Source organism: Bradyrhizobium sp. cir1 (genome assembly GCF_014198245.1).
Taxonomy (GTDB): domain Bacteria; phylum Pseudomonadota; class Alphaproteobacteria; order Rhizobiales; family Xanthobacteraceae; genus Bradyrhizobium.
This window is the reverse complement of the sequence record NZ_JACIHE010000015.1, coordinates 1-114,694: the sequence shown is the minus strand read 5'-3', so window position 1 is coordinate 114,694 and position 114,694 is coordinate 1. Positions and strand designations below refer to the sequence as shown.

Sequence of the window (114,694 nt, the reverse complement as noted above, 5' to 3'; positions counted from 1 at the left end):
GTGCACCATTTCATCGCGCTCGAGAACGAGCAGGACCGCGCCTATGGTCTGAAGCGCTTCATGGCCGAGACGCGCCGGCTCTATGGTGTGCTCGACCGCCGGCTTGAGGGGCGCGACTTCGTCGCCGGCGACCTCTCGGTTGCCGATTTTGCCATTCTGGGCTGGGCCTGGCGCCACCCTCGCCACAAGGTTGATCTGGCCGACTTCCCCAACGTCAAGCGCTGGTACGAGGCCCTGATGGCCCGGCCGGGAGTAAAGCGGGGGATGGAGGCGAAGCTGGATTGATTGGACGGTGTCATCGCCCGCAAAGGCGGGCGATCCAGTACGCCGCGGCGGCTCGACTCTAGCGGCGCTGCCTCGGAGTACTGGATGCCCCGGTCAAGCCGGGGCATGACAGTGTGCCTCACACCTTCTTCGCTTCCACCGCCATCCGCACCGCAAGCCCGGCCAGCACCGTGCCCATCAGCCAGCGCTGCACCAGCATCCAGCTCGGCCGGCTCGCCAGGAACAGCGCGATCGATCCGGCGGCGAGCGCGATCAGCGCATTGACGCTGACGCTGATCGCGATCTGGATCGCGCCCAGCACCACCGACTGCGTCAGCACACTGCCGGCGGTGGGATCGATGAACTGCGGCAGCAGCGCCAGATACAGCATCGCAATCTTCGGGTTGAGCAGATTTGTGACGAAGCCCATCGCGAACAATTTGCGCGGGCTGTCGATGGCGAGCTTCTTCACCTGGAACGGCGAGCGACCGCCCGGCTTCACCGCCTGCCAGGCGAGCCACAGCAGATAACCGGCACCGGCGAAGCGCAGCGCGTCATAGGCGAAGGGAATGGCGAGCAGCAGCGCCGTGATGCCGAACGCCGCGCACAGCATGTAGAACACGAAGCCCAGCGCCACGCCGCCGAGCGAGACGATGCCGGCAGCCGGTCCCTGCGTGATCGAGCGCGAGATCAGATAGATCATGTTCGGTCCGGGCGTGAGCACGAGGCCGAGGCAGACGAGGGCGAAGCCGAGCAGGGCGGAAGTGTGGGGCATGGATGGACCGGTGCGGGAGATGCAGAGGTTCTAATATGCGTGGGGCGGCGGGGCCATCGCGCAATTGCTCGGAGGACAATTCGGTGTGGTGCGTCGAGCTCGGTGCGCTCCCTCGCCCCGTTCTTACGGGGCCGCGACGAGCTTCGCTCGCGCTGAGAGGGTTGGGGTGAGGGGCTTTCTCCACACGTGAGATGACTGTGAGACCTGTACCCCCTCGCCCGGATCGCAAGGGCGATCCGACCTCTCCCCGCAGGCGGGGAGAGGTGAAGAGCGAAATCAATGCGCCTCGTCCCAATTGTTTGCCGCGCGCGCGTCGACATGCAGCGGTACCGAGAGCAGCACGGCCGGGAACGGCGCGTCCTGCATGACCTTCTGCACGACGGGGAGCGTCGCTTCGACCTCGGCGTCCGGCACCTCGAAGATCAGCTCGTCATGCACCTGGAGCAGCATCTGCGCCGAGAGCTTCTTCTCGGCCAGCGCGTCCTCCACCCGCGTCATCGCGCGGCGGATGATATCGGCGGCGGTGCCCTGGAGCCGCGCGTTGATCGCGGCGCGCTCGTTGAAGGCGCGCACCGAGGCGTTCGAGGCCTTGATGTCGGGATAGTGGCACTTGCGGCCGAACAGCGTGGTGACGTAGCCATGGCTCCGGCAGAAATCGCGCGTCTCGTCCATGTAGGCACGGATGCCGGGGAAGCGCTCGAAATACTTCTTGATGTAGGCGGAGGACTCTTCGCGCGCGATGCCGAGCTGGTTGGCGAGGCCGAACGCCGAGATGCCGTAGATGATGCCGAAATTGATCGCCTTGGCGCGGCGGCGGATCTCGCTCGGCATGCCCTTGATCGGCACGCCGAACATTTCGGAGGCGGTCATCGCGTGAATGTCGAGCCCGTCGCGAAATGCCTGCTTCAGCACCGGAATGTCGGCGATCTCGGCGAGCAGCCGCAGCTCGATCTGCGAATAGTCGGCGGAGACCAGCTTGTGCCCGGGCGTGGCGATGAAGGCGCGGCGGATTTTTCGGCCGTCCTCGGTGCGCACCGGAATGTTCTGCAGGTTAGGCTCGTTCGACGACAACCGTCCCGTCGTGGTTGCGGCCAGCGCGTAGGTCGTGTGCACGCGGTGGGTCTGCGGATTGACATAGGTCGGCAGCGCGTCGGTGTAAGTCGATTTCAGCTTGGAGACCTGCCGCCACTCCAAAATCTTCTTCGGGAAGTCGTGGCCTTGCTCGGCGAGATCATCCAGCACCTGTGCGGTGGTCGACCACGCGCCGGTCTTGGTCTTGGTGCCGCCTGATAGTCCCATCTTGCCGAACAGGATGTCGCCGATCTGCTTGGGGCTGCCGACATTGACAGGCTCGCCCGCGATCTCCTGGATCTCGGCTTCGACACGGGCGGCAGTCTGCGCGAAGTCGCCGGAGAGGCGTGACAGCACCTGGCGATCGATCGAGATGCCGCGCCGTTCCATCCGCGCGAGCACCGACACCAACGGCCGCTCCAGCGTCTCGTACACCGTGGCCATGTGCTCGGCGACGAGGCGCGGCTTCAGCACGCGCCAGACCCGCAGGGCGATGTCGGCGCCTTCCGCCGACAGCGGCGCGGCCTTGTCGATCGGCACCTGGTCGAAGGTGATCTTGCCCTTGCCGCTGCCGAGCAGTTCGCTCTCCTTCAGCATGGCGTGGCCGAACCAGCGCTCGGACAACGATTCAAGCGCGTGCGAGCCGCGGCCGGCGTCGAGCACGTAGGAGATCAGCAGCGCATCGTCGACGTTGCGCAGGGTGATGCCATGCTGCGCCAGCATCACGGCGGTGAACTTGACGTCGAAGCCGATCTTGAGGATGCCCAATGATTCCAGCACCGGCCGCAGCGCCTCGATCGCATCAGTATGCTTGACCTGGTCGGGTGCAAGACCGGCGTCGAACAGGCCGGCGCCGCCGCCGGACTGCTTGTGCGCCAGCGGCACGTAGCAGGCCTCGTTCGGCGCCAGCGCCAGCGCGATACCGCAAAGATCGGCCTGCATCGGATCGATCGAGTTTCCTCGAAGTTCGATCGCGACATGACCGGTGTCATGGATGCGCGCAATGAAGGCGTTGAGCTCCTTCAGCGACTTGATCGCCTGGTACTTGGCTCGCTCGACCGGCAGCTTGCGCAGCGCCTCTTCGCGCGCCGCGGCGAGCGAGATCGGCGCGCCCTTGGGGCTCGCGGCCTTGTCCTCCTTGCTCGCCGATTTGTTGGGCTCGCTCGGCCGGACCTGCGGCGACGTGCCGGAGCCTGGTGCGGGCACGACGCCCGAGGGCGGCAGCGGCGAGAAGACGCTGGCGCCGGTGGCATAGCCGGGATCGGCATCCACGTTGGCAGGATCGATCTGCGAATACTCGGCGACGCGGCGCGTCAGCGTGGTGAACTCCATCGCCTTCAGGAAGGCGATCAGCTTGCGCGCATCCGGCTCATGGACCGCGAGGTCGTCAAGCGGCACCTCCAGATCGACCTTGTCGTCGAGCAGCACGAGCTGCCGCGAGATGCGCGCCTTCTCGGCATTCTCGAGCAGTGCCTCGCGCCGCTTCGGCTGCTTGATCTCGGTGGCGCGGAACAGAAGCTGTTCGAGGTCGCCATATTCGGTGATCAGCTGCGCCGCAGTCTTGATACCGATGCCTGGCACGCCGGGCACGTTATCGGTGGAGTCGCCGGCGAGCGCCTGCACTTCCACCACTTTCTCCGGCGGTACGCCGAATTTCTCGATCACCTCGGGGATGCCGATGCGGCGATCCTTCATGGTGTCGTACATCATGATCCTGTCGTTCACGAGCTGCATCAAATCCTTGTCGGAGGACACGATGGTCGTGGTGGCGCCGCGTGCGGAAGCCTGTCGCGCGTAGGTCGCAATGAGATCGTCGGCCTCGAAGCCCACCTGTTCCAGGCAGGGCAGGTCGAAGGCGCGCACCGCCTCGCGGATCAGCGCGAATTGCGGGATCAGATCATCCGGGGCCGGCGGCCGGTGCGCCTTGTAGTCGGGATAGATCTTGTTGCGGAAGGTGATCTCCGACTTGTCGAAGACGATCGCCAGATGCGTCGGCCGGTCGTCCTCGGGCATGTCGCGCAGCAGCTTCCACAACATGTTGCAGAAGCCGAGCACGGCGTTGACCTGCAAGCCGTCGGATTTGCGGTTCAGCGGCGGCAGCGCGTGATAGGCGCGGAAGATGTAGGAGGAACCGTCGACCAGGAACACGTGATCGCCCTTGCCGGCCGCCTTCGCCGCGACCGGTTTGGCAGCAGCTGTCGCAGCAGCGGGCTTGGTGTCGGCTGCAGCCTTTGGCGCGGCCCTGGTGTCAGCTTTGGCGGAGGTCTTCGGGGAGGATTTGGGCGATGTCTTGGGCATGGCCGCAATGTATGAATTTTTGCGGGGTTTGACAGCCTTGGGAGGGGGATTTTTGGCTTGCTGGTGCCGCTATCCCCACTGTCATTCCCCACATCCCCGCTGTCATTCCCCGCGAAGGCGGGGAATCCAGTACGCCGCGGCTTATCGGTATAAGACTGCTGCCTCTGGAATACTGGATGCCCCCGCCTTCGCGGGGCATGACAGTCATTCCGCCGCCTGCAGCACCGGCCGCGACTTCTTTGGTGCGATCCAGAATGCATCGGGCCGCTCGAACAGGAAATGCGCATTCAGCCGCAGCGCAACCTGCCAGATCGCGAGCGCGCCGATCACGCCAGCGATGGTGACGATCAGCGACACCGTGCCGATGTCAGGGATGATGCCGGTGCGGAGCAGCAGGGTTCGTGTCGCCGCCATCGGCAGGAAGAAGGCGAGATAGATCACGATCGAATGCTCGCCGCAGAAGCGGAAGAAGTTCAGCCAATGCGCGCGCGCGAGCAGCGTGCCGGTGGTGATGATGGCGCAGGCGCCGGCGAAGCCGAGCAGGAGCGAGACGATCTTCCATTCGCTGGCGCCAGTTGCGACGAGGCCGGCATTGACCAACGCCCACGCCGCGAGCGCTGCGAGCGCCAGCGCGGGATGACTGCGCGCGCGATCCGACAAGGTGAACACGAAAGGTGCGAACAGATAGCCCGAGTAGAAATAGACGAAGCGCGCGCAGAATTCGTCGATCGCGGTCCAGCCGGTCGAGATGCGCGCCGTTTCCAGCGCTGCGGCGATCAGCCAGATCGCGAGCGGCGGGATCTTGCGTGTCAGTTTTGTGACGACGAAGAAGACCGGCAGCAGATAGATGAACCAAAGCGTGCCGAACGGCTCGATGAAGGATTCGAGATACAGCAGGCCCACGTCGCGCCAGCTCGTCTCGGCTGCAAAGGCGGGCGCCTTGAAGCCGAACTGGATTGTCACCCAGACGACATAAAAATAGGCGAAATGCATCACCTTGCGGTCGAGATAGGTGCGCCAGTCGCGGTCGATCACGAGCGGCAGAAACAGGCCCGAAATCAGGAAGAAATCCGGCATCCGGAACGGCTTTGCGAAGGCCACGGCGACATGCATGAAACCGGTCTCGCCAGCGGCGTGCTCGACCCCCAGCACCGAATGCATCATCACGACCATGATGATGCAGATGCCCTTGGCATAGTCGACCCAGTCGACACGCGCGGCGGCCGGGGCCTTGATGCCTCCGCCAGCAGCGATTGTGCCTGATGAAGCCATGGTGTTCCTTTTCGAGGCGTGTTCCGCCCGGCTTGTGCGGCCGCGGGGCAGTTTGGGGCCTTGCGGTTTCCGACTTCTTTACCGGTTCAATTCGCGTGCCGGTTTTTGCGCCCGGACTGTTCCCTCACGACCGGAAAATGCTAAACCGCCCCGCATTGGGGTTTCGTTAACCAAGCCAAAACAGGGTTTTTCATGCGAATCGCGATGATCGGAACGGGCTATGTGGGACTGGTGTCCGGAGCCTGCTTTGCGGATTTCGGTCACGACGTCACCTGCGTCGACAAGGACGACAAGAAGATCGCGGCCCTGCACCGCGGCGAGATCCCGATCTACGAGCCCGGGCTCGATGAGCTGGTCGCAGCCAACGTCAAGGCCAAGCGGCTCGACTTCACCACTGACCTGTCGAAGCCGGTCGCGGATGCCGACGCCGTGTTCATCGCGGTCGGCACGCCCTCGCGCCGCGGCGACGGTCACGCCGATCTGTCCTATGTCTACGCCGCCGCGAAGGAGATCGCGCAGTCGCTGACCGGCTTCACCGTCGTGGTGACCAAGTCGACCGTGCCGGTCGGCACTGGCGACGAGGTCGAGCGCATCATCCGCGAGACCAACCCGAAGGCCGACGTCGTCGTTGCCTCCAATCCCGAATTCCTGCGTGAGGGCGCGGCGATCCGCGACTTCAAGTTCCCCGACCGCGTCGTCGTCGGCACCTCGGACGAGCGCGGCCGCAAGGTGATGGGCGACATCTATCGCCCGCTGTCGCTGAACCAGGCGCCGCTGATGTTCACGGCGCGCCGCACCGCGGAGATGATCAAATACGCCGCGAACGCGTTCCTGGCGACCAAGATCACCTTCATTAACGAGATCGCCGATCTCTCCGAAAAGGTCGGCGCCAATGTCCAGGAGGTCGCGCGCGGCATTGGCCTCGACAACCGCATCGGCACCAAATTCCTGCATGCCGGTCCCGGCTTCGGCGGCTCGTGCTTCCCGAAGGACACCAAGGCGCTGATCAAGATCGCGCAGGATTACGACGTCTCCTTGCGCATCGTCGAATCCGTGCTGGCGGTCAACGAGAACCGCAAGCGCGCGATGGCGCGGAAAGTGAGCCATGCGCTTGGCGGCTCCTTGCGCGGCAAGACCATCGCCGTGCTCGGCCTCACCTTCAAGCCCGACACCGACGACATGCGTGATGCGCCGTCGATCCCGCTGGTCACGGGCCTGATCGATATGGGTGCGAAGGTGAAGGCCTTCGATCCCGTCGGCATGGAGCAGGCCAAGAGCGAGCTGCCCAGCATCACCTATTGCGAGGACGCCTATTCCTGCGCGCAGGGCGCCGACGCGCTGGTGGTCGTCACCGAGTGGGTGCAGTTCCGCGGTCTCGATCTCGACCGGCTGAAGAGCGTGATGGCGCAGCCCGTCGTCGTCGATCTCCGCAACATCTACAGCCCCGAAGACATGCGCGCGACCGGCTTCACCTATGAGAGCGTCGGCCGCCCATCGGCGCAGGGCTGATAGCGGCATGCTGTTGTCATACCCCGCGAAGGCGGGGTATCCAGTACCCTCAATCTTCGTGATGATTGAGATCTGAGTTTACTGGAGCACCCGCCCCAGTGCGCAATCGCGCACAAGGCGGGTGATGACTGGATCGAGACTTTGCCCCGTAGCTTCGACACGTCCCTCCCCATCGATGCCGTGCTCGACGACCTCTCGCGCACGCTGGAGGCGCATAACGCGGCCGTGCTGGTGGCGCCTCCGGGCGCCGGCAAGACCACGCGTGTGCCGCTGGCGCTGCTGGATGCGCCCTGGGCGAAGGACAAGAAGATCATCGTGCTGGAGCCGCGCCGTATCGCCGCGCGTGCCAGCGCCGATCGCATGGCCAAATCGCTTGGCGAGCGCGCCGGGGAGACCGTCGGCTATCGCGTCCGCTTCGGCTCAAAAATCTCGCGCGCGACGCGCATCGAGGTGGTGACCGAAGGCATTTTTACGCGCCAGATCCTCGACGATCCCGAACTCTCCGGCGTTGCCGCCGTCCTGTTCGATGAATTCCACGAGCGTTCGCTCGATGCCGACATGGGCCTTGCGCTGGCACGCGACGCGCAAACCGGACTGCGGGAGGACCTGCGCATCCTCGTGATGTCGGCAACACTCGATGGCGCCCGCGTCGCAAAGCTGCTCGGCGATGCCCCCGTCGTCGAGAGCGAGGGCCGCGCTTTTCCCGTCGACACGCGCTATCTCGGCCGCAAGGCTGACGCGCCGATTGAGCGGCAAATGGCCGATGCCATTGCGTCCGCGCTCCGCGCCGACAGCGGCTCGGTGCTGGCATTCCTGCCGGGCGCCGCCGAAATCCGCCGCACCCAGAATTTCCTTTCCGAGCGCGTGCAGGACGCCAGCATCGAGATCGTGCCGCTGTTCGGCGCGCTCGACGCCGCCGTGCAGGACCGCGCCATTGCGCCGGCGCCGAAGGGCACGCGCAAAGTGGTGCTGGCCACCTCGATCGCGGAGACCTCGCTCACCATCGAGGGCGTGCGCATCGTGGTCGATTCCGGTCTCGCCCGCGTGCCGCGGTACGAGCCGGACATCGGCCTGACGCGGCTCGAGACCGTGCGCGCCGCGCGCGCGGCGGTGGACCAGCGCCGCGGCCGCGCCGGGCGTACCGAGCCCGGCGTCTGCTACCGGCTGTGGGACGAGCCGCAGACGGCCTCGCTGGCGCCCTACACCCAGCCGGAAATTCTGAGCGCCGACCTGTCCTCGCTGGTGCTCGATCTCGCGCAATGGGGCGTCACTGATCCCGCCGCGCTGTCGTTCCTCGATCCGCCGCCGCAGCCGGCCTGGAAGGAAGCCAAGAGCCTGCTCTCCGAGCTCAACGCGCTCGATGGCGATGGCCGCATCACCGCGGAGGGCAAGAGCCTGCGCGCGCTGGCGCTGCCGCCGCGGTTGGCGCGTATGATCGTGGATTCGCATCGCGCCGGCAGCGGCGAAGCCGCCGCCGAGATCGCGGCCATCATCACCGAGCGCGGGCTCGGCGGCGACAGCGTCGATCTCGAGCACCGGCGCGACCAGTTCCGCCGCGACCGCTCGCCGCGCGCCGCGAGTGCGCGCGATCTGGCGCGGCGCTGGGCATCGCAGGTGGCAGCGTCGGAGGAGGCGGGGCCGCAGGAGGATCTCTCCACCGGCCTGATGCTCGCCTATGCCTTCCCGGACCGCGTCGCGCGCAATCGCGGCAATGGCAGCTTCGTGCTCGCCAACGGCCGCGGCGCGGCCGTGGAGCAGACATCCTCGCTCGCTCGTGCGCCCTATGTCGCGATCGGCGAGATGACGGGCACGGCGGCGAGCGGCCGCATCCTGCTCGCCGCGCAAATCACCCAGGACGAGATCGAGAATCATTTCGCCGAGCATATCGAGACCATCGACGAGATCTCCTTCGATCGCGGCGCGATGGCGCTGCGTGCACGGCGCAAGCGCGCGCTGCATGCAATCACGCTCTCCGAGGCCACGCTTGCCGTATCGCCTTCGGAAGACACCGCGCGCATCTTCGCAGACGGGTTGATCGCCGCGGGCCTCGAACGGCTGCCCTGGTCGAAAGCCGCAAAACAGTGGCGCGACCGCGTCATGTTCCTGCGCAAGGCCGAGGGCGACAGCTGGCCCGATCTGTCGGACGACGGCCTGATCGCGCGGCGCGACGACTGGCTGGTGCCGGCGCTCTACGACAAGATCGCGCTGAAGGACATTTCCGCCGGCGATCTCTCTGATGCGCTGATGGCGCTGTTGCCATGGGAGATGCGCGCGCGGCTCGACCGCGAGGCGCCGACCCATTTCGAGGCCCCGACGGGAAGCGTGCTCGCGATCGACTACGAGGCCGAGCAGGGGCCGACCATCGCGGTGCGGCTGCAGGAATTGTTCGGCCTCAACACCCATCCGTCGATCGCGGCTGGCAAAGTGCCGCTGGTGCTGGAATTGCTGTCGCCGGCACAGCGCCCTGTGCAGGTGACGCGCGACCTCCCAGGTTTCTGGCGCGGCAGCTACGCCGCCGTGCGTTCCGACCTGCGTGGCCGCTATCCGCGCCATCCCTGGCCGGACGATCCCGCGAGCGCACTGCCGACCCGGCGGGCGAAGCCGCGCGGGACGTGATGTGTCTTCTCCCTCGCCCCCCGCAAGCGGGGAGAGGTTTAAACTAGCGCATTAACCGTCCGCTCATCCTTTTCGCCAAAATGGCCGGATTCTGGCCGCCGCGGTGCTCGCGGATTGAGAGGTCGCGTGGTGAAATCGGGCTTTCCGGCTCGGAAGTGGTGTGATGCGTAACATTATGATCCTCGCGGCCATCATGATCGGCCTCGGCACCTTCATGGCGCAGATGGCGGACAGGATGAGCTCGGCGTCCGCCACCTCAGCGCCGCGCACGACGGTCGCGGTCGCAAACACGGTGCCGGCCGGGAGCCGCAGCCTCGCCATTTCCCGCGACGGCCGCGGGCACTTCCAGACCGAGGGCCGCATCGACGGCCAGCGCATCGGCTTCATGGTCGACACCGGCGCCTCCGTCGTCGCGCTGAACCAGACCTCGGCCGCCCGCTTCGGCCTGCGCCCCTCGCGCAGCGAATATAACGCCACCGTCTCCACCGCCAACGGCACCATCAAGGCCGCCCGCACCCGCATCGCCATGCTCGATGTCGGCGGCCTCATCGTGCGCGACGTCGATGCAATGGTGCTGCCCGACGAGGCGCTGTCGGAAAACCTGCTCGGCCTGTCCTTCCTGTCCCGCCTCAAGCGCTTCGAATACGCCAACGGGCAGATGGTGCTGGAGCAGTAAGCGCGTGACGCGCTCCGTAGCGAGCTGACGAACGGCCATTCGCACGAATTTTTTGGACGGAACGGGCGGAAGTCCCGCGCAAGATCGCGTGTCGCCGTTACCAAACTGCCGCAATTATCGGCCATAAGCCTTCATTCCCGCCTTCCGCTGCGGCCCGGCATTCGCTAAGGCTGCGTCAAATCCTGCCCTTTCCATGAGACCTGCTCAATGTTTCCCAAGCCGAAACCCGTCCTGCTGCCCAACACCTACGCCTTCGAATCCGAGCCGATGGTGAAGCCCACCGGTTTTCGCGAATACGACGCGCGCTGGTTGTTCCAGAAGGAAATCAATCTGATGGGCGTGCAGGCGCTCGGCATGGGCCTGGGCGCGCTGATCGCCGAACTCGGCGTCAAGCAGGAGATCGTCACCGGTCATGACTTCCGCGGCTATTCGGCCTCGATCAAATACGCGCTGATCTCCGGCCTGATGGCGGCGGGCTGCAAGGTGCATGACATCGGCCTTGCGGTGACGCCGATGGCCTATTTCGCGCAGTTCGATCTCGACGTGCCCTGCGTTGCCATGGTCACGGCCTCGCACAACGACAATGGCTGGACCGGCGTCAAGATGGGTGCCAACCGCCCGCTGACCTTCGGCCCCGACGAGATGACGCGGCTGAAGGAGATCGTGCTCAATGCCGAGTTCAAGAACAAGGCGGGCGGGGCCTACCAGTTCCACGAGAATTATCCCGCGCGCTACATTGCCGATCTCACCAATCGTCCGAAGCTGACGCGCAAGCTGAAGGTCGTCGCGGCCTGCGGCAACGGCACCGCCGGCGCGTTCGCGCCGCAGGTGCTGGAGGCGATCGGCTGCGAGGTGATCCCGCTCGACACCGAGCTCGATCACACCTTCCCGAAATACAATCCGAATCCGGAAGACATGGAGATGCTGCACGCGATCCGCGATGCTGTGCTGCATCACAAGGCCGATGTCGGCCTCGGCTTCGACGGCGACGGCGACCGCTGCGGCGTCGTCGACAACACCGGCGAGGAGATCTTTGCCGACAAGGTCGGCGTGATGCTGGCGCGCGACATGTCGGCGATCCACAAGGACGCGCAGTTCATCGTCGACGTGAAATCGACCGGCCTCTTCATCACCGATCCGGTGCTGCAGAAGCAGGGCGCCAGGACCGCCTATTGGAAGACCGGCCATTCCTACATGAAGCGCCGCACCAACGAGACCGGCGCGCTCGCCGGCTTCGAGAAGTCCGGGCACTTCTTCTTCAACAAGCCCTATGGCCGCGGCTATGACGACGGCCTCGTCTCGGCGATTGCGATCTGCGACATGCTCGACCGCGCCCCCGGCAAGTCGATGGCCGATTTGAAGACCGCGCTGCCAAAGACCTGGTCGTCGCCGACCATGTCGCCGCATTGCGCCGACGAAGTCAAATACGGCGTCATCGACAAGGTGGTGAAGCATTTCGAGGGCTTGCAGACCAAGGGCGCCAAGATCGGCGATCAGTCGATCCGCGATCTCGTCACCGTCAACGGCGTGCGCGTCACGGTCGAGGACGGCAGCTGGGGCCTGGTGCGCGCCTCTTCGAACAAGCCCGAGCTCGTCGTCGTGGTCGAGAGCCCGGTCTCCGAGCAGCGCATGCACGACATGTTCGAGATGGTGAACAGCGTGCTGCGCACGCATCCCGAGGTCGGCGAATACAACCAGAAGATTTGAGATGAGGCCGTCGCGCTCGCGCCTGCCGCATTCACTGCTGTCATCACCCGCGAAAGCGGGTGATCCAGTACGCCGCGGCCTCTCGATTCTATCACTGGCGTCACGGCGTACTGGATCGCCCGGTCAAGCCGGGCGATGACAGTTTTCGTGTGGTGAGACTTAAGCCGCCACCACCGCCGGGATCGGCAGCGCGGTCACCGACTTGATCTTCTCCATCGCGAAGCGCGAGGTGACGTTCTTCAGCGGCACTGCGCTGATCAGCTTCTTGTAGAAGATGTCATAGGCCTGCATGTCCGCGACCACGACGCGCAGCATGTAGTCGACATCGCCGGCCATGCGGTAGAATTCCATCACCTCCGGCATGGCGCTCACGGCCTCGGCGAATCGCTTCAGCCAGGCGTCGGAGTGATCGGCGCTCTCGACCGACACGAACACGGAGATGCCGAGCCCGATCTTGTTCTGGTCGACGAGGGCGACCCGCTTCAGGATCACGCCATCGGCCTCCAGGCGCTGGATACGCTTCCAGCACGGGGTCGAGGACAGCCCGACACGGTCACCGATCTCGGCAACGGACAGGGAGGCATCTTCCTGGAGTACCATCAGGATCTTGCGGTCGATGGCGTCGAGGCGGCGGCTGGTCTCGGGGATCTGGACGGCGACATCAGTCATTTGAAGAACTTTGTTCCATTTCATGGGTCGATTTCCCTGATATAGAGAAAATCTTTCCACAGCAAGCCCATAATCTCGGCGCACCGGTGGAATCGCTCTAGGGTTGGCTGCGTAAAAACTCTTCAACTTCAATGCGTTGCGGGGCGGCCAGGCCCCCGCCATGGCGGGTGCATTTCAGCGCTGCGGTGGCCGCGGCGAATCGCAGCGCCTCCCGCACCCCCTTACCCTCGGCGAGGCAAAGCGCGAATGCACCATGGAAGACGTCGCCGGCGCCAAGCGTATCGACTGCCTCGACCGGGAAGGCTGGCGTCTCCTCAAGCGCGCCCGCCTCGTCCAGCCAGATCGTGCCTTGCGGGCCGCGGGTGGCGGCGAGGAAGGCCGGCGTCAGGGCGGAGAGACGCTTCAACGCCTCGCCATCGTCGGCGATGCCGGCGGTCTCCTGCACCTGCTCGCTGGCGAACAGCAGGTGCGAGGCGGCGGTGAGGAATTCGTCCTGCAACGACATCGCGCGGTCGACGCCGACGATGACGGGAATGCCGCGCCGGCGTGCCTCGACGCAGAGATCGATACAAAAGGCGCCGCAGCGACTCTCGATCAGGACCGCCTGGCAATCGGCGAGCAGGTCGTCAGCGTCGGGCAGTTTCACGTGCCACAGGCCGGGATCGCGATAGATCGTGAGCGTCCGCTCGCCGGAGGGCTCGATCATGATCGCCGAGACCGGCGTGGTCAGGCCCGGCATGCGCACAATGTGCGTGGTGTCGATGCCCTCCTGCGCCATTTGCGCGAGAATGAAATCGCTCGACGTCTCCCGCGCATCGCCCATGGGACCCGCGAACGCGACGCGGCCGCCAAGTCGCGCCATCGCGATCGCGGCGTTGAGCGCATTGCCGCCACAGATCTCCGCGAGATGGCTGGCATTAGCCTTGCTGCCGCGCGCGGGCACGGCCTCGACCCGAAAGGTGAGATCGCGCACGGGAATGCCGATGCAGAGGACGCGCGGCGCGATCCCAGATGGCGCCATCGGCGGTCAGCTCTTGTCGTGTACCCAGCGCCCGAGCAGATGATGGGCGATCGCGAACGGGTGCGGTCCGGCGAGTCCGTCGGGATGCGTCCGCGTCAGCATCTTTGCCGCCTCCTCGCGCGTGAACCAGCGCGCGTCTTCCAGCTCGGCGTGATCGACAACGATATCCTCGCTCACGGCCCGCGCGCTGCAGCCGATCATCAGCGACGACGGATAAGGCCAGGGCTGCGTCATGTAATATTGCACGTCGGTGCAGCTTATGCCCGATTCCTCGAGGATCTCGCGGCGTACCGCGTCCTCGATCGTCTCAGCCGCCTCGACGAAGCCGGCGAGGCAGGAATACATGCCGGGCGGGAAGTGCTTCTGACGGCCGAGCAGGCACTTCTCTCCGGAGGCGACGTGCATGATCACCACAGGGTCCGTGCGCGGAAAATGCTCGGCCTTGCAGCTCGGGCAATCCCGTTTCCAGCCGCCTTCCTTCATCGCGCTGCGGGTGCCGCAATTGGCGCAATAGCCATGGCGCTGATGCCAGCCGACCATCGACTTCGCCATCGCGATCGCCGCGAGCTCGTCGGGCGGAATCGCGCCCTGCATCGCCATGCCGCGCAGCTCGGTGATGGTGTAGTCCTCGCGGCCGATCAGCTTTTCGGCCGCGGCCTGCGACAAGCCCATGCCGAACACGGCCGCGCCGTCACGCAGGCCCAGGAAGATCGTTCCGGGATTGGCGCCGCATTTCAGCGCCTCGTCGATTCCCAGCAGCGCGCGCACCTTGTCGCCCTCGCGCTTCACCAGCAGCGAATCGCGGTAGACGACGTAAGCGCGTGAGGACGGCTTCTGTTCCAGCGCGAACAGCTTTTCGTCGTCGCGGCGCAAATGCGCGGCGCGATCGAGGACGTTGGTGACGAAGGCCGGCTGTCCCAGCGGAAATGCGTCGAATGCTGACATTGTTGTTCTTTCAACCCAACCAGATTTTTCGGCGAAGCGCGCTGATGAAATTCTGCACCTCCGCGGCGTCATGCGCGAGGGGTGGCATCACGCCCCAGACCGGTCGCGGCCACGCCGCGTCACTGGTCCGCCGCGCTATGATGTGGACGTGAAGCTGCGGCACGAGATTGCCGAGCGCGGCGATGTTGAGCTTGTCGCATTTGGTGATCTCCTTCAGCGCGCGCGAGACGCGGGAGATCTCTGTCATCAGCTGCGCCTGCTGCACCTCGTCGAGATCGATGATCTCGATCGCATCGACCCGCCGCGGCACCAGCAGCAGCCAGGGATAATGCGCGTCCTTGATGACCAGCACTTTCGACAGCGGCAGATCGCCGATGTCGATGGTGTCCTCTTTCAGGCGGGAGTGCAGCGACCAGGCGGGTTCGGGCATATGCGTTTCCGGATGGCCCGATGGGGGTCGGGCTTGTTTGGTGCGACCATACGATAGGGATTTAGCCAGGGGAAGGATTGGGCCCCGCGGCCTCTGCATACTCGATCGTCACTTTCTTCTCCCTCTCCCCGTTCTTACGGGGAGAGGGTTGGGGTGAGGGGCCTCTCTCCGCACGCGAGATATCGGAGAGATCTGTACCCCCTCACCCGGAATTCAAACTTCGTTTGAATTCCGACCTCTCCCCGCAGGCGGGGCGAGGTGAAGGCGAGCGCGCGTCTCCCTACCCCTCCGCCAGCACCCGCGCATTGGCGCGGATCGAGGCTTCGCTGACACGGATGCCGAGGCCGGGGCCGTCGGGCACCACGACATGGCCGGCGCGGTTGGCGACGCGCTCTTCCAGCACGTCCTCGGTCAGCACGTGGTGCGGCATGTAGAATTCGCAGCCGAGCGAAATGCCCGGTGTTGCCGCGATCAGCTGCGTGCCGGCGGCAAGGCCAATGCCACCCTCCCACAGCGTGCCGCCATAGCCGGGCAGGCCGGCAATATCGGCGATCGCCATGATCGCTTGCGCCTCGAACAGGCCGCCCGCCTTCATCAGCTTGATCGAGACGGCGTCCGCCGCCTCACGGCGCACCACCTCCATCATGTCGCGGCGGTCGAAGCAGCTTTCGTCGGCGAGCACCGGCGTTTCCAGCGCCGCGGTGAGCTGCGCCATCACGTCGAGATATTTGCGCGGCACCGGCTGCTCGATGAAGGTCGGCGCGAACTGTTCGACATCGCGCAAAATCTTGATGGCGCCGAACGGCGCCAGCGCCTGGTTGTAGTCGACGCGCAGATCGACCTTGTCGCCGAATTCTTTCCGGATCGCCTCGAGATGATCGAGATCCTCGCGATGCGGTTTTACCCCGGTCTTGACCTTGTAGATGACGTTGCCGTCCGGAACCATTTTCCGCATGCGTTCGAGATCGGCGACGAAATCCGGATCGGCGATCGAGAACGAGAGCGGAATCGTGTCGCGCACGCGGCCGCCGAGCAGGTCGGCGACCGAAAGTCCCGACGATTTGCCGACGATGTCGAGCAACGCCATCTCGATGGCGACCTTGGCCTCGGCATGTCCGACCAGCGCGCGGTCGATCTCGGCCATCAGCGCGCGGATGCGGCGCACCGGCTTGCCGAGCACGATCGGCCGCAGATAGATGTCGAGTGCCGAGAACGCTGCTTCCGGCGTGCCGGTAAACACCTCCCACGGCGCCGCCTCGCCCCAGCCGATGATGCCGTCACTGGAGGTGAGCTCGATCAGCACACGCTTCACGGTGCCCTTGACGTTGCCGACGCCCTGCAGGCGCGCCATCTTGATCGGGCTCTCGATCAGGAACAGCCTGATGCGTTCGACGGTTGCTTCGGTCATGTCAGGCCTCCATTGACGTGCCAGACCTGGCCGGTGACGTAGGACGCCTTCGGGGACGCCAGGAAGGCGATGATTTCGGCGACTTCCTCCGGCCGCCCGCGGCGGTGCATCGGGATCAGCGCCTCGGTCGCGGCGATCTGCTCGGGCGACAGCCGGCTCTCGCTTGGCTTGTCCTTGACGATGAGGCCGGGCGCAACCGCGTTGACGGTGATGCCGTCTTTCGCGAGCTCCATTGCGGTCAGTCGCACCAGGGCTTCCAGCGCGGAGCGGCTTGCCGCCGTCGCGGCGAAGGGCGCGAATTCCGGGCGAATCGCGTGCGCGACGAAGGAGGACACTGCGACGATCCGCGCATCGCGCCCTGCACGCAACAGCGGCAGTGCCGCGTCGACGAGACGCGTGAACGCCAGCGCCGATTCGTCCATGGCCTTGCGGAACTCATCCGCCGGCGTGCCGATCGCACTGCCGCGGCGGGCATGGCCGCCGACGAGAACCAGTCCATCGAGCCGGCCGAAGGCGGATTGCACGGCGGCGATCGTGTCGGTGACGGCCGCCTCCTCCGCGAGATCGCCGAGGCATTTTGCAACAACGGCGCCTTTCGCTTCGGCCTCCGCGGCCGCGGCGTCGAGGCCTTCTGCGTTGGAACGTGTGTGCAGCAGCAATGCGGTGCCGGGGGCCGCGAGCAGCTTTGCGGTGGCGCGGCCGATGCCGCTGGCGGCACCGGTGACGAGATAGGCGCGATCGATGTTTGGCATCACGATGCTGTATTGGCCGGCGGGAGTGCACCGGTGCGGTGGAAATGGCTGAGGAAGGCCCGCGTGGTGGCCTCCTGCGGATTGTCGATCACCTGCCGCGCCGGGCCTTCCTCGACCACGACACCGTCGCGCATGAAGATCAGGCGGTCGGCAACCTCGCGGGCAAACGCGATCTCGTGCGTCACGATCACCATGGTCATGCCTTCGGACGCCAGGCGCTGCATCACGTTCAGCACCTCGCCGACGAGCTCGGGATCGAGCGCGGAGGTGGCCTCGTCGAACAGCATGACGTCAGGTTCCATCGCGAGCGCGCGTGCGATCGCGACGCGCTGCTTCTGTCCGCCGGAGAGCGTTGCCGGATATTGGTCGGCTTTCTCGGCAAGGCCCACTTTTGCCAGCTGTGCCCGCGCGAGCTTCTCGGCCTCGGCCTTGGCCATGCGGCGCACCGTGACCGGGCCCTCCATCACGTTCTGAAGGGTCGTCATGTGCGGGAACAGGTTGAAGTGCTGGAACACCATGCCGGTGGTGGCGCGGAACTTTGCGAGAGTCTTCACATCGGGGAGCTTTGCACCTTCACCGAATGCAAAGCGGGTGTCGCCGACGCGGACGCTGCCGCCGTCGGGTACGACCAGCAAATTGATGCAACGGAGCAGCGTCGACTTGCCCGAGCCCGACGGCCCGATCAGCGCGACGACACCGCCCTTGGCGACGTCGAGATTGATGTTCTTCAGGACCTCGTTGCTGCCAAAGCTCTTGCGAAGGCTGCGGATTTCGATTTTCGAAGTGGTCTTGGATGCCTCGCTCATTCGCTCACCGCCAGTCGCTTCTCGCCGCGGCGGACGATGATGGTGAGCGGAATCAGGATCGCCGCATAGGCGACCGCGACCGCGGTGTAGGTTTCCAGCGGCCGGTAGCTGTCATGGGCGGCGACCTGGCTCTGGTAGACCAGATCGGGCACCGCCAGCACCGAGACCAGTGACGTGTTCTTGAACTGGATGATCGACTGGTTCATCAGTGCCGGGATCATCCGCTTGATCGCCTGCGGCAGCACGATGCGACGCATGGCCTGGATCGGCGTCATGCCGAGCGCGGCACCGGCCTCCGACTGGCCGCTGTCGATCGAGACGATGCCGCCGCGGATGATCTCCGAATAGAACGAGCCGCCATAGAGCGACAGCGCCAGCGCCGAGGCCGTGATCGGCGTCATCTCGACACCGGCGAGAATCGGCAGCGCGTAGTAGAACCAGATCAGCTGCACCAGGATCGGCGTGCAGCGAAACGCCTCGATGAAGGCCAGCGCAGTCAGCCGCAGCGCCCTGATGCGCGACAGGCTGCCGAACGCGCCAAGCAGGCCGAACAGCAACCCGCAGACGACGATGACCACGGTGAAGCCGACGGTGACGCCGAGCCCGTTGAGAAAGAGCCAGCGATAGCTCCAGAGGATGCCGAAGTCCCACTGATACATGCGTGTGTTAACTCGTCGTGCGCCTGGTACTGTCATTCCGGGGCGCCCGAAGGGCGAGCCCGGAATCTCGAGATTCTCAGGTGCGCAATTGCGCACCATAGTTCTCGCTTCGCGAGCCCCGGAATGACGGCGCTGCTCTTACAGCGAAACCCCCGGCGGAATGTCCGCCTCGGTCACGCCCACGAGCTCCATATTCGTGATGATCGCGTTGCGGATGAAGCCGAGGCCCTTGTTGAAGTCGATCCAGGTGTTGACGTAGTCGCGCCAGGTCTTGTCGGTCTCGCGGCGGAAGCCGGCGTTGGACGTGGTGGCGAACACCGGGGTCGGCAGCACGAACTGGCCGAGCGAGGGGTTCTTCTTCAGCACGGTGAGCGACAGCATGGTGATCAGGCACTGCGCATCGACGCGGCCGGTCTGCAGCGCGGCGGTGGCATCGTCGGCGGTCTTGAGCCGTGTGATCTGTGCCTTCGGCGTCAGGCGGCTGACGACCTGGTCGTGCGAGGAGCCCTGGTCGACCGCGATCTTGATGTCGGGCGAGTTCAATTCGGCCCAGCTCTTCGGCTTGAAGTCCTTCTTGCAGAGGATGCCGAAGGCGTTGTTGAACACCGGCACCGAGAAGTCGACCACCAGCGCGCGCTTCGGAGTCGGGTTGAGGCCGAAGAAGATGTCGATCTTGTTGGACTGCAGGTCGAGCACCGAATTGCCCCAGGTGGTCTCGGTGATCTCGAGCTCGGCCTCCATGTCGTCGGCGAGGCCTTTGGCAATGTCGATGTAGAAGCCTTTCCACTGGCCGGTGGCGAGATCCTTCATGTAATAGGGGGCGCCGCCGCCGACCGCGCCGATCCGCATCTTCTTGGTCCGGCGGATGCGGGCGAAGGTCGATTCGTTCGGATCGGCGCTCTGGGCCACGGCCAGCGAGGCCGCCGTCGCGGCGCCAAGTCCGACACTAAGTCCGACAATCGATGCAACATCACGACGTGTAACCATTGGGATCAATCGCTTTTCTGGTTGGGTGGAGTTCCGGCGGCGTTCTTAGCAAGGTGGTCCCGTCAGTGAAAGCACAGCCTATCGGCTGGGCAGGCCGAAAATTGCCCGGATGCTGGGCAAACTCAACCTGTTCAAACCGATACCCGCTTGCTTTCCGCTCCCTTTGGCCCCAAATAGGGACCGGGAGATTGGCGGTGGACGAGCCACTCGCCAACCGGGTCAGGTCCGGAAGGAAGCAGCCCTAACGAGGTCCGGATCGGGTCGCTCGTCAGTCTCCTACCTGTTTTTCGAGCGAATTGCGCCGGCGGGCTCCCCGCCAGCGCGCTCCTTTCCGCAAAAGCCGGCCGAGAGAGATTTCATTGCGGATCGACCGATGACCGACGCTGGCGCCCCTCCCAATCCTGATAGCGCCGGCCCGGCCGGCAATGCGCCTTACCGGGTCCTGGCGCGCAAGTACCGTCCTTCCAGCTTTGACGACCTGATCGGCCAGGAGGCCGTGGTCCGCACTGTCTCCAATGCGTTCGAGACCGGGCGCATTCCGCAGGCCTGGATCCTCACCGGCGTCCGCGGCGTCGGCAAGACCACCACTGCGCGCATCCTGGCCCGCGCGCTCAACTACGAGATGCCGGACGGCTCGATCCAGGGGCCGACCATCCACATGCCGACGCTGGGCGTGCATTGCCAGGCGATCATGGAAAGCCGGCACATGGACGTGCTGGAGATGGACGCGGCCTCGCACACCGGCGTCGACGACGTCCGCCAGATCAATGACAGTGTGCGCTATGCGCCGGCCAGCGCCCGCTACAAGGTCTACATCATCGACGAAGTCCACATGCTGTCGACGGCGGCGTTCAACGCCTTCCTGAAGACGCTTGAGGAACCGCCGGAGCACGCCAAGTTCGTGTTTGCGACGACGGAGATCCGCAAGGTTCCGGTCACGGTGCTGTCGCGCTGCCAGCGTTTTGATCTCCGCCGCGTCGAGGCCGACGTGCTGATGAAGCACCTCGCCAACATCGCCGCCAAGGAAAGCGTCGAGATCGAGCCCGAAGCGCTCGGCATCATCGCGCGCGCCGCGGAAGGCTCGGTGCGTGATTCGCTGTCGCTGCTCGACCAGGCGATCGCGCATGCCGCGGGCCAGGTGAAGGCCGACGCCGTCAGGCAGATGCTGGGCCTTGCCGACCGCACCCGCGTCATCGACCTCTTCGATTCGCTGGTGCGCGGCGACATCGCCGCCGCCTTCAAGGAGTTCCGCGATCAATACGACGTCGGCGCCGACCCGATCGTGGTGCTCTCCGACCTTGCCGAATTCGTCAATTTCGTCACCCGCGTGAAGATCGTGCCGGCAACCGCCGACAACGTCGCCTATGGCGAGACCGAGCGCGTGCGCGCGAGGGATTTCGCCTCGAAGATCTCGATGCGCGTGCTGTCGCGGATGTGGCAGATGCTGCTCAAGGGCATCACCGAGGTGCAGGCCGCGACGCGTCCGGCCGCGGCCGCCGAGATGGTGCTGGTGCGCATCGCCTATGTCGCCGACCTGCCGACGCCGGACGAAGCGATCAGGATGCTGGAGCAGAACGGCGGCGGCTCGCCGGTCGTGAACGGCGGCGGTGCTGCGCGCGGCAGCGCGCCGGCCGCACCGGTTGCTTCTGCAGCGCCGGTTGCGTCTGCTACGCCCGTTCGTATGCCGACATCGTCGCCATCAGCGTTCGGTGGCGCGGCCCGTCCGCAGATGGCGGCGCCCGCGCCCGATCCGCAAGGCGCCGCGCCCCAGCTGCGCATCACCAGCTTCGCCCAGCTCGTGGCGCTCGCCGGCCAGAAGCGCGACCTCATGACCAAGGGCGCGCTCGAGGGCGACATGCGCCTCGTCCGTTTCGAGGAGGGCCGGCTCGAGGTCGCGCTCGAGCCCAACGCCTCCAAGACCATGATCTCGGAGCTTGCGAAGAAGTTCGAGCTGTGGACCGGCCGGCGCTGGACGGTGATCGTCTCGAACGAGCAGGGCCAGCCGACACTGCGCTCGGTGAACCAGGCCGCCAAGCAGGAGCATGCGCGTACCGCCGAAGCCGACCCGCGCGTGCAGGAGGTGCTGTCGCGCTTCCCCGGGGCGAAGGTCGTCGAGGTCCGCAGGCTTGCCCCCGAGGCGCCGGAATCCAATATTAACGCGGACTATGGCAGTGACGATCCGCCCGACGGTTCCGACGGCGACGATCTCTGAGCATGATCCGGAAAAGTGCGAAGCGGTTTTCCGACAAGATCATGCGCAAACAACCATGCTAGGGCGCGATGATGATACATTGCGCCTTAGGATTCTTTTCAAGGACACCCGACCCATGGCTGATTTTCTCGGCATGATGAAGCAGGCGGCGCAACTGCAATCCAAGATGCAGGAGATGCAGGAGCAGCTCGCCAATGTGGAGGTTGAAGGCACCTCCGGAGGCGGTCTCGTCGCCGTGCGCATGACCGCCAAGATGGACGTCAAAGGCATCAAGATCGACCCCTCGCTGATGAAGCCGGAGGAGCGTGAGGTGCTGGAAGACCTGCTCGTCACGGCGCTTGGCGATGCCCGCCGCAAGGCGGAAACGGCGGTGCAGGACAAGATGCAGTCGCTCACTGGCGGGCTCGGTCTGCCGCCGGGGCTGTTCGGCCAGTAACATGGGCGCGGTTGCGGGTCCCGAGATCGAGCGGCTGGTCCAGCTTCTCGCGCGGCTGCCGGGCCTCGGTCCGCGCTCCGCGCGGCGCGCAGCGCTGCATCTGATCAAGAAGCGCGAAGCGCTGATGATGCCGCTGTCGTCCGCCATGCAGGTCGCGCTGGACAAGGTCCAGGTCTGCAAGACCTGCGGCAACATCGACACGCAAAATCCCTGCACCGTCTGCACCGACCCCAAGCGTGATCCCGCGATTATCGTCGTCGTCGCCGACGTCGCTGACCTCTGGGCGCTGGAGCGCGCCAATGCGACCCAGGGGCGCTATCATGTGCTCGGTGCGACATTGTCCCCGCTCGACGGCGTCGGCCCGCAGGACCTCACCATCGACGCGCTGGTGGCGCGTGCCCACGCACCGGAAGTGCACGAAATCATCCTGGCACTGAATGCCACCGTCGATGGCCAGACCACGGCGCACTACATCACCGACCTGCTTCAGGACGCCAACGTAAAAGTAACCCGGTTAGCCCATGGTGTGCCGGTCGGCGGCGAGCTTGATTATCTCGACGAAGGTACGCTATCGGCCGCCATGCGGCAGCGGACCCTGTTCTAGCTATCCAGAACTTACGGAACGGACGACATGACGAAACTTTTCGCCACACGCTTGGCTTTGGCCGCGACGATGATGCTGCTGGTGACGCCGGCCATCTCCGCGCAGCAGGACGATGCGGCGCCGCCGCCGTCCAAGCCCGGCAAGCCGATCAACACCGGCGAGGTGCTCTCGGGTGAACTGAACGCAATGAAGGTGCGCGACGTCAAGAACGCCGGGAAGCGGATCGCGACCTATCAGATCACTTCGGAGCCGCGCCGTCTGCCGCCGCCGAGCGGGCTATGCAATCTTGAGACCGGCCCCGAGACGTTCCAACTGGTCACCTCCAGCGACGCGCAGGCCACGCAGCTGAAATCCTTCGTCGGCAAGGAGATCTCGGTCAAGGTCGACGAGGTCGCCTGCGCCAGCGATCCCGGCCAGATGAGCGAGGCCGTGATCACGAAGTGGAGTTTGATCAAGAAGCAGTAGGGGGACGGTTCGCTCTCTCCGTCGTCATTGCGAGGAGCCCTTGCGACGAAGCAATCCAGACTGTTTCTCCGGTGACAGTCTGGATTGCTTCGCTTCGCTCGCAATGACGGAGGAGAGACGGGAGCCTACACCCTCACCGGCCCCAGCGCCTCAAAGTGCCCGCGCTTCTGCAAGTACGTCAGCAGCATCAGGCTCGGGATCGCCACCAGCACGCAGATCACGAAGAACAGCGGCCAGCCGGTCGTCTCCGCAACATAGCCTGCACTCGATGACAGATATGTCCGCCCCACCGCCGCGAGCGCGGTGAGCAGCGCATATTGCGTCGCCGTGTGCAGCGGATTCTGGCACAGCGCCGAAAGGTAGGCGACGAAGATCACGGTGCCGATGGCACTGGTGAAGTTCTCGGCGCAGATGGCGAACGCCAGCGCCCATTGGTTGGTGCCGACCACTGCGAGCCAGGAGAAGGACAGATTGGCGAGCGCCTGCACCACGCCGCCGATCCAGAGCGAAGTCGCCAGCGAGTAGCGCCGCGCGACAAAGCCGCCGGCAAAGCCGCCGATCAGGGTCGCAGCGAGGCCTACGCCCTTCACGATCGCCGCATAGTCGTTGCGGGTGAAGCCGAGGTCGATCACGAACGGCGCCGTCATCGTGCCCGAGAAGGCGTCGGTGAACTTGAACAGCACCACGAAGGCGAGCGCCGCGAGCGCGTCCTTGCGCGTCAAAAATTCCGAGAAGGCGCCGATCGCCGCGTGCAGCACGCGCGTAAATGCGGTCTCTTTCTGCGTCGCCGCCTCGGCCCGCACCGATTGCTCGGGCTCGGTCGCGACCAGCGCCGTGATCGTCCCGATCAGCACCATCGCTGCCATCACCACATAGCCCCACATCCACGCCGAGGTGCGGGTGAGACCGGTGCTCTCGAAGCCGGAGACGATGAACAGCGCGCCCGCGGTCGAGACCAGCATGCCGATGCGATAGGCCGCGACGTAAGCCGCCATGCCGGCGGCCTGCTCGCTCTCGGGCAGGCTCTCGACGCGGAAGGCGTCGACCACAATGTCCTGCGTCGATGACGTGGTCGCCACCAGCAGCGCGCCGAGCGCGACATAGAACGGCGAGCGTGCGGGATCGGTCATCGCCAGCAGCAGGATCGCGACGATCAGCAGGGCTTGCGAGAACACCAGCCAGCCGCGCCGCCGCCCGAAGGCGCGGGTGAACAGCGGCACATGCAGCGCATCGACCAGCGGCGCCCACAGGAACTTCAGCGTGTAGGGCGTGCCGACCAGCGCGAACAGCCCGATGGTCTTGAGATCGACCCCGGCCTCGCGCATCCACACCAGCAGTGTCGAGCCCGACAATGCCAGCGGCAGCCCCGAGGAGAAGCCGAGGAACAGCACGATCAGCACCCGCGGTTGCAGGTAGACGGCAAGGCTCTCGCGCCAGGAGGGCGCAGGGGCGGCGGTCGCGGCGGAAGAGGTCGCGTCGGGAGCGGTCATGGGGTGGTGTTAGCAGATTCTGGGGGAAAAGACTCTCGCTGTAGCTGATGAGACGGGAGAGCTTTCAACATCCTCGGTGTCATCGTCCGCGAAGGCGGACGATCCAGTAACCACCAGCGTCTCGGTTCAATCACAGCCGCCGCGGCGTACTGGATACCCCGCCTTCGCGGGGTATGATGGCGTTATGGAGGCCCTGCTATCCCAGCATAAAGATCATCCCAATTCGGGTTCTCTTTCTCGATCAGACGGACCTTCCAGGCCCTATTCCACTTGAGCCGCTTCTCTCGTTTGATCGCGTTCTCGGGATCATCGAACTGCTCGAAGTAGACAAGCCGGGCGACGTCGTACTTCTCCGTGAAGCTCTCGATGAGCTTTGACTTGTGCTCGGCCACTCGGCGAATGAGGTCGTTTGTCACGCCTATGTACAGCGTGCCGCCGATCTTGCTGGCGAGAATGTAGACGTAGTAATGGCGTCCGCCCATACGACCACCCCAACGGTGTCATCGTCCGCGAAGGCGGACGATCCAGTACTCACCAGCACCTCAATTCAACAACGACTGTCACGGCGTACTGGATGCCCCGCCTTCGCGTGGCATGACAGTGTGCCCGAATCTCACTCCCCCGCCTGGAGCTTCCTCGGAAACAGCTCGCCCGCGCCGGTTGCCACCAGCTTCGGTCCTTCCGCTGCATCGGTCTTGCTGAAATCGAGCTCCTCGATTCGCCCCGCGCGCTTCTCGATCTTGTCGGCGGAGATCAGCACCTGGCGCACGTCCTCGTTGACGTCGGCAAAATGCTTCTGCAGCTTCAGAACGCGGTCGCGCAGGCGGCCGAGGTCGTCGCCGAGCTTGATCACCTCGGTGCGGATCTGGTCAGCGGCATCGCGCATGCGCGCGTCCTTCATGATCTGCTGCATCACCTGGATCGCCAGCATCAGCAGCGAGGGCGATACCAGCACGACGCGGGCGCGGTAGGCCTTCTGGATCACGTCGTCGAAGCCGTCGTGGATTTCCGCGTAGACCGATTCCGACGGCACGAACATCAACGCCATCTCCTGGGTCTCGCCGGTGACGAGATACTTTTCGGCGATGTCGCTGACATGCTTCATCACGTCGCCGCGCAGGCGCTGCGTGGCAACGCGGCGTTCCTCGTCGGTGCGGGCGTCGTGCAGCGCCGTCATCGCCTCCAGCGGAAATTTGGCGTCAATGCAGAGCGGGCGCTGGTCGGGGAGGAACACGACGCAGTCCGGGCGCTTGCCCGTCGAGAGCGTGAATTGGAACTCGTAGGAGCCCTTGGGAAGGCCGTCCTGGACGATCGCCTCCATCCGCGCCTGGCCGAAGGCGCCGCGCGACTGCTTGTTGGCGAGCACATCGCGCAACGTCGTCACCTGCGTGGTCAGGTCGGTGAGATTCTTGTGCGCGCTGTCGATGATGCCGAGCCGCTCGTGCAGGGCTCGCAGGCTCTCCATGGTGTTGCGGGTCGAATGTTCCATGGACTGGCCGACGCGGTGGGTGACCGAATCCAGCCGCTCGTTGACGGCTCGCGCCATCTCGGCCTGGCGGCCGGCCAGCGCCTGGGTCATGGCGTCGACCCGGCCCGAGGCCTCGCTCTGGGCGCGCAGCACCTGGGCGAGACGCTCCTCGAGCTCGTCGGCCCGAATCGCGTGCGCCATGGCGAGTTCCGCGCCGCGCCGCCCCGATCGCGCGATCACGACCGCAATCACAACCAGCAGGATGAGGACGAGCGCGCCGAAGCCGATCAGCGCGTCGATGGTGCGCACCGGCCAGTCGCCCAGCATGACAATGATCTCGTTCATGCCAGCCGTTCTAACCGATTCGCAGGCCGGCGCGAACGAAGAGGGAACGCCATCGGTTAACCGCCCCCTAATTTTTATGGCTAACGAAACCTGAAGTTTTATGGTTAGCGGAGGGTTAACGGGGTTCCTCGCCGCATTGACCGCACCCGGCGCGGGGCTTAAATCGCGGCCATGGCCCTACGAGAAATCATCATCCTGCCCGACAAGCAGCTGCGCCTAGTCTCCAAGCCGATCGAGAAGGTCACTTCGGAGATCCGCAAGCTTGCCGACGACATGTTCGAGACCATGTACGAGGCGCCCGGCATCGGCCTGGCGGCGATCCAGGTCGCGCAGCCGCTGCGACTGATCACCATGGATCTCGCCAAGCGCGACGAGAGCGGCGAGACCAAGCACGAGCCGCGCGTCTTCATCAATCCAGAGATACTCGCCTCCTCCGAGGAGCTCTCAGTTTATGAGGAAGGCTGCCTCTCGATCCCCGAATATTACGAGGAGGTCGAACGTCCCGCGAAGGTGCGCGTGCGCTTCATCGATCTCGACGGCAAGGTGCACGAGGAGGACGCCGAAGGCCTCTATGCCACCTGCATCCAGCACGAGATCGACCATCTCAACGGCGTGCTGTTCGTCGACTATCTGTCGAAGCTCAAACGCGACCGTGTGATGAAGAAGTTCGAGAAAGCCGCCAAGCGCGCGGGGGAGTAGGGTTCTTCGTCGATGCCCCTCCGCCTCATCTTCATGGGCACGCCCGATTTCTCCGTGCCGACGCTGCTCGAGCTGGTCGCGCATGGCCATGAGATCGCGGCGGTCTATACGCGTGCGCCGAAGCCGGGCGGGCGACGCGGCCTGCAATTGCAGCCGACGCCTGTGGAGGAAGCGGCGCGAAAACTCGGCATTCCCGTGCTGACGCCGAAGACGCTGAAGACGCCGGAGGCGCTCGACGAATTCAGCGCGTTCGATGCGGATGCGGCCGTCGTCGTCGCCTATGGCATGATCCTGCCGCAGGCGATCCTCGATGCGCCGAAGCTCGGCTGCTACAATCTGCACGCCTCGCTCCTGCCGCGCTGGCGCGGCGCTGCCCCCATCAATCGCGCGATCATGGCAGGCGATGCCGAGAGCGGCGTCATGGTGATGAAGATGGATGTCGGCCTCGACACCGGAGACGTCGCCATGGCCGAGCGCCTTCCAATCACCGACACCATGACCGCGCGCGACCTGCATGACCGTCTCTCCCGCCTCGGCGCCGACCTGATGGTCCGTGCCATGGCCGCGCTCGCCCGCGGCGGGCTCCAGCTCAAGACGCAGGGCGAAGACGGCATCACTTACGCCGCCAAGATCGACAAGGCCGAGGCCCGGATCGACTGGAGCAAGCCGGCCCGCGCGGTGCTGCGCCACATCCACGGCCTGTCGCCGTTTCCCGGCGCCTGGGCCGAGCTCGAGAGCGCGCGCGTCAAGATCCTGCGCTGCGAGCTGGCGAAGGGGGCGGGCGCGCCCGGCGAGGTGCTCGACGACCTCCTCACCATCGCCTGCGGCGAGGGCGCGATCCGCATCATCGAGCTGCAGCGCGAAGGCAAGGCCCGGATGCAGGCCGCGGACTTTTTGCGCGGCGTTCCGCTGAAGGCCGGCGCCAAATTCACCTGACACTGTCATACCCCGCGAAGGCGGGGTATCCAGTACGCCGAGACTTCTCGGTTAATCGGATAGGCCGCGGAGTACTGGATTGCCCGCCCCAGTGCGCAACAGCGCACAAGGCGGGCAATGACGGTGAAACTGGAAACTGATGCCCCGCTACAAGCTCACCATCGAATATGACGGCGCGCCGTTCTTCGGCTGGCAGGTGCAGGACACGCTGCCGTCGGTGCAGGGCGCGCTCGAAACGGCGGTGAAGGCGATGACTGGCGCGGATTTGCGGGTGCATGGCGCGGGCCGCACCGATGCCGGCGTGCATGCGCGCGGCCAGGTCGCGCATGTCGATGTCGAGAAGCAATTTCCGCCCGGCCGTTTTCGCGACGGGCTCAATGCGCATCTGCGCCCGCATCCGATCGCGGTGCTCGAGGCCGAAATCGTGCCCGACAGCTTCGAGGCGCGCTTTTCGGCGGTCAAGCGCCACTACCGCTACCGCATCGTCAACACCCGCGCCAATCTCGCGCTCGACGTCGGCCATGCCTGGCGCGTGCCACGCAAGCTCGATGCCGAGGCGATGCATACGGCGGCGCAGCGCCTGCTCGGCAAGCACGATTTCACCACCTTCCGCGACACCGAGTGCCAGGCCAGATCGCCGGAGAAGACGCTCGACCAGCTCGACGTCATCCGCGACGGCCGCGAGATCACCGTCATCACCTCGGCGCGCTCGTTCCTGCACAGCCAGGTGCGCTCGATGGTGGGATCATTGGTCTGGGTCGGCGAGGGCCGCTGGACCGCGGACGATCTCTCCGCAGCCCTCGCCGCCCGCAACCGCACCGCCTGCGGCATCGTCGCCCCGCCGGACGGGCTGTTTTTGATGAAGGTGGATTACGAGTGAGGCGGGTTGCGGGACCGCTATCGGACAAAACAAAAAAGCCGGCGCTCATCGCGCCGGCTTTTTGATTGATGCAGGCGAAGCCCTCAGTTCAGCTTCTGCCGAACCTCGTTGATGCCCTTGGCGAGCAGGTCGTCGGCGACCTGGCCCTTGACCGACTGCGACAGGATCGTGGAGGCGGCCTGGACGGCGGCTTCCGCGGCGGCGGCGCGGACATCGGCCAGCGCCTGGGCTTCGGCGAGCGCGATCTTGCTCTCCGCGGTCTTGGTGCGGCGGGCGACGAAGTCTTCCATCTTCGCCTTGGCGTCGGCCGCGATGCGCTCGGCTTCGGCCTTGGCGTTGGCGATGATGTCGGCAGCCTCGCGCTCGGCCGTGGCACTGCGCGCCTTGTAGTCGGCGAGCACCTTGGCCGCCTCCTGCTTGAGGCGCGCGGCGTCGTCGAGCTCGGCCTTGATGCGGGCGGCGCGATGATCCAGCGCCGTCATCGCCGACTTGAAGACCCCGAGATAGCCGAACACGATCATCAGGATCACGAACGCGACGGCGACCCAGGTTTCAGGATCGAAGAACATATCGACTACCCCTTCAAGGACGCATCAACGGCGGCATTGACCGACGCCACATCCGGAACGACGCCGGTGAGCTGCTGCACGATCTGGCCTGCGGCATCGGACGCGATACCGCGGACGTTGCTCATGGCGGTCGTGCGGGTCGAGGCGATGGTCTTCTCCGCCTCGGCGAGCTTGGCCGCCAGCTGCTCTTCCAGCGTCTTGCGCTCGGCGTCCGCCTGCGCATTCGCCTTGTCGCGGGATTCGTTGCCGATCGCCTGCGCCCGCGAACGCGCCGAAGCGAGCTCGCTTTCATAGGCCTTCAGCGCAGCCTCGGACTGGTCCTTCAGCGCCTGCGCCTCAGTGAGGTCACCCTCGATCTTGTTCTGGCGCGCCTCGATCGCACCGCCGACCTTCGGCAGAGCGAGCTTGGACACGATCACGTAAAGCAGGACGAAGAAGATCGCGAGCGACACCAGCTGCGAAGCAAAGGTGCTGCTCTCGAACGGCGGAAAACCGCCGCCGTGATGACCGCCATCGGCTTCGGTGTGAGCGCCCGCCGCCGGTTTTGCCCCGCCATGACTCTCGGCCATGGAGTACTCCTGTTGCTGTCACGCGCCGCTTCGGATGAAGCGGCGCGAAAGAAGTCGTTCTTAGAAAACGAACAGCAGAAGCAGCGCGATCAGCAGCGAGAAGATGCCGAGCGCTTCGGTCACGGCGAAGCCGAAGATCAGGTTGCCGAACTGGCCCTGAGCGGCCGAGGGGTTGCGAACGGCTGCGGCGAGGTAGTTGCCGAAGATCACGCCCACGCCGACGCCCGCACCGCCCATGCCGATGCACGCGATGCCCGCGCCGATAAGTTTTGCTGCTGCCGGATCCATTTTAGACTCCTTGGAAGAAAGATTGCGTTGTGGGTGGAAATTCCCCGGACCGCTCAGTGTCCCGGATGAATGGCGTCGTTGAGGTAGATGCAGGTCAGGATCGCAAACACATAGGCTTGCAGGAACGCGACCAGAATCTCGAGGGCGTAAAGCGCGACCGTGAGCGCCAGCGGCAGCACGCCACCGACCCAGCCGATGGCGCCGAGCGAGAAGCCCAGCATGGCGACGAAGCCCGCGAACACCTTCAGCGCGATATGACCGGCCAGCATGTTGGCGAACAGACGAATGCTGTGCGAGACCGGCCGCAGGAAGAACGACAGGATCTCGATGAACATGACCAGCGGCAGGATGTAGCCGGGGACGCCGTGAGGAACGAAAATCGAGAAGAATTTCAGGCCGTTCTTGGCGACGCCGTAGATCAGCACGGTGAAGAAGACCAGCAGCGCCAGCCCTACGGTGACGATCAGGTGGCTCGACACCGTGAACGTGTACGGGATGATGCCGACCAGGTTCGAGACGCAGATGAACATGAACAGCGAGAAGATCAGCGGGAAGAACTTCATGCCTTCCGCGCCGGCCGTCGAACGGATGGTCGAGGCGACGAATTCGTAGGAGATCTCGGCGACCGACTGCAGGCGCCCGGGAACCAGCTGCGTGCCGCTGGCCAGCATCAGGATCGAGATGATGGCGACCGCCACCAGCATGTAGAGCGACGAATTGGTGAAGGCGATCGTGTGATTGCCGATATGGCCCAAGGTGAAGAGAGGCTCGATGTTGAACTGGTGGATCGGATCGATTTTCATCAGCGCGGCATCTCTTGGTCTGCCGGGCCATGCCGGCGGGTCTCGGTCTGCCGGCCGGGCCGGCCCGTACCGGCAAGGCCGGCACGATCATTCCTCTCCTGTGGGGATCGCCTTACGAACCACCGCGCCTGTTCTGACCCGCGCCCGCCGATCTCACCACATTCACCACGCCGGCCACGAAGCCCAGCAGCAGGAACACGATAAATCCGAAGGGCGACGTCGACAGCAAGCGGTCGAACCCCCAGCCAATCCCCGCTCCGACAGCGACACCGGCGACCAACTCGGAGGATAACCGAAAACCAAGCGCCATCGCCGAGGCTCTGGCCGCCCTGTCCTCACCGTCACCTGCGGGTTGCTCGGTCTTGATCCGGCGGTCGCGAAATTCGGACAACCGCTGATCAAGATTTCCGAGCCGTTCGGAAAGCGCAGCTTCCTCGGACGATCTATCGCGATCCCCATTCTCACCGTGTCCCGTGCTCTGTGCCATGCGACAAAGACCCGAAACGCTGCGGCCAAATGGAAATTACGCCCGCCACCCTCAAAAGCCGCGCGGACCATACTGATGGCCTATAATCAAGTCAAGCCAAGTCACGATTGCGTCGCTTTCCGCTATGTGGCTGATTTGTTTGATAATATTGGCGCGCGCGGCAGCGCTACGCACAGCGTGACGCCGCACCGCAGCAGCTCTCCTCTTGATCGGTGGATGCGGCCGCCAGTTCGCGGCGCTGCCGGGATCAAACCGGCCGGCGGAATCGTTGATTTCGGGCGGGTGTTTTTGGCGGCAGATCGCCGCTCCGCGGTGTAGAATCGCGGATGTGCCACCTGCGCATCGTGGCGGAGAGCGCGATGAGACCAGTGACGTCATCCACAGCATCATGGCTCGCGGCGTCGTTCGCCGCCGTGATGGTCGTCAGCGGCAGCCTGGTGGCCGCGCAATCGGCGCCCGACAGCGAAAACGGCCGCTACACCATGACGCCGATCCCGGAGGGGGTGCTGCGGCTCGACACCCGCACAGGAACGATGTCGACCTGCACCAGGAACGGGACCGGCTGGGCCTGCTACGCGGTGCCCGACGAGCGCGCCGCGTTCGATGCCGAGATCGGCCGGCTCCAGGCCGAGGTCGAGAAGCTGAAGGGACAGCTCGCGGCCGGGCCGACCGTGTCGGGCAAGATCGACGAGGCGCTGCCGAAATCCGACCCGCTGAAGAAGGCGGAGCCGCAAGCACGAGAACCAAAGGTCGCCGAGGGCGACCGCAAGATCGAGATCCCGCTGCCCAGCGATCAGGACCTCGATCGCGTGATGTCGTTCCTGGAAAAGGCCTGGCGCCGGCTGATCGACATGGCCAACCGGGTGCAAAAGGACGTGTCGGGAAAGATTTGAGTTGTCGTCCTGGCGAAAGCCAGGACCCATACGCCGCGGCCTGTCGGTTCATTCTCGATGCACGTTGCCGCTTTTCGCCATCACGCGCATTCGGGGTAATGGGTCCTGGCTTTCGCCAGGACGACGTTACGGGAGACTTTTCATGACATCAGCCAAATCCGTAACCCGCTCGGCGCCAACGACGGTGCAGGCCACCACCATCTCCTCGTCGCTGCTCACGGTGCAGACGCCGGGCAGCGGCTTCACCGATCTCACCAGCGAGGCTGCGAAGTTCGTCGCCGAGGTCCGCGCCCGCGACGGCGCGCTGACACTGTTCATCCGTCACACCTCGGCGTCGCTGACGATCCAGGAGAATGCCGATCCTTCCGTGCTCGTCGATCTCACCACGGCGCTGGCGCGGTTCGCGCCGGACGATGAAGATGCAGGCTGGACTCACGACACCGAAGGGCCGGACGATATGCCGGCGCACGTCAAGACCATGCTGACGGAGACCTCGCTCCACGTGCCGGTGCTGGACGGCAAGCTCGCGCTCGGCACCTGGCAGGCGATCTATCTGATCGAGCATCGGACCCATCCGCATCGCCGCGAGGTCGTGCTGCAATTCATCGGCGCGTCGCGGTGACCAAAACAAAACCGGCCGCGGAGACCGCGGCCGGTTGGTGTCGGTTGAGACCGGTGCTTGCGATTAGGTCGCCTTGATGTCGACGTCCTTGGTCTCGGGCAGGAACAGGAAGCCGACCACGGCGGTGATCACCGCGAACGCGATCGGATACCAGAGACCCGCATAGATATCGCCCGTCGAGGCCACGATCGCGAATGCGGTCGCCGGCAACAGTCCGCCGAACCAGCCGTTGCCGATGTGGTAGGGCAGCGACATCGAGGTGTAGCGGATGCGGGTCGGGAACAATTCGACCAGCATCGCCGCGATCGGCCCGTAGACCATGGTGACGAAGATCACCAGGATGAACAGCAGGCCAATGATGGCTGCGACCTGCGGGCGGAAGATGTCGAACGGATTCGACATCTTCACGATCCCGGCGTCACCCGCCTTCGGATAGCCGGCCGCCTGCACCGCGGCGAGCACCGCGGGGTTGCTTTCCTTGGCGTTGGCGTAGGCCACGTCCTTGCCGTTGACGACGACCTTGACCCCGGAGCCAGCCGGACCGGCCGTCGTCGAATACTTGACCGACGACTGGGACAGGAAGGCGCGTGCGGTGTCGCAAGGCGCGGTGAAGACGCGGGTGCCGACCGGGTTGAACAGGTCGCCGCAGCCTGCGGGATCGGCCACCACCTCGACCTTGGTCTGCTCGATCGCCTTCTCCAGCGCCGGGTTGGCGTTGCTGGTGATCATCTTGAAGATCGGGAAGAAGGTCAGCGCCGCGATCAGGCAGCCGCCGAGGATGATCGGCTTGCGGCCGATCTTGTCGGAGAGGACACCGAACACGATGAAGAAGCCGGTGCCGAACAACAGCGACCAGGCGATCAGCAGGTTGGCGGTATAGCCGTCGACCTTCAGGATCGATTGCAGGAAGAACAGCGCGTAGAACTGCCCCGTGTACCAGACCACGCCCTGGCCCATGGTGCCGCCGAGCAGGGCGAGCAGCACGAGCTTGCCGTTCTGCCAGTTGCCGAAGGCTTCCGTCAGCGGCGCCTTCGAGCTCTTTCCCTCTTCCTTCATCTTCTGGAAGATCGGGGATTCATTGAGGCGCAGCCGGATCCAGACCGAGACACCGAGCAGCAGTACCGACACCAGGAACGGGATGCGCCAGCCCCACTTCGCGAAATCGGCTTCGCCGGTCGCGGTGCGGGTGAACAGGATCACCAGCAGCGACAGGAACAGACCCAGCGTCGCGGTGGTCTGGATGAAGGAGGTGTAGTAGCCGCGCTTGCCGTGCGGCGCATGCTCCGCGACATAGGTCGCCGCACCGCCATACTCGCCGCCGAGCGCCAGGCCCTGGGCAAGGCGCAGCGCGATCAGGATGATCGGGGCTGCGATGCCGATGGTGGCTGCACTCGGCAGCAGGCCGACGATGAAGGTCGAAAGGCCCATGATCAGGATGGTGACGAGGAAGGTGTATTTGCGGCCGACGATGTCGCCGATGCGGCCGAACACGATCGCGCCGAACGGACGCACCAGGAAGCCGGCGGCGAATGCCAGCAGTGCGAAGATGTCGCGTGTGGCCGGCGGATAGTCCGAGAAGAACTGCACGCCGATGATCGAGGCGAGCGAACCGTAGAGGTAGAAGTCGTACCACTCGAAGACGGTACCGAGCGAGGAGGCGAGAATGACGAAACGTTCGTCCTTCGTCATCCCTCCTGCGCCAGCCTGAGACACAGCCATTGTCGACATATTGAGTCGCTCCCCGAAATGCGTTTCCTCGCGCCCCGGGCGTCCGGACATGCCGGATCGACCCAGGTCTTGCCTGCAAGGTAACATCGGCGTGAAACCCGCCCCAATACGACTTTCGGCCTTGCGCACTGACGCGCACCTGACGGCCCGGTATCGGGCGCCGGTGCGTGCCGTGAGGGCTTGCGGATTAACCCCTTTGCAGCAAAGGGATAATGTGCACTTGCATGCCACGGCCGGGCAGGGAAGAATTGACCTGCCGCGGCAGCGACTCGCCGGCCGGGCGCGAACGACAGCAAGAGAACGATGAACGCTCCCTCGACCCATCTCGTCATTGCCGATGACCATCCCCTGTTCCGCGACGCGCTGCGGCAGGCTGTGGCGAGCGTCCTGACCTCGGCCAGGATCGACGAGGCCGGATCGTTCGAGGACCTGACCAAGCTCCTGGAGCAGACCTCCGACGTCGACCTGATCCTGCTCGACCTTTCGATGCCCGGGATCTCCGGCTTCTCCGGCCTGATCTATCTGCGCGCGCAATATCCGGCGGTCCCGGTGGTGATCGTCTCGGCCTCCGACGACAGCGCCACGATCCGCCGCTCGCTCGATTTCGGCGCCTCCGGCTTCATCCCCAAGCGGTTCGGCGTCGAGACGCTGCGCGACGCCATTCTCAAGGTTATGGAAGGCGACGTCTGGGTCCCCGCCGACACCGACCTGTCCGCTGCTGCCGACCCTGACATGACGCGCCTGCGCGACCGCCTGGTGACGCTGACCCCGCAGCAGGTCCGGGTCCTGATGATGCTGTCCGAGGGATTGCTCAACAAGCAGATCGCCTATGAACTCGGCGTCTCCGAGGCCACCATCAAGGCGCATGTCTCGGCGATCCTGCAAAAGCTCGGAGTCGAGAGCCGTACCCAGGCGGTGATCGCGGCTGCCAGGATCGCCGGCGGTCAGTGGAAGCAGGGCACGCCGACGGGGTAGGGCGGTTGCTCGTTAACCCGAGTTTGCGGATGTCCGCTCTTGATGGCGATACGGAATCATCCGGCGCGTTCGGAGCTTCGCCGGTTTTGGCCCATCGCTACATTTCGCGGCAACGCAATAGTTTGGTCGCTTCTGGAGCACCGCGGACATCAGATGGTAGGCAACAGATGGTAGGCAATGACCGTCGACTCGGTCGAAATTGACCCATCTCGGAAGTCGACGGGCTCTCGATGACGGGTAATGTGCGACTAACTTCTCGCTCAATCGGCGCTGACCAGCTTGTCAACATCGGTGGCGATAATTTCGTGAATTCTCCATCCGGCGTCACCTTTGTGAAGCAGGTAAGTGAAGCCAGACCGTTGCATTTCTGTGCCGTCCGCTTTCATGCGAATTGCGACCGTGCTGTACAGCGCCGTTGTCGAATTCAGTAGTTTGACGCGATGGTCACCCAACTTGGAATGTGAATATCCACTGCCTTTACGACTCGCCACGAGCTTATCAAAAAAGGCCTCAACGTCAGCGCGGGTGCTAAGCGCAACCACTTGGTTTGGTGAAACGATCAAAGCTGGTTCGCCAAAAAATGCTGATGCCGCCGCAGGATCGCGCGTGTCGTAGTAGCTGCTAAGGACGCCATGAATGGTGTCCTTTTCGCTTACCGATGTGGTGGTGGACGGAGTCGCCTGTGCGAGTTGGACTGACGCCGATCGATCGATAGTCGTTGGCGCCTCGGCCTGGTTGGGCTGAGCAACGGAAAATCCAATTGTTGCCCCCAGACCCACAGCTGCAGGGAGCGTGGTCAACAGGAAACCTCGTGAAAGCGCCGAAGTCGCGGACGTGAGCACACTCAACATGTTTGTTCCCCTTTCGGCGATCTGCCGTTGAAATCGGAGACGTCCTCTTGTCCAGGTGGTCAGAATCCTACCCCCAAATTGGGGATACTGGGAAGGCGCCGGGATGCCGGCTCCTGGCCCAACCCGGAAGTCCGACGATAGCCGCTTTTGCGCGCTGTTGGCGGGCAAGCGGACATCGCGCGCGTTCTTCAAGAATCGATCTTGTGAGATACGCCCTGGCCACCCCAAGTCCTTGGGGTGCCCGCCGCGCAAAACAGCAACGGCTGGGTCAATCAGCCTGCAGCTCGTAGGATGGGTAGAGCGCCAGCGAAACCCATCGCTCCCTCCACATGCGACGAAGCATGATGGGTTTCGCAATCGCTCGACCTATCCCACGCGCTCAAGCCGTACGCATTCGTTCGATCAGTCCGTAGATATCTCCAAGCACGAAAAGATCGCGAACTTTGCCACCTTCAAAGGTGAAGATTGGCATGCCTATCCACCATACATGGTGCCCACTTGGGGGAATCCCGAACAACTCCTTCCTGTGATAGCCGTGGAAACGCATTTTCCCGCTTACACAAGGTCCTTCCTCGACCATGGCCAGAATGTCGGTCGTATACGAACCGAAGGTCGATGTGACGAAATCGACATAGCCCGCAAAGCCCTCGTGCCCGACGAGGGTAGGACCCAGAGAGCCACGAAACGTGAAATTGGCGTGAAATATCTTTGGGATGAGAGTCTTATCAGCGCGGTCCCAAAGCTCCTTGTAAAAAGCGCGAACCATTTCTTTTTGCGGCGACAATCCTCTGCTCCAGTCCAGCGCAGGTTCGTCCACAATCATCCTCCCCATTCAGCTCATCTAAGGATAACGAGAGTATAGCAGCTCGTAGGACGGGTAGAGCGCCAGCGAAACCCATCGCTCCCTCCACATGCGACGAAGCATGATGGGTTTCGCAAGGGCTCAACCCATCCTACGCGCTGATCCGCCCCCGATTCCGGCGACCTTGCTTCGGTCGGACGACCCGATATGATCCTCGGGGAGCCTCGGAACGCACCCATGAGACGGCGAGAGTTCATTGGACTGATAGGTGGCGCCGCTGCTGGTTTGCGTGCCACAGCTCAAGCAGCATCAGTGCGATCGGTCGGAATCCTGCACAGCGCGAGTTTCGAAACATCGCGGAGCTATTTCGCTGCGTTCGAGAGCGGCCTCGCCGAGGCCGGATTCAAGCGAGATCAGAACGTTTCTCTCGAGTACCGGCTTGCCAACAACGATCTGGATCGGTTGAGCCATCTTGCTTCCGAACTCGTCCAACGCAACGTCGATGTGATCTTCGTGGGAGCAAACACGCCGGCCGTGATCGCGGCCAAGGCGGCGGCAGGCTCCATTCCGATAGTGTTCGTGATGGGAGCAGACCCGGTAAAGACAGGGGTTGTTCCGAGCCTTGCCCAGCCGGGAAGAAACATCACCGGGATCACCGGTCTCGCCGGGGAGCTCTTCTCAAAACGACTGCAACTGCTGCACGAGCTTGTGCCTAGCGCAAGAGCGGTTGCCTACATGGTGAATCCTGCGAATCCAGCATTCACCGAAATTGCGCTGAAGACGAACGCGGAGCTGGCGCGGGGCTTGGGGCTACAGTTGCTTGTCGTGCAAGCACGCAATCTCGATGAAATCGAGAAGGCGTTCGTGAGCCTAGGTGAGAGCAAGGTCGACGCGCTATTGGTGGGGGCCGACACAGCCTATGGCGCGTTGCGCCATCAGATCGTCGCGCTGGCGACCCGGCATGCCATCCCAGCGTCGTATCCGGTGCGCGATTTTGTCGAAGTCGGCGGGCTGAGCAGCTATTCCACCGATTATGTAGAGGTCTACCGCAAGTGCGGCGCCTATGTCGCCCGGGTTCTGAAAGGGGAGCGGGACTTGCCGGTGCAGCAACCGACCAGCTTCAAATTCGTCCTGAATCAAAAGGCGGCAAAGTCGATTGGACTGGAATTGCCGTCGACTTTGCTCGCCAGCGCCGACGAAGTGATCGAGTAAGACCATGCATTCTGCTTTTCTGAATGGTTCGGATGCTGCCGGTTGAGTGACGGCGCTTTCTGTTCGGCGGCCGGGGTCCGCGCCTCCTGAAAACAGCTCGTAAGATGGGTTGAGCGCCAGCGAAACCCATCGCTCCTTCCATATGCGACGAAGCATGATGGGTTTTCGCAAGGACTCAACCCATCCTACGCGCTGAGCGCCGCATCAACGCGCCCCGCCTCGCTTTTTTGCACGGTATCGATAGTCCGCTATCGGCCCAACGGCGAAGTCGCCGCTGTCCGTTGACATGTCCGTTTAATGGGGGCAAAGCCGATTCGTTGTGCGCGCGGCGAGTCTTTCTGTTGATGCGTGCGGCCTCACTGCCTGGATTGCTGTATCCAATACGTCGCTGAGCGTGGCGACCGATCATAGGTTCGGCGGCAGGGATGGCTTCGTTGCGTGATCAGTCGTTCGCGCCGACGTCCGTAAAAAGGAAGCCCGCCGGCGTCTTGGTAAAGACGAAGATGAGCTCGCCGCAGAAGACGAAGTAATTGTCATTGTTCTCTTGATCGCGATCGTAGACGGCCTTGCCGCGCTGGATACACGCGCGATTTTTCGCCGTGAACGAGGTCGGATAGATCTTGGCGCGAAATTGCGCGGCGTCGCGGATTGTGCTGTCGTTCATGAACGGCAATCGCGTCATGCCGGCGACGGCGGCGGAATCGTTTGTCTTCAGCGCCGCGCGAAACTTCTCGATGAAGCCATCGAATTCCTTCTGCAAGGCGGGAGAAGCGACGGCTTTCTTCGGCGCCTGGGCGGCGGCTGGAGCAAGGTTCACGAGAGCGGCTGCGAGCATCATTCTCAGCAAAAATCCCACGAGTCCCTCCATCGACCAAGCCTTCCAACCGATCCAAGTCCATGGTGTTTTGTTGCGTCACGGGGTTTCTGGTTCAACGGCGCAGCCCATGCCTCGCTTCTGCCGTTGAAGGCAAAGCGGACAACAGAAGGAGCCTGTTCTCCAGACAGCGATTCCAGCGAGCTCGTCACCCAAGCCCTGGCGTCTCCCCGCAGGCGAAACAGCAAGGGCTGGGTCAATTCGCGTCGGCGAAAATATTCTTCTTTACCGAAATTCGGATTTAACGTATGTGTCGGCCATCCCGATCCGGCGAAAAGGGGCGGTCGTACGTCGTCACGAGCCGCGGATCGGGCTGCGGTGGACGCATTGGCGCCGTCGCGGATGTGGGACGCAGGGCGGGGCGATGGATTGAGCCGAACCCCGTGAGCGACTTGCAAGCCGCGTTGTACGAACGGCGCCGAAGCCCTGCGAAGCCTTTTGGCGAAGCAGGGTCGTCTGCGTACGGCAAAATCGTGTGGTCCTGGCCGTCGTTGCTACGGTCAAGCCCTGGCGGATGCGGCATCAGCGTCAACCGGCGCGGTGCCGGTGACTTCTGCTGAGGCAACGGAGGCCAGAAGGAATTCGGCTCCGGGGAGAGCACGGCATAAGCCGTCCAACCACTGCGCAGGGAAGGCCGTGTGTTCGGCTTCACCTGTATGCCGCTGTGCAGTTCTTTTTGCGCTACACGCGCACAGCGGACCGTGGGTGCTAGGTCAGCACCCGGCCTTCCCTGCGCCCTTTACTCGAAGAGGGCGTGAAGCGAAGAGCAAACCTCGGGCGGAGACGTCGCGAGAACGTGAAGGTGTGTCTATCGCCCCGCCCTCGGTGTCATCGTCCGCGCAGGCGGACGATCCAGTATTCCACGGACGCCGGTGATCGAGACGGCGCGGCGTACTGGATTCCCCGCCTTCGCGGGGAATGACAGCAGTGATTGGGAGAAACAGTTTGCCACTCCTTGCTCCGTCATTGCGAGGAGCTCTTGCGACGAAGCAATCCAGACTGTTGCTGCGACGGCAGTCTGGATTGCTTCGCGGGGCCTGTCATCGGGCCGCGCTTCGCGCGGACCGGTTGGCTCGCAATGACGAGTTCCCGGCAGGGGCGGTCCAGCAATCTCACAGCGGCGTGCGTTGACGCGCGTTCCCATAGCCGCGAGCAGGCCACGCTTGCAGATGCTGGCAAGCGGCTTCATGCCCGCCTCACAACTTCTCACAAGTCCAAACGGGCGCCCCGCGTAACACGCTGATAGTCAGTTGCGTAACGACACGATCAAAGGACCACGACCATGAAACAGATTATCGACCAGCATCGCCGCCGCTTCCTCGGCATCGCAGCCGGGACCGCCGCCCTCGGCCTCGGCGTGATCGATCTCGCCCGCGCCGAGACGGAAGCGCCGCGCGCCTCCGCATCGAATGCATCCTTCGGCCCGATCAAGCAGATCGACGCCGGTGTCCTCAATGTCGGCTATGCGGAGGCCGGCCCGTCGAACGGCCCAGTGGCGATCCTGCTGCACGGCTGGCCCTATGACATTCACGCCTTCGTCGATGTCGCGCCGATTCTGGCAAAGGCCGGCTATCGCGTGATCATCCCGTACCTGCGCGGCTACGGCTCGACGCACTTCCTCTCCAGCGAAACGCCGCGCAACGGCGAGCCTGCGGCGATGGCCGCCGACATCATCGCGCTGATGGACAAGCTCGACATCAAGAAGGCGGTCGTCGCCGGCTTCGACTGGGGCGCGCGCACCGCCGACATCATCGCGGCGCTGTGGCCGGATCGCTGCCGCGCGCTGGTGTCGGTCAGCGGCTATCTGATCTCGAGCCAGGCCGCCGGCAGCGCGCCGCTGCCGCCATCGGCCGAGTTGCAATGGTGGTACCAGTTCTATTTCGCGACCGAGCGCGGCCGCGCCGGCTACGAGAAGTACACGCACGATTTCGCAAAACTGATCTGGAAGCTGGCCTCGCCGCAATGGAAGTTCGACGATGCCACTTTCAATCGCAGCGCGGCGGCGCTGGACAACGGGGATCATGTCGCGATCACGATCCACAATTACCGCTGGCGGCTCGGGCTCGCCCAGGGCGAGGCGAAGTATGAGGAGCTCGAAAAGAAGCTCGCGGCAGCTCCGCTGATCAGCGTCCCGACGATCACGATGGAAGGCGACGCCAACGGCGCGCCGCATCCTGACCCCAGCGCCTATGCCAAGAAGTTCTCCGGCCGCTATGAATTTCGGCTGATCACGGGCGGCATCGGCCACAATCTGCCGCAGGAGGCACCGCAGGCCTTTGCCAAGGCCGTCATCGACGCCGACGGCGCCTGAGCACTCATTCGATGCCCCGGTCCAGCGCGGCTGGACCGGGGACGTGCCGCGATCCCGCTTGAAGAAACATCATGACGCCTGTTGAACCCGAAACGAAAAAGCGCTCCTACGCTACGGTGATTACGCTTGCCGTGCTCCTTCTCGTCGTTCTCCTGACTTGCGTGCCCTATTTGGTCTCGATCGCCGCTGCCGAAGCACCGGCGCTAAACAACACGGCCGATGCATCGCCGATCTTCGGCGTCACGATTCCGCAGGGCTACAAGCGGTGGGAGCTGGTCGCGCCGGCCGAAGAGGCGGCGCCGCTCGACGAGCTTCGCACTGTCCTTGGCAACCAGACGGCCATCGAGACCTATCAGGCCGGCAAGCTTCCGTTCCCGGACGGCACCATTCTGGTCAAGCGCGCCTGGAAGCGGAAACAGTCACCGGAATTCGCATCCGCGACGATTCCCGGCGCCGCCACCACGGTGCAGGTGATGGTCAAGGATTCCAAAAAATACGCCTCAACCGGCGGCTGGGGTTTTGGCCGCTTCATCAACGGCAAGCCGGTCGACGAGGCCCAGCACCGCACCTGCTTCGCCTGCCACGACGCCCGCGCCAAAAGCCGCGATTATGTCTTCACGCGGCTCGCGCCGTGAGGCGCAAAGGAGTGCAGCAGCACCTCATTCCGCCGCCACCATCTGCTGCGTGCGCCACTGGCCGAGCAGGGCGCGGAGCGAGGCCGGCTTCACCGGCTTGTTGAGCACCGCGATCTTTTCCTCGCGCGCGGCCTGCTGCACGGCGGGGCTGCGGTCGGCGGTGATCAGGATCGCCGGAATGGCATCGCCGAAGCGGCGGCGGACCTCGCGGATCGCGGCGATGCCGTTGCCGCGGTCGAGGTGATAGTCGACGAGCAGGCCGGTGACGCGCTTGCCGGCTGCCTCGATCGCGGCGATCGCAGCTTCGGGATCGGCGACGGCGATCACCTCGGCGTCCCAGGCCTTCAGGAGCGTGCGCATGCCGTCGAGGATCGCGGCATCGTTCTCGATGCAGACGATCAGCGCGCCCGCGATCGGCGCGCGCGCCAGCGGCGTGGCGCTGGTGACGGCGGCCGTGAGGGTGATCGCCTTCGCCGTCGGCACCGTCACCGAGAAGACCGAGCCGCCGCCGACATTGGAGCCGATGGCGATGCTGTGGTTGAGCACGCGCGCCAGCCGTTCGACGATCGACAGCCCGAGGCCGAGGCCGCGCGCGATCCGCGCGCCTTGCTCCAGGCGGTGGAATTCCTTGAAGATCTCGCCGCGCTTGACCGGCGGGATGCCGACGCCGGTGTCGTAGACGCAGATCTTGAGCGAGGCGCCCTGGCGGCGGCAGCCGACCAGCACCCGGCCGCGCGGGGTGTATTTGATCGCGTTGGAGATCAGGTTCTGCAGCAGGCGCCGCAGCAGCAGCCGATCCGACTGCACCGGCAGCGAGCAGGGCACGAAAGCGAGATCGAGGCCCTTGGCGCGCGCGATCGGCGCGAACTCGATCTCGAGCGAGCGCATCAGATCGGCCATCTTGAAGCTCGAGATCGAGGTCGCCATCGCGCCGGCATCCAGCCGGGATATGTCGAGCAGCGCGCCGAGGATCTCCTCGATGGCCTGCAGCGACTCGTCGATGTTCTCGACCAGCCGCGTCTCCTCGCCATTGTGCTGGCGCTCGACCAGGCTGGTGACATAGAGCCGCGCCGCATTCAGCGGCTGGAGAATGTCGTGGCTCGCCGCGGCGAGGAAGCGCGTCTTGGAGATGCTGGCATCTTCCGCCGTGCTCTTGGCCAGCGCGAGTTCCGAGTTCAGTCGGGTCAATTCCTCGGTGCGGTCGCGCACGCGCTTTTCCAGCGTCGCATTGGCGCGCTCCAGCGCTTCCGCCGCCTCGAAGGTCGGTGTAACGTCGGTGAAGGTGATGACGAAGCCGCCGCCGGGCATGCGGTTGGTGAGCACTTCGATCACCATGTGACGTTCCGGCAGACGCTCGAGATAGGGCTCGCTGTCGGTGGTATAGGCCACGAGCCGCTGCTCGATCATCGCCTCGCGATCGGACTGATCGTCCGGATCGCTTACGCCCATGAATTCCAGGATTTCTCGCAAGGGCGTGCCGAACTGGATGAAATGCGGGGGAACGTTGAGGAGATCGCCGAACTGACGGTTGGAGCAGATCAGTTGTAGATCCGCATCGAACACCGCGATGCCCTGGCGCACATGATTGAGCGCGGTCTGGAGGATCTCGCGGTTGAAATGCAGCGCCGCATGGGAATCGTCGAGCAGCTTCAGCGCAGCCTTGGCGGAGACCGTCCGCTTGCGCAGCAGCAGCGACATCACGAGGCGCGAGGACGCAGCTCCGATCGACGAGGCGATCAGGTGCTCGGCGTGCTGCAGCAGCTCGAAATCGGCGGGTGCCCCGGGCTCGAGCCGCACGTTGCGCCGCGCCGAGAAGGCTTCGAAGGAATGCCGGGCGCGGTCGGGCCCGAGATATTGCGCCACCGTGGTCTGGATGTCCTGCACCGTGACGGTGGTGCGCCAGCGGCGGAAATTCGGGGCGATCGGGGCGAGCGTGTCGGGCACGAACAGATCGGCCTGCACCAGCTCGATCGACGACGGCCGCCGCGCCAGCGAGAGCAGCACATAGGTGAGGATGTTGAGCGACAGCGACCAGATCACGCCGTGCATCAGCGGCGGCAGGTCGGCGCCGAACAGCGCTTGCGGCCGCAGCGCCTCGATTCCGAACGGACCGTGCTGGAGCAGCAGGATGCCCGTCGTCGAGGAATCCATGAAGCTCGGTATGAACAGCGTGTAGAGCCACACCGCAAAGCCGACCAGCATGCCGCCGATCGCGCCGCGCGCGGTCGCGCGCCGCCACAGCAGCCCGCCGAAGAAGCTCGGCGCGAGCTGGGCGATGGCGGCAAAGGAGAGCAGGCCGATCGCGACGAGCTGGGTGTTGCCGAGCGCGCGGTAGTAGAAATAGGCCATCACCATGATGGCGAAGATCGCGAGCCGGCGCGAGCGCAGCAGGAAGTCGCTGAAATCGGCGCCGCCTGTGCGTCCCTGCGGCCGCCGTTGCAGCACCAGAGGCACCACGAGGTCGTTCGAGACCATGATCGAGAGCGCGACGCATTCGACGATGACCATCGCGGTTGCCGCCGACAGGCCGCCGACGAAGATGGCGACGCTGAGCAGATCCGCGCCGCCCTCCATCGGCAACGCCAGCACATACATATCAGGGTCGGCCGCGCCGAACGGGAAGCTGACGAGGCCGGCGAGCGCGATCGGGATCACGAACAGATTGATGGCGACGAGGTAGAGCGGGAACAGCCAGCGCGCGCGGCCGACCTCGGCGTCGCTGGAATTCTCCACCACGCTGACATGGAACTGCCGCGGCAGCAGCATGATCGCGCACAGCGACAGCAGCGTCATGGTCAGGAAGTTGCCGATCGACGGCGAATAGTTGATCGTGCGCACCGCCTCCGGCGTCTTCATCGCGCGCTCGATGAGTTCCTGCGGCGAGAACATCCAGAAGGTGACGAAGATGCCGGCAGCGAGGAAGGCGACCAGCTTGACGATGGATTCGGTCGCGACCGCCAGCATCAGGCCGTGCTGATGCTCGGTCGCATCGGTCTGCCGGGTGCCGAACAGCACGGCGAAGGCCGCCATTGCCAGCGTCACCATCAGCGCCATGTCGCCGAGGATCGGGATGTGGGAGAAAGCCTGATCCTCGCTGAGGATCGTCTGCAGCGAGGACGCCACCGCCTTGAGCTGGAGCGCGATGTAGGGCACCGAGCCGATGATCGCGATCAGCGCCACGGTCGCCGCCACGGCTTGGCTCTTGCCATAGCGCGCGCCGATGAAGTCGGCGATCGAGGTGATGTTGTGGGCCTTCGCAAGCTGGATCACGCGGCGGAGCACGCCGGCACCGAGCCCGATCATCAGGATCGGGCCGACATAGATCGCAAGGAAATCGGTCGAGGTGCGGGTGGCGAAGCCGACCGAGCCGAAGAAGGTCCAGGAGGTGCAGTAGATCGCCAGCGACAGCGGATAGATCAGCCCGGACGCGCGGCCGGGTCCGGCCAGCGAGCGGCGGTCGCCATGGCTCGCCACCAGGAACAGGAAGCCGATATAGCCGAAGGCGGCGGCGATCACGCCCCAGTCGTGCAGCATGGCGAGCGCGCTTCTCCCTGGGCGCCAACGCGCCCGGTCTCATTTTCCCTGCAAATCTAGCGCGTTGCAGGGACGCAAGCGACAGCGAAATGCCGTGCGGGGGGAGGAACTGGGGTTGTCGTTAAGCCGTAGGATGAGCTGCCGGCTCTCCCTCGCCCCGCTTGCGGGGAGAGGGTGGGGTGAGGGGGGCTCTCCGCGGGGACGGTGACAGTTGGACTCGCGGAGACTCCCCCTCACCCGGATCGCATCTGGCGATGCGATCCGGCCTCTCCCCGCAAGCGGGGAGAGGCAAGAGAAGAAGCCTACTCCGCCGCCAGCGACTTCTGCTTGAGCGGCAGGCCGAGGCGGTCCCACACTTGCAGCAGGGCTTCGGCGAGCTGATCGATCAGGCCGTCGTCGTGATAGGGCGAGGGCGTGATGCGCAGGCGCTCGCTGCCCTTGGCCACCGTCGGATAGTTGATCGGCTGAATGTAGATGCCGTGTTCCTCCAGCAGCAGGTCGGAAGCCTGCTTGCACTTCTCGGCGTCGCCGATGAATAGCGGCACGATGTGGGTGTCGCTCGACATGACAGGCAGGCCGGCGGCATTGAGGATCGCCTTGACACGGGCGGCGCGGTCCTGGTGGCGCTCGCGCTCCCAGTTCGAGGTCTTCAGATGCTTGATCGCGGCGGTCGCGGCCGAGCAGATCGCCGGCGGCAGCGCGGTGGTGAAGATGAAGCCCGGCGCGTAGGAGCGCACGGCGTCGATGATCTGGCCGTTGGCCGCGATGTAGCCGCCGAGGCAGCCGAAGGCCTTGGCCAGCGTGCCTTCGAGGATGTCGATGCGATGCATGACGCCGTCGCGTTCGGCGATGCCGCCACCGCGCGGGCCGTACATGCCGACCGCGTGAACCTCGTCGACATAGGTCATCGCGCCGTATTTCTCGGCGAGATCGCAGATCTTGGCGAGCGGGGCGACGTCGCCGTCCATGGAATAGAGGCTCTCGCAGACGATCAGCTTGGGCCGGTTCGGGTCGGCCGCCTTCAACAGCTCCTCGAGATGCGCCAGATCGTTGTGGCGGAACACGACCCGCTCGCAGCCCGACTGGCGGATGCCCTCGATCATCGAATTGTGGTTGAGCTCGTCCGACAGGATGAGACAGTTCGGAATGAGCTTTGCGATGGTCGGGATGCCGGTCTGGTTCGAGACATAGCCCGAGGTGAACAGCAGCGCGGCTTCCTTGCCGTGGAGATCGGCGAGCTCGGCCTCGAGCTGGACCAGCGGATGATGCGTGCCGGCGATGTTGCGGGTGCCGCCGGCGCCGGTGCCGACGCGGGTCGCGGTCTCGACCATGGCGCCGACCACTTTCGGGTGCTGGCCCATGCCGAGATAATCGTTGGAGCACCAGATCACGACGTCGCGCTTGCCCTTGGGCGAGTGCCAGACCGCATGCGGGAATCGGCCGGCCGTGCGTTCGAGATCAGCGAATACGCGATAGCGCCGTTCACTGTGCAGACGATCGAGGGCGGAATTGAAGAACTGGCTGTAATCCATCGGCAAAACCTAAGACGGAACTGACCAAAAGGGCCGCATCTTCTTAGAGCTTTTCCAGCTCCAATGTCTATGCGCTATCCCACATCTGGCCCTGGAGGGCATTTGGGCAAAATGCCCTATCGTGCGATTTGAAACTTGATCCCGATCAAGTTGGCGCGAGATATAATGCTGCTTTGCAGCATCTGCCGAAGCGCCGGTCTATCCGGCCTTGGCCTTCTTGCGCGGCTCGGCCCGCGAATCCTTGACCACCGCAGGCTTCAACCAATCCGAATTGCGCAAGGCATGTGTCACGCAATCGTGGATGTGGGTGTGCAGCACCTTATTCGCGCCCCTGGCGTCCCGCTTCAGCGCCAGCTCTTTCAACTCGCGATGTTCGGCGGCCGCCATCTCGCCGCGAAACACCACGGCGATCATCTGGTAGCGCAGATAGCGGTCGTAGACCGCGGCGTGCGCATCGAGCAGCACCTTGGAGCCGCAGGCCGCAACGAGCGCGCGGTGAAACTGGAAATCGCATTGTTTCCAGCTCTCGGCGTCGGATCGCTCGCCTGACAGCAGCATGCGCTCCATCGCGGCAAGCTTGTGATGAGCCGAGACGATGTGCGCCTCCCAGTCGAGATCGCCGGCCGCGAACGACTTCTCGATCATGTGGCCTTCGAGCAGCTCGCGCAGCTCGGCGATCTCCTGGAATTCCGCCGCCGAGATCGGCGCCACCTCGAAACCGCGCTGGCCTTCGGCAACGACGAAACCCTCCGAGCACAGCCGGTTCAGCGTCTCGCGCAGTGTCGAGATGCTTGTGCCGTAGGCGCTGCTCATCCGTTCGAGCTTGAGCTTCTGACCCGGCGTCAGCTTGCCGAAGATCAGGTCGGTGCGGATGCGGCGATAGGCGCTGTCGCCCACGGTTTCGGCGGTCGTCTCGGGAAGGGTGTCCATGCCTCATCCTAGCGCTTTGGACGTGCGTTTTGACAAATTTCCAAGCTTTATCAAGTGTTTCTTTTAATATCATACAAAATAGAAAATATAGGTTGATTTATCATTCGTCCTATAAGACTTTCCCGCCCCTAAGAACGAGATCAATCGGGGGAGGGGGCGATGCCCGTTCGGTTCAAACGTCTGGTTTTCGTTGCTGCGATCGGCGCGGTCGCTCTGGGCGCAATGGGGCCGGCCTCGGCGCAGGCCACCCAGGAGCGCACCATCCGCTGGGGGCACCTCAACAACACCGATCATCCCGTCAGCAAAGGCGTGCAGAAATTCGTCGAGATCGTCGCGGCAAAGAGCGGCGGCAAGATCAAGGTGCGCGAATATCCGGCCAATCAGCTCGGCAGCGAGATGCAGCAGCAATCGGCGCTGCGCGCCGGCACCCAGGAGATGCAGTCGCCGGCGACGACCTCGCTGGTCGGCATCGTCAAGGATTACGGGCTGATCGATTTCCCCTTCATCGTCTCGACCCCGCAGCAGGCCGATGCGCTGCTCGACGGACCGCTCGGTGCGGCGCTGCTGGCGAAACTGCCGGAGAAGGGGCTCGTCGGCCTCGCCTATTGGGATCTCGGCTTCCGCAACGTCACCAACAGCCGGCGGCCCATCACCAAGGGCGAGGACCTCGACGGCATCAAGATCCGCGTGATCCCGAACCCGGTGTATCTGGAGACCTTCAAGGCGTTCAACGCCAACCCGGTGCCGATGAGCTTCTCCGAGCTCTACAGCGCGCTGGAGACCCGCACCGTCGATGGCCAGGAGAATCCATTCTCCGTGATCCTTTCGAACAAGTTTTACGAGGTGCAGAAATATCTCAGTGTTACCAACCACACCTATTCGACCAACATCATCCTGATCTCCAAGAAATTCTGGGACGGGCTTTCGCCCGATGAGCAGAAGATCCTGCAAGATGCCGCGATCGAGGCCCGTGACTACCAGCGCAAGGTCAGCCGCGAGCAGGCCAAGGCCGCGATCGACGAGCTCAAGGCCAAGGGCATGGAGATCAACGCGATCGCGCCGGCCGAGCTCGACCGCATGCGCGCGAAGACCAGGCCGATCGCGGAGAAATTCTCTGCCGATTACGATCCTGCGCTCGTCAAGCTGTTCAACAGCGAGCTCGATCGCGTTCATGCGCTGAAGCCCTGAGCCAACGCGCCGGAGCGGTCAGAGATCATGAAAACGATCGTCGACGCCTACTTCCGGCTGCTGCGCGCAGTCATCGCGGTGCTGCTCGCCGCCATGGTGGTGCTGGTGTTCGGCAATGTGGTGCTGCGCTACGGCTTCAATTCCGGCATCGCTGTCTCGGAAGAGCTGTCGCGCTGGCTGTTCGTCTGGATGGTGTTCCTGGGTGCGATCATCGGCATGAAGGAGCACGCCCATCTCGGCGTGGACAGTCTCGTCAAGGTGCTGCCGCCGCTCGGTCGTAAGCTCTGCTACGGCCTCAGCCACGCGTTGATGCTGTACGCTTCAGTGCTGCTGACGGAAGGATCGTGGAAGCAGGCGGTGCTGAACTGGGACACGGTGGCGCCGGCCTCCGGGCTCTCGGTCGGCCTGTTCTATGCCGCCGGCATCGTGTTCGGCGCCTCCTCCTGCGTGATCATCGTGTACGAGCTTTACCGGCTCGCCACCCGGCAGATCGCCGATGCCGATCTCATCGCCATCAGCGAGTCCGAGGAACTCGCGCATTCTCCCGACGCCGCCGGCGGAAAGCTTCAGGGATGACCGTCGCCGTCTTCACCGTCTCGCTGCTGGGCACCATGGCGATCGGCATGCCGATCGCGTTCGCCCTGATTGTCTGCGGCATCGCGCTGATGACGTATCTTGCGATGTTCGACTCCCAGATCATCGCGCAGAACGTCATCAACGGCGTCGATTCCTTTCCGCTGATGGCGGTGCCGTTCTTCATCCTCGCCGGCGAGGTCATGAACACCGGCGGATTGGCGCGGCGCATCCTCAATTTCGCGATCGCGCTGGTCGGGCATTTCCGCGGCGGCCTCGGCTATGTCGCGATCCTCACCTCCTGCATCCTGGCCTCGCTGTCGGGTTCGGCGGTTGCGGACGCCGCGGCGCTAGGCGCGCTCCTGGTGCCGATGATGGCCGCCGCAGGCCACAGCCGTGCCAGTGCGGCCGGCCTCGTCGCGGCGGGCGGGATCATCGCTCCCGTGATCCCGCCCTCGATCGGCTTCGTCATCTTTGGTGTCGCCGCCAACGTCTCCATCACAAAGCTGTTTCTAGCCGGCATCGTGCCGGGCCTGCTGCTCGGCGTCGGCCTGTGCGTTGCCTGGTGGTGGGTGGTTCGCAGGGAGAACCCGGCGCGCCTGCCGCGCAAGAGCGTCGCCGAGATCTGGCGCGCGCTGATCGACGGCTTCTGGGCCTTGATGCTGCCGATGATCATCATCTTCGGCCTGCGCTTCGGCATCTTTACGCCGACAGAAGCCGCCGTCGTCGTTGCCGTCTATTCGCTTGTCGTGGCGATGGGCGTCTATCGCGAGCTCAGGCCGTCGCAACTGCCGGCGCTGCTGGTCTCGACCGCGCAGACCACGGCCGTGGTGATGTTCCTGGTCGCCGCCGCGCTGGTGTCGTCCTGGCTGATCACGGTTGCCGAAATCTCCGACCAGATCGTCGCGCTGGTCAAGCCGTTCGCGGGCAACCAGACGCTCCTCACCATCGTCCTGATGATCATCGTCGTGATCGTCGGCACCGCGCTCGACATGACGCCGACGATCCTGATCCTGACACCGATCCTGATGCCGATCGTCAAGCAGGCCGGCATCGACCCCGTCTATTTCGGCGTGCTCTTCATCATCAACAACGCGATCGGCCTGATCACGCCGCCGGTCGGCGTCGTGCTCAATGTGGTCGCCGGCGTCTCCCGCGTCTCGATGGACGATCTGATCCGTGGCGTCTGGCCCTTCATGATCGCGCAGCTGGCTGTGCTAGCCTTGCTGACGCTGTTCCCCGTTCTCGTCACCGGCCCGGCCAAGTGGTTCGGCGGCTAACTCCCAGAAGGACCCTTCCATGAAGCGCGTGATGATCCTCAACGGCCCCAACCTCAATATGCTCGGCATCCGCGAGCCGCATATCTATGGCACGACCACGCTCGCAGAGGTCAACGCGAGCTGCGAAGAGGCTGCCGCCAAGCTCGGACTCAAGCTCGCCTTCCATCAGTCCAACCATGAAGGCGTGCTGGTCGACCTGATCCAGTCGGCGCGCCAGGATGCCGATGCCATCGTCATCAATCCGGCGGGCCTGTCCTTCACCTCGGTCTCGATCATGGATGCGATCAAGACGTTTGAGGGCCCGGTGCTGGAGGTGCACATCTCCAACATCCACGCCCGCGACGAATATCATCGCCACTCGAAGATCTCGTTCGTGGCGACCGGCGTGATCTGCGGGCTGGGGCCGTTCGGCTACATCGCCGCGCTGCACGCGATCGCGAATATGAAGTGAGGTGTTAGCCGCAGCGACAGTGCGCTCCCTCGCCCCGTTCTTACGGGGAGAGGGTTGGGGTGAGGGGACTCTCCGCGGGGACGGTGAGAGTTGAGGTCGCGGAGACTCCCCCTCACCCGGAATCCGCGCTCCGCGCGCATTCCGGCCTCTCCCCGCAGGCGGGGAGAGGCGAAGACCAAACTCACGTCGTCCGGAACTGCAGCACGCCGTCCTTCGTCGCGGCCGTCAGCCGGCCCTCGACGATCATGTAGTTGACGTGGGCGACGAGCTCGCCGGCGGCAAAGCCCATCTGGTGTTCGTCCAGCACGTGCTTGTTGAATACCACGGGCACCAGTTCTCGCGAGGTCTTCGGCTGTTCGCGGCAGGCGTCCGCGATCAGGCGGCAGCGCTCCTCGTGGTGGTCGGCGAGCTGCTTGATGCGGGTCTTGAGGCCGTAGAACGGCACGCCGTGGCCGGGCAGCACCAGGAGGTCATAAGGCAAGGTGGTGGTGAGGCTTGCGAGCGATGCGAGATATTCGCCGAGCGAATTCTGGTCGGGCTCGACCGCCCACACGCTGACGTTCGGCGAGATCTTGCTCAGCACCTGGTCGGCGGAGAGGAACAGCTTGTCGTCGGCGCAATACAGCATCACCTGGTCGAGCGCGTGCCCGCCGCCGGTGATCACCTTGAAGCGGCGCGGGCCGATCACGATCTCGTCGCCATGCGAGATGCGGCGGTAGGACGGCGGCAGCACCGACACCTGCTTGAGATAATCCTGGCCGCGGCCGAGCAGCTTTTCGGTGAGCGACTCGTCCATGCCGTGACGGCGGAAGAACAGCCGCTGCGCGTTGCGACGCTCCTCGGTGCCGCGGTTCTGGTGATAGACCGATTGCAGGTATTCGACCTGCGACATTACCAGCGGGCAGTTGAAGCGCTCCACGATCCAGCCCGCGAGGCCGACATGATCGGGATGCGAGTGCGTGACGATCAGGCGCGTGATGTTGACGCCCTTCAGCGGGCCGTCGAACAGTTTCGTCCAGGCCTCGATCGTCTCCTCGTTGCCGAAGCCGGCATCGACCATGGCGTAGCCGTCGCCGTCGGCAAGCAGATAGATGTTCACGTGATTGAGGCGGAACGGCAATTTCAGCCGCGCCCACAACACGCCGGGTCGGACCTCCACGACCTCGTCGTGGCCGGGATGCTGTTCCCAGGGATAGCGCAGGGCCTCGGCGGAGGACTGCACGGTGTCGGGTTTCGAATGCATGCACTATCGGTACCCGCACATGGGGCGGGACGCCAGCCGAAAAAGGACAGGCCGTGGTCTCCGCATGGCCGGCATACCGGGCGGCGTTTTTCCGCGTGCCGGTTGAAGTCTGCCAAAAGCGCAGTCATTCCGGGGCGCGCGGCAGCGCGAACTATGGTGCGCGGTTGCGCACCTGAGAATCCGGAGATTGTAGCGCGAGATTCCGGGGTCGGCGCTGCGCGCCGCCCCCGAATGACGGTCAGGCCGCCCGCATGTTGTTGAGGAACGCGTCGATCTCTCCGCGCAGCATGTCGGCCTCGCGGCGGAGCGCGTCGGAGGCGCCCAGCACTTCGCTTGCCGCCGCGCCGGCCTCGGCGGACGCCGTGGAGACGCCGACGATGTTGCTGGAGACCTCGCTGGTGCCGCCGGCCGCATGCTGGATGTTGCGGGCGATCTCGCGGGTGGCCGCGCCCTGTTCCTCGACCGCGGCTGCGATCGTGGTGGTGACGTCGTTGATCTCGCCGATGATGCGGCCGATGCCCTGGATCGCACCGACCGCGGAGGTCGTCACCTGCTGCATGCTGGCGATCTGGGAGCGGATCTCTTCGGTCGCTTTCGCGGTCTGGCTCGCGAGGCTCTTCACTTCGGAGGCGACCACCGCGAAACCGCGGCCGGCCTCGCCCGCGCGCGCCGCCTCGATGGTGGCGTTGAGCGCGAGCAGGTTGGTCTGGGAGGCGATGGTCTGGATCAGGTCGACGACGACGCTGATGCGGCTTGCGCTGTCGGCGAGGCTCTGCACCGTGGTGTCGGTGGCGCCGGCCTCGTCGACCGCCTTCCTGGCGATCGCGGCCGAGGTGACGACCTGCTTGCTGATCTCCTCGATCGAGGACGACAGCTGCTCGGTGCCTGACGATACCGTCTGCACGTTGACCGAGGTCTCTTCCGCGGCGGAGGCGACCGCGTTCACCAGTGCGTTGGACTGATCGGCGGTAGTCGACATGCTCTGCGCGGTCGATTGCATCGAATTGGCCGATTGCGCCAGATTGTCGAGCGCGGAGCGCACCGTGCCCTCGAACTCGGCGATCCTGGCTTCCATGCGTGCGGCGCGCTCGGCCTTGGCGACCCGATCCTTGTCCTGCTCGCCGGCGAGCGCGCGGGCCTCGACCATGCTGCCGCGGAACACGGTCAGCGTGTCGGTCATCGCGCCGATCTCGTCATTGTGCTTCGAGCGCGCGATCTCGGTGTCGAGGTCGCCGGCCGAGAGCTGCTGCATGGCGCGCTGCAGACCGGTGATCCGGCGCAGGATATTGCGGCCGACATAGAGCCAGACGAACAGGGCCGAGCCGACCAGCATCAGCGCGCCCAGCCCCAGCATGACCGTTGTGGCGAGCGAAATCTCCTGCCGCGCCTGGAAGGTCGAGGCGTTGGTCTCCTTCTGCACGCCGTCGACAAGCTGCTGCACGCTGATGCCGAGGCCGACATTGAGCTTGCGTGTCTCGTCCAGGATGGTCTGGCCATAGTCGATGGAGTCGAGCTCCTTCTCGCGCAGATTGAACACGCCGGTCTTGCCGGTGCCGAGCGCGAGCAGCTTTTCCGCCGTCGCACGCAGCATCTTGTTGCCCTCATTGTCCGGCAGCAGATCGAGGTTGGACCGCAGGCGTCCCTGTGCCGTCTTGAACTCCTTCTGGATGTCGTCGAGCTTATCGCTCGTGCTCGCCGACAACGCCGCGCTCATGTCGGCGGCTGCGAGATTGCCGCTGGCAACGACGTTGCCGAGCTGGCCGACGGTCTGCGCGGCTTCGGTGGCATCTTCGGCCGACAGATTTGCCGAGCCGAGAATGGCGTTGACCCGGGTCTGCGCGTCCAGCATCGCCGGACTGGCCGCGCCGACGAAGGCGCCCTGGGCGCTGCGCAGCACGTCATATTGCTTGTCATGGAGGGCCGCGATGTCCAGCCGTTCGCGGGCGGCCTTGGCCAGGCTCTGGGCCGCCTCGTTAATGCTCTTCATCGTCTCGCTGAGTCCGGAGACGACAGCCTTGTCGCCGCCGAGCTCGATGATCTCGTTGAGCTTCTGCTGCGTCTGCTCCTGCAATTCCCTGAGCTTCTTGGTGCGCTCGTTCAGGGCTTCCTCGCTTTGAGCCGCAAGCAGGGCAGGTCCCTGTGCGGCAAGGCTCGCGCTCAGGGCCGACAATTGCAGGCTGGCAGCAAGGCGCGGAATGTCCCGCCCGCTCAGTTCCGTCATGCGTCCGCCGAGATTCTGCAGCGCGAGGCCGGCGCCGGCTGCGATCACGAGGCCCATGCCCGCAATCACGCCGAAGGCCGCAAACAGGCTACCGCGCACGCCCCATTGTGGCTTTTTGAAACGAGGCTTGGATCGACCAAGCAAACGGCCAACGCCCAGACGGATCGCCATCGAAATTCCCCCACGCTCTTGCTTCTGTTTTGTGGCGGGCAGTATCGGCAGGGCCGGTTAAAAAAATCGCAATTGGTGCAATCGCTTGCGTTGGTTCCGCACAGCGAAAAAAGAAGGGCCGGCGAGATCGCCGGCCCTTGGTCGGATTGAGGTTTTGCCAGCCGATCAGTAGCGCGCGACCGCTGGGCTCGCCCAGTTGAAGCGGTAGTTGAGGCCCGCCTTGACCGTGTGGTCGTCGGTGGTGAAGCTGCCGGTGCCCGCCAGCGGACCGCCGGTGAAGCTCGCGTCGCCGAAATTGTAGTATTGGTACTCGGCCTTGGCCGACCAGTTCGGGGCAAACATGTATTCGAGGCCGGCGCCGACGGTGTAGCCGTTGCGGTGGTCGCCGGTGATGACGAAAGCGGTCGGCACGCCGCCTACGGTCACCTTCTCGTTGTTGTCGGAATAGGCGTAGCCGCCCTTCACGTAAACGAGGCCCGGACCCCAGGTGTAGCCGACGCGGCCGGTGATCGAGCCGAGGCCACGCTGATCATTGGTGTAGGCGACGCCGCCCGGGAACACCGCACCGACGCTGCCGGACAGCCAGGAATACTGGCCTTCGACGCCGACCACGAAGTTCGGGTTGAACTGCCAGTCCGCACCGACCTGCACGCCGCCGAGGAAACGGCCATTGCCGTTGTTGCCGGTGGAAAGGCCGTTGAAATTGTTGTCGCTGGAGAAGGCGCCGCCGAGATGGCCACCAATGTAGAAGCCGGTCCAGTTATAGATCGGCGCGACGTAGGCCGGCGCCGGCGTCTTGTAGTAGTTGCGGTTACCGAGATCGGCACCGACGGCCGGCGCGGCAGCGCCCGCCACCAGCAGCGCCACGGTCGCAAACAGAATCTTCTTCATAGTCTTGAACTCCAACACGTAAGGTCCCCGGCAGGCGCGCTCTTTCGCGCCGTCGTTGGTTTTGCAGATAGCTTGCTTTTGACGAAAATGCTGTCACATCCGTGGCACAGCGGCAGCCAGCCTAACTTATTGGGCTGCAATTGATTTTTGTGCTTAATGGCAGCTTAAGAAATGCTGAAGGAAGGCTTAATTCTGCGCGGCTGGTGAGCTTGCGCGCGTGTTTCGTTAACCAAGACGCCGCAGTACCTCGTCGCGCATTTGCGCGCGGAACGCTGCGCGCTTGGCAGGCCGGTCCTCCTCGCGCACGTCGTGACGATCGAAGATGTCGAACTTCTCCAGGATCGGATAGCGCTCGCTCGCCATCGCGAGCACGCGCAGCACCTTGGTCGCCGACGGCGTCGGGCCGCTCACCTCCCAGCGCCGGATCGTGTCTGCCCCGCCCTTCTCCGGCAAGCCACAGAGCCTCGCCATATCGGCTGCCGTCAGCTTGCGCTCGATGACGTCGGAGAGGTCGCTGCGAAGCTGCTTCAGTTCAGGGCCGGTCATGTCACTCGCGTCCAGGAAGTCGTTCAGGCCATGCACTAGCGCTGATTCGGGTCCATCCGAAGGCGGCGCGCCCCGCTGCGGCACCTTCGCGCGCGCACGGAGTTATGAACGAGAGGCCTATGGAAATCTTCCGATGCATGATCAGATGACGAAAGGGGCACCCCAGCGAGGAGGGATCAGCCATGACCAACACCAGGCTCGCCATCGCCGCACTCATCACTGCCGGACTGCTTGCTGCTCCCTTCGCGGCTGAAGCGAAGAAGGCCCGCTCGAGCAGACATTATTACAACACAACCGTGGTGGGTCCGACCTATAGCGGTGCCGGGGCGCCGGTAGCAGCTCAGCCCAGGGCGGCTTACGGCTCGTCGGGACAGACAGTCGGCACGGTTACGGCGCCGTCGATCGGGTCGTACAATTGGCCGTCGGTCGGCGTGACCAACGCGGTTCCGACCTGGAGCAACACCACGAGATAAGCGCGCCCGTGCGGGCAATGGAGTGTCGTCACCGCTTTGCTCGCGCCGTCCCCGGCTCGAGATGTGCTTTTCAGTCAAGGGCGATCACGCCGAGGCGCGAAGCCACCGAAAGCGGGCGTCCGCGCCTAGATCCCGCGGCCGGTCTGTTGACCGATCACGCAGCGCCATGCCGCCAGGCGCTCGGCCGGATGCTGGTTCATCCATTCGGCGAGCTGCGGCGCGCCCATCAGGCAGGACTGCACCGAGACCTGTGCGAAGTCCGAGGTGGTGACGATCTGCTCGTGGCAATTGGTCGGAGAGGCGAGGCTGCAGAGTACGGCAATGATCTTGATCACGACAGATTACCCCTCTCGCGGCCGATGAACGGGCGACCGATCGCCGGCTTGTCCTGCCCCTCGTTGGCCGGATCGGCCGGTGGGAAGATGCTGTCGTAGATGGCGCGAGCCTCCGCGATGAGGCGTGCTCGCTCGCGTTCGGATTTCGAGACAAATCGAATAACTTCGCCCATGTTGGCTCCGAATATCAGTTTATGAGTCCGTCATGAGATGACGTTGATCATTCAATGGTCATCTAAGGTGCCGCCTTCGGCTATGAAGCGGCGTATCTGATCACGACGGATAAAAAGCGCGTGACCGCGTCCCAAAGAACCCAACTTCCCCGGTGTGTCTCACACGCCGGGTTGTGAATCCGTTCACTACGTCACACTCGTTGTACGGATCTCGCCGGCGCGCGAACGATTGCTGGTGTCGACTTACTCCTTGCTGCCATCGGCAACGATGGTCCACGAAGCAAATGCTGCTGGATCGAATTTGTTTCGACTGCTGGAGCGTGCAAGTTTTTGGAACCATCACGAAGGTCGATGAACGACGACCAGCCGCTTACGCTGCCGGCGCGCGCTCCTTCCGCCCCGGCACTGCCGCCAGCAGCTCGCGCGTATACACATGCTCGGGCGCGGCGAAGAGTTGTGCGGTCGGCTTCAACTCGACGATGGCACCGCGCTGCATCACCGCGATGCGGTCGCAGATCTGGGCGGCGACGCGTAAGTCGTGGGTGATGAACAGCATCGACAGGCCAAGGCGCGCCTTGAGGTCCTCGAGCAGCTTCAACACCTGCGCCTGCACCGAGACATCGAGTGCGGAGACCGCTTCGTCCGCGACGATGATCTCGGGCTCGAGCGCGAGCGCGCGCGCAATGCCGATGCGCTGGCGCTGGCCGCCGGAGAACTCGTGCGGATAGCGTTCCAGTGCGCCGGCATCCAGGCCGACCATCTTCAAGAGATCGCGGGCGCGGTCGAAGGCGACCTTCGGATCGGTGCCGGCCGCGATCGGGCCGTCGGTGATGATGTGGCCGATCTTGCGGCGGGGATTGAGCGAGGCGAACGGATCCTGGAAGATCATCTGAATACGGTGGCGCTCGGCGCGTAGCGCCTTGCCCGAGAGTGAGGTGAGATCGGTTTCGCCGATCCGCACCGTGCCGCGGTCGGCTTCGATCAGCCGCATGACGAGGCGTGCCACCGACGATTTGCCGGAGCCGGATTCGCCGACGAGGCCGAGCGTCTCGCCCCTGAGGATGTTGAAGTTGACCCCGCGCGCCGCATCAACGCGGCGGTCCTCGCGAAACCAGCCGCCCGAGGTGACGTAGGTCTTGTCCAGCCCGATCACCTCGACGGCCCTGGCCTGCTCGTCGAGCGCCTCGCGCACCGGCGGATCCATCGACGGCACGGCAGCGAGCAATGCCTTGGTGTAGTCGTGCTGCGGCTCGTTGAAGACGGCAGAGGCCGGACCTTCCTCGACGACCTTGCCATGCCGGAGCACCACGACTTGGTCGGCGATGTCGGCGACCACGCCGAAATCATGGGTGATGAACATCACCGCCATGTTGCGGTTGCGCTGGAGATTGCGGATCAATTTCAGGATCTGCGCCTGCGTGGTGACGTCGAGCGCGGTGGTCGGTTCGTCCGCGACCAGCACGGCCGGCTCGAGCGCGAGCGCCATCGCGATCATGGCGCGCTGGCGCTGGCCGCCGGAGAGCTGGTGCGGATAGGCGCGCACGATGCGCTCGGGGTCGGGCAGGCCGACCTCGCGCGCCAGCGACAGGGCCTTGGCGCGCCGCTCCTTGGGCGTCAGCAGGCCGTGCGCCTCGAACATCTCCGCCATCTGGTCGCCGATCCGCATCAACGGATTGAGCGCGGTCATCGGCTCCTGGAAGATCATCGCGAGCCGGCGGCCGCGCAAATCGCGCCAGCCGTCGTCGTCGAGCTTGAGCAGGTCGCGGCCTTCGAACTGGATCTCGCCGGAGGCGACCGAGACCGTGTCCGGCAACAGGCCCATCAGCGCATGCGCGCACATCGACTTGCCGGAACCGGATTCGCCGACGACGCAGACGATCTTGCCGGGCCGCAGGTCCAGCGAGACGCCGTCGACGGCGAAGGGACGCTCGGCGCCCTTGGGCAACGCGATTTGCAGGTTCTTGATCGAGACGGCGGGCGGCGCGGTCATCATCAGCGGCCCTCGCGCGACAGGCGCGGATTGAGCGCGTCGTTGAGGCCTTCGCCGATCAGGTTCAGTCCGAGCACCGAGATCAGGATGGCGACGCCGGGGAAGACGGTGATCCACCAGGCCTGGCGGATCACGGTGCGGCCGGCGCCGACCATGTAGCCCCAGGAGATCAGGTTGGGATCGCCGAGGCCGAGGAACGCCAGCGAGGATTCCAAAAGGATCGCGGTCGCCACCATCAGCGAGGCCAGCACGATCACCGGCGACAGCGCGTTGGGCAGGATCTCGCGCAGGATGATCCAGCTGTTGCTCTGGCCGGTGACCACAGCGGCCTGGACGTATTCGCGCGTGCGCAGCGACAGCACCTCGCCGCGCACGAGGCGGGCGACCGGTGGCCAGCTCACCACCGCGATCGAGGCCACGATCGAATAGATCGAAGGCTGCAGGATAGCGACCAGCACGATCGCGAGCGCGAAGCTCGGGATGGTCTGGAAGAATTCGGTGAAGCGCATCAGGGCGTCGTCGACCTTGCCGCCGAAATAACCGGCCATGGCGCCGATGGGAACGCCGACGACCAGCGCGACCAGGGTGGAGACGAGACCGACCAGCAGCGACACGCGGGCGCCGAAGATCATGCCGGCGAACACGTCGCGGCCGAGCGCATCGGTGCCGAGCGGCACGGTCGAAAGCGTGAAGGGCGGCAGGAACGGCCGCTGCACCATGCGCCAGGGCGAGTTCGGGAACAGCATCGGTCCGAACACGGCAACCGAGATCGCGAGCAGGAGGATGATGAGGCCGATGACGCCGCTGGGGCTCTTCAGCATCGATTTCCAGAACTGTTTCATGTGGCGTATTCGATGCGCGGATCGACCAGGCGATAGACGAGGTCGGTGATGAGGTTGAAGATCAGGACCATGGCGGAGCAGATCACGAAGACGCCGAGCAGCAGATTGTAGTCGCGCTGCAGCAGCGCGTCGTACATCAGGCGGCCGATGCCGGGCCAGGCGAATACGGTCTCGGTGATGACGGCGCCGCCGATCAGCGTGCCGGAATGCACGCCGGCAAGCGTCACGACCGGCAGCAGCGCGTTGCGCAGCACGTGGCGGCGCTGGATCACGGCATCGGCGAGGCCCTTCGCGCGCGCCGTCTTGACGAAGTCGAGCCGCTTCACCTCCAGCATCGAGGCGCGCGTCATGCGGGTGTAGGTCGCCATGAAGAACAGGCCGAGCGTCATCGCCGGCATGATCAGGTGCTTTGCGACGTCGACCGCATGGGCAAGGCCGGTGAGGTTGGCGCCGACCGTCTCGTAACCGAAGCTCGGCAACCAATCCATGGTGACCGAGAACAGCAGGATGCCCATCAGCGCCACCCAGAAGATCGGCATGGCGTAGAAGATCAGCGCGAACACGGTGATGCCGGTGTCGAGAAAGGTTCCGGCAAAGCGTGCCGCGAAGGTGCCGAAGAGGATGCCGAGCACGAGTGAGATCGCGAAGGCGGTCAGCGTCAGCAGCAGCGTTGCCGGCAGCCGTTCGCCGATCAGCCTGGCGACCGGCGCCTGCTGGCGGAAGGAGAAGCCGAGGTCGAGGGTGGCGACGCCCTTGACGTAGATGAAGAGCTGCTCGGGCAGCGGCTTGTCGAGGCCGAACTTCTCCCGGAGCTGCTTGACGAAGATCTGGTCACTGGCGCCGGCCTCGCCCGCCATTACGATCGCGGGGTCGCCGGGCGCGAGCCGGATCAGGAAGAAATTGAGGACGACGATCGCGAGCAGGACGATCACGCCCTTCACGACACGCTGAGCGACGAAGGAGAGCATCTAGTGAGTCATATCTTGTAGCGTGACCTGGAGCCACTGGGGTGGTGCGCTCCCTCGCCCCGCTCTTGCGGGGAGAGGGTTGGGGTGAGGGGGACTCTCCGCGAGGATATCAGCAGTTGGACTCGTGGAGACTCCCCCTCACCCGAATGTGCGCCATGCGCACATTCGACCTCTCCCCGCAAGCGGGGAGAGGTGAAGGAAGGAACGCCCTTACTTGTCGAGCCATGCGTCCTTGAAGCCGTCATTGACCCCGATCCCCGTGGTGATCAGGTTCTTGACCTTGCAGCGCGTGATGGTCGGGAACTGCAGCTCCAGCATCCAGGCCACCGGCACGTCCTCGACCAGGATCTTCTGCGCCTTGTCGTAGATCTCCTTGCGCTTGGAATCCGGGGTCGCGGTCGCGCCGTCAGCGAACAGCTTGTCGATCTCCGGGTTGGAGTAGCCCTCGACGTTGTTGAAGACCTGCCCCTTCGCGATGTTGCTGGAGATATAGTTGCGGCCGACCCCGAGCGCGGGATCGCCATACTGGTAGAGGTAGGTGAAGGCGATGTCATAGTCCCAGTCGCCGATCTTCTGGTTGCCGCCGGCAACGTCGGTGGCGATCGTCTCGATGTTCATGCCGACGTCCTGGAGGTTCTGCTTCACGGCTTCACCCCAGCGCTGCCAGGTCTCGCCATAGGCGAGCGGCAGCAGGCGGATCTTCTCGCCCTTGTAGCCGGCTTCCTTCAGCAGCGCCTTGGCCTTGGCCGGATTGTAAGGGTATTTCGGCACGTCATCGGTGTAGAACTTGATGGTCGAGGCGGACGGGCCGGTCGCGACCTTGCCGAGCCCGTTCCAGATCACGTCCTTGGCGAAATCGCGATCGATCGCATACATGACTGCCTGCCGCACCCGCTTGTCGGCGAGCGGACCCTGGCGGTTGTTCAGCCATAGCCAGGCCAGCGGCGAGAAGAACTCCCAGCCGGCGCCGGTAACGCAGGTGTCCTTCAGCTTGGACAGCCGCGGCACGTCGAAATTCTCGACCGAGCCGCCGGGCAGCACGTCGACCTTGCCGGTCTCGTACGCCACCGAGCGCGCCGCGGCGTCGGGAATGATCTGCCAGTAGATCTCATCGAGATAGGGTTTGCCCTTCTCGTAATAGTTCGGGTTCTTGACCAGGCGGATGAACGAGCCCTTCTGCCACTCCTTGAACATGAAGGGGCCGGTGCCGACCGGCGCGTTGTTGTAGGGGTTGGTCTTCCAGTCGGTGCCTTCATAGAGATGTTTCGGCACGATCGGCATCGAGCCGACCTCGAAGATGCCGAGGAACGGACCGAACGGCTGCTTCAGCGTGAAGACCACCGTATAGTCGTCGGGCGTCTCGATCTTGTCGACCTGCGCCAAATTGGTGCGGGCACGCGCATGCGTCTGCTTCAGCATCTCCATCGAGAACAGGACGTCGGCGGCGGTGAAGGGCTTACCATCATGCCAGGTCACGCCCTTCCTCAGCTTGAAGGTGTAGGTCTTGGCGTCCTCGCTGACGCTCCAGCTTTCGGCAAGCTCCGGCAGCGGCTCGAGCTTGGGGCTGTAGCGCAGCAGGCCCTCGAAAATGTTGCCCGATACCATCTGGACCGGGCCGTTCTGGACCATCGCCAGCATCAGGCCGGGCGGCTCGGGCTGGATCACGGCATTGATCACACCCCCAGTTTTCGGCTCTTGCGCCAGCGCCGGGGCCGTGAGGCCGCAAGCGAGGAGGAGACCAAGCAACACTCGTTTTGGCATATCGTATCTTTCTCAAGCGCGGCCAGCCGCAAACGCTTCGCGACGTCCTCGCGCGCAAAGCGACGGCCGGCCCATCCCAGTCCCCATCCGACATCGAGGCTCACACAGTCTCATTCGGCGCCGCAAGATGAAAGTCTCGACAGGGTTCGCACAAAAAATGTACAGCGCGTCCTGTTTCCACTTGATTCATCCTTCTGTCACGGGGACAAGTCCGCCATGGACAATGCCACGCGCTCCGAACGGTCCCGCAATGCTGCGCTCGAAGCGGCCATCGCCATCATCGCGCGCGACGGGCCCGGCCGGCTGACGCTCGATGCGATCGCGCGCGAGAGCGGCCTCAGCAAGGGCGGGGTGATGCACCAGTTCCGCACCAAGGAGGCGGTGCTGAAGGCATTGCTCGAGCGCCAGATGGCGCATTTCGAGGAGTTCTCGTCTCACTATTTGGCGAAGGTCAGCGCATCCTCGGCCAACCCCAGTCTGGCGACCCAGATCGCCACGATCAGGGAAGCGGCGACCTCGCCGAATTCCGCCGCGCTGGCCCTGGTTGCCGCCATGGTCGAGAATCCCCGCCTGATGGCGCTGCCGCGCGAGCGTGAGATGGAGAGGATGGCGGCGATCAGGGAGGAGGCCAGGGATCCTGATCTCGCGATGCTGCGCTGGGCCGGAGCGATGGGACTGCTGCTGAGCTCGTTGTTCGGCATGTCGCCGCTCGGCAAGGACGAGCACCAGCGGCTGTTCGCGCGTCTGCTCGACGACGGGCAGTGGAACGCCCTCGAACAGTCGGCCACGAAGCGTGCTGCGAAATCCGGAGCGGCCTCGGCGGCAAAGGCCGCAACCCCGCGCAAGCGCGCCTGAGTAGTCGTTAACGAATTCCAACCGGACGCTGCCCAAATCCGCGCCTGCGGCCAAATGCGCCAGGGCGCCGGGACGGTTTGCCGGCGACATCTATAATGCCGAGGACGGCAAGTTCTACTCGGTGTCGCTTTGGCGCGATTCGGCCGATCGCTTGAAGCTGAAAGGCTGCCTCATAAAATTCCTGTGCCAGACCCAGACCTGGCAACAGACCCTCGACGTTCTGCCCGGCCAGCTCGTCGGGCTGACCGGCGACCTCAACGGCCCACGCGCCGACAAGGAATGGGCGGCCGTGCCGGCCCCGAAGCCGATCCAGGTCAAAGCGAAGTAACCGTCAGGGCGTCCGCAGCGCCCGGCGCAATTCGTCGAGCGCGTCTGCGAGCTGCTCGCGATGCGCGATGTCGTCCTTGGGCATCGCGGCGACGCTGCCGGCGAGCTCCCGCAGGATGCCGGCCAGCAGCCCGAAATTGATGTGCAGATGCACCGATTTGCGTTCGTCGTCCGCGCCCGGATGTTGCAGCACGAGCGCAACCCCGCTGCCATCGAGCCGCGCCTCGAAGCGGGATGAGTGCTCGAAGGTGCCGACATAGAACTTGTCGGGATATTCGAGCGCGACCTCTGCCTTGTCGGGAACCGGCCTGGACATGTGAGCCTCATCAGTTTCCGCATTCTGGCTGGGAATAAAACGGACCGCCTTGCGATACGTCAGAGGCGGGTCGGTGCCAAATTTGATCCGGATCAAAGCCAGGCAGCCGCTTCTGCGATCGAATAGCAACTGGCGGGATGTCGAGTTGCGCGTCCTGATTCTTGCAGACGTGAGACGATCGATGGACATGCACGCCACGAATATCCCTGCGGGCGACGACAGCGGACCCGATGTCGCCGGACCTGAGGTGAATGAGGGCATGCAGTGCTGTCTGCAATTGCTCGTCGATGCCGGCCTGCGGCCGACCCGCCAGCGCCTGGCGCTCGGCCGGTTGCTGTTCTTGCGCGGCCACCGTCACGTCACCGCGGAGAGCCTTTATGAAGAGGCGATGGCCGCGAACGCCTATCTGTCGCTCGCGACCGTCTACAACACCCTGAACCAGTTCACGGAAGCCGGCCTGTTGCGCCGGATCGCGGCCGACGGCATCAAGTCGTTCTTCGATACCGACACCTCAGTCCACCCGCACTTCTATCTCGAAGGCGAGGATATGCTGGTCGACGTCGCCGACGGCCTCGCCTTCACCAGGATGCCCGAGGCGCTTCCCGGCCACGAGATCGCGCGGCTCGACGTCATCGTCCATCTGCGCCGGAAGAGCGTCGCCTAGCATTGCTGTGCTCTTACCCTCCCCTGGAGGGGGAGGGTCGATCGCGCGCAGCGCGAGCGGGGTGGGGTGATCTCTCCACTCGGACACTGTTGGATGGGGAGAGACCGTCACCCCACCCCGTCTCACATTTCGCTGCGCTCAATGTGAGCCGACCCTCCCCCTCCAGGGGAGGGTAAGAGGTCTCACCGCAATCCCGCCCGCCGGAATCCCTCCAGATAGTGCTCGCGATCGGCGTCGCTGGCCCACGGCAGCTGCGTCGCGATCCACTGCAGCGAGATGCTCGGCTGGGTGCGGCGGAGCTCGCCGAGTGCCATCTCTGCAAGCGCGCTGTCGCCGATCATGCCGGCCGAAACGGCGAGAACGCGGTAGGCGCCGGTGAGGTCGCCGCGGTGGCGGATCGCCTCGCGCGCCAGCGCGATGGCTTCGTCATACTGCCGCTCGGTGAAGCGCGCATAGGCGGCGATGCCATGATAGATCGCCAGTGACGGATCGCGCGGTGAGAGCCGGATCGCCTTCTGCGCCGCAGCAAAGGCGTCCTTCGACCGTCCGGCATAGGATAGCGCCAGCGCGCTATAGCCTTGCGCCAGCGAGAAGTTCGGATTGAGCGCGAGGGCCTGCTCGAACTCGGACAACGCGTCCGCAAGCCTGCGGGTCGAGAAGTAGACGCTGCCGAGCGCGGCATGCGCCCAGGCATCCTCGTGGTCGCAGCGCACCGCTTTGAGCGCGGCGGCTTCCGCGACCGGGGCCACCGCGGCCAGCTCGGCCCAGCCGAGATGCACGCCGAACATGTCGTTCACGGCCAGCACCGACAGTGCCTGGCCGTAATTCGGATCGATCGCGATCGCGCGCTCGAGCAGCGCCTTCGCGGCCTCGTGGTCCTGCCGGGTCACGCGCCAGTAATGCGACAGCGCGCGCATCAACAGGTCCCAGGCGTCCAGGCTCGCGGGCGGCTTGCGATGGCTGCGAAAATTCTCCGCCGCGTGGATCTGCGGCTCGATCGCCGCGACGATCGCGTTGGTGATCTCGTCCTGCACGGTGAAGACGTCGACGAGCTCGCGGTCGTAGCGCTCGGCCCAGAGATGGCTGCCCGACGTGGCGTCGTTCAGCTGTGCGGTGATGCGCACCCGGCTGTCCGCCTTGCGCACGCTGCCTTCGACGATATAGCGGACGCCAAGCTCCTCGGCGATCTGCCTGATGTGGACCGCGCGACCCTTGTAGGTGAAGGACGAGTTGCGGGCGATCACCATGAACCAGCGCTGCTTCGACAGCGCGGTGAGAATGTCCTCGCTGATGCCGTCGCCAAAATAGTCCTGTGCGGGATCGCCGCTCATGTTCTCGAAGGCGAGCACCGCGATCGCCGGGCGGTCCGTCACCGTGCGCGCTGTTGCGGGTTCAGCGGGCGCCGGCGCGGCCGCCGCGTCTTCCCTGACGTCGCCGACGAAACGAAAGCCCTTGCGCGGAATGGTCTTGATCAGCCGCTGGGTCGCGCCGTCGTCGCCCAGCGCCTTGCGCGCGGCGTTGATGCGGCTGTTCAGGGCGGAATCCGAGACGATCCGGTCGCTCCAGATCTGGCTGATCAGGTCATCCTTGCTGACCACCCGGGCGCGCTCCGCGACGAGGTAAAGCAGCAGATCGAACACCTGCGGCTGCAACGGCACGGCCACTCCGGCGCAGGTCAATTCGCGCAGATCGCCGTCCAGCACGTTGTTTTCAAAGCAAAATCGCACGTTTCTGTCGTCTCAAGCAAAAATCAAAGTCGTCTCAGGCGAAAATCAACCCTCCGCGAAAGCCGGGGGACGTCCGATCCGGCAAGGTGCGAAGACCAAACAGTGCCGATGCCTCGGCACAACGGAGCGTTTTATGACCCAACTTGATCACCAGGTTCATTCCATCGGCCCGGAAGTTGCGGGCTCACGCATTTTCAGGTTCATCGCCTTTCTGTACGGAATTGCGGCATATCTCGTCTTTTTCGTCACCATTCTCTACGCCATCGGCTTCGTCATGGGGGTGATGGTGCCGAAGACCATCGACACCGGAGCCGAAGCGCCCGTCGTTCGCGCGGTCATCGTCAATCTGCTGCTGATGTCGCTGTTCGCGGTTCAACACAGCGTGATGGCGCGCCAACAATTCAAGGCGTGGTGGACGCAGTTCGTCCCCAAGCCGGTCGAGCGCTCGACCTATGTGTTGTTCGCGAGCCTGTCATTGCTCCTCCTGTTCTGGCAGTGGCGTCCGCTGCCGGCGGTCATATGGGAGGTCGAGAACCCCGATCTTGCCGTGACGGTGGTCACGCTGTCCTTCGCGGGCTGGGTGCTGGTGTTCACCTCGACCTTCATCATCAACCATTTCGAGTTGTTCGGCTTGAATCAGGTGACCGATCATCTCGTTGGCAGGGAAGCCGCGCCGCCGCGTTTCAAGACGCCGCTGCTCTACAAGTTCATTCGCCATCCGATCTATCTCGGTTTCATCGTCGCGTTCTGGGCGGCGCCGGTCATGACGGCGGGACATCTGCTGTTCGCGGCCGTGACCACGATCTACATCTTCGTCGGCATCGCGCTGGAGGAGCGCGACCTCGTCGATCTCTTCGGCGACGAGTACCGGCAGTACAAACAACGGGTGTCGATGCTTATTCCCTGGCGCAGATCAGTATAGTCTCCGCCTCGCGCCATGCGTCCACCGAAAGGAGGACGCATGGCGCGCCGACACGCGATATCGATCCTTCATCATGGAGACGACCCAAATGAAACATGTCGGAAACTGCTTCTGCGGCGCTGTCACGGTCGAGGTCACGGGCGCGCCGGAGGCGATGGGCTATTGCCATTGCCGCTCCTGCCGGTCCTGGTCCGGCGGACCGGTGAACGCCTTCAGCCTGTGGAAGCCCGAAGCCGTGCGCATCACCGAGGGCGCCCAGCATGTCGAGACCTTCGCCAAGACGCCGCTCAGCCAGCGCAAATATTGCAGGAAGTGTGGTGGCCATCTCATGACCAATCACCCGCCGCTCGGCCTCGTCGACGTCTTCACCGCCACCATTCCGACGCTCGCGTTCACGCCCGGCGTCCACGTCAATTACGCCGAGACCGTGCTGCCGATGCGCGACGGCCTGCCCAAGCTGAAGGACTTCCCGGCGGAATTCGGCGGCAGCGGCGAGATGATGCAGGAGTAGGCTCGCTCTTACCCTCCCCTGGAGGGGCCCTGCAGGGGAGGGTGAGCGGCGTCACCTCATCCCCGCGCGCCGCAATCCTTCCAGATAATGTTCGCGGTCCTCTTGCCGCTGCATCGGCAATTCGCGCGTAATCCAGGCGAGCGAGATCCCGGGCTGGGTGCGGCGCAGGCCTTCCAGCGCGGACGCCGCGAGCGCGGGATCTCCTGACATGCCGGCGGCCGCGCTCAGCACGCGATGGGCGCCGACAAAATCGGCGCGCTGCCGCATCGATTCCCGCGCCATCTGCATGGATTGTTCGTAATTGCGGCCGATGAACTGGGCGTAGGCGGCAACGCCGCAATAGATCGCCGCGAGCGGATCGCGCGGGCTCAGCCGCAGCGCGCGCCGCGCGGCGGCATCGCCGTCCTGCCATCGTCCCGCGTAGCACAGCGTCACGCCGTAGAAGGCGTGGGCCATGGCAAAGTTCGGATTGAGCCGCAGGGCCAGCTCGAACTCGGCCAGCGCGTCGTCGAAACGGCGGCGGAACAGATAGGTATAGGCAAGGCCGAGATGGGCGAACGCGTCCTCGCGATCGGCCTCTACCGCTGCGAGCGCCGCGCGTTCGGCGACCGGAACGGTCATGGCTATGTCGGCCCAGCCCATATGCGCCCCGAAGATGTGGCTGGTCGCGAGCAGGCCCAGCGCCTTGCCATAGGCCGGGTCGATCGCGACGGCCTTCTCGAGCAGCCCCTGCGCCGTCGCATTGTCCTCGCGGGTGATGCGCCAGTAATGCGACAGGCCTCGCATCAGAAGGCCCCAGGCGTCGAGGCTGCCCGGCGGCTTCTGCTGGGCGCGAAAGCTCTCGGCGGCATAGAGCTGCGGCTCGATCGCGGCGACGATCGCCTCGGTGATCTCGTCCTGCACGGCGAAGATATCGGCAAGCTCGCGGTCGTAGCGCTCGGCCCAGAGATGGCTGCCGGTCGAGACGTCGTTGAGCTGGGCCGAGATGCGCAGCCGGTCGCCGCTCCGCCGCACGCTGCCTTCGAGCACGTAGCGTACGCCGAGCTCGCGCGCGACCTCCTGGATGTGCACGGCACGGCCCTTGTAGACGAAGGAGGAATTGCGCGCGATGACGAAGAACCAGCGCAGCTTCGACAGCGCGGTGATGATGTCTTCGCTGATGCCGTCGGAGAAATAGTCCTGCTCGCGGTCACCACTCATGTTGGTGAAGGGCAGCACGGCGATCGCGGGCCGGTCGGGCAGCGCGAGCACAGCTTGCGGCGCCTGGACGAAACGGCCGAGCTCCGGCGCGACCGCGCCGAGCTTGGTCTCGACGTCGCCGACGAAGCGAAATCCCTTGCGCGCGATGGTACGGATCAGCGCCTGGTTCGCGCCATTGTCGCCGATTGCCTTGCGGGCCGCGTTGATGCGGCTGGTCAGGGTGGATTCGGAGACGCTGCGTCCGTGCCAGATCTTGTCGATCAGCTCGTCCTTGCTGACCACCCGGTCGCGGTTCTCCATGAGATGGACGACGAGATCGAAAACCTGCGGTTCCACGGCAACGGGAACCTGCTCGCGGCTCAGCTCGCGCAGGTCAGTGTCGAGAAGGTGATCCCGGAATAGAAACTGCACGGCGAAACTCAGATCTCACAGCGGTATCGGGCAATAAAAAAATCAAAATGGATTTCGACTTGAAGTCCGTGAGTCTACCGAGCGGCCTGCCCGGTTCACCACAATCGCGTGATGGCAGCCATGCGGATTTCGAGGGTGAATACAACTTGAGTTGGCATTTGGCGGGTTCGGGCGGGTTGTCGCGGGACTACGAACCGGGCCTGATCCCGTCGAGCGCACAATCTGTCACCGTCAACCTGAGGCGGCCGCTTCTTCAGCGGCCCTCGAAGGGCGACGGCCCGGCTGCATCGCGCCACTCGCGCCTCCAGCGACAACGGCTTCGCCGTTGCGCGGGGATGACGGAGCCCATGGTTCGACACGTGGGTGCGGGATGATCGCGTGCCACCGAACATGTGACGAACGGTGAATGTCCATTGCCGAACACTGCGGCGTGCGTAAGCTGCCCGCATACAGAACAACAGCCCCGAAGAAACGCTCATGCCTGCTTTTCACGCCTCGACCACCGTGCTCGACTCCATGCTGTTCCGCGACGCCTTCGGCACGCCCGAGATGCGCGAGGTGTTTTCCGACGTCGCGCTGGTCGCCCGTTATGCCGAGGTCGAGGTGGCGCTGGCGAAGGCGGAGGCGGCATGCGGCGTGATCCCGCAGGATGCCGCCGCGGCGATCGCGGCGCGGACCGACGTCGCCGCGCTCGACTTCGATCTGCTCAGGCAGGAGACCGACATCGTCGGCTATCCGATCCTTCCCCTGGTGCACCAGATGGTGAAGCAGTGCGGCGAGGCCGGCCGCTACGTGCATTGGGGCGCGACCACGCAGGACATCATGGACACCGCCGTGGTGCTGCAGCTGCGCGCCGCGCTCGAGATCGTCGAACGCGACATCGCCGGGCTGCGCAAGATCCTTGCCAATCTCTCGAAGCGATATCGCGACACGCCGATGGCGGGCCGCACCCATCTGCAGCAGGCGCTGCCGGTCACCTTCGGCTACAAGACCGCGATCTGGCTCGCGATGTTCGACCGCCACGCCGGGCGCCTTGAGCAATTGAAGCCGCGCGTCCTGGTCGGACAGTTCGCCGGCGCCGCCGGCACGCTGGCCTCGCTCGGCGACAAGGGGTTCGAGGTGCAGGAGGCGCTCTGCGCCGAGCTGAAGCTCGGCGTTCCCGCCTCGACCTGGCACGTCGCGCGCGACGGCTTTGCCGAGGCCGTGAACTTCCTCGCGCTCGTCACCGGCTCGCTCGGCAAGATCGCGCTCGACATCATGATCATGGCCTCGACCGAGTTCGCCGAGGTTTACGAGCCCTTCGTCAAGGGCCGCGGCGCCTCCTCGACCATGCCGCAGAAGCGCAACCCGATCTCCTCGGAACTGATGCTTGCGGCGTCCAAGGCGGTGCGCCAGCACGCCGGCCTGATGCTGGACGCGATGGTGCAGGATTTCGAGCGCGCCACCGGCCCCTGGCACGCCGAATGGATGGCGATCCCCGAAAGCTTCGTGCTGGCCGCCGGCGCGCTGCACCAGGCGAAGTTCGCGCTCGCAGGCCTCATCGTGGACGAAAAGAAGATGAACGACAATCTCGCCGTCAGCCGCGGCCTGATTGTGGCCGAAGCGGTCATGATGGGGCTCGCGCCGCAAATTGGGCGGCAGGAGGCGCATGACGTGGTCTATGACGCCTGCCGCGAGGCCAACGACAAGGGGATCAGCCTTGCCGACGCGCTGTCCGCAGATTCACGGATATCGAGCCGCATCGACCGTGCCACAATCGAGGCGCTCACCTCACCGGAAAATTACCTCGGGCTTGCGCCCGCCATGGTCGACCGGGTGCTGAGATCCTCAACGCGTTGAAAACCAAGATGCGTGAAACCACGTATCTTTCCCGTCCCGCAAGGCGCTCGCATACTTGTGTCTCGCGATGCTAGGCTTAGATTGAACGAGAGACTTTCGGCAGAGGACCCGGCATGACCGATCAACGCATCACCGCCACTCCCATCGATCCCGCGAAACTCGACCGGCTGGCCGAGGTGGCGGTGAAGGTGGGCCTGGGCTTGCGGCCGGGACAGGATCTGCTCCTGACGGCGCCGGCGATCGCGCTGCCGCTGGTGCGGCGGATCGCCGTGCATGCCTACAAGGCCGGCGCCGGCATCGTGACTCCGATCCTGTCGGACGAGGAGATGACGCTGGCGCGCTACCGCCACGGTCACGACAACAGTTTCGATCGCGCCGCCGGCTGGCTCTACGAGGGCATGGCCAAGGCCTTCTCCGACAACACCGCGCGGCTCGCCATCGTCGGCGACAATCCGATGCTGCTGTCGGGCGAGGATCCTTCCAAGGTCGCACGCGCCAGCAAGGCCAATTCGATGGCCTATCAGCCGGCGCTGGAAAAGATCGTCAATTTCGACACCAACTGGAACATCATCGCCTATCCGAGCCCGTCCTGGGCCAGGCAGGTCTTCCCCAATGATCCCGAGGACGTCGCAATCGGCAAGCTCGCGGACGCGATCTTCGCCGCGTCCCGCGTCGACCGTGAAGACGCCATGGGCAATTGGGCGAGCCACAATGCGGTGCTGCGCGAGCGCACCAACTGGCTCAACGGCCAGCGTTTTCGCGCGCTCCAATACTCGGGTCCTGGCACCGACCTCACCATCGGGCTTGCCGACGGTCATGAATGGGAAGGCGGCGCCTCGCTGTCCAAGAACGGCATCAGCTGCAACGCCAACATCCCGACCGAAGAGGTCTTCACCACGCCGCATTGCCGCCGCGTCTATGGCCATGTCGTGAGCTCGAAGCCGCTCTCCTACCAGGGCACGCTGATCGACAACATCGCGGTGCGCTTCGAGGACGGCAAGATCGTCGACGCCAAGGCCTCGCGCGGCGCGGAGGTGCTCAACAAGGTGCTCGACACCGACGAGGGCGCTCGCCGGCTCGGCGAGGTGGCGCTGGTGCCGCATTCCTCGCCGATCTCGCAGAGCGGATTGTTGTTCTACAATACGCTGTTCGACGAGAACGCCGCCTCGCACATCGCGCTCGGCCAGTGCTATTCGAAGTGCTTCGTCAACGGCGCCCAGCTCACGCCGCAGCAGATCGCCGCACAAGGCGGCAACCAGAGCCTGATCCATATCGACTGGATGATCGGCTCGGCCGAGACCGATATCGACGGCATTCTGGCCGACGGCAGCAAGGTCCCGGTGTTCCGCAAGGGCGAGTGGGCGAAGTAGTAAGCTTCACCTGTCCCGTTGAGGCAGCGCTATCGCATATGGAAGCGGTTTCCCTTGTGGCCATCCTTCGAGACGCCCGCTTTGGGCGGGCTCCTCAGGATGAGGACGGAGTGTGCGGCAGTCACTTCAGCGGCACCGATGTCGATTAGCCTCATCCTGAGGAGACCGCTGGAAGCGGTCGTCTCGAAGGACGAGGCGTGCGCACAGGCCGTCCAAAATGCCATTGCGATTGCCCCGTCTCTACGGGAGAGGTGAACGCCCTCGCGACAGTCCCTCGTGACTCTCACGCCGCAGCGTTGCGCAGCATCGGGTGGTTGTCGATGCTGAAACGGTTGAACAGCGTCGTGAACGGGCTGCCGTCGGTGGCCCGCACGATGGCGTCTGAAGCAGCCACCGCCTCATAGAGCGCGCCGACGGGATCGTCCGGCTCGGCGAGATCGAGGCATCTGCGGATGTCCTCGCGGGCCTCGTTGATCTCATCCTCGTCGTCGAGCGTCGCCTCCAGCGCATCCGCCGCGCGCCGCATCTCCAGGAGGTCGCCGCCGGCGGAAAATTTCAGGATATCGAGCCAGTAGGGGCGGGCGACGACGAGCTGAATCAATGCCTCGAAGCTTTCTGCGATGATTCCTGCGCGGCCCTCCGATGAGACGTAGAGCACATTCTGCGACGGCAGCAGCACGAACGCGCCGCCGGAGCCGTCGCTGCCGATCTGCCGGGGGCTGTCGATGCCGTCGATGGTGAACCAGGGCTCGTCCGGCGCGAAGGAGATATCGAAGCCGCCGAGCCGGGCGACCACGTCGCCTTTGGCTGTCAGATCCTCCCGGCTGAGGGGCATCGGTGTGGCTCCTTTTTTATACTTCGCGCACTTTGTCGCACCCCGGAAAAGATCGGTTCATGTGCGCGAATTTGCAGGGAAATCGTGACGTTAGCTGCTTCGCACCTGCAACTTACGGCTGATTGTCGGGGCCTGCGTAAGAAAGAATTAAAAGCCGGCCACTAGCGTTCCAACATCTTTCAATCCGGGCCGAGACCCGGCCATACATATTAATATCCCCTGGGGAAGTAGATGTCGCGCGCATTGATTGAAATCGGTAGTTGCAATGTGGAGCTCGAGCTGCGGCCGATCGAGCCGTCCTGGATCATCGAAGGCAATCCGGTGTCGCGCTCGCGCGTCCTGTCGACCAGCGCCGACGGCACCGCCCAGACAATCATCTGGCATTGCACCGAAGGCCGCTTCAACTGGTACTACGACATCGACGAGACGATCATGATCATGGAAGGATCGATCGTGCTCGAGAGCGAAGGCATGCCGCCGAAGCGCTATGGCCCCGGCGACGTCATCTTCTTCCGCGACGGCGCGCATGCCAAATGGCATGTCGAAGGCCACGTCAAGAAGATCGCCTTCTGCCGCAAGACCAATCCCGTCGTGATCGGTTTCCTGATCCGCGTCGTCAACAAGCTCAAGAAGATGTTCGCCTTCAGCGGCGAGCGCCGTCCGGCGTCGCTGATGGGTGCCGGCTAGACAAAAACGTTTCAAGGACGCTTCCCAGCGGCCACGACGAAGAGGGGTCGGGATCAACATCCCGGCCCCTCTTCTCGTCAGGAGGGCAGTTCGAGCCGGTAGAATTCGGTCGCGGTCCGCGAGAACAGTGCCGTCTTCTCGGCCTCGCTCAGGGGCGCGGCGATGCGCTTGAAGGCATTGAAGATCACCTGGTAGCTGCACTGGCCCTTGTCGGGCGGAAAATTGCTCTCGAACATCGCGCGCTTGGGCCCGAACGCCTCGATGCAGGTCTCGACATAGGGCCGCCAGGCCGCGGCAAGTTCCTCGGATGACGGCGGCCTCTCGCGCAGATGGAAGTCGTAGCCGAGCAGGCACATCGCAAGGCCTCCGAGCTTCACCACCACGTTCTCGCATTTTGCGATCTCCCGGATCGACGCGCGCCATTGCGGAAACACTTCTTCGCGCCGTCCTGCAAAGCGGCCGACGCCCGCCGGCCCGCCGCAATGGTCGAGCACGATCCTGGTGTCGGGGAAGACGCGCGCCAGCTCGGTCAGCTCGCCGATCTGCGGATGAAACAGCCAAGCATCGAAGCTGAGGTTCAGCGGGGCGAGATGGGCAAAGCCTTTGCGGAAGGCCGAGTCCTGCAGCAGGCCTTTCGGCCTGTTGGCATACATGCCGGCGACGACGGGATCTTCGTCCCATGCCGAGGAATGCCGGATGCCGCGGAAGCGGCCGTTACCTGCGGCGATCCCCGCTTCCAGCACCGGTTTTGCGGCGTCACCCAGTAGCAGATTGGCGTGGCTGACGATGCCGGCGCAGATCGCGGCTTTGCCGTAACCACCGCTCGCACTCATCGCCGCGATGCCGTTGGCGAACTCGACTTCGCCGACCGGCCGGAATGCCTCGGGCCCATGCGCGCGATACATCGAGCGGCAATCGACGTAGACGGTGGCGATGACGTTGTGGCCGGAGGCGATGTCGGACGCCATCTCCTCGATCAGATAGCGGTGCCCGCGATTCCAGAGATGGTGGTGGGGATCGACGATCGGCCGCATGGGGTCGATGATCTCTTCCTGATGCAGCGCGAGCCAGTCCTCACGCGGCTCGACGAACAGCCCGCTCGTGTTGGCGGGCACACCGCTTGCAGCCATTGGCGTTCGCTCCCTTTGAATTTTTTGTGGCGAGAGCCTAGCAGCTCGTCCTTGCATGCAGCAGCGCGCGGCGCGCAACCGCACCCTTCGTCTTGCGCACAGCGGCGCTGTCGTCAGGCCTTGCGCCGCTTCGCCTTCACGTCGACGACGAGCCGCCAATCGGTTGCGGTCGCAGGCTTGACCTCGCCGAGCCAATGGAAGGAGTCGTCAGTGATCTCGGTAAAGCTCCAGCGCGTCTGGTCGCCCGCGTCGGTCGTGCCTTCCTGCACGATATCATCGCCGCGCGGGCGGCCGATCTGCTGGCGGAACACGCTGCGACCTGGATCGAACCAGGAAATCCGCCATGCGGACATGGTGGGATCATAGACCCGCAGCGTCGTGCCGTACCAATTGCCGGCGATCGGAAAGGCCGGCGCCCCCGCAGGCCGGGGAATGATCCAGACGTCCTGCACGGCGCGCCCCTCCAGCACCCAGCCGAAATGGATCTCGCCGGGCGCTACGTGTTTCGTTCCACCGGGTCCACGGGCGGTGATCTCGGCCTCCCAATCGCCGACGAAGCGGCCGTAAAGCTGAAGCGCCGCCGCGTGCTCGGGATTCGGTCCGTCCGCGTGCAACAGTCGCGCAAAGTCGGTCATGTCGATCTCCTCTTGCAGGAGATCAGCACCAAAGGGCGGCAGCCGGCTTGGAGAAAATTGCGCCTCAGACGCCGTCGAGGATGATCACCGTCGGCGTCGACGGCAGCGTGTCCCGCGACATCCGGAGGGAACGCTCGATGCGCCGGTCGATCTCGAATTGCTGGCCGATCCGCCGCATGAAGTCGTCGAGCGGCGTGGCGAAGCGGTGCATCGGCAGCACCACCGAGGCGCGCAGCCGCCTGGTGATCTCGGAGATGCCGTCGAGCGACATGGTGTAGGTGCCGTCGATCGGCACCATCACGATGTCGAGCCGCCCGATCTGGGCAAAATGGCTGTCGTCCAGCTTGTGGTGGAGATGACCGAGATGTCCGATGCAGAGGCCGGCGACCTCGAAGATGAAGATCGAGTTGCCGTCGCGGATCATGTCGGTGCCGGCATCGTCGCCGAAATAGCGGCGGATATCGGTGGTGACGTTGCGGATGAAGGTGTCACTGATGCGCTCGGAGACAATGGCCGGCTTGCCGTCCTCGCCCCAACCATGCAGCACATGGGGAATGCGCTTGTCCGGATACAAAGAGTAGTGCGTGCTGTGCGCCCGGTTCATGGTGACGACGTCGGGCAGCCGTCCGACCTGATAGGCGCCGCTATAGTCGGTGGCGATGCGCAGGCCGCCGGGCGTGTCGATGAAATAAGTGGAGTGGCCGGCATAGGTGATCTCGACCTCCGCAGGCGTCGCCGCCTGCCTGAAGGCGACCGGCATGACCCGCGGCGCGGCATTGGCCATCGCCAGGCATTCGCTGCGCTGGGGCTGCTGGGCGAGGGCAGGTGTCAGCAGCCAGCCAAGGAACGCCAAAGCCGTCAGCAATAGTCGAGACATGAAGAACCGTCCGCCGCTCATCAACGACCTGCTGAGTGTATCGACGAATTATCCTTGCGTCATGTGCCGCCAGCCAACCGCGCCAATCCGCCGCTTGCCTCGATCAGCTTCACGGCTCTCTTGTCGAAAGAAACGAAAGTATCGGCTCCAAGCCAGTTACCCTCGTGGGCGATGACACCATCGGCGAAATCACCCCCGGCATCGAGGAATGCCAATCCGGCCTCGGCCAAAGGCCGGTTTACCACCACATTTTCCGCATTGATCAACTGGCGGATGGCGTCGGCGATAGCGCTCGGCGAAATCCTGTAGCTGTACGCCAGCACCCAGACCAATTCGCAAAGGGCAGTGATCGAGATAGCGACGACGTCCGCCTTCTTGAGGATGGCGTGGGCAGCCTTGGCCTGTTCAGCATCGTCTTCGACCCAAGCACGAACCAAGATGTTCGTATCGGCCGTGATCTTCATCGCTTTCCAGCCCAACCGCGGGCAATGACCTCGTTCATCTCCTCGATCGACAGTGGTGGTCCCTTCCTCTTTGTCTTGAGGATGCCGAACGTGTCCGAAATCTTTCCAGCAGGCCGAGCGGCCTTCACCTCAACTCGTCCCCCAGGAAGTTTTTCTATTGAGATCTTGTCGCCCGGATGTACGCCAAGGTGTTCCAGGAGATCCTTCCGGAGCGTAACCTGCCCCTTTGCCGTGACAGTAAGCGTACCCATTGGAGCCTCGATCCTTGCTACCCCATAAGTAAGGCAATTTAGCCTTACCTTCAAGTGAGGCGGGCGAGAAACCCCACTCCCGCTCTTACTCCCGCCTCGGGCTGAACTTCCAGGTGATGGCGACGAGGCCCGCGGTGATCAGGCCGCTGATGACGCCGGCCAGCGGCAGGGCGAGCAGCAGCGCCGCACTCGCGGCCCAGCCGATCGAGGAGAAGGCTTCGGCAAAGGTCGCAAGCCGCGACGAGGTCTGGCGGCGGCGGAACTGGCTGCGCCGGGCCTGAACGCGGAACCAGAGCTGGATAGCGGTCGCGGAGGCCGCACTGACGATGATGGCTCCGGCACTCACCGCGGCCTGGAATGGCGAAGCGAAGGCCAGCGCGGCGACCAGCGGGCAGAAGATGGCGGCGATTGCGATCAGCACCACCTCGATCTTGGCACGGATGACGCTCGATGGCGTCAGTGGCGCTGTCGCGACCAGGTCGGGGGCGTCCTCGCCGGAGATCGTCAGCCAGGCGAGTCCGCCGGCGAGCTGTCCCGCCGCCATCACGATCACGGGTGTGATCAGCGTCAGCGCCGCGGAGCTCTCGGCAAAATTGCGCCAGAGCAGCAGCGCCGGCGGCACCAGGTAGAGCAGCTGCATCAGGGTCTGCGAGATCAGCCAGGGATCGCGCCAGAGCAGCGAGAATTCCTTGCGCCGCAGCGCCTGCTGCCGCGATCCGCCCCGGAACGCGCGCTGCATCGCGTTGCGGCGGCCGGATCTGCCGTAGGCGGCGGCATCGATCGCGGTGTCGGCAAAGCGGCCCGAGAAGATCGCCATGACGCTTCCGAGCAGCACCAGAGCGAGCGCGAGAAGCAGCACCAGCGCCTCGTTGTCGCCCATGGTGGCGCGTGCCGGCCACCACCAGATGCTGTCGATCTCGGGGGCGTGGGCGGCCATGCTGCCGGAGGTCAGGATGGTGAAGCGCGACAGCGTGCCGTAGGACATGATCGCGGCGACCTGCAGCGCGATCACGAAGCCGGCGCCGATGATGGCGGCGAGGATCTGCGCCACGAGGCGCGTCCGCGCCGGCCCGATCAGACGGAACAGCAAGATGGTGACGGCGATCGCGACCGCCGCGGCCGACAGGCCCATCGCGATCACGACGCCGAACGCCGCCAGCCAGCGCGGCCCGCCGCCGATCACCAGAACGTCGATGAAGGGCGTGGAGAACAGCAGCGCCATTGCAGTGACGGTGAGCGCGATCGCGGCGATGCGGACCGAGAACAGATTGGCCAGCGTCGCGGGCGAGGACATGATCAGGTCGAGATCGGCGCGGGCGTAGAACACCCGCGTCACCGATTCGATCGCCTGCGACAGCATCAAGGTCCAGGCCAGAAGGATCGTCGCCGTGATTACGATCAGCGAGGATTTGTCGAGCGGCAGCTGCAGATCGGCGAAGCGGCCGATCACCGCCCAGGCCGGCACGTGCAGCAGTGCCGCAAAGAACAACAGGCCGATGACGGCGGCGCGCGCCTGCGTGCGCCGGCCGCCGGTCATCATGGCGAACCATTCTCGCCAGGCCAGCCTGAGCTCGTGGCGGGCGAACCAGGACAGCGCGGTCGCCGAGCTCATGCGGCTTCCTGCAGCGTCACCAGCGCGATGAACAGATCTTCCAGGCTGGTGTCGGCCTGGCCGTTCTGCTGGCGCAGCTCGGTGAGCGTGCCTTCGGCGACGAGGCGGCCCGAGGCGATCACGCCGATGCGGTCGGCCATGCGCTCGGCGACCTCGAGGATGTGCGTGGTCATGATGACGGTGCAGCCGGCGCGGACGCGCTCGCCGAGCAGGCCCTTCACGTGGCGGGCGGAGACGGCGTCCAATCCCGTCAGGGGCTCGTCGAGAATGATGAGACGGGGATCGTGCACCAGTGCGCCGGCCAGCGCCACCTTCTGGCGCATGCCTTTGGAAAAGGCCTCGCAGCGCTCGTGCCGGTGCGGCTCGAGCCCGAGCGAGCTGAGCAGCTCCTCGGCGACCGGTTCCGAGACCGGCGGCGCGATGCCCCAGAGCCCGGCGACGAATTCGAGATATTCGAGCGGGGTCAGCTTGTCATAGATCATGGGCTCGTCGGAGACCCACGCCATCACCTGCTTGGCGGCGACGGGGCTTTGGAGCGCATCGATGCCGAAGATCGAGACCGCGCCGGCATCGGGCCTGAGCAGGCCCGCGACCATACGCAAGGTGGTCGTCTTGCCGGCGCCGTTGGGGCCGACCAGAGCATAGAATTCGCCGGCATGAATGGTGAGATCGAGGCTGTCGACCGCCAGCCGGTCAAAACGCTTCGTTAACCCTCGGACTTCCAGCGCCGAGTTGTCCGGCTTCATGACGGCCATACCATCCGGTTTTGCATCGCCCGCGACCTTGACTTGAAGATGTTTCGGCACCGTGAATCTACGGCCGACAAATTCCGTCATCCGGATTGGACTAAAGGCAAGTCACCTTAACAAGTCACCGTTTGTTGACAGCGCGCGGGCGTTCAGGCTGAATTGATTGCGGACAAATGGCGCTAACGCGGCGAAACGACTGCGTAGCGACTGGACACAAGATGCGACACGGCGCTCGAAGAACGCTGGTCGCATCGGGAGGAAGCGCGGCGATGCTGGATTTCGTTCAGCAGCTGGTCAGCGGTGTCGCGCTCGGCTGCGTCTACGGCCTGATCGCGCTCGGCTTCGTGCTCGTCTACAAGGCCACCGAGGTCGTCAATTTCGCCCAGGGCGATCTGATGATGCTCGGCGGCTTCTTCGCCTTCACCTTCATCGGCATGATGGGCCTGAACTACTGGATCGGCTTTGCCGGTGCGGTGGCCGCCATGGCGCTGTTCGGCATGCTGGCCGAGCGCGTGGTGGTGCGGCCGATCCTCGGCTATCCGCAATTCTCCATCATCATGGCCACGATCGGCCTCGGTTATTTCCTGCGCTCGATCGCCGGCATGATCTGGGGCACCGACGACCTGAAGATCGAGACGCCATTCAGCCAGGGCGTATTGCGGATCGGCTCGCTGGTGCTCGCCTACGACAAGCTGTCCGTGATCGCGGCGACGATGATCCTGTGCACGCTGCTCTATCTGTTCTTCAACAAGACCACGCTCGGCACCGCGATGCGCGCCAGCTCGGAGAACATGCTGGCGGCCTATTACATGGGCATTCCGGTCAAGCGGGTGGTGTCGATCGTCTGGGCGATCAGCGCGGCGGTGGCGACCTGCGCCGGCGTGCTGCTGGCGCCGATCACCTTCATCCATTCCAATGTCGGCCTCGTGCTCGGCCTCAAGGCCTTTCCGGCCGCCGTGCTCGGCGGCTTCGGCTCGATCCCGGGCGCCGTGGTCGGCGGCGTCCTGATCGGCGTGATCGAGAGCATGGCAGGGTTCTACCTGCCCGAGGGCTGGAAGGACGTCGCGCCCTACATCGTGCTGCTCACAGTGCTGGTGCTGAAGCCCGAAGGCCTGTTCGGCCTTCACGTCCGCAAGAAGGTCTGAACGCCATGCGCTTCCTGTTCAAGACCGACTACGAGGACGACATCAAACTGTTTCCGCATTCGGGCTACGTCGTCACCTATGGCGTCCTGCTCGCGCTGCTGCTGATCGCGCCCTACGTGCTCTCCAGCTATCTGATGAGCCAGCTCGTCTTCGTCTGCATCTATGCAACCGTCGGCGTGGCGTTGCTGATCCTGACCGGCTTCACCGGCCAGGCCTCGCTCGGGCATGCCGCGTTCCTCGCGATCGGGGCCTACACCGCGGCGTATCTGCAGAAGTATAACGTGCCGTTCCCGGTCTACTTCCTCGCCGCCGGGCTTTTGACCGGCATCATCGGCGCGATGGTCGGCTTTCCCGCGCTGCGCCTCACCGGCATCTACCTCGTCATCGCCACCATCTCCTTTGCCCTGATCGTCGAGGAGATCCTGGCGCGGTGGGAGAGCGTCACCAACGGCAATGAGGGCATGCGGGTCAAGGCGCTGTCGCTGCTCGGCGTCGCCGTGCCGCGCGACAGCCCCACTTTCTACTTCCTCTGTCTTGCCGTGCTGGTGCTGACCATCGTCGGCACGCTCAATTTGCTGCGTTCGCCGACGGGCCGCGCCTTCGTCGCGATCCGCGACTCCGAGACCGCGGCGCGCAGCATGGGCGTCAATGTCGCACTCTACAAGGTCAAGTCGTTTGCGATCTCGGCGGCGATCACCGGTCTTGCCGGCGTGCTGTTCGCGCACAAGCTCTCCTTCATCTCGCCGGAGATGTTCACGCTCCAGCTCTCGATCGAGTTCATCATCGTGATCCTGATCGGCGGCACCTTCAGCCTGCACGGGGCGGTGCTGGGCGCGATCTTCATCGTGATGATCGATCCGTTCCTCACCTACCTCAAGGACGACATGCCCGGCATCATCGCCGGCATCGCCGCGACATTCGGGGCGGGCTCGGCGACTGCGGGCAACATCCAGTCCAAGGTCGCGGCCTTCGCCTCGCTCAACGGCCTGAAGGGCGCCATCTACGGCATCATCATCGTGCTGTTCGTGCTGTTCGAGCCGCTCGGGCTCTACGGCCGCTGGCTCAAGATCAAGCTCTTCTTCCAGCTGTTCCCGCTCTACAAGCGCGCCACCTTCAAGCGGCAGAAGATCTACGTGAAGTCGGAGCGCAACCGATGAGCTATTTCCGCGCCGAGAACCTGTCGCTGCATTTCGGAGGCCTCAAGGCGGTCGATGCGGTCTCGTTCGCGGTCGAGAAGGGCGAGATCCTCTCGATCATCGGTCCCAATGGCGCCGGCAAGAGCTCGATCTTCAACCTGATCTCGCGCATCTACCGGCCGACCTCGGGCCGCATCTTCTTCGAGGACCAGGACATCACGGAGCAGCCGCCCTACGACATCGCAAAGCTCGGCATCGCCCGCACCTTCCAGAACATCGAGCTGTTCGAGAACGCGACCGTGCTGTCGAACCTTTTGGTCGGCCGCCACCGCCATTCGACCACCCAGCTCTGGCAGGAGCTCTTGTTCCTGCCGAGCGTGCGCGCCAACGAGAAGGTGCACCGACGCCGGGTCGAGCAGGTGATCGAGCTTCTCGACCTCGAGCCCTATCGCGACAAGCTGATCTCGGGCCTGCCATACGGCGTGCGCAAGGTGATCGAGCTGGCGCGGGCGCTGTGCTCGGAGCCGAAGCTGATCCTGCTCGACGAGCCGTCCTCGGGCCTCAATGTCGAGGAGACCGACGACATGTCGTTCTGGATCCGCGACATGAAGAGTGAGCTCGGCGTCACGGTGCTGATGGTCGAGCACGACATGGCGCTGGTGAACCGCGTCTCCGACCGCGTCATTGCGCTGAACTACGGAAGGGTGCTCGCCATGGGCTCGCCCGCCGAGGTGCAGCAGCACCCCGACGTCGTCGCAGCGTATCTCGGAACCTGACGCATGGGCGCCGCGGCGACCCCGGACATCATCCTGAAGCTCTCCAACATCGAGAGCTATTACGGGCCGATCATGGCGATCCGCGGCATCTCGCTGGAGGTGCCCCGCGGCCGCATCGTCACGCTGCTCGGGGCCAACGGCGCCGGCAAGACCACGGTGCTGAAGACGATCTCGGGCATCCTCGATCCGCAGAAGGGCGCGATCGAATTCATGGGCAAGCCGATCCAGCGCATGGAAGCCGACCGCATCGTGCGGCTGGGCTTAAGTCACGTGCCGGAGGGACGCGAGGTGTTCCCGTTCCTCTCCGTGCGTGAGAACCTGATGATGGGCGCCTATCCGCGCAAGGACCGCGACGGCGTCGCGGAGGATCTGGAGCGCGTCTACGGCTATTTCCCGCGCCTGAAGGAGCGCATCAACCAGCCGGCCGGCCAGCTCTCTGGCGGCGAGCAGCAGATGCTCGCGATCGGGCGCGCGCTGATGAACCGGCCGACGCTGCTCTTGCTCGACGAGCCCTCACTCGGCCTGTCGCCGCTGCTGGTGAAGGAAATCTTCACCATTATCCGCCGGGTCAACGAGGAGCAGGGCATGTCGATCCTGCTGGTCGAGCAGAACGCCAAGGTGGCGCTGGAGACCGCCCATTACGGCTATGTGCTCGAGATCGGCCGCATCGTGATGAACGACAGCTGCGACCGCTTGATGCATTCCCAGGACATCCAGGAATTTTACCTTGGCGCCAAGGAGGCGGGCGCTAGAGGCGAACGGCGCTGGAAAAAGAAGAAAACGTGGCGTTAGATGGGGGGACCCCCTCCACGACATAGACCGCCGGCAAGGCAGGCAGCGGAGGGGGAAAGGCGACAAGGAGGAGACGCGCATGCCCCGACCGGCGGTGCTGACGGTCGCTGATACGATCGCAAAGAGCTTCTTGCTTGCCGCGGAGACGCGGAGCGATCGGCCTGCAATCCGCGAGAAGAAGTTCGGCATCTGGCAGCCGACCAGCTGGCGCGAGTGGCTGGAGATCTCCAAGGAAATCGCCTACGCGCTTCGCGCCATCGGCTTCATGCCCGGCGACGTCGCCTCCATCATCGCCAACGCTGTGCCTGAATGGGTCTACGCCGACATGGGCATCCTGTGCGCCGGTGGCGTCTCCTCCGGAATCTATCCGACCGATTCCTCGTCCCAGGTCGAGTATCTCGTCAACGATTCCCGTACGAAGGTAATCTTTGCCGAGGACGAGGAGCAGCTCGACAAGATCCTCATCTGCCGCGTGCGCTGCCCGTCCCTGCAGAAGGTCATCGTGTTCGACATGGAGGGCCTCAGCGGCTTCTCCGACGACATGGTGATGTCGTTCGACGAGTTTCGCGCGCTCGGGCGCAACCACATGGTCGGCCGCGAAGCGCTGTGGCAGGAGATGATCGACAGCCGCAGTGCGGGCGATCTCGTGGTGCTCGTCTACACCTCGGGCACGACAGGCCCGCCCAAGGGCGCGATGCACGCCAATCGCAGCGTGACGCACCAGATGCGGCACGCCAACGACTTCATCCCGGCGCGGGAGGACGAGGATCGGCTGATCTTCCTGCCGCTCTGTCACGTCGCCGAGCGCGTCGGCGGCTATTACATCTCGGTCGCGCTCGGCTCGGTGATGAATTTCGCCGAGAGCCCGGAAACCGTGCCGGACAATCTGCGCGAGGTGCAGCCGACCATCTTCCTCGCGGTGCCGCGCATCTGGGAAAAATTCTATTCCGCCATCACCATCGCGCTGAAGGATGCGACGCCGCTGCAGCAATGGGTCTATCGCCGCGCCATCGGCATCGGCTATCGCATGGTCGATTGCCGGCTCGAGGGCAGGGCGCCGCCGCTGTCGCTGCGCATCGCCAGCCGTCTCGCCTACCTGGTCGCCTTCCGCAACATCCGCCGCATGATCGGGCTCGACCGCTGCCGCATCGCCTTCACGGGCGCGGCGCCGATCGCGCCGGAATTGATTCGCTGGTATCTCGCGCTCGGCATCGACATGCACGAACTCTACGGCCAGACCGAGAATTGCGGCGTCGCCACCATGATGCCGGCGGAGCGGATCAAGCTCGGCTCGGTCGGCACCGCCGTGCCCTGGGGCGAGGTCACGCTGTCGCCCGACGGCGAGATCCTGATCAAGGGCGACTTCCTGTTCATGGGCTACCTGAATCAGCCGGAGAAGACCGCGGAGACGATCGATCAGCGTGGCTGGCTGCACACCGGCGACGTCGGCACCATCGACAATGAGGGTTTCGTCCGCATCACCGACCGGATGAAGGACATCATCATCACCTCCGGCGGCAAGAACATCACGCCGTCCGAGATCGAGAACCAGCTCAAATTCTCGCCCTACATCTCCGATGCCGTCGTGGTCGGCGACAAGCGGCCGTATCTCACCTGCCTCGTGATGATCGACCAAGAGAATGTCGAGAAGTTCGCGCAGGATCACGACATCCCCTTCACCAATTACGCCAGCCTGTGCCGGGCGACGGAGATCCAGGACCTGATCTGGCGCGAGATCGAAGCGGTCAACGCCAATTTCGCCCGCGTCGAGACCATCAAGAGATTCTATCTGATCGAACGCCAGCTCACGCCGGAGGACGAGGAGCTGACGCCGACCATGAAGCTGAAACGCAGCTTCGTGAACAAGCGCTACGCCGCCGAGATCGACGCGATGTATCGCGAGCGCGCGGTGGCGTGACGCGCATGCCCCGGAAAAGTGGGAACCGGTTTTCCGATGAGGGCATGCGCAGAAAAGAAAAGTTTCGTTCGAAAAAGCGAAGCGGTGATGGCCCCGCCCTTCGTACAATACGGGCCCAAAGGAGAGGAGACGTCAATGTCGAGATCGTTCAACGCGTTCGGCCTTGCTATGGGCGCTATCGCGCTCAGTTGTCTGCCGGCCGTCGCGCAAACCAAGATCACCAATGAAGGCATCTCGGCGACCGAGATCGTCATCGGCACCCATCAGGATCTGTCGGGTCCGGTCAAGGGCTGGGGCGTGTCGGTCTCCAACGGGATGAAGATGGCGGTCGAGGAGATCAACGCCGCCGGCGGCATCAATGGCCGCAAGATCAAGATGGTCCTCGAGGATAGCGGCTACGATCCGAAGAAGGCGGTGCTGGCATCGCAGAAGATGATCGAGCGCGACAAGATCTTCGCAATGATCGGCCCGATGGGGTCGCCGACCGTGCTCGCCGCCCAGGATGTGCTGTTCGACGCCGGCGTGCTGCAGCTGTTTCCCCTGAGTTCGGCTGAATTTACCTTCAAGTTAGATCCCAACAAGCCGCAGGAGCGGCTGAAGTTCGCCAATCTCGTTCCTTACGTCGAGAGTACCCGCGCTGCGCTCAAATACATGGTGGAGATCAAAAGCCCGAAGAAGCCTTGCATCATGTATCAGGACGACGAGTACGGTAAAAACGTGCTCGACGGTTTCACCCAGCAACTCGAGGCGATGAAGCTCCAGCCGGCCTCGGCCACGAGCTTTAAGCGCGGCGCCTCCGACTTCAGCGCACAAGTAGCCAAGATGAAGTCCGACGGCTGCGACCTCGTCGTGCTCGGCACCGTGATCCGCGAAACGATTGGCGCGATGTCCGAAGCCAAGAAGCTCGGCTGGGAGGTCACTTTCCTTGGTGCCACGCCGACCAACGTGATGGAAGTGCCCGCCCTCGGCAAGGAAGCCGTCGAAGGTCTCTACGCCGCCAGCGGCTTCGAGATTCCCTACGAGGACACGGCCAAGGACAAGGTCAAGGATTGGCTCGTCAACTACAAGAAGACGTTCAACACCGATGCCAATACGCAGGCCATCATCGGCTACAATGCGGTGATGACCTTCGCCTTCTATGCGCAGAAGGCGGGCAAGGACCTGACCGGGCAGAAGATGCTCGACGCGCTCGAGTCGGGCGACAAGTTCCTCGACATCTTCAACTCGCCGCCGACGACATTCTCCAAGACCAACCATCTCGCCAACACCATCACCCAGGTCCAGCAGGTCAAGAACGGCCGCTGGGTGCTGGTGAAGGACAATCTGATGTTTTGATGCTTCTTCGCCTCTCCCCGCAAGCGGCAGGGCTATCGCATATGAAGTGGCGGATAGCTCGCCCACAACGCATTCTTCGAGACGCCCGCCGATGGCGGGCCCTCAGGATGAGGGCGGAGTGCGCGGCCCAGTTTCAACGGGCCCTGACGCTGATTAGCCTCATCCTGAGGAGGCGCGTAAGCGCCGTCTCGAAGGACGAGGCGTGCGCGCAGGCCGCCGCAACGAGTCATATGCGATAGCCCTGCCGCGTGCGGGGAGAGGCCGGAATTTGCGGGAGCAAATTCCGGGTGAGGGGGAGTCTCCGCGAGTCCAACTGCTAGCGTATTGCCGAGGCGGCCCCTCACCCCAACCCTCTCAGCGCGAGCGAAGCTCGTCGCGCCCCCGTAAGAACGGGGAGAGGGCCACCTACGATCCCCCGCTCGCGTTGCCCGAGTTCACCGGGGCCAGTTCGTCTTCGCGGCAGCGCCAGCCGTCGGCGGCTTTGACGAAGGCGAAGGTTCGCTGGATCCGCAGCCGGCGCGTGACATTGAAGGCGTCAGCGGAGCGCTCCTTGTTGTTGGCGCCCGGTTGCGGACGGCCGGTCCTGGCGTCCCAGCAGGTGCCGGTGCAGCCGGAGGCGACCTTGCTGCAGGTGGTGAAGGGGGCCAGCACCACCATCTCGATCTCGCCGGTGACCTGCGCCTCCCGGTCGGTCACCTGGCTGTCGACGGCGTAGACGCGGTTGATGCGCAGGAAATTGCCGCAGGAATTGGTCGCATGGATCCGCGCGGCGCAGAAATCGACGGCATCGGTGTCGGGCGAGTGGGCCGCGACCTGCCGGCCGAACACCTTTTTCGGATCGCCCTTGGCGGTGCGGATCTCATCGGTCTTGCGCGTGAGGTAGTCGGCGAGACAATCCTCCGCAGACTCGAGCTCTTGCAGCGGCACGTTCTCCTTGCCCACGAGATTGCACTTTCGATCGCGCTCTCGCGTCCACCTTCCGTATTCGGCGAAGGCAAAGCGCGCCGCGGTCGGGTCCAGCTTGCCGATCAGGCCGAGCACCTGGCCGTTGAGCTCCGTTTCGGCAAGCGCCAGCGACGGGTCCGCGCAGATCAGCGCGCCCGCCGCCGTATTCGCGGCGAGACAGTCGAAATCGGGATCCTGCAGGATTGCGGCGCGCTCCTCGGTCACCTTGAGCAGGCACGCCTTCACCTGGTCGAAATCGTCGGTGCGGACCGCGGTCTGGCCGACGATGGCGCAACTGAGATTGCGCTGGCGGCCCCAGATCGCGTTCTCCTCGATCGCCGGCAGGCGATCGGGCAGGCGGGCGAGCCGCGCCTCGTTCGCCGTGCTCAGCTTCGCGGCGGCCGCGGCAAGCTCGGTGTCACCGCAGAACAATTGATTGCCGGGATCGCGGATCTGCTGGCAGTTGTTCTTGGCGAACAGCGGCAGCCTGTCGGCGATGGTGCGGTCGGATTGCGCGGAGGCGGGCGCCGCCGCAAACGCCAGCAGCGCAAGCACAGACAGCACGATGAACCGCATTCCAGTCGCCCCCGCAAAGCCCGCGGCCATGCTAGCGTCCCGGATCGCGCGGTGGAATGGGTTTTTGGCGGGTGGTTGGATCCGGGCTACGAGAGGATCAGTGCGCCTCGGCGGGCGCCATCGACAGCCGCACCGGCTCGTCGACATATTTCATCACGGCCGACTGGTAGAGCACGAACAGCGGCTGGTAGCTGCGCGCAGCCTCGTCCTCGACCATCGCCATGCGGCGGTTGTCGAGCATCAGCCAGTGGCCGTCGAGCTTTGCGGCCACAACCGCGTGGTCTTCGCCGGCCCTGACGTCACGCACCACGACGATGCGAAGGTCCTCGGTAGCAACGCCCGCAAGCCGCAGCGCAGCCAGCTTGGCGATGGCATAGTCCTCGCAATCGCCGGCGCCGCGCGCGAAGGTCGCAAGCGGCGAGCTCCAGACGTCGTCGTTACCGTCATTGGCGGCGTGGATGGCGAGATTGATGGCGCGGTTGGTTTCGCCCAGCCGGGCGCGGCCGTCGCGGGCACGGGCCTGGTCGACGATGGCGAGCAGCTTGAGGGCTGCGGGCGACGCGCAATTGTCGCGGTCGCCGTCGCACAGCGCGAGCTGCACCATGTCGTCGTCGAGCCTGGACTTCAGCGCGGACCATTTCTGCTGCAGTCCGCCGGACGAGATCGCGAAGGCAAACACGCCGAACGGCTCGGCGGATTTGCGCACGAGGACGCCGGCGCCCGGCGACAGCAGCGTGCCGGCGCGAAGCTCGGCTGCCGATCCGAGCAGGACCAGTCCGCACAGGACAAGGATTGCGCGCCAGGCGCGCGAGCGAGCAGCGGTCTCCATCTGACATCCCCTTCCGGCTTCGCCCAGGTTTTTCTCGACCTCGACGTGCCGGGCTTTGTTGCTTTCGCGGAGATAGTGCGAGACGGGCCGTTTTGTTCTGCTTAACGCGCCCTGCAGGGGTCCCGAAACCGTGGGACAGGCTGAAACAGGCCTGCCCAAATTGCGTAAAATTCTACGAATCGGCCGCTAGGAGATGACCGGCGGTCGCGAAATAGAGCGAATTACAGGCTCTGGTTGTGGAGCTGCCGATTCTGCCTCCTATGGCTAACAAGCCCGCGATTTCACGGGGTCTGTTAGTTAGGTCACAGATTTAGCTCCGGAATTGCCGCAGGATGTCGCGGGGAACCCCGCAGAAAAGGTGACAAGAGTATCTGCTGTCGGATCTATACAGCAGGTTACTTTGGATGCTTGGAAATGTTCGCAAAAAAGCCGGATTCGACTTCAGAATACTGCAGGTATTACTTCGCTTCCTTGCCGGAAGCGCTGTTTCCCGGGCGCCCGCCAGGCCAAGTGATGCGAAATCACACAAGCAATAGATGGTTTCGCTAAGGAACTGGTAATGCTAAGCAAGCTTAGGCGGTCGATACTTTCATAATTATTAACCCTTTTACGGTGCCCCGTTGAATTACGCTGGCAAATTTGACGCCGCGATTCCCTTCCACGGCGAAGGTTCCCACTCGCCTGCCTATGTCCATGTGGATTCCTTTACCGCCAAGGCGCACGGTCACGTGCCCGATGGGGCTGTCGTTGTTCCCGACCCGAACCTGATCTTCAACGGCGAGTTCAAGCGCTCAGGTCTCGATCTCGTGCTGTCCCATGAGGGGCGCGACTTCGTCGTTCACGATTATTTCAGGGGCGACAAGCGTGCCGCTCTCGCCTCGTCCGATGGCGCCCACCTGACCGGCGACGTCGTCAATGCGCTGACGGGCCACGTTCAGGTTGCCCAGGCCGTGCCGGGCACTGCTGCGGCCCAGGTCATCGGCCACGTCACCAAGCTCTCCGGCAGCGCGACCGCGATCCGCAACGGCGTTTCGGTCGTCCTCAACAACGGCGACAATGTCGAGAAGGGCGACGTGGTGTCGACCGGCGCGGATTCGACGCTCGGCATCACCTTCATCGACGGCACCGTGTTCGGCCTGTCCTCCAATGCGCGGATGGTGCTGAACGAGATGGTCTACGACCCCAACGGGTCGAACAACTCCTCGCTGCTCAGCCTGGTGGCAGGCACCATCACCTTTGTCGCCGGCGAAACCGCCAAGCACGGCGACATGAAGGTCGACACGCCGGTCGCGACCATGGGCATCCGCGGCACCGCGGTGCTGACCCAGATCAACTTCGTCGTTCCCGCCGGCGGCGGCGACCCGCAGCCGCAGGCGAGCTTCCAGGTGCTGGTCGAGCCGAACGGCACCACGGGCTCCTACATCCTGTTCGACAAGATCACGCTGCTGCCGATCGCGACGGTCAACCAGGCCGGCCAGATGATCCAGATCAGCGGCGGCAACGTCTCGATCAGCAACGCGCTGATGTCGCCGGACGTGCAGAAGCTGATCACGGACGTGTTCACGCTGAAGTTCACCGACAACAACAGCAACACCAAGCTGACGAACTTCACCGACACGATCACGCCGGGCACCCAGGATATCGTGTTCAAGTCGGGGTCGGGCGACGTCGCGATCGCGACCTTCACGAACCTCAATCATGCAGGACCGGAAGGGCCAGGCGAATCCACGTCGCCTGCGACCCGTATTCCCGGCCAGCCGCTGGTGCGGAGCCTCGATCTCAGCGGCAACGTGAACACGGCGTTCTCGCTGAGCGAGCGCGCGGGCACCACCGGCGACACCACGCATTCCGATACGATCTCCGGCCGGATCACCTTCGTCGATCAGAATCTCGGCGACCGGCCGACGGTGAGCATAAGCCTCGCCGAGGCTCCGAACTACGTCTACAAGAGCGCCGGCCAGCAGGACGTCACCGGCTCGCTCAGCGCTCTCCAGAAGCAGGACATCGCGGCGACGCTGATCCAGATCAGCGTGGCCCCCGACGGCGGCAACAACAACAACGGCTCGGCGGTCTGGACCTACACGATCCCCGACAACGTGTTCGATTTCCTCGCGGCCGGCGAAACGCTGACGCTGACCTACATGGTCCGCGTCGACACCAATTTCGAAGTCAATCCCGAATCCAGGTTCATCCCGATCACCATCACGATCACGGGCACCAACGACAAGCCGGTGATCACCAGCAGCGTTCCGACCATCACTTTCGAAGGCGGCACCAGCGTGCCGGGCGGCCCGCTCATCAGCGATGAGGCGACCTCGGGCACGCTGAGCTTCGCCGACGTCGATCTGACCGACACGCATACGGTGTCGGTGGCGCTGACGAGCGCGAGCCTGCCTGATGGCAGCACTGTTCCGCCGGGCCCGCTCGCGGCGTTCCAGAGCGCGATGTCGGTCGCGATCGCGTCGGGGGCCGACAGCACCGGCGATGGCACCGGCACCATCAACTGGTCGCTGGCCGACCTTCCGGTCTACCTCGCCGACTTCATTCCGAGGGGCGAGGTGCTGACGCTGGTCTACACCGTGACGGTCACGGACGCGCAAGGCGCGACCGCGCAACAGACCATCACCGTCACGATCACCGGTACCGATGCGCCCGCCGTGGTGTGGATCGCGACCGAGAAGGAAGGCGCTCCCTCCGGCGGCTTCTGGAAAGACGCGGCGAACTGGGCGACCGGCACCGTTCCGACCATCGACGACGACGTCATCGTCATCACCGATCAATTGCACGGCCTGACGCCGTCTTTCCCGGCCACGATCGACGCGCCGGCCTATGCCAAGTCGGTCACGATGAATGATTTCGGCGGTCCGCCGCCGCAGCTGATCAACCAGAGCTCGCTGACCATCGCGGGCTCGCTCGACATGGGCGCGGACTCGATCTTCACGAACGCCGCGACCGGCACGACGTCGGTCGGCGGCCTGGCCGAGATCCTGGACACCAGCGTATTCACCAACGCCGGGCACCTGACGCTCAAGGCCGGTGGCGATTTCGCCGTCGGCACCACGATCACCAATTCCGGCACGCTCGAACTGTTCGGCGGCACGCTGAAGACGCTGGCCGAGGTCCACAATGCCGGCGGCACGCTGAAGACCGATGCCGGCGCGACGTTGATCGTCGATGGCACGACGGTCGACGGCGGCACCGTCACCATTCTCGGCACGCTGGAGCTCGACGGCGTCAGCCACATCGAGAACGGCACGCTGAATAATTCCGGCACGATCAACGTCAAGGGAGGCTTCGTCGGGTTCGCCGGCGAGACCGTCGACAACACGTCGAGCGGTGTGATCGAGGTGCTGGCAAATGGCTGGCTGACGATCCATCAGGGCTCCAGCGTCACCAATGCCGGCCAGATCACCATCGACGCCTCCGGCAGGCTGGTCGTCAACAACGCGACGATCGGCGGTGCCGGTGAGGTGATCGGCACCGGGAACGGCGAGGGGGGCCCCGTCTTCAACGCGGGTCTTCAGGGCGCCGGCACGATCACCAACAATGGTGAGATCGATCTCCACGGCGGCGCCGTCCTGAGCGGCGGCATCCTGAACAATGGTGCCCTCTTTAACAATGATGCCCTCTTTAGTGTCAGCGGTGCCGGCAATGCGCTGAGCGAGGAGACCGTCACCAATGCCGGCCGCATTGAAGTGGTGGCCGGCGGCGCGCTGGCGATCGATCTGGGCTCGACGGTCGACAATTCGAGCGGCATCGTCGTCATCATTGGCAATGCCACGCTGACTCTGGACGACGCCACGATCAGCGGCGGCGCGATCATGGGTGCGGGCACGATCGAGGTCGCCGGCGCCAGCCGCATCGACGGCGGGGCGACGCTCAGCATCAGCACGGTCACCGTCGATGCAGAGCTGACGCTCGACGGCATCACGGTATCCGGCACCGATATCACCGATAATTCCAGCATCGTGCTCGGCGGCACCGTCAAGCTCAAGGACGGCGCCAGGATCAAAGGCGGCGCGGTCACCAACACCGGCACGCTGGAGATCGCGGGCGCAGCGACGCTGCTCAACGACGTCGTGGCCAACACCGGCACGATCGCAGTCGACGACGGCCGGACGCTGACGCTGTCCGGCACGGAGATTTCCGGCGGCGCTATCGACAATTACAGCGGCGCGCTCGGCGGTACGATCGACGTCACCGGCAACAGCAAGATCGACGGTAACGCGACGCTCAGCAATGGCGCCGTCACGGTCGAGAGCGGCATCACCCTGACGTTGGGCGATGCGACCGTTGCTGGTGCAGCGATCGCCAATCATGGCGCCGTCACGGTCGATGCGGGCAAGACGCTGACGCTGTCGGGCGTGGGCGTGACCGGCGGCGCGCTCATCGTCCAGGGCGCGCTGGAATCGACCGGCGCGACCACGATCACCGACGCCTCCATCACCAACAACGGCCTGATCGAGGCGATCGGCGGCGTGCTGACGCTCGCCACCATGACCCCGGCCAGCATCGCCAATGCCGGCACGCTTCGGGCCAAGGGCGCCGAACTCGACATCGACCACCAGGCCGTCACCAACAGCGGCACGCTGGCCGCGATCAACGGCGGCACGCTGAAACTGATCGCGACGACGGTGACCAACGGGACCGGCGCGGTTTCGGTTACCCTCGGCTCGACGCTCGATCTCGTCGGTGCAGTCATCGACGGCGGCACGGTGACGATCGCGGGAACGCTGGAATCGACCGGCACCAGCGCGATCGACAATGCCGATATCACCAACACCGGCACGATCACCGTCACTGGCGGCACGCTGACGATCGATCCGGCCACGATCCACGCCATCACCAATCACGGCCTGATCGAGGCGGTGACCGGCGGCACGCTGAAGCTGACGGCCGCCATCATCGCCAATACCGGCGGGACGATCTCGGTTGGCGGCACATCGAAGCTCTATCTGACCAACGTGTCGATCAACGGCGGCAGCCTGAGCAATGCCGGCAATCTCTACAGCGTCTTGGGCTCCAACACCATCACGGCCGGCGTCACCAACACCGGCGGCACCATCGAAGTTCAGGCCGGCACGCTCAACCTTGCCGGCGGCATCACCGGCGCCGGCACGCTCAGCATCGACGATGGCGCGACGCTCGAGCTCGGCGGCGCCGATGCGCAGACGGTCACATTCGCCGGCGGCACCGGCACGCTGCAACTCGACAAGGTTGCCGGCCAGTATTTCACCGGAACCATCGCGGGCGAGGCGGCGGCGGACGGCACATTCACCGTCACCGGCGACGCCGACATCGCCGCGTCGGCTGGCGACGCGCTTGACTTCACGGTGTCGGAGGGGACGAATGCCAACGTTGCGCTCACGCTGACCGGCAAGCTCACGGGCGCGACCAACGGCATCGGCGTCACCCAGAACGGTGTCGGCGACGTCACCATCGTCAATCATGGCAGCATCACCGGTACGAGCCTCGTCGGCATCAGCGTCACGCAGAACGACGCCGATGCGGCCGGCGATCCGGTCGCGACCGGCTCGACACATATTACGAACAGCGCCTCGGGCTCGATCGTGGGTGCGGCCGGTCATGCGGCGATCTTCATCCAGGAAAACGCCACCGGCTCGGCGACGATCGACAATTTCGGTACGATCGGGCCGGCCGCCGCCTCGAACGTGACCGCGACGACCTATGCGATCGTCGAGACCGGCGGCGCCATCACCATCAACAATAGCGGCCATATCAACGGCAATATCTCGGTCGCGAGCGCGACCTTCTACAACAACGCCGGCGGCATCTGGACCGTCGCCGGCACCAGCGTCTTCGGCAATGTGTCCTCGATCGTCAACGGCGGCGAGATCGATCTGCTCAACGGCGCCTCGATCTCCGTGGCCGGGCCGGGCATCACCAATACGAACGAGATCGAAAGCTGGGGCACGGCGTCGATCACGGGCACCATCACCAACAACCACTCCATCGAGGTCCACACCGGCACGCTGACGCTGTTCGGCTCGCTGTCCGGCTCCGGCTCGGTCACGATCGACGCCGGCGCGACGCTCGAGATCAAGAACGCGGTGGCCCAGACCATCACCTTCGCGGGTGCCGGTGCCGAGCTCGAGATCGACACCGAGACCTTCGGCGGCTCGATCGCCGGCTTCGCCGCCAACGAGAAGATCGACCTGTCGACCTTCACCTGGGACAGCGGGAGCACGGCGGTCTACGACGCCCAGACCGGCAATCTCGTCGTGAGCGACACGCATGGTCACAGCTTCACGCTCAAGCTGATCGGCAATTACAGCGACGCGCATTTCATCACCAGCAGCGACTACGCCGGCGGCACCATCGTCGAGGTCGCTCCGGTCGATCACTGGAAATATAGTGCGAGCGGCGACTGGAATGTCGCGTCGAACTGGAGCCTCGGCGTGCCGGGGGCCAGCTACGACGTCAGGCTCGATGCGCCCGGCACCTACACCGTGGACAGCACGACCAGCGTCACGATCCACGATCTCACCGTCGCTTCGGGTGTGAAGCTGCAGACCGAGCCCTTCACAGTATTCACCGTGAAAGGCGACGTCGTCGTCAACGGTCTGATCGAAGCGGGCCCGTTCTCCGGAAACGACGTCTCGACAATCGACATCAAGGGCAACGTCCGCGGCACCGGCGCGATCGAGATCTCCAACAAGGCCATCGTGGAGATCGAGGGTTCGGTTTCGGGCATAAAGGTCTACTACGACAACGGGCTCGGCACCCTGATCCTGGACCACGCGAAGGATTTCCACGGGCTGATCTCGGGCTCGCCAGCCGGAGCCCCGCTCTCGTCCAACAATCTGATCGACCTGAAGGACCTCGCCTGGACGCCCACGATGATGTCGGCGCACGCCGACTACAACGCGGATACGAACATCACGACCGTCGATTTCTACAACGGCACGACGACCGTCACCCTCTCGTTCCTCGGTAACGACCTGAACTGGCACCTTCAGAGCGACGGTCAAGGCGGCACCACCGTTTACGATCCGCTCGCCGACACGCCCATGACGATCGAGAGCGGCACGGTGCTGAACCTCAGCGAGGCTTCGTCGCAGGACGTGACCTTCGCCAACAACAGCGGAACCACCGGCACGTTCGCGATCGAGCACGCCGCCGATTTCACCGGCACCATCAACGGCTTTGCCGGCGACGGCACCGTCGCCAATTCGGACCTGCTCGACCTCAAGGACATCGACTTCACGCACCTGACCGGGGTGACCTGGACCGAGAACGCCGACCATCTCGGCGGCGTGCTGACGCTGAGCGACGGCACCGAAACCGCGACCATCAAGTTCGCCGGCAGCTACAGCATCGACAGCTTCGAGTTCGTCAGCGACGGTAACGGCGGCACGCTGGTCGTCGATCCGCCCACGGGGCCGACCCTTGTCGGGACCAGCGGACAGGACCAGTTCGCCTTCACGAGTTCGGCGCTTCCGGTTCAGAGCACGATCGTCGATTTCGATCTGGGCCAGGACAAGATCGACCTGCGCGAGTTCGCCAGCATCAAGTCCTTCAGCGACATCGTCATCACGCAGCAGGCGGGTGGCGCGCTGGTCACGCTCGACGATCACCAGTCGATCCTGCTGAAGAATCTCGTCGCGAGCAGCCTGCACGCCAGCGATTTCATCGTTGCAAACCACGCCTGAGGTTCGGCGGCGGCGCCTCGTCCGCGGCGGATTCCAGTATCAAAGGCATAGCCGATTGCGTATTCTCGGCCCGATACCGGCCGAAGGCGGACTGCGGGAAACTCGACCAGCATGAGGCGTCTCAAGATCTTGCGGCGGTGGTTTGCGCAAAAGTTCGGCTTTGCGCGGCTGATGTGCCTTGCGCTGCTGATCGTGTTCGCCTGCGCCCGCCTTTGGGACCCGCCGCCGATCCAGGAATTGCGGCTGCGCACCTTCGACATGTTTCAATTGATCGATCCGCGCCACAAGGCGGCGCGGCCGGTCACCATCGTCGACGTCGACGACAGGAGCCTCGCCAAGTTCGGCCAGTGGCCATGGCCGCGGACGCGGATCGCCGACCTGATCCAGAGCCTCAGCAGCAACGGCGCGGTTGCGATCGGCTTCGACATGGTGTTCTCGGAAGCCGACCGGCTCAATCCGGATCTCGTTGCCGGCCAGATGCGCTATCTGGACGACGCCACCCGCGCCAAGCTGCGCGAGCTACCGACCAACGACCAGATACTGTCGGATGCGATCAGGCGCTCGCGCGTGGTGCTGGGCGAGACCGGGCAGTCGCAGATCACGTCGGAGATCGACAAAACGCTTCCCTTCACAGGGGTGGCGACGGTCGGCGAGGAGAATGCCGAGAAGTTTCTGTTCGAGTTCCCCGGCCTGTTGCGTAACGTGCCCGTGATCGAGAAGGTCGCCGCCGGTCGCGGCCTGTTCACGATCAGGACCGAGCGCGACGGCCTGATCCGCCGCGTGCCGATGGTGATGCGCGCACAAGGCAACATCATGCCCTCGCTCAGCCTGGAGATCCTGCGGGTCATCACCAGTACGCCGACGCTGCTGGTCCGGACCGACAAGTCCGGCGTGCGGGCCATCCGCCTCAAGGGCGTCGAGATCCCGACCGACAGGAACGGCCAGCTCTGGGTGCACTACGCCCGCTATGACCCCTCGATCTACGTCTCCGCCGCCGAAGTGCTCGACAACACGGTGTCGCCCAGCAAGATTGCCGGCAAGCTCGTGCTGATCGGCACCTCCGCGGTCGGCCTGAACGACATCAAGACCACGCCGGTATCCCGGGCCATGCCGGGTGTCGAGATCCACGCTCAGGTGCTGGAGAGCGTGCTCAGCGGCGCGATAATCTCGCAGCCGAACTATGCGCTCGGTGTCGAGCTGCTCGCCGCGCTGTTCATCGGCCTGCTCGTCATCATCTTCACGCCCAATCTCGGCCCCGTCCGCCTCGTGCTGGCCGGTGCGATGTTCGCCGCGATCCTGGTCGGCACGTCCTGGTTCTTCTACGCGCAGTACCGCCAACTCATCGACTTCACCTATCCGCTGCTCTCGACCACCGCGATCTACCTGACGCTGATCTTCGCCAGCTTCGTGCGCGAGCAGCGCCAGCGCGTGCAGATCCGCGGCATGTTCGCGCAATACATGTCGCCGGTGCTGGTCGAGCAACTGGCGCAGTCGCCGGAAAAGCTCGTGCTCGGCGGCGAGGAGCGCGAGATGACGATCATGTTCTCCGACGTGCGCGGCTTCACCACGATCTCGGAAAGCTACAAGCAGGATCCGCAAGGGCTGATCGCGCTGATGAACCGCTTCCTGACGCCGCTGACCGACGTCATAATCGAGCGGAAGGGCTACATCGACAAATACATGGGCGACGCCATCATGGCGTTCTGGAACGCGCCGCTCGACGATGCCGAGCACGAGGTCAACGCCTGCGAAGCCGCGATCCGGATGCTCGAGAAGATCGACGAGGTCAACAAGGGGCGCGAGCAGGAGGCCGCCGACGGCGGCCATGTCTACATCCCGCTCAATGTCGGCATCGGCCTCAACACCGGCATCGGCGTGGTCGGCAACATGGGCTCCGACCTCAAGAAGAACTATTCGGTGCTCGGCGACAGCGTGAACCTGGCCTCGCGCCTCGAAGGGCAGACCAAGGAATACGGCTTCCCGATCATCGTCGGCTCCAGGACGGCGCTCGCGGCCAAGGACAAGTTCGCGATCCTCGAGCTCGACTTCATCATGGTCAAGGGCAAGACCGAGCCGGAAGTGATCTACGCCATCGCCGGCCGCGAGGACGTGATGCATTCGGCCGCCTTCCAGCGCCTGCGCAACATCACCATCGAGATGCTCGGCTGCTATCGCAATCGCGACTGGCAGGGCGCACTGAATGCGATCGAGCGCGGCCGCCGCAGCGAAGACGCCGACACGCTGGAAAAGCTGTTCAAGCTCTACGAGGCGAGGATCAAGGAATTCCAGATCAATCCGCCGCCGGAGGACTGGACCGGGGCGTATGCGCTGCTGACAAAGTAGCCGTCACACACTCGTCGTCGTCCCGGACAAGCGCGCCCAAAGCGCGCGCCGATCCGGGACCCATAACCCCAGGGAGGGGTTGTGTGGCGAGATCGGCAGCCGCGAGCCTTCGCCAAATTTCTCCCTGTGGTTATGGGTCCCGGGTCTGCGCTTACGCTTGCCCGGGACGACAGCGGTATTTGACGCGACGTCCAGCGCCCAACACCGGCTCTCGCAGGGTGGGCAAAGGCGCGTCAGCGCCGTGCCCACGTCTTCTCTGACGTCGCATCATGGCGGGCACGCTTCCGCCTTCGCTCTTCGAGCTACGGCGGACAAGTCGCTTTGCCCACCTTACGACAGCGGCGCGTAGCCGCCCCTCACTCCACTCCGATCGTCGTCAGATCCTGGAACCAGTGCTGCGCCTGCACGAACTGCTTGATCTTCGGCGACAGCGCATGCGGGTTGGTGTCGTGGACGACCCAGACCAGCACGGCGTCGTCGACGATCAGCGCATGGGCCTGGGCGAGCAACTCATCCTGCTTGGCGCTGTCGAAGGTCTGCTTGGCCTCGTCGATCAGCGCGTCGACCTTCGGGTTCTTGTAGCCGCCCCAGTTGACGCCGACCGGCGCGATCTGGCCGGAGTGGAAGAAGCGGACGATGGCGTAGAGCGGGTCCGAGGTGACATAGGCGATGTTGTTGGCGGTGATGCCGGCATTCATCTCGTCGGCGGCGCCCTTGCGCCAATGCGTATAGAGCGTCTCGAGCTCGACCACCTTGAAGTCGATGTCGATGCCGATCTCCTTGAAGCTCTGCTGCAGGAATTCGTTCATCGGCAGCGACAGCATCTGGCCGGTGCCGCCCTGCGCGATGATGAAGGTGGTCTTCAGCGGTTTTGCTTTCGAATAGCCCGCTTCCTCCACCAGCTTCTTGGCTGCAGCCAGATCATATTTCAGCTCGAAGCTCGGCTTGCCGAACCATGGGCTCGTCGGGTCGACCTGGCCCTTGGCGGGCTTGGCGAGGCCGTTCATCAGGCCGACGACTTCGTCACGGTTGATCGCGAGGTTCAGCGCCTTGCGCAGGCGGATGTCGGTCCAGGGCGAGCCCGGCAGCACGCTGAGGTGATAATTCCAGACATGCGGGGTGACGTTGTCGACCAGCTTCATGCCGGCCGCTTTCAGCTGCGGCACGGCATCCGGCGCCGGCGTTTCGATCAGGTCCACTTGTCCGGCGAGCAGCGCGTTGGTGCGCGTCAGCGCTTCCGGCATCGGCACCAGCACGATCTTGTCGACCTTCGGAATGCGCTTCTTGTTCCAGTAGTCCGGATTCTTGCTGAGCTCGGCGAGCTCGCGCGGCACCAGTTTCGTCAACTTGAACGGGCCGGTGCCGGAGGGCTGGCTGGCGAACTTGTCCCAGTCCTTGCCGAGCTTTTCATACTGCGCCGGGCTCGAGACCAGGAACCACAGCATCTGATAGGGGAAGAAGGAATCGACCGTCTTGGTGGTGATCTCCACCGTGAAGTCGTCGATCTTGGCGTAGCTGGCGACGGAGGGGAGGCGGGTCTTTACCTGCGCGCTCTGCCGCTTGTCGAATTGCGGCGCCTTGTCGTTGAGCACCTTGTCGAGATTCCAGATCACCGCGTCGGCGTTGAACTCGCTGCCGTCGTGAAACTTCACGCCCTTGCGAAGGGTGAAGCGCCACTTCGTTTTGTCGGCATCGTCCACTTTCCATTCGGTGGCGAGGCCCGGCACCAGCTTGCCGGGGCGGTCGGCGACGTCCATCTCCCAGGCGACCAGCGGATCGTAGATCGTGTAGGCCGTGAACTGATAGGCGCCGGCGCCGCGATCGGGCTGGCCCGTCGTCAGCGGAATATCCGCCATCGAGATGCCGTAGCGCACCACCGTTTCAGCGCGCGCCGAGATTGCGGAAACTGCCAGCGCAAGCACGGCGAGACAGGTCGATAGACGAATACGCATGGCCCAAAGCTCCAGGGAGGATCTGGGGGCCAAACTTGCAATCTTGATGCCAGAATAGGCAGTCGGGCTGCTTTGTCTTCAATCGATCACAAGGACTTGTCGTCGCAGGGGCAATTTGCAGAATAAGTTTCTCCTTGGCATAGCCATTGCATACGATTGCATCAAAATTAATCATCGAAAGCCGAAGAAGGATCGAGGCGATGCTTATCAAGAACAAGAAAACACGAGCGGCGCTGATCGCGCTCTTGGCGCTTGGCAGCGCGGCCGCATGGCCGCGCGTGGTAGCTGCGGAAACTGTGCTGCGGATTGGCATGACTGCTGCCGATATTCCGCGCACCCTCGGCCAGCCCGACCAGGGTTTTGAAGGCAACCGCTTCACCGGCCTCACCATGTATGACGCGCTGACCGGCTGGGATCTGTCCTCTGCCGACAAACCGAGCGTGGTGATCCCCGGCCTTGCCACCGAGTGGAAGGTCGACGACGCCGACAAGACCAAATGGACCTTCAAGCTGCGCTCCGGCGTGACCTTCCATGACGGCTCGCCGTTCAATGCCGACGCCGTCGTCTGGAATGTCGAGAAGGTGCTGAAGCAGGACGCGCCGCAATTCGACGCCAGCCAGGTCGGCGTCACGGCCTCGCGCATGCCGACGCTGGCCTCCGCGAAGAAGATCGACGACATGACCGTCGAGCTCACCACCAAGGAGCCCGACAGCTTCCTGCCGATCAATCTCACCAATTTGTTCATGGCGAGCCCGGCGAAATGGCAGGCCTTCTACGACAAGGCGGAAGGCGCCGACGCCAAGGCGAAGTCGCAGGCCGCCTGGACCGCGTTCGCCAAGGACGCCTCGGGCACCGGCCCGTGGAAGATGGCGAGCTTCACGCCGCGCGAACGGCTCGAGCTGGTCAAGAACGCGAACTATTGGGACAAGGCGCGTGTGCCCAAGGTCGATAAGATGGTGCTCCTGCCGATGCCGGAACCGAATGCGCGCACCGCAGCGCTGCTGTCCGGGCAGGTCGATTGGGTCGAAGCACCGGCGCCGGACGCGCTGCCCGAGCTGAAGCAGCGTGGCTTCAAGCTCTACGCCAACGAGCAGCCGCATGTCTGGCCGTGGCAGTTCTCGCGCGTCGAGGGCTCGCCCTGGAATGACATCCGCGTGCGCAAGGCGGCGAACCTTTGCGTCGATCGCGAAGGCCTCAGGGACGGCCTGCTCGCCGGCCTGATGGTGCCCGCCACCGGCACCTTCGAGCCCGGCCATCCCTGGCGCGGCAAGCCGAGCTTCCAGATCAAGTATGACAAGGCGGCCGCGCAAAAGCTGATGCAGGAGGCCGGTTTCGGTCCAGCCAAGAAGCTTGCGGTCAAGATCCAGACCTCGGCCTCCGGCTCGGGCCAGATGCAGCCGCTGCCGATGAACGAATATCTGCAGCAGGCGCTCGCCGAATGCTATTTCGACGTGAAGCTCGACGTCATCGAGTGGAACACGCTGTTCACCAACTGGCGCCGCGGCGCCAAGGACCCCTCGGCCAACGGCTCGAACGCGACCAACGTCACCTATGCGGCGATGGATCCGTTCTTCGCGCTGGTGCGCTTCCTGCAGTCGAGCATGGCGCCGCCGGTCTCGAACAATTGGGGCTTCATCAACGATCCCAAGTTCGACGAGCTGGTGAAGAAGGCGCGCCAGACGTTCGATCCCGCCGCGCGCGACGCCGCGCTCGCCGAGCTGCACGCGGCCTCGGTCGATGACGCCGCCTTCCTCTACGTCGCCCACGACGTCGGCCCGCGCGCCATGAGCCCGAAGGTCACAGGCGTCGTGCAGCCGAAGAGCTGGTTCATCGACTTCTCGCCGGTGTCGATGCAGTAGCTCGCGCCACAACTCGGTGCACCCTCTCCCCTCCTGTCCGCCGAAGCCTTGGCGAAGGCGGATGCGGGAGAGGGTGGCTTCGCGAAGCGAAGCCGGGTGAGGGGTCTCTCTCCGCGGATGCGGACCCTTCGATTGGAAAAGTTTCGTCCGCGGATAGAACCCCTCATCCGGCGCTTGCGCGCCACCTTCTCCCGCAAGGGGAGAAGGGAAGAAAAAAGAAACAACGTGCTCGCCTATACCGCCAGACGCATTGTCTATGTCGTCCCGATCGTCATCAGCGTGGCGCTGGTGTGCTTTCTGCTCGTGCACATCACGCCGGGCGATCCGCTCGTCGCCGTGCTTCCGGCCGATGCCTCGCAGGAGCTCGCGGCGCAGCTGCGCGCCGCCTATGGTTTTGATCGCCCGCTGCCGGTGCAGTTCGGGCTGTGGTTGCTCCGCGCCCTTCATGGCGACCTCGGCAATTCCATCGCGACGGGACGCCCCGTGCTGGCCGAAGTCATGCGCGCGGTCGGCAACACCGTCACGCTCGCGATTGCGGCGGCAATCATCGGCTTCACCATGGGCATCCTGCTCGGCCTGATCGCCGGCTATTTCCGCGAAACCTGGATCGACAAGGTCGCGACCTCCTTTGCCATCGCCGGCGTGTCGGTGCCGCACTACTGGCTCGGCATGCTGCTCGTCATCATCTTCTCGGTCCAGCTGAACTGGCTGCCCGCGGTCGGCGCCGGCCCCAGCGGCTCCAACTCCTGGGCCTGGGATTGGGCGCACCTGCAATATCTCGTGCTGCCGGCGATCACGACCTCGGTGATCCCGATGGGCATCATCACCCGCACGGTGCGCGCGCTCACCGGCGATATCCTCAGCCAGGACTTCGTCGAAGCACTGCGCGCAAAAGGCCTGCGCGAAACCGGCGTGTTCCGCCACGTCATCAAGAACGCCGCGCCCACCGCGCTCGCGGTGATGGGGCTTCAGCTCGGCTACATGCTCGGCGGCTCGATCCTGATCGAGACCGTGTTCTCCTGGCCGGGCTCGGGCTTCCTGCTCAACTCGGCGATCTTCCAGCGCGACCTGCCGCTGCTGCAGGGCACGATCCTGATCCTGGCGCTGTTCTTCGTCTTCCTCAACCTGCTGGTCGACATCGCGCAAGCCGCGATCGACCCGCGCATCAAGCGGGGCTAGCGGAATGAGCGAGCTTCCGTTGTCCGCCATCGCCGACGCCGCGCTTCAGGCCGCGCCCGCCACCAAGGCGCGCGGTTATTGGGCGACCGTCGGCCGCCGCATCATGCGGGACAAGGTCAGCATGGCCTGCGCGCTGGTGCTGCTGCTGATCTTCCTTTCCGCGATTCTCGCGCCATGGCTCGGTCTCGAAGACCCCTACAAGGGCTCGATGATCCGTCGCCTCCGTCACATCGGCACGACAGGTTATCCGCTCGGCACCGACGAGCTCGGCCGCGACATGCTGGCGCGGCTGATCTATGGCGGTCGGCTGTCGCTGGTCATCGGCATCCTGCCGGTCATCCTCGCCTTCTGCCTCGGCACCTCCCTCGGCATCATTGCCGGCTATGTCGGCGGCAAGCTCAACACGGCGATCATGCGCACGGTGGACGTGTTCTACGCCTTCCCGTCCGTGCTGCTGGCCATCGCGATCTCCGGCGCGCTCGGCGCCGGCATCCTCAACTCCATCGTGGCGCTCACCATCGTGTTCGTGCCGCAGATCACCCGCGTCGCAGAAAGCGTCACCACAGGCGTGCGCAACATGGACTTTGTCGAAGCCGCACGTGCCTCCGGTGCCGGCGCCTTCACCATCATGCGCGTGCATATCCTCGGCAACGTGCTGGGCGCGATCTTCGTCTATGCCACCAGCCTGATCTCGGTCTCGATGATCCTGGCGGCCGGTCTCTCCTTCCTCGGCCTCGGCACCAAACCGCCGGAGCCGGAATGGGGCCTGATGCTCAACACCCTGCGCACCGCGATCTACGTCAACCCCTGGGTCGCAGCCTTGCCCGGTGCAATGATCTTCGCGGTCTCGATCTGCTTCAATCTCCTCTCGGACGGCCTGCGCAGCGCCATGGACATCAGGAACTAGGCCATGAGCGAACCCAATACCTCTATCGCCATGCTGGAGCAGGTCGAGGACCGCGGCGGCGTCGCGCAGCCGCTGCTTCAGGTCAACGGCCTGACAAAACATTTCCCGGTTCGGGGCGGGCTGTTCGCTGCCAAGCGCACCGTGCGTGCCGTCGACAATGTCTCCTTCTCCGTCGCCAAGGGCGAGACGGTCGGCATCGTCGGCGAATCCGGCTGCGGCAAGTCCACCACCGCGCGCCTCCTGATGCATCTGATGCCGCGCGATGATGGCGACATCATCTATGACGGCATGACCGTCGGCCGGTCCATGTCGCTGCGCGAGCTGCGCCGCGGCATGCAGATGGTGTTCCAGGACTCCTACGCCTCGCTCAATCCGCGCCTCACAATCGAGGAATCCATCGCCTTCGGTCCGAAGGTCCACGGCATGGCCGATGGCGCGGCGCGGGCGCTCGCCCGCGAACTGCTCGGCAAGGTCGGCCTGCGCCCCGAAAACTTCGCCAACCGCTATCCGCATGAGATCTCCGGCGGCCAGCGCCAGCGCGTCAACATCGCCCGCGCGCTGGCGCTGTCGCCGCGGCTGGTGATCCTGGATGAGGCCGTCTCCGCGCTCGACAAGTCCGTCGAGGCGCAGGTGCTCAATTTGCTCGCCGATCTCAAGCGCGAATTCGGCCTGACCTATCTCTTCATCAGCCACGACCTCAACGTGGTCCGCTACATCAGTGACCGCGTGCTGGTGATGTATCTCGGCGAGGTCGTCGAGCTGGGCCCGGTCGACCAGGTCTGGGATAACCCCGCGCATCCCTATACGCGGGCGCTGCTCGCCGCGATGCCGTCGTCCGATCCTGACAGGCGTACCGAGAAGCCGCCGATCACGGGCGATCCGCCCAATCCGATCGACCCGCCTCCGGGTTGTCGCTTCCACACCCGCTGCGCGTTTGCGGAGCCGCTCTGCGCAAATGCCGCACCAAAGCTCACCGCCGTCGATACAATGGGCCACAAGGCCGCGTGCTACATGGCGATTCCGGGTTCAGGCCACAGCCGCGCGCCCGCAGGGGAAACAGCATGACAAGACCGACACCAAAAGAGATCAAGCCCATCGCGCAAGTCTCGGGCATTCCCGTGGACGATGAGATCGCAACGCGCATCTCCAACTCCATTGGGCCCGCCTTCGAGGGCTTTGCCGCGATCGCCGGCACGTTGCCCTTCGACCTCGAGCCGGCGTCCTACGTGGTCGCGCAAGTCGCGAAGGTGTCGAAATGAGCCTTGAACCTGCCTTGATGACGCTCACCGAGGTCGCGCGTGCGATCGCGATGAAGCAGCTGTCCTCGCATGAGGTGACGCGTGCGCTGCTGCACCGCATCGCGCAATGGCAGCCGCATCTCAACGCCTTCATGTCGATCGAAGCGGAGGCCGCGCTGAAGGCGGCCGAGGCCGCCGATGCCGAGCTCGCCAAGGGCAACGTCCGCGGCCCGCTGCATGGTGTGCCGCTCGCGCACAAGGACATGTATTACGACGCCGGCCACGTTGCGACCTGCGGCTCGCTGATCCGCCGCGATTTCGTCGCGACGACGACGTCCACGGCGCTGCAGCGGCTGAAGGACGCCGGCCAGATCCGCCTCGGCACGCTGCACCTCGCTGAGTTCGCCTATGGTGCGACCGGGCACAACAGCCATTATGGTCCGGTGCGCAATCCCTGGAACGTGGCGCACATCACCGGCGGCTCGTCCTCGGGCTCCGGCTCGGCGGTCGCCGCGCGCCTGACCTATGCCGCGCTCGGCTCCGACACCGGCGGCTCGATCCGCATGCCCTCGCATTTCTGCGGCGTCACGGGGCTCAAGACCACCTGGAGCCGCGTCAGCCGCGCCGGCGCCATGCCGCTGTCGCAATCGCTCGACACGGTCGGCCCGCTCGCGCGCACCGCGGAGGATTGCGCGTTGCTGCTGGCGTTGACGGCCGGCCCGGATCCGGAGGATCCGACCGCGAGCCGCGAGCCTCTCTCGGACTACGTCGCCGCGACCAAGGGATCCCTGAACGGCCTCAAGATCGGCGTGCCCGCGACCTACTATGTCGACGATCTCGACAGCGAGGTCGCGCGCGTGCTCGACGAGACCATTGCGGTGCTCAAGCGCGAGGGCGCCGACATCGTCAAGGTCGAGCTGCCGGACCAGCGGCAATTGCAGGCGGCGAGCCAGCTCGTGCTGGCCGCTGAAGCCGCCGCCTTCCACAAGCGCTGGCTGATCGAGCGTTCGCAGGATTACGGCGCGCAGACATTGATGCGCCTTCAGAACGGCCTGGCCGTTCCCGCCATCACCTATCTGGAAGCGATGCGCTGGCGTGGGCCGGCGCTTGCCGAGCACAATGCGGCGACCGCGGGCGTCGACGCGGTGATCGCGCCGGCATCCCCGGTGCCGGCGCCCTCGATTGAGGAGAGCGATGTCGGCGGCGGCCCGAACGCGCCGGCGCTGTTGCAGCGGCTGACGCTGTTCACCCGTCCCGTGAACTTCTTGGGCCTGCCGTCGCTGACCATTCCCTCCGGCTTCACCAAAAGCGGCCTGCCTGTCGGCATGCAGCTGATCGGCCGCTCCTTCGATGAAGCGACCCTGCTCACCATCGGCGCCGCCTTCCAGCGCGCCACCGACTATCACGACCGGATACCCAAACTGCCGTCATGACAAAACTCGTCGAGATCTCAGGCCTCAACATCCGCTTCACCGGCGAGCGCACGGTCTATGCCGTGAACGATCTCAGTCTCTCGCTCGGCAATAGTGAGGTGCTCGGTCTGCTCGGCGAATCCGGTTCGGGCAAGAGCGTGACCCTGCGTGCCCTGATGCGGCTGTTGCCGAAGAAGCGCACGCAGATTTCGGGCACCGTCAACGTGATGGGACAGGACGTGCTCGCCATGAATGACGAGCAGCTGTCGTCGTTCCGCGGCCAGACCGTCTCGATGATCTTCCAGGAGCCCGCGCTCGCGCTCGATCCGGTCTACACCATCGGCGCGCAGATCGCCGAAAGCGTGGTCCGCCATGAAGGCAAGAGTTTTGCGGAGGGCAGGGCGCGGGCGCTGGAGATGCTCGAGGTCGTGCGCATCCCCTCGGCCAAGCGACGGCTCGATGCCTATCCGCACGAGATGTCCGGCGGCATGCGCCAGCGCGCGATGATCGCCCTCGCACTCGCCTGCCGTCCGAAGATCCTGCTGGCGGACGAGCCGACCACGGCGCTCGATGCCACCGTGCAGATCCAGATCCTCTTGCTGCTGCGCGAATTGCAGCGCGAGTTCGGCATGTCCGTCATCTTCGTCACCCACGACATCGGCGTTGCCATCGAGATCTGCGACCGCGTCGCGGTGATGTATGCCGGCCAGATCGTGGAGCAGGGCAGCCTGCGCGACATCGTCCGCACCCCCGTGCATCCCTACGCCAAGGGCCTGCTCGCTTCGACCATCCACGGAGCGAAGCGCGGAGCACGGCTGGAGACCATCCCCGGCACGCCGCCCTCGCTGGCCGAGAAGCCCCACAACTGCTCCTTCGCCCCCCGCTGCGCCGTGGCGCAGCCGCGCTGCCTCGAGCAATTGCCGGCGAATGTGGAGGTCGGACCGGGCCGGGCGGCGCGGTGCGTGCTGGCAGAGCCGGTGGTGGCGACGTAGGGCGGTGCGCTCCCTCGCCCCGTTCTTACGGGGCCGCGACGAGCTTCGCTCGCGCTGAGAGGGTTGGGGTGAGGGGCCTCTCTTCCCACGGGAGGTCGCCGAGAGACCTGTACCCCCTCACCCGGATCGCGCCGGACGATGCTTCGCATCGCCGGGGGCGATCCGACCTCTCCCCGCAGGCGGAGAGAGGTTAAGAGCAGTTTGCTCCTTACTTCAAAATTCCCCTACGACAACACCGACTTGTCACAGTTTGCCGCCCGCATTCCGGCCAGGCGCACCTCTACTGTGCATGGGGTTGTTTTCGACATTCTTTGTCGTGACGGGCAGGGTAGGGCCTGCAAAGGGCATTCAGACCCCATTCATCCCGGTTCCGGTTCCATACGCCCGTCACGGAGAGGGACTTCAACTTATGTACATTTCTGGCCAAAGCCTCATCGTCATCCTGTTCGTCGGCCTGGTCGCCGGCTGGCTTGCGGGCAAGGTGGTCCGCGGAAGTGGGTTCGGCATCATCGGCGACATCGTGGTTGGCATCGCCGGCGCCTTCGTCGCCAGCTTCCTGTTCCCGCGGCTCGGCATCCATCTCGGCATCGGGCTGGTCTCGGAGATCATCTATTCCGCCATCGGCGCCGTCATCCTGCTGCTGGTGGTGCGCCTGGTGCGCGGCGGCGGGCGGCTCTAGCGGCGAAAGCCGTCGGAACCTGGCGCCTTCCTTGTCTTGGGAAAGGCGTCAGGTCCGCAAGAAAAAGCCGCAAGCCTGTGCGATTCCGGGCTTGCGCGCGGGGCCTGCCGGGGTAGATGTGGCCACCAGGGGTTCGGATTGATTCAACCGCGTTGACGAAGGGGCGAGAACGCGATGTTAATCCGGGTCAATTACTCCTGAAATTGCCTTTGAAATCAGGGGCCCTGCCCCATACCCGAAAGAGATCAGACTGATGGCAGCCGTACCCGGCGCTCGCCGTTCAGAGCTCGCTGACGCGCTGCGCGCCTGTCGCACGGCGTTCGTCGGCGTCGGCCTGATGAGCTGCGTGATCAACCTGCTCTATCTGACCGGGTCGATCTTCATGCTGGAGGTCTACGACCGGGTGCTGCCGAGCCGCAGCGTTCCAACCCTGGTCGGCCTCATTATCCTCGCCTGCTTCCTCTACATGGCGCAGGGCGTGCTCGACATGATCCGCAACCGGATCCTGGGGAGGATCGGAACCTCGCTCGATGATGCCCTCAACAAGCGCGTGTTCGACACCATCGTGCGCCTGCCGCTGCTGGTCGGGAGCCGCAACGAGGGCCTGCAGCCGCTGCGCGACCTCGACAATGTCCGCTCCTTCCTCGGCGGCATGGGCCCGAGCGCGTTCTTCGACCTGCCCTGGCTGCCGCTCTACCTCGCCATCTGCTTCGCCTTCCACGTCCTGATCGGGGTGACCGCTCTGGTCGGCGCCATCATCCTGGTGGGCTTGACGCTGGTCACCGAATTCATGTCCCGCCAGCCGGCGAAAGAGGCGATGGGCCTTGCCGCGCAGCGCAACGATCTCGCCCAGTCCAGCCGCCGCAACGCCGAGGTGATGGTGGCGATGGGCATGACCGGCCGGATGAACCAGCGCTGGAGCGAGGCCAACGAAAAATATCTCGACGGCAACCAGCGTGCGAGCGACGTCGCCGGCGGTCTCGGCGCGGTCGCAAAAGTGCTGCGCATGATGCTGCAATCGGCGGTGCTAGCCGTCGGCGCCTATCTCGTCATCCACCAGGAGGCGACCGCGGGCATCATCATCGCCGGCTCGATCCTCTCCGCCCGCGCGCTGGCGCCGGTCGATCTTGCGATTGCGCACTGGAAGTCCTTCGTCGCGGCCCGTCAGAGCTGGCAGCGCCTCACGCGCCTTCTGGAGCAGATGCCGGCGCAGACGATGCCGACCCAGCTGCAGGCGCCGACCGGCCGTCTCTCGGTCGAGGGCATCGCCATGGTGCCGCCGGGCGATCAGCGCCTCATCGTGCAGGATGTCACCTTCGCGCTCGCCGCCGGCAACGGTCTCGGCGTGATCGGGCCTAGCGGCTCCGGCAAATCCTCGCTGATCCGCGCGCTCGTCGGCGTCTGGCAGCCGGTGCGTGGCAAGGTGCGGCTCGACGGCGCGGCGCTCGACCAATGGTCAAGCGACGTGCTCGGCCGCCACATCGGCTATCTGCCGCAGGACGTCGAGCTGTTCGGCGGCACCATCGCGCAGAACATCAGCCGGTTCGATCCCGAGGCCACCTCCGACGGCATCATCGCCGCCGCCAAGGAGGCCGGCGTGCACGAGATGATCATCAAGATGCGCGAGGGCTACAACACGCAGGTCGGCGAGCAGGGCACAGCGCTGTCCGCAGGACAGGCGCAGCGCGTGGCGCTGGCGCGCGCGCTGTACGGGAGCCCGTTCCTGATCGTGCTCGACGAGCCCAATTCCAATCTCGATACCGAAGGCGACGAGGCGTTGACCCGCGCCATCCGCGCCGCCCGCGAGCGCGGCGCCATCGTCGTCGTGGTGGCGCATCGCCCCATCGGCGTCGAGGCGGTCGACCAGATCCTGGTGCTGCGCGACGGTCGCATGCAGGCGTTCGGCCCGAAGGAGCAGGTGCTCGCCCAGGTGCTCCAGCCACGGGTGACGCCGCCGGCACCGATCAAGGTCGTCAGTGAAGGCGGAGTGGCCAAGTCATGAGCATAAAGTCATGAGCACGATGGCGATCGGCGGTACGAAGCCCGCCAAGAAGACCGTGCGTGATTCCATCACGTTTCACCTGATGCTCGGCCTCGGCATCGTGCTGGTCCTCGTCGTCGGCCTCGGCGGCTGGGCATCGACGGTGCTGATCTCGGGCGCGTTGATCGCGCCGGGCCAGATCGTGGTCGAATCCAACGTCAAGAAGGTGCAGCACCCGACCGGCGGCGTGGTCGGCGAGCTGCGCGCCCACGACGGCGACTTGGTCAAGGCCGGCGACATCGTGGTGAAGCTCGACGATACCGTGACCAGGGCGAACCTCGCCATCGTCACCAAGAACCTCGATGCCGCGCTGGCGCGCACCGCCCGGCTCCAGGCCGAGCAGCGCGGTCTCGACAAGATCGAGTTTCCGCAATCCCTGCTCGATCGCAGCAGCGATCCCGATGTCAAGGCGCTGATTTCCGCTGAGACCAAGCTGTTTGACGTCCGCGTCAACGGCCGCGCCGGCCAGAAGGCGCAGCTCCGCGAGCGCGTCCTGCAGCTCAACGAGGAAATCGAGGGCCTGTCCGCGCAGGAGACGGCCAAGGACAAGGAGATCGCGCTGGTCCAGAACGAGCTCACCGGCGTGCGCGATCTCTACGACAAGCGTCTGGTGCAGATCTCGCGACTGACCCAGCTCGAGCGCGACAGTGCCCGCCTCAACGGCGAGCGTGCGCAGTACATCGCCTCGCGCGCCCAGGCCAAGGGCAAGATCACCGAGACCGAGCTCCAGATCATCCAGGTCGACAAGGACATGGTCAGCGAGGTCTCCAAGGATCTGCGCGAGACCAACGACAAGATCGGAGAGCTGATCGAGCGCAAGGTCGCCGCCGAGGACCAGCTCCGCCGCGTCGACATCCGCGCGCCGCAGGACGGTATGGTGCTGCAATCGACCGTGCACACCGTCGGCGGCGTCGTCACCGCCGGCGACACATTGATGCTGATCGTGCCGCAGGCCGACGATCTTCAAGTCGAGGCCAAGGTCAATCCGGTCGACATCGACAAGCTCCAGATCGGCCAGAAGACGTTGCTGCGTCTGTCCGCCTTCAACCAGCGCACCACGCCCGAGCTCAACGGCGTCGTCAGCCGCGTCTCGCCCGACGTCACCACCGAGCAGCGCACCGGCCAGAGCTACTACACCATCCGCGTCTCGATGCCGCCGGAGGAGATTGCCCGCCTCGGTGACGTCAAGATCATCCCCGGCATGCCCGTGGAAGCCTTCGTCCAGACCGGCGACCGCACCATGCTGTCCTACCTGATGAAGCCGCTGCACGACCAGCTGATGCGGGCCTTCCGGGAGAAGTGACGCGCGAAAGCGCGTCATCCCGGAGCGCGCTTAGCGCGCATCCGGGATCTCGGGCCGCACAGGCGATCTCGTAGCAACCATTAGATTCGCCCGATCGCTGAGGGTAGCATGACGCCGTGCTTGCGGCCGTCAAGGCGTGGCCTGGCGGCAGCGGAGATGGA

General features: G+C 64.6%; 100 protein-coding genes, 1 other RNA gene and 1 pseudogene (1 of these 102 cut by a window edge). 51 read left to right on the top strand and 51 right to left on the bottom strand.

Going from position 1 to position 114,694, the window contains the following annotated elements; all coding sequences use genetic code 11:
- On the top strand, positions 1-285 hold the final stretch of the coding sequence (locus GGD63_RS26700) for a glutathione S-transferase family protein (protein ID WP_183246159.1). Its footprint begins 342 nt before the window's first position; 285 of the gene's 627 nt are visible here — the last part of the coding sequence; its start codon lies beyond the left edge, outside the window; the stop codon is at positions 283-285.
- Between the two features lie 118 nt (positions 286-403).
- On the opposite strand, the gene GGD63_RS26695 is transcribed toward GGD63_RS26700, so the two are convergent.
- The 3 genes from GGD63_RS26695 to GGD63_RS26685 all read right to left on the bottom strand — a co-directional run bounded on the left by GGD63_RS26695 (position 404) and on the right by GGD63_RS26685 (position 5,680).
- Positions 404-1,039: a LysE family translocator gene (locus GGD63_RS26695; protein ID WP_183246157.1), complete on the bottom strand. Its 636-nt coding sequence runs from the start codon at positions 1,037-1,039 to the stop codon at positions 404-406.
- A 276-nt stretch (positions 1,040-1,315) separates the two neighbouring features.
- On the bottom strand, positions 1,316-4,408 hold the full coding sequence (gene polA / locus GGD63_RS26690; RefSeq protein WP_183246156.1) for a DNA polymerase I: 3,093 nt from the start codon (positions 4,406-4,408) through the stop codon (positions 1,316-1,318).
- 204 nt (positions 4,409-4,612) lie between these two features.
- Positions 4,613-5,680: an acyltransferase family protein gene (locus tag GGD63_RS26685; protein WP_183246154.1), complete on the bottom strand. Its 1,068-nt coding sequence runs from the start codon at positions 5,678-5,680 to the stop codon at positions 4,613-4,615.
- A 192-nt stretch (positions 5,681-5,872) separates the two neighbouring features.
- Here GGD63_RS26685 and GGD63_RS26680 point away from each other — a divergent pair, with 192 nt between their 5' ends.
- The 4 genes from GGD63_RS26680 to GGD63_RS26665 all read left to right on the top strand — a co-directional run bounded on the left by GGD63_RS26680 (position 5,873) and on the right by GGD63_RS26665 (position 12,188).
- Positions 5,873-7,189, top strand: a complete 1,317-nt coding sequence (locus GGD63_RS26680; protein ID WP_183246152.1) for a UDP-glucose/GDP-mannose dehydrogenase family protein — start codon at positions 5,873-5,875, stop codon at positions 7,187-7,189.
- A 141-nt stretch (positions 7,190-7,330) separates the two neighbouring features.
- On the top strand, positions 7,331-9,805 hold the full coding sequence (gene hrpB / locus GGD63_RS26675; protein WP_183246150.1) for an ATP-dependent helicase HrpB: 2,475 nt from the start codon (positions 7,331-7,333) through the stop codon (positions 9,803-9,805).
- A gap of 163 nt (positions 9,806-9,968) precedes the next feature.
- The gene (locus GGD63_RS26670; protein WP_183246147.1) at positions 9,969-10,481 is read left to right on the top strand and encodes a TIGR02281 family clan AA aspartic protease; all 513 of its coding nucleotides are present in this window, start codon (positions 9,969-9,971) and stop codon (positions 10,479-10,481) included.
- A 207-nt stretch (positions 10,482-10,688) separates the two neighbouring features.
- On the top strand, positions 10,689-12,188 hold the full coding sequence (locus GGD63_RS26665) for a phosphomannomutase/phosphoglucomutase (protein WP_183246145.1): 1,500 nt from the start codon (positions 10,689-10,691) through the stop codon (positions 12,186-12,188).
- A gap of 159 nt (positions 12,189-12,347) precedes the next feature.
- Here GGD63_RS26665 and GGD63_RS26660 read toward each other — a convergent pair whose 3' ends face one another.
- The 9 genes from GGD63_RS26660 to GGD63_RS26620 all read right to left on the bottom strand — a co-directional run bounded on the left by GGD63_RS26660 (position 12,348) and on the right by GGD63_RS26620 (position 19,865).
- Positions 12,348-12,857 carry an Lrp/AsnC family transcriptional regulator gene (locus GGD63_RS26660; protein ID WP_183246319.1) on the bottom strand — a complete coding sequence of 170 codons (510 nt, stop codon included), beginning with the start codon at positions 12,855-12,857 and terminating at the stop codon, positions 12,348-12,350.
- Positions 12,858-12,954: 97 nt separating this feature from the next.
- Positions 12,955-13,878: a sugar kinase gene (locus GGD63_RS26655; RefSeq protein WP_183246143.1), complete on the bottom strand. Its 924-nt coding sequence runs from the start codon at positions 13,876-13,878 to the stop codon at positions 12,955-12,957.
- 6 nt (positions 13,879-13,884) lie between these two features.
- Positions 13,885-14,823 (bottom strand): NAD(+) diphosphatase, encoded by a 939-nt coding sequence (nudC, locus tag GGD63_RS26650; RefSeq protein ID WP_183246141.1) that lies wholly within the window; start codon positions 14,821-14,823, stop codon positions 13,885-13,887.
- 10 nt (positions 14,824-14,833) lie between these two features.
- Positions 14,834-15,253, bottom strand: a complete 420-nt coding sequence (locus tag GGD63_RS26645; RefSeq protein ID WP_183246139.1) for an HIT domain-containing protein — start codon at positions 15,251-15,253, stop codon at positions 14,834-14,836.
- A 280-nt stretch (positions 15,254-15,533) separates the two neighbouring features.
- Positions 15,534-16,661: a muconate cycloisomerase family protein gene (locus GGD63_RS26640; protein ID WP_183246137.1), complete on the bottom strand. Its 1,128-nt coding sequence runs from the start codon at positions 16,659-16,661 to the stop codon at positions 15,534-15,536.
- The gene (locus GGD63_RS26635; protein WP_183246135.1) at positions 16,658-17,413 is read right to left on the bottom strand and encodes an SDR family NAD(P)-dependent oxidoreductase; all 756 of its coding nucleotides are present in this window, start codon (positions 17,411-17,413) and stop codon (positions 16,658-16,660) included. Before GGD63_RS26635 ends, GGD63_RS26640 begins: the two co-directional genes overlap by 4 nt.
- On the bottom strand, positions 17,413-18,219 hold the full coding sequence (locus GGD63_RS26630; protein WP_183246133.1) for an amino acid ABC transporter ATP-binding protein: 807 nt from the start codon (positions 18,217-18,219) through the stop codon (positions 17,413-17,415). Before GGD63_RS26630 ends, GGD63_RS26635 begins: the two co-directional genes overlap by 1 nt.
- A complete protein-coding gene (locus GGD63_RS26625; RefSeq protein ID WP_183246131.1) occupies positions 18,216-18,878 on the bottom strand; it encodes an amino acid ABC transporter permease in 663 nt (220 codons plus the stop codon). Before GGD63_RS26625 ends, GGD63_RS26630 begins: the two co-directional genes overlap by 4 nt.
- A 138-nt stretch (positions 18,879-19,016) precedes the next feature.
- Positions 19,017-19,865 (bottom strand): transporter substrate-binding domain-containing protein, encoded by an 849-nt coding sequence (locus GGD63_RS26620; protein WP_183246129.1) that lies wholly within the window; start codon positions 19,863-19,865, stop codon positions 19,017-19,019.
- Between the two features lie 183 nt (positions 19,866-20,048).
- On the opposite strand from GGD63_RS26620, the gene ffs reads away from it, so the two are divergent.
- The 5 genes from ffs (at position 20,049) to GGD63_RS26595 (ending at position 23,582) form a co-directional block, all read left to right on the top strand.
- Positions 20,049-20,145: signal recognition particle sRNA small type (gene ffs, locus GGD63_RS26615), an RNA gene on the top strand.
- 93 nt (positions 20,146-20,238) lie between these two features.
- Entirely contained in the window at positions 20,239-22,077 is a 1,839-nt protein-coding gene (locus tag GGD63_RS26610; RefSeq protein WP_183246127.1) for a DNA polymerase III subunit gamma/tau, read from the top strand.
- Positions 22,078-22,192: 115 nt separating this feature from the next.
- Complete coding sequence (locus tag GGD63_RS26605; RefSeq protein WP_183246126.1) at positions 22,193-22,513, top strand: YbaB/EbfC family nucleoid-associated protein; 321 nt, start codon at positions 22,193-22,195, stop codon at positions 22,511-22,513.
- Between the two features lies 1 nt (position 22,514).
- Positions 22,515-23,117, top strand: a complete 603-nt coding sequence (gene recR / locus GGD63_RS26600; protein ID WP_183246124.1) for a recombination mediator RecR — start codon at positions 22,515-22,517, stop codon at positions 23,115-23,117.
- 27 nt (positions 23,118-23,144) lie between these two features.
- The gene (locus GGD63_RS26595; protein WP_183246123.1) at positions 23,145-23,582 is read left to right on the top strand and encodes a hypothetical protein; all 438 of its coding nucleotides are present in this window, start codon (positions 23,145-23,147) and stop codon (positions 23,580-23,582) included.
- Between the two features lie 125 nt (positions 23,583-23,707).
- On the opposite strand, the gene GGD63_RS26590 is transcribed toward GGD63_RS26595, so the two are convergent.
- The 3 genes from GGD63_RS26590 to GGD63_RS26580 form a co-directional block, all read right to left on the bottom strand.
- Positions 23,708-25,072, bottom strand: a complete 1,365-nt coding sequence (locus GGD63_RS26590; RefSeq protein WP_183246121.1) for an AmpG family muropeptide MFS transporter — start codon at positions 25,070-25,072, stop codon at positions 23,708-23,710.
- 182 nt (positions 25,073-25,254) lie between these two features.
- Positions 25,255-25,554: a GIY-YIG nuclease family protein gene (locus GGD63_RS26585; protein ID WP_183246119.1), complete on the bottom strand. Its 300-nt coding sequence runs from the start codon at positions 25,552-25,554 to the stop codon at positions 25,255-25,257.
- Positions 25,555-25,685: 131 nt separating this feature from the next.
- The gene (locus tag GGD63_RS26580) at positions 25,686-26,885 is read right to left on the bottom strand and encodes a DNA recombination protein RmuC (RefSeq protein WP_183246117.1); all 1,200 of its coding nucleotides are present in this window, start codon (positions 26,883-26,885) and stop codon (positions 25,686-25,688) included.
- Between the two features lie 171 nt (positions 26,886-27,056).
- Between GGD63_RS26580 and def the strand changes: the two genes are divergently transcribed.
- From def to truA, 3 genes are all read left to right on the top strand, one after another.
- Positions 27,057-27,584 (top strand): peptide deformylase, encoded by a 528-nt coding sequence (gene def / locus GGD63_RS26575; RefSeq protein WP_183246115.1) that lies wholly within the window; start codon positions 27,057-27,059, stop codon positions 27,582-27,584.
- A 12-nt stretch (positions 27,585-27,596) separates the two neighbouring features.
- Positions 27,597-28,520, top strand: a complete 924-nt coding sequence (gene fmt, locus GGD63_RS26570) for a methionyl-tRNA formyltransferase (RefSeq protein ID WP_183246113.1) — start codon at positions 27,597-27,599, stop codon at positions 28,518-28,520.
- Positions 28,521-28,659: 139 nt separating this feature from the next.
- Positions 28,660-29,400, top strand: a complete 741-nt coding sequence (gene truA / locus GGD63_RS26565; protein ID WP_183246111.1) for a tRNA pseudouridine(38-40) synthase TruA — start codon at positions 28,660-28,662, stop codon at positions 29,398-29,400.
- A gap of 83 nt (positions 29,401-29,483) precedes the next feature.
- Here truA and gspM read toward each other — a convergent pair whose 3' ends face one another.
- From gspM to GGD63_RS26540, 5 genes are all read right to left on the bottom strand, one after another.
- The gene (gene gspM, locus GGD63_RS26560; RefSeq protein ID WP_172786056.1) at positions 29,484-29,969 is read right to left on the bottom strand and encodes a type II secretion system protein GspM; all 486 of its coding nucleotides are present in this window, start codon (positions 29,967-29,969) and stop codon (positions 29,484-29,486) included.
- 5 nt (positions 29,970-29,974) lie between these two features.
- Entirely contained in the window at positions 29,975-30,538 is a 564-nt protein-coding gene (locus GGD63_RS26555; RefSeq protein ID WP_183246110.1) for a F0F1 ATP synthase subunit B', read from the bottom strand.
- A gap of 60 nt (positions 30,539-30,598) precedes the next feature.
- Positions 30,599-30,826: a F0F1 ATP synthase subunit C gene (locus GGD63_RS26550; RefSeq protein WP_018643436.1), complete on the bottom strand. Its 228-nt coding sequence runs from the start codon at positions 30,824-30,826 to the stop codon at positions 30,599-30,601.
- A 53-nt stretch (positions 30,827-30,879) separates the two neighbouring features.
- Entirely contained in the window at positions 30,880-31,629 is a 750-nt protein-coding gene (locus tag GGD63_RS26545; protein WP_183246109.1) for a F0F1 ATP synthase subunit A, read from the bottom strand.
- Between the two features lie 112 nt (positions 31,630-31,741).
- Positions 31,742-32,116 (bottom strand): AtpZ/AtpI family protein, encoded by a 375-nt coding sequence (locus tag GGD63_RS26540; protein WP_183246108.1) that lies wholly within the window; start codon positions 32,114-32,116, stop codon positions 31,742-31,744.
- Between the two features lie 75 nt (positions 32,117-32,191).
- Here GGD63_RS26540 and GGD63_RS26535 point away from each other — a divergent pair, with 75 nt between their 5' ends.
- The 3 genes from GGD63_RS26535 to GGD63_RS26525 all read left to right on the top strand — a co-directional run bounded on the left by GGD63_RS26535 (position 32,192) and on the right by GGD63_RS26525 (position 33,631).
- Complete coding sequence (locus tag GGD63_RS26535) at positions 32,192-32,434, top strand: hypothetical protein (RefSeq protein WP_183246107.1); 243 nt, start codon at positions 32,192-32,194, stop codon at positions 32,432-32,434.
- 41 nt (positions 32,435-32,475) lie between these two features.
- Positions 32,476-33,009, top strand: a complete 534-nt coding sequence (locus GGD63_RS26530) for a hypothetical protein (RefSeq protein ID WP_183246106.1) — start codon at positions 32,476-32,478, stop codon at positions 33,007-33,009.
- 142 nt (positions 33,010-33,151) lie between these two features.
- Positions 33,152-33,631 (top strand): secondary thiamine-phosphate synthase enzyme YjbQ, encoded by a 480-nt coding sequence (locus tag GGD63_RS26525; protein ID WP_183246105.1) that lies wholly within the window; start codon positions 33,152-33,154, stop codon positions 33,629-33,631.
- 63 nt (positions 33,632-33,694) lie between these two features.
- On the opposite strand, the gene GGD63_RS26520 is transcribed toward GGD63_RS26525, so the two are convergent.
- Positions 33,695-35,320 carry an MFS transporter gene (locus GGD63_RS26520; RefSeq protein WP_183246104.1) on the bottom strand — a complete coding sequence of 542 codons (1,626 nt, stop codon included), beginning with the start codon at positions 35,318-35,320 and terminating at the stop codon, positions 33,695-33,697.
- Positions 35,321-35,662: 342 nt separating this feature from the next.
- Between GGD63_RS26520 and GGD63_RS26515 the strand changes: the two genes are divergently transcribed.
- On the top strand, positions 35,663-36,334 hold the full coding sequence (locus tag GGD63_RS26515) for a response regulator transcription factor (protein ID WP_183246103.1): 672 nt from the start codon (positions 35,663-35,665) through the stop codon (positions 36,332-36,334).
- Between the two features lie 260 nt (positions 36,335-36,594).
- On the opposite strand, the gene GGD63_RS26510 is transcribed toward GGD63_RS26515, so the two are convergent.
- Together GGD63_RS26510 and GGD63_RS26505 are read right to left on the bottom strand one after the other, a co-directional pair.
- A complete protein-coding gene (locus tag GGD63_RS26510) occupies positions 36,595-37,185 on the bottom strand; it encodes a DUF4440 domain-containing protein (protein ID WP_183246102.1) in 591 nt (196 codons plus the stop codon).
- Between the two features lie 379 nt (positions 37,186-37,564).
- On the bottom strand, positions 37,565-38,002 hold the full coding sequence (locus tag GGD63_RS26505) for an ester cyclase (protein ID WP_312013396.1): 438 nt from the start codon (positions 38,000-38,002) through the stop codon (positions 37,565-37,567).
- A gap of 222 nt (positions 38,003-38,224) precedes the next feature.
- Between GGD63_RS26505 and GGD63_RS26500 the strand changes: the two genes are divergently transcribed.
- On the top strand, positions 38,225-39,199 hold the full coding sequence (locus GGD63_RS26500; protein ID WP_183246101.1) for an ABC transporter substrate-binding protein: 975 nt from the start codon (positions 38,225-38,227) through the stop codon (positions 39,197-39,199).
- A 442-nt stretch (positions 39,200-39,641) separates the two neighbouring features.
- On the opposite strand, the gene GGD63_RS26495 is transcribed toward GGD63_RS26500, so the two are convergent.
- Complete coding sequence (locus GGD63_RS26495; protein WP_246785650.1) at positions 39,642-40,037, bottom strand: hypothetical protein; 396 nt, start codon at positions 40,035-40,037, stop codon at positions 39,642-39,644.
- A gap of 1,318 nt (positions 40,038-41,355) precedes the next feature.
- On the opposite strand from GGD63_RS26495, the gene GGD63_RS26490 reads away from it, so the two are divergent.
- Both GGD63_RS26490 and GGD63_RS26485 read left to right on the top strand, forming a co-directional pair.
- Positions 41,356-42,384: an alpha/beta fold hydrolase gene (locus GGD63_RS26490; RefSeq protein ID WP_183246100.1), complete on the top strand. Its 1,029-nt coding sequence runs from the start codon at positions 41,356-41,358 to the stop codon at positions 42,382-42,384.
- A gap of 71 nt (positions 42,385-42,455) precedes the next feature.
- The gene (locus GGD63_RS26485) at positions 42,456-43,019 is read left to right on the top strand and encodes a cytochrome P460 family protein (protein WP_183246099.1); all 564 of its coding nucleotides are present in this window, start codon (positions 42,456-42,458) and stop codon (positions 43,017-43,019) included.
- Positions 43,020-43,043: 24 nt separating this feature from the next.
- Here GGD63_RS26485 and GGD63_RS26480 read toward each other — a convergent pair whose 3' ends face one another.
- The 3 genes from GGD63_RS26480 to GGD63_RS26470 all read right to left on the bottom strand — a co-directional run bounded on the left by GGD63_RS26480 (position 43,044) and on the right by GGD63_RS26470 (position 49,015).
- The gene (locus tag GGD63_RS26480) at positions 43,044-46,553 is read right to left on the bottom strand and encodes a hybrid sensor histidine kinase/response regulator (RefSeq protein WP_183246098.1); all 3,510 of its coding nucleotides are present in this window, start codon (positions 46,551-46,553) and stop codon (positions 43,044-43,046) included.
- A gap of 302 nt (positions 46,554-46,855) precedes the next feature.
- Positions 46,856-48,085: a 5-aminolevulinate synthase gene (gene hemA, locus GGD63_RS26475; protein WP_183246097.1), complete on the bottom strand. Its 1,230-nt coding sequence runs from the start codon at positions 48,083-48,085 to the stop codon at positions 46,856-46,858.
- A 198-nt stretch (positions 48,086-48,283) separates the two neighbouring features.
- Positions 48,284-49,015, bottom strand: coding sequence for a GntR family transcriptional regulator (locus GGD63_RS26470; RefSeq protein WP_183246096.1), 732 nt, complete (start codon positions 49,013-49,015; stop codon positions 48,284-48,286).
- A gap of 159 nt (positions 49,016-49,174) precedes the next feature.
- On the opposite strand from GGD63_RS26470, the gene GGD63_RS26465 reads away from it, so the two are divergent.
- The 4 genes from GGD63_RS26465 to aroQ are packed head-to-tail and all read left to right on the top strand — an operon-like array spanning position 49,175 to position 52,507.
- Entirely contained in the window at positions 49,175-50,203 is a 1,029-nt protein-coding gene (locus GGD63_RS26465) for a TRAP transporter substrate-binding protein (protein ID WP_246785648.1), read from the top strand.
- Positions 50,204-50,230: 27 nt separating this feature from the next.
- Positions 50,231-50,779 (top strand): TRAP transporter small permease, encoded by a 549-nt coding sequence (locus tag GGD63_RS26460; RefSeq protein ID WP_183246095.1) that lies wholly within the window; start codon positions 50,231-50,233, stop codon positions 50,777-50,779.
- Positions 50,776-52,056: a TRAP transporter large permease gene (locus GGD63_RS26455; RefSeq protein WP_183246094.1), complete on the top strand. Its 1,281-nt coding sequence runs from the start codon at positions 50,776-50,778 to the stop codon at positions 52,054-52,056. Before GGD63_RS26460 ends, GGD63_RS26455 begins: the two co-directional genes overlap by 4 nt.
- A gap of 19 nt (positions 52,057-52,075) precedes the next feature.
- On the top strand, positions 52,076-52,507 hold the full coding sequence (aroQ, locus tag GGD63_RS26450; RefSeq protein ID WP_011084019.1) for a type II 3-dehydroquinate dehydratase: 432 nt from the start codon (positions 52,076-52,078) through the stop codon (positions 52,505-52,507).
- Positions 52,508-52,688: 181 nt separating this feature from the next.
- On the opposite strand, the gene GGD63_RS26445 is transcribed toward aroQ, so the two are convergent.
- The 4 genes from GGD63_RS26445 to GGD63_RS26430 all read right to left on the bottom strand — a co-directional run bounded on the left by GGD63_RS26445 (position 52,689) and on the right by GGD63_RS26430 (position 57,579).
- Positions 52,689-53,750, bottom strand: a complete 1,062-nt coding sequence (locus GGD63_RS26445) for an MBL fold metallo-hydrolase (protein WP_183246093.1) — start codon at positions 53,748-53,750, stop codon at positions 52,689-52,691.
- 238 nt (positions 53,751-53,988) lie between these two features.
- Positions 53,989-56,142 (bottom strand): methyl-accepting chemotaxis protein, encoded by a 2,154-nt coding sequence (locus GGD63_RS26440; protein ID WP_183246092.1) that lies wholly within the window; start codon positions 56,140-56,142, stop codon positions 53,989-53,991.
- A gap of 165 nt (positions 56,143-56,307) precedes the next feature.
- Entirely contained in the window at positions 56,308-57,033 is a 726-nt protein-coding gene (locus tag GGD63_RS26435) for an outer membrane protein (protein WP_183246091.1), read from the bottom strand.
- Between the two features lie 225 nt (positions 57,034-57,258).
- Positions 57,259-57,579, bottom strand: coding sequence for a hypothetical protein (locus tag GGD63_RS26430; RefSeq protein ID WP_183246090.1), 321 nt, complete (start codon positions 57,577-57,579; stop codon positions 57,259-57,261).
- Between the two features lie 182 nt (positions 57,580-57,761).
- On the opposite strand from GGD63_RS26430, the gene GGD63_RS26425 reads away from it, so the two are divergent.
- Positions 57,762-58,052 (top strand): hypothetical protein, encoded by a 291-nt coding sequence (locus tag GGD63_RS26425; RefSeq protein ID WP_183246089.1) that lies wholly within the window; start codon positions 57,762-57,764, stop codon positions 58,050-58,052.
- A gap of 125 nt (positions 58,053-58,177) precedes the next feature.
- On the opposite strand, the gene GGD63_RS26420 is transcribed toward GGD63_RS26425, so the two are convergent.
- The 6 genes from GGD63_RS26420 to GGD63_RS26395 form a co-directional block, all read right to left on the bottom strand.
- Positions 58,178-58,387 carry a hypothetical protein gene (locus GGD63_RS26420; protein ID WP_183246088.1) on the bottom strand — a complete coding sequence of 70 codons (210 nt, stop codon included), beginning with the start codon at positions 58,385-58,387 and terminating at the stop codon, positions 58,178-58,180.
- Positions 58,384-58,560, bottom strand: coding sequence for a hypothetical protein (locus GGD63_RS26415; RefSeq protein ID WP_183246087.1), 177 nt, complete (start codon positions 58,558-58,560; stop codon positions 58,384-58,386). The genes GGD63_RS26420 and GGD63_RS26415 overlap by 4 nt, the downstream gene beginning before the upstream one ends.
- Positions 58,561-58,930: 370 nt before the next feature.
- A complete protein-coding gene (locus tag GGD63_RS26410) occupies positions 58,931-60,550 on the bottom strand; it encodes an ABC transporter ATP-binding protein (RefSeq protein WP_183246311.1) in 1,620 nt (539 codons plus the stop codon).
- 2 nt (positions 60,551-60,552) lie between these two features.
- Positions 60,553-61,392: an ABC transporter permease gene (locus tag GGD63_RS26405; protein ID WP_183246086.1), complete on the bottom strand. Its 840-nt coding sequence runs from the start codon at positions 61,390-61,392 to the stop codon at positions 60,553-60,555.
- On the bottom strand, positions 61,389-62,360 hold the full coding sequence (locus GGD63_RS26400) for an ABC transporter permease (RefSeq protein WP_183246085.1): 972 nt from the start codon (positions 62,358-62,360) through the stop codon (positions 61,389-61,391). Before GGD63_RS26400 ends, GGD63_RS26405 begins: the two co-directional genes overlap by 4 nt.
- 210 nt (positions 62,361-62,570) lie before the next feature.
- Positions 62,571-64,121 (bottom strand): ABC transporter substrate-binding protein, encoded by a 1,551-nt coding sequence (locus GGD63_RS26395; protein WP_183246084.1) that lies wholly within the window; start codon positions 64,119-64,121, stop codon positions 62,571-62,573.
- A gap of 216 nt (positions 64,122-64,337) precedes the next feature.
- On the opposite strand from GGD63_RS26395, the gene GGD63_RS26390 reads away from it, so the two are divergent.
- Positions 64,338-64,976 (top strand): TetR/AcrR family transcriptional regulator, encoded by a 639-nt coding sequence (locus GGD63_RS26390; RefSeq protein WP_183246083.1) that lies wholly within the window; start codon positions 64,338-64,340, stop codon positions 64,974-64,976.
- A 58-nt stretch (positions 64,977-65,034) separates the two neighbouring features.
- Positions 65,035-65,304 (top strand): annotated as a pseudogene (locus tag GGD63_RS26385) (DUF2147 domain-containing protein); the annotation flags it as partial.
- 3 nt (positions 65,305-65,307) lie between these two features.
- On the opposite strand, the gene GGD63_RS26380 reads toward GGD63_RS26385, so the two are convergent.
- A complete protein-coding gene (locus GGD63_RS26380) occupies positions 65,308-65,619 on the bottom strand; it encodes a hypothetical protein (RefSeq protein ID WP_183246082.1) in 312 nt (103 codons plus the stop codon).
- A 181-nt stretch (positions 65,620-65,800) separates the two neighbouring features.
- On the opposite strand from GGD63_RS26380, the gene irr reads away from it, so the two are divergent.
- A complete protein-coding gene (gene irr / locus GGD63_RS26375) occupies positions 65,801-66,283 on the top strand; it encodes a Fur family transcriptional regulator Irr (protein WP_183246081.1) in 483 nt (160 codons plus the stop codon).
- A gap of 182 nt (positions 66,284-66,465) precedes the next feature.
- On the opposite strand, the gene GGD63_RS26370 is transcribed toward irr, so the two are convergent.
- Entirely contained in the window at positions 66,466-68,010 is a 1,545-nt protein-coding gene (locus GGD63_RS26370) for a winged helix-turn-helix domain-containing tetratricopeptide repeat protein (RefSeq protein ID WP_183246080.1), read from the bottom strand.
- Positions 68,011-68,143: 133 nt separating this feature from the next.
- Here GGD63_RS26370 and mddA point away from each other — a divergent pair, with 133 nt between their 5' ends.
- Together mddA and GGD63_RS26360 are read left to right on the top strand one after the other, a co-directional pair.
- A complete protein-coding gene (gene mddA / locus GGD63_RS26365) occupies positions 68,144-68,932 on the top strand; it encodes a methanethiol S-methyltransferase (RefSeq protein ID WP_183246079.1) in 789 nt (262 codons plus the stop codon).
- A gap of 88 nt (positions 68,933-69,020) precedes the next feature.
- Positions 69,021-69,443 (top strand): GFA family protein, encoded by a 423-nt coding sequence (locus GGD63_RS26360; protein WP_027573325.1) that lies wholly within the window; start codon positions 69,021-69,023, stop codon positions 69,441-69,443.
- 51 nt (positions 69,444-69,494) lie between these two features.
- Here GGD63_RS26360 and GGD63_RS26355 read toward each other — a convergent pair whose 3' ends face one another.
- Complete coding sequence (locus GGD63_RS26355) at positions 69,495-71,054, bottom strand: winged helix-turn-helix domain-containing protein (RefSeq protein WP_183246078.1); 1,560 nt, start codon at positions 71,052-71,054, stop codon at positions 69,495-69,497.
- Between the two features lie 477 nt (positions 71,055-71,531).
- Between GGD63_RS26355 and GGD63_RS26350 the strand changes: the two genes are divergently transcribed.
- On the top strand, positions 71,532-72,893 hold the full coding sequence (locus tag GGD63_RS26350) for an adenylosuccinate lyase family protein (RefSeq protein WP_183246077.1): 1,362 nt from the start codon (positions 71,532-71,534) through the stop codon (positions 72,891-72,893).
- A 113-nt stretch (positions 72,894-73,006) separates the two neighbouring features.
- Positions 73,007-74,263 (top strand): aminopeptidase, encoded by a 1,257-nt coding sequence (locus tag GGD63_RS26345; protein ID WP_183246076.1) that lies wholly within the window; start codon positions 73,007-73,009, stop codon positions 74,261-74,263.
- Between the two features lie 283 nt (positions 74,264-74,546).
- Here the strand turns inward: GGD63_RS26345 and GGD63_RS26340 are convergent, their stop codons facing one another.
- Positions 74,547-75,098 carry a hypothetical protein gene (locus tag GGD63_RS26340; protein ID WP_183246075.1) on the bottom strand — a complete coding sequence of 184 codons (552 nt, stop codon included), beginning with the start codon at positions 75,096-75,098 and terminating at the stop codon, positions 74,547-74,549.
- Between the two features lie 231 nt (positions 75,099-75,329).
- Between GGD63_RS26340 and GGD63_RS26335 the strand changes: the two genes are divergently transcribed.
- Positions 75,330-75,785, top strand: a complete 456-nt coding sequence (locus GGD63_RS26335) for a cupin domain-containing protein (protein WP_183246074.1) — start codon at positions 75,330-75,332, stop codon at positions 75,783-75,785.
- A gap of 77 nt (positions 75,786-75,862) precedes the next feature.
- Here GGD63_RS26335 and GGD63_RS26330 read toward each other — a convergent pair whose 3' ends face one another.
- From GGD63_RS26330 to GGD63_RS26300, 7 genes are all read right to left on the bottom strand, one after another.
- Complete coding sequence (locus GGD63_RS26330; protein WP_183246073.1) at positions 75,863-76,915, bottom strand: amidohydrolase; 1,053 nt, start codon at positions 76,913-76,915, stop codon at positions 75,863-75,865.
- A gap of 113 nt (positions 76,916-77,028) precedes the next feature.
- A complete protein-coding gene (locus GGD63_RS26325) occupies positions 77,029-77,550 on the bottom strand; it encodes a hypothetical protein (RefSeq protein ID WP_183246072.1) in 522 nt (173 codons plus the stop codon).
- 64 nt (positions 77,551-77,614) lie between these two features.
- Positions 77,615-78,427 carry an MBL fold metallo-hydrolase gene (locus GGD63_RS26320; protein WP_183246071.1) on the bottom strand — a complete coding sequence of 271 codons (813 nt, stop codon included), beginning with the start codon at positions 78,425-78,427 and terminating at the stop codon, positions 77,615-77,617.
- A 59-nt stretch (positions 78,428-78,486) separates the two neighbouring features.
- Complete coding sequence (locus tag GGD63_RS26315; protein WP_183246070.1) at positions 78,487-78,891, bottom strand: type II toxin-antitoxin system VapC family toxin; 405 nt, start codon at positions 78,889-78,891, stop codon at positions 78,487-78,489.
- The gene (locus tag GGD63_RS26310; RefSeq protein ID WP_183246069.1) at positions 78,888-79,142 is read right to left on the bottom strand and encodes an AbrB/MazE/SpoVT family DNA-binding domain-containing protein; all 255 of its coding nucleotides are present in this window, start codon (positions 79,140-79,142) and stop codon (positions 78,888-78,890) included. The genes GGD63_RS26315 and GGD63_RS26310 overlap by 4 nt, the downstream gene beginning before the upstream one ends.
- A gap of 85 nt (positions 79,143-79,227) precedes the next feature.
- Positions 79,228-80,754 (bottom strand): permease, encoded by a 1,527-nt coding sequence (locus GGD63_RS26305; RefSeq protein WP_183246068.1) that lies wholly within the window; start codon positions 80,752-80,754, stop codon positions 79,228-79,230.
- Positions 80,751-81,500 (bottom strand): ABC transporter ATP-binding protein, encoded by a 750-nt coding sequence (locus tag GGD63_RS26300; protein WP_183246309.1) that lies wholly within the window; start codon positions 81,498-81,500, stop codon positions 80,751-80,753. Before GGD63_RS26300 ends, GGD63_RS26305 begins: the two co-directional genes overlap by 4 nt.
- A 272-nt stretch (positions 81,501-81,772) precedes the next feature.
- Between GGD63_RS26300 and GGD63_RS26295 the strand changes: the two genes are divergently transcribed.
- The 6 genes from GGD63_RS26295 to GGD63_RS26270 all read left to right on the top strand — a co-directional run bounded on the left by GGD63_RS26295 (position 81,773) and on the right by GGD63_RS26270 (position 88,605).
- Positions 81,773-82,648, top strand: a complete 876-nt coding sequence (locus GGD63_RS26295) for a branched-chain amino acid ABC transporter permease (RefSeq protein ID WP_183246067.1) — start codon at positions 81,773-81,775, stop codon at positions 82,646-82,648.
- Between the two features lie 5 nt (positions 82,649-82,653).
- Complete coding sequence (locus tag GGD63_RS26290; RefSeq protein ID WP_183246066.1) at positions 82,654-83,805, top strand: branched-chain amino acid ABC transporter permease; 1,152 nt, start codon at positions 82,654-82,656, stop codon at positions 83,803-83,805.
- The gene (locus GGD63_RS26285; RefSeq protein ID WP_183246065.1) at positions 83,802-84,560 is read left to right on the top strand and encodes an ABC transporter ATP-binding protein; all 759 of its coding nucleotides are present in this window, start codon (positions 83,802-83,804) and stop codon (positions 84,558-84,560) included. Before GGD63_RS26290 ends, GGD63_RS26285 begins: the two co-directional genes overlap by 4 nt.
- A 3-nt stretch (positions 84,561-84,563) precedes the next feature.
- Positions 84,564-85,352 carry an ABC transporter ATP-binding protein gene (locus GGD63_RS26280; RefSeq protein WP_183246064.1) on the top strand — a complete coding sequence of 263 codons (789 nt, stop codon included), beginning with the start codon at positions 84,564-84,566 and terminating at the stop codon, positions 85,350-85,352.
- A 79-nt stretch (positions 85,353-85,431) separates the two neighbouring features.
- A complete protein-coding gene (locus tag GGD63_RS26275) occupies positions 85,432-87,270 on the top strand; it encodes a long-chain fatty acid--CoA ligase (RefSeq protein WP_183246063.1) in 1,839 nt (612 codons plus the stop codon).
- 135 nt (positions 87,271-87,405) lie between these two features.
- Positions 87,406-88,605 (top strand): ABC transporter substrate-binding protein, encoded by a 1,200-nt coding sequence (locus GGD63_RS26270; protein ID WP_183246062.1) that lies wholly within the window; start codon positions 87,406-87,408, stop codon positions 88,603-88,605.
- Between the two features lie 405 nt (positions 88,606-89,010).
- On the opposite strand, the gene GGD63_RS26265 is transcribed toward GGD63_RS26270, so the two are convergent.
- Together GGD63_RS26265 and GGD63_RS26260 are read right to left on the bottom strand one after the other, a co-directional pair.
- Complete coding sequence (locus GGD63_RS26265) at positions 89,011-90,126, bottom strand: lysozyme inhibitor LprI family protein (RefSeq protein WP_183246308.1); 1,116 nt, start codon at positions 90,124-90,126, stop codon at positions 89,011-89,013.
- 97 nt (positions 90,127-90,223) lie between these two features.
- Positions 90,224-90,955, bottom strand: coding sequence for a transglutaminase-like cysteine peptidase (locus GGD63_RS26260; protein WP_183246061.1), 732 nt, complete (start codon positions 90,953-90,955; stop codon positions 90,224-90,226).
- Between the two features lie 620 nt (positions 90,956-91,575).
- On the opposite strand from GGD63_RS26260, the gene GGD63_RS26255 reads away from it, so the two are divergent.
- Both GGD63_RS26255 and GGD63_RS26250 read left to right on the top strand, forming a co-directional pair.
- Complete coding sequence (locus tag GGD63_RS26255) at positions 91,576-98,628, top strand: FecR domain-containing protein (RefSeq protein ID WP_183246060.1); 7,053 nt, start codon at positions 91,576-91,578, stop codon at positions 98,626-98,628.
- Positions 98,629-98,739: 111 nt separating this feature from the next.
- Positions 98,740-100,971, top strand: a complete 2,232-nt coding sequence (locus GGD63_RS26250; protein WP_183246059.1) for a CHASE2 domain-containing protein — start codon at positions 98,740-98,742, stop codon at positions 100,969-100,971.
- Positions 100,972-101,327: 356 nt separating this feature from the next.
- Here GGD63_RS26250 and GGD63_RS26245 read toward each other — a convergent pair whose 3' ends face one another.
- On the bottom strand, positions 101,328-102,923 hold the full coding sequence (locus GGD63_RS26245) for an ABC transporter substrate-binding protein (RefSeq protein ID WP_183246058.1): 1,596 nt from the start codon (positions 102,921-102,923) through the stop codon (positions 101,328-101,330).
- A gap of 200 nt (positions 102,924-103,123) precedes the next feature.
- Here GGD63_RS26245 and GGD63_RS26240 point away from each other — a divergent pair, with 200 nt between their 5' ends.
- The 10 genes from GGD63_RS26240 (at position 103,124) to GGD63_RS26195 (ending at position 114,533) form a co-directional block, all read left to right on the top strand.
- Positions 103,124-104,782, top strand: a complete 1,659-nt coding sequence (locus GGD63_RS26240; protein WP_183246057.1) for an ABC transporter substrate-binding protein — start codon at positions 103,124-103,126, stop codon at positions 104,780-104,782.
- A gap of 225 nt (positions 104,783-105,007) precedes the next feature.
- Entirely contained in the window at positions 105,008-105,961 is a 954-nt protein-coding gene (locus GGD63_RS26235) for an ABC transporter permease (RefSeq protein ID WP_183246056.1), read from the top strand.
- A 4-nt stretch (positions 105,962-105,965) separates the two neighbouring features.
- Positions 105,966-106,868 carry an ABC transporter permease gene (locus GGD63_RS26230; RefSeq protein ID WP_183246055.1) on the top strand — a complete coding sequence of 301 codons (903 nt, stop codon included), beginning with the start codon at positions 105,966-105,968 and terminating at the stop codon, positions 106,866-106,868.
- A 3-nt stretch (positions 106,869-106,871) separates the two neighbouring features.
- A complete protein-coding gene (locus GGD63_RS26225) occupies positions 106,872-107,933 on the top strand; it encodes an ABC transporter ATP-binding protein (RefSeq protein ID WP_183246054.1) in 1,062 nt (353 codons plus the stop codon).
- Positions 107,930-108,127, top strand: coding sequence for a hypothetical protein (locus tag GGD63_RS26220; protein ID WP_183246053.1), 198 nt, complete (start codon positions 107,930-107,932; stop codon positions 108,125-108,127). The genes GGD63_RS26225 and GGD63_RS26220 overlap by 4 nt, the downstream gene beginning before the upstream one ends.
- Complete coding sequence (locus GGD63_RS26215) at positions 108,124-109,539, top strand: amidase (protein WP_183246052.1); 1,416 nt, start codon at positions 108,124-108,126, stop codon at positions 109,537-109,539. The genes GGD63_RS26220 and GGD63_RS26215 overlap by 4 nt, the downstream gene beginning before the upstream one ends.
- Positions 109,536-110,510, top strand: a complete 975-nt coding sequence (locus tag GGD63_RS26210) for an ABC transporter ATP-binding protein (protein ID WP_183246051.1) — start codon at positions 109,536-109,538, stop codon at positions 110,508-110,510. The genes GGD63_RS26215 and GGD63_RS26210 overlap by 4 nt, the downstream gene beginning before the upstream one ends.
- A gap of 409 nt (positions 110,511-110,919) precedes the next feature.
- Positions 110,920-111,189 (top strand): GlsB/YeaQ/YmgE family stress response membrane protein, encoded by a 270-nt coding sequence (locus tag GGD63_RS26205; RefSeq protein WP_183246050.1) that lies wholly within the window; start codon positions 110,920-110,922, stop codon positions 111,187-111,189.
- Between the two features lie 253 nt (positions 111,190-111,442).
- On the top strand, positions 111,443-113,191 hold the full coding sequence (locus GGD63_RS26200; RefSeq protein ID WP_183246049.1) for a type I secretion system permease/ATPase: 1,749 nt from the start codon (positions 111,443-111,445) through the stop codon (positions 113,189-113,191).
- Between the two features lie 10 nt (positions 113,192-113,201).
- Complete coding sequence (locus GGD63_RS26195) at positions 113,202-114,533, top strand: HlyD family type I secretion periplasmic adaptor subunit (RefSeq protein ID WP_183246048.1); 1,332 nt, start codon at positions 113,202-113,204, stop codon at positions 114,531-114,533.
- Positions 114,534-114,694 lie beyond the last annotated feature (161 nt).

Bases quoted from the DNA above. Each gene is read 5' to 3' on its own strand.
- GGD63_RS26695 (WP_183246157.1), bottom strand. From the start codon at position 1,039: ATGCCCCACACTTCCGCCCTGCTCGGCTTCGCCCTCGTCTGCCTCGGC.
- polA (WP_183246156.1), bottom strand. From the start codon at position 4,408: ATGCCCAAGACATCGCCCAAATCCTCCCCGAAGACCTCCGCCAAAGCT.
- GGD63_RS26685 (WP_183246154.1), bottom strand. From the start codon at position 5,680: ATGGCTTCATCAGGCACAATCGCTGCTGGCGGAGGCATCAAGGCCCCG.
- GGD63_RS26680 (WP_183246152.1), top strand. From the start codon at position 5,873: ATGCGAATCGCGATGATCGGAACGGGCTATGTGGGACTGGTGTCCGGA.
- GGD63_RS26670 (WP_183246147.1), top strand. From the start codon at position 9,969: ATGCGTAACATTATGATCCTCGCGGCCATCATGATCGGCCTCGGCACC.
- GGD63_RS26665 (WP_183246145.1), top strand. From the start codon at position 10,689: ATGTTTCCCAAGCCGAAACCCGTCCTGCTGCCCAACACCTACGCCTTC.
- GGD63_RS26660 (WP_183246319.1), bottom strand. From the start codon at position 12,857: ATGACTGATGTCGCCGTCCAGATCCCCGAGACCAGCCGCCGCCTCGAC.
- GGD63_RS26655 (WP_183246143.1), bottom strand. From the start codon at position 13,878: ATGGCGCCATCTGGGATCGCGCCGCGCGTCCTCTGCATCGGCATTCCC.
- nudC (WP_183246141.1), bottom strand. From the start codon at position 14,823: ATGTCAGCATTCGACGCATTTCCGCTGGGACAGCCGGCCTTCGTCACC.
- GGD63_RS26645 (WP_183246139.1), bottom strand. From the start codon at position 15,253: ATGCCCGAACCCGCCTGGTCGCTGCACTCCCGCCTGAAAGAGGACACC.
- GGD63_RS26640 (WP_183246137.1), bottom strand. From the start codon at position 16,661: ATGACCGAAGCAACCGTCGAACGCATCAGGCTGTTCCTGATCGAGAGC.
- GGD63_RS26635 (WP_183246135.1), bottom strand. From the start codon at position 17,413: ATGCCAAACATCGATCGCGCCTATCTCGTCACCGGTGCCGCCAGCGGC.
- GGD63_RS26630 (WP_183246133.1), bottom strand. From the start codon at position 18,219: ATGAGCGAGGCATCCAAGACCACTTCGAAAATCGAAATCCGCAGCCTT.
- GGD63_RS26625 (WP_183246131.1), bottom strand. From the start codon at position 18,878: ATGTATCAGTGGGACTTCGGCATCCTCTGGAGCTATCGCTGGCTCTTT.
- GGD63_RS26620 (WP_183246129.1), bottom strand. From the start codon at position 19,865: ATGGTTACACGTCGTGATGTTGCATCGATTGTCGGACTTAGTGTCGGA.
- GGD63_RS26610 (WP_183246127.1), top strand. From the start codon at position 20,239: ATGACCGACGCTGGCGCCCCTCCCAATCCTGATAGCGCCGGCCCGGCC.
- GGD63_RS26605 (WP_183246126.1), top strand. From the start codon at position 22,193: ATGGCTGATTTTCTCGGCATGATGAAGCAGGCGGCGCAACTGCAATCC.
- recR (WP_183246124.1), top strand. From the start codon at position 22,515: ATGGGCGCGGTTGCGGGTCCCGAGATCGAGCGGCTGGTCCAGCTTCTC.
- GGD63_RS26595 (WP_183246123.1), top strand. From the start codon at position 23,145: ATGACGAAACTTTTCGCCACACGCTTGGCTTTGGCCGCGACGATGATG.
- GGD63_RS26590 (WP_183246121.1), bottom strand. From the start codon at position 25,072: ATGACCGCTCCCGACGCGACCTCTTCCGCCGCGACCGCCGCCCCTGCG.
- GGD63_RS26585 (WP_183246119.1), bottom strand. From the start codon at position 25,554: ATGGGCGGACGCCATTACTACGTCTACATTCTCGCCAGCAAGATCGGC.
- GGD63_RS26580 (WP_183246117.1), bottom strand. From the start codon at position 26,885: ATGAACGAGATCATTGTCATGCTGGGCGACTGGCCGGTGCGCACCATC.
- def (WP_183246115.1), top strand. From the start codon at position 27,057: ATGGCCCTACGAGAAATCATCATCCTGCCCGACAAGCAGCTGCGCCTA.
- fmt (WP_183246113.1), top strand. From the start codon at position 27,597: ATGCCCCTCCGCCTCATCTTCATGGGCACGCCCGATTTCTCCGTGCCG.
- truA (WP_183246111.1), top strand. From the start codon at position 28,660: ATGCCCCGCTACAAGCTCACCATCGAATATGACGGCGCGCCGTTCTTC.
- gspM (WP_172786056.1), bottom strand. From the start codon at position 29,969: ATGTTCTTCGATCCTGAAACCTGGGTCGCCGTCGCGTTCGTGATCCTG.
- GGD63_RS26555 (WP_183246110.1), bottom strand. From the start codon at position 30,538: ATGGCCGAGAGTCATGGCGGGGCAAAACCGGCGGCGGGCGCTCACACC.
- GGD63_RS26550 (WP_018643436.1), bottom strand. From the start codon at position 30,826: ATGGATCCGGCAGCAGCAAAACTTATCGGCGCGGGCATCGCGTGCATC.
- GGD63_RS26545 (WP_183246109.1), bottom strand. From the start codon at position 31,629: ATGAAAATCGATCCGATCCACCAGTTCAACATCGAGCCTCTCTTCACC.
- GGD63_RS26540 (WP_183246108.1), bottom strand. From the start codon at position 32,116: ATGGCACAGAGCACGGGACACGGTGAGAATGGGGATCGCGATAGATCG.
- GGD63_RS26535 (WP_183246107.1), top strand. From the start codon at position 32,192: ATGGCCTATAATCAAGTCAAGCCAAGTCACGATTGCGTCGCTTTCCGC.
- GGD63_RS26530 (WP_183246106.1), top strand. From the start codon at position 32,476: ATGAGACCAGTGACGTCATCCACAGCATCATGGCTCGCGGCGTCGTTC.
- GGD63_RS26525 (WP_183246105.1), top strand. From the start codon at position 33,152: ATGACATCAGCCAAATCCGTAACCCGCTCGGCGCCAACGACGGTGCAG.
- GGD63_RS26520 (WP_183246104.1), bottom strand. From the start codon at position 35,320: ATGACGAAGGACGAACGTTTCGTCATTCTCGCCTCCTCGCTCGGTACC.
- GGD63_RS26515 (WP_183246103.1), top strand. From the start codon at position 35,663: ATGAACGCTCCCTCGACCCATCTCGTCATTGCCGATGACCATCCCCTG.
- GGD63_RS26510 (WP_183246102.1), bottom strand. From the start codon at position 37,185: ATGTTGAGTGTGCTCACGTCCGCGACTTCGGCGCTTTCACGAGGTTTC.
- GGD63_RS26500 (WP_183246101.1), top strand. From the start codon at position 38,225: ATGAGACGGCGAGAGTTCATTGGACTGATAGGTGGCGCCGCTGCTGGT.
- GGD63_RS26495 (WP_246785650.1), bottom strand. From the start codon at position 40,037: ATGATGCTCGCAGCCGCTCTCGTGAACCTTGCTCCAGCCGCCGCCCAG.
- GGD63_RS26490 (WP_183246100.1), top strand. From the start codon at position 41,356: ATGAAACAGATTATCGACCAGCATCGCCGCCGCTTCCTCGGCATCGCA.
- GGD63_RS26485 (WP_183246099.1), top strand. From the start codon at position 42,456: ATGACGCCTGTTGAACCCGAAACGAAAAAGCGCTCCTACGCTACGGTG.
- GGD63_RS26480 (WP_183246098.1), bottom strand. From the start codon at position 46,553: ATGCTGCACGACTGGGGCGTGATCGCCGCCGCCTTCGGCTATATCGGC.
- hemA (WP_183246097.1), bottom strand. From the start codon at position 48,085: ATGGATTACAGCCAGTTCTTCAATTCCGCCCTCGATCGTCTGCACAGT.
- GGD63_RS26470 (WP_183246096.1), bottom strand. From the start codon at position 49,015: ATGGACACCCTTCCCGAGACGACCGCCGAAACCGTGGGCGACAGCGCC.
- GGD63_RS26465 (WP_246785648.1), top strand. From the start codon at position 49,175: ATGCCCGTTCGGTTCAAACGTCTGGTTTTCGTTGCTGCGATCGGCGCG.
- GGD63_RS26460 (WP_183246095.1), top strand. From the start codon at position 50,231: ATGAAAACGATCGTCGACGCCTACTTCCGGCTGCTGCGCGCAGTCATC.
- GGD63_RS26455 (WP_183246094.1), top strand. From the start codon at position 50,776: ATGACCGTCGCCGTCTTCACCGTCTCGCTGCTGGGCACCATGGCGATC.
- aroQ (WP_011084019.1), top strand. From the start codon at position 52,076: ATGAAGCGCGTGATGATCCTCAACGGCCCCAACCTCAATATGCTCGGC.
- GGD63_RS26445 (WP_183246093.1), bottom strand. From the start codon at position 53,750: ATGCATTCGAAACCCGACACCGTGCAGTCCTCCGCCGAGGCCCTGCGC.
- GGD63_RS26440 (WP_183246092.1), bottom strand. From the start codon at position 56,142: ATGGCGATCCGTCTGGGCGTTGGCCGTTTGCTTGGTCGATCCAAGCCT.
- GGD63_RS26435 (WP_183246091.1), bottom strand. From the start codon at position 57,033: ATGAAGAAGATTCTGTTTGCGACCGTGGCGCTGCTGGTGGCGGGCGCT.
- GGD63_RS26430 (WP_183246090.1), bottom strand. From the start codon at position 57,579: ATGACCGGCCCTGAACTGAAGCAGCTTCGCAGCGACCTCTCCGACGTC.
- GGD63_RS26425 (WP_183246089.1), top strand. From the start codon at position 57,762: ATGACCAACACCAGGCTCGCCATCGCCGCACTCATCACTGCCGGACTG.
- GGD63_RS26415 (WP_183246087.1), bottom strand. From the start codon at position 58,560: ATGGGCGAAGTTATTCGATTTGTCTCGAAATCCGAACGCGAGCGAGCA.
- GGD63_RS26410 (WP_183246311.1), bottom strand. From the start codon at position 60,550: ATGACCGCGCCGCCCGCCGTCTCGATCAAGAACCTGCAAATCGCGTTG.
- GGD63_RS26405 (WP_183246086.1), bottom strand. From the start codon at position 61,392: ATGAAACAGTTCTGGAAATCGATGCTGAAGAGCCCCAGCGGCGTCATC.
- GGD63_RS26400 (WP_183246085.1), bottom strand. From the start codon at position 62,360: ATGCTCTCCTTCGTCGCTCAGCGTGTCGTGAAGGGCGTGATCGTCCTG.
- GGD63_RS26395 (WP_183246084.1), bottom strand. From the start codon at position 64,121: ATGCCAAAACGAGTGTTGCTTGGTCTCCTCCTCGCTTGCGGCCTCACG.
- GGD63_RS26390 (WP_183246083.1), top strand. From the start codon at position 64,338: ATGGACAATGCCACGCGCTCCGAACGGTCCCGCAATGCTGCGCTCGAA.
- GGD63_RS26380 (WP_183246082.1), bottom strand. From the start codon at position 65,619: ATGTCCAGGCCGGTTCCCGACAAGGCAGAGGTCGCGCTCGAATATCCC.
- irr (WP_183246081.1), top strand. From the start codon at position 65,801: ATGGACATGCACGCCACGAATATCCCTGCGGGCGACGACAGCGGACCC.
- mddA (WP_183246079.1), top strand. From the start codon at position 68,144: ATGACCCAACTTGATCACCAGGTTCATTCCATCGGCCCGGAAGTTGCG.
- GGD63_RS26360 (WP_027573325.1), top strand. From the start codon at position 69,021: ATGAAACATGTCGGAAACTGCTTCTGCGGCGCTGTCACGGTCGAGGTC.
- GGD63_RS26350 (WP_183246077.1), top strand. From the start codon at position 71,532: ATGCCTGCTTTTCACGCCTCGACCACCGTGCTCGACTCCATGCTGTTC.
- GGD63_RS26345 (WP_183246076.1), top strand. From the start codon at position 73,007: ATGACCGATCAACGCATCACCGCCACTCCCATCGATCCCGCGAAACTC.
- GGD63_RS26340 (WP_183246075.1), bottom strand. From the start codon at position 75,098: ATGCCCCTCAGCCGGGAGGATCTGACAGCCAAAGGCGACGTGGTCGCC.
- GGD63_RS26335 (WP_183246074.1), top strand. From the start codon at position 75,330: ATGTCGCGCGCATTGATTGAAATCGGTAGTTGCAATGTGGAGCTCGAG.
- GGD63_RS26330 (WP_183246073.1), bottom strand. From the start codon at position 76,915: ATGGCTGCAAGCGGTGTGCCCGCCAACACGAGCGGGCTGTTCGTCGAG.
- GGD63_RS26325 (WP_183246072.1), bottom strand. From the start codon at position 77,550: ATGACCGACTTTGCGCGACTGTTGCACGCGGACGGACCGAATCCCGAG.
- GGD63_RS26320 (WP_183246071.1), bottom strand. From the start codon at position 78,427: ATGTCTCGACTATTGCTGACGGCTTTGGCGTTCCTTGGCTGGCTGCTG.
- GGD63_RS26315 (WP_183246070.1), bottom strand. From the start codon at position 78,891: ATGAAGATCACGGCCGATACGAACATCTTGGTTCGTGCTTGGGTCGAA.
- GGD63_RS26310 (WP_183246069.1), bottom strand. From the start codon at position 79,142: ATGGGTACGCTTACTGTCACGGCAAAGGGGCAGGTTACGCTCCGGAAG.
- GGD63_RS26305 (WP_183246068.1), bottom strand. From the start codon at position 80,754: ATGAGCTCGGCGACCGCGCTGTCCTGGTTCGCCCGCCACGAGCTCAGG.
- GGD63_RS26300 (WP_183246309.1), bottom strand. From the start codon at position 81,500: ATGAAGCCGGACAACTCGGCGCTGGAAGTCCGAGGGTTAACGAAGCGT.
- GGD63_RS26295 (WP_183246067.1), top strand. From the start codon at position 81,773: ATGCTGGATTTCGTTCAGCAGCTGGTCAGCGGTGTCGCGCTCGGCTGC.
- GGD63_RS26290 (WP_183246066.1), top strand. From the start codon at position 82,654: ATGCGCTTCCTGTTCAAGACCGACTACGAGGACGACATCAAACTGTTT.
- GGD63_RS26285 (WP_183246065.1), top strand. From the start codon at position 83,802: ATGAGCTATTTCCGCGCCGAGAACCTGTCGCTGCATTTCGGAGGCCTC.
- GGD63_RS26280 (WP_183246064.1), top strand. From the start codon at position 84,564: ATGGGCGCCGCGGCGACCCCGGACATCATCCTGAAGCTCTCCAACATC.
- GGD63_RS26275 (WP_183246063.1), top strand. From the start codon at position 85,432: ATGCCCCGACCGGCGGTGCTGACGGTCGCTGATACGATCGCAAAGAGC.
- GGD63_RS26270 (WP_183246062.1), top strand. From the start codon at position 87,406: ATGTCGAGATCGTTCAACGCGTTCGGCCTTGCTATGGGCGCTATCGCG.
- GGD63_RS26265 (WP_183246308.1), bottom strand. From the start codon at position 90,126: ATGCGGTTCATCGTGCTGTCTGTGCTTGCGCTGCTGGCGTTTGCGGCG.
- GGD63_RS26260 (WP_183246061.1), bottom strand. From the start codon at position 90,955: ATGGAGACCGCTGCTCGCTCGCGCGCCTGGCGCGCAATCCTTGTCCTG.
- GGD63_RS26250 (WP_183246059.1), top strand. From the start codon at position 98,740: ATGAGGCGTCTCAAGATCTTGCGGCGGTGGTTTGCGCAAAAGTTCGGC.
- GGD63_RS26245 (WP_183246058.1), bottom strand. From the start codon at position 102,923: ATGCGTATTCGTCTATCGACCTGTCTCGCCGTGCTTGCGCTGGCAGTT.
- GGD63_RS26240 (WP_183246057.1), top strand. From the start codon at position 103,124: ATGCTTATCAAGAACAAGAAAACACGAGCGGCGCTGATCGCGCTCTTG.
- GGD63_RS26230 (WP_183246055.1), top strand. From the start codon at position 105,966: ATGAGCGAGCTTCCGTTGTCCGCCATCGCCGACGCCGCGCTTCAGGCC.
- GGD63_RS26225 (WP_183246054.1), top strand. From the start codon at position 106,872: ATGAGCGAACCCAATACCTCTATCGCCATGCTGGAGCAGGTCGAGGAC.
- GGD63_RS26220 (WP_183246053.1), top strand. From the start codon at position 107,930: ATGACAAGACCGACACCAAAAGAGATCAAGCCCATCGCGCAAGTCTCG.
- GGD63_RS26215 (WP_183246052.1), top strand. From the start codon at position 108,124: ATGAGCCTTGAACCTGCCTTGATGACGCTCACCGAGGTCGCGCGTGCG.
- GGD63_RS26210 (WP_183246051.1), top strand. From the start codon at position 109,536: ATGACAAAACTCGTCGAGATCTCAGGCCTCAACATCCGCTTCACCGGC.
- GGD63_RS26205 (WP_183246050.1), top strand. From the start codon at position 110,920: ATGTACATTTCTGGCCAAAGCCTCATCGTCATCCTGTTCGTCGGCCTG.
- GGD63_RS26200 (WP_183246049.1), top strand. From the start codon at position 111,443: ATGGCAGCCGTACCCGGCGCTCGCCGTTCAGAGCTCGCTGACGCGCTG.
- GGD63_RS26195 (WP_183246048.1), top strand. From the start codon at position 113,202: ATGAGCACGATGGCGATCGGCGGTACGAAGCCCGCCAAGAAGACCGTG.